Source organism: Marinicrinis lubricantis (assembly GCF_042658665.1).
GTDB classification, from domain to species: Bacteria; Bacillota; Bacilli; order Paenibacillales; family KCTC-33676; genus Marinicrinis; species Marinicrinis lubricantis.
Map to the genome: position 1 here is coordinate 1 of NZ_JBHSQV010000180.1, position 81,449 is coordinate 81,449.

At 46.8% G+C, this 81,449-nt stretch carries 82 protein-coding genes; 11 read left to right on the forward strand and 71 right to left on the reverse strand.

Going from position 1 to position 81,449, the window contains the following annotated elements; all coding sequences use genetic code 11:
- Positions 1-744 precede the first annotated feature (744 nt).
- From ACFPXP_RS18200 to ACFPXP_RS18345, 30 genes are all read right to left on the reverse strand, one after another.
- Positions 745-1,548: a GNAT family N-acetyltransferase gene (locus ACFPXP_RS18200; protein WP_379895807.1), complete on the reverse strand. Its 804-nt coding sequence runs from the start codon at positions 1,546-1,548 to the stop codon at positions 745-747.
- A gap of 40 nt (positions 1,549-1,588) precedes the next feature.
- Entirely contained in the window at positions 1,589-2,401 is an 813-nt protein-coding gene (gene coaW / locus ACFPXP_RS18205; protein WP_379895808.1) for a type II pantothenate kinase, read from the reverse strand.
- A gap of 99 nt (positions 2,402-2,500) precedes the next feature.
- Positions 2,501-2,752 (reverse strand): hypothetical protein, encoded by a 252-nt coding sequence (locus ACFPXP_RS18210; RefSeq protein WP_379895809.1) that lies wholly within the window; start codon positions 2,750-2,752, stop codon positions 2,501-2,503.
- 256 nt (positions 2,753-3,008) lie between these two features.
- A complete protein-coding gene (locus tag ACFPXP_RS18215) occupies positions 3,009-3,539 on the reverse strand; it encodes a DUF420 domain-containing protein (protein ID WP_379895810.1) in 531 nt (176 codons plus the stop codon).
- Positions 3,540-3,590: 51 nt separating this feature from the next.
- Positions 3,591-4,502 carry a hypothetical protein gene (locus ACFPXP_RS18220; RefSeq protein ID WP_379895811.1) on the reverse strand — a complete coding sequence of 304 codons (912 nt, stop codon included), beginning with the start codon at positions 4,500-4,502 and terminating at the stop codon, positions 3,591-3,593.
- Positions 4,503-4,737: 235 nt separating this feature from the next.
- Positions 4,738-5,106, reverse strand: coding sequence for a DnaJ family domain-containing protein (locus ACFPXP_RS18225; RefSeq protein ID WP_379895813.1), 369 nt, complete (start codon positions 5,104-5,106; stop codon positions 4,738-4,740).
- Between the two features lie 16 nt (positions 5,107-5,122).
- Positions 5,123-5,473 carry an NUDIX hydrolase gene (locus ACFPXP_RS18230; RefSeq protein WP_379895815.1) on the reverse strand — a complete coding sequence of 117 codons (351 nt, stop codon included), beginning with the start codon at positions 5,471-5,473 and terminating at the stop codon, positions 5,123-5,125.
- The gene (locus tag ACFPXP_RS18235; protein WP_379895816.1) at positions 5,470-5,853 is read right to left on the reverse strand and encodes a hypothetical protein; all 384 of its coding nucleotides are present in this window, start codon (positions 5,851-5,853) and stop codon (positions 5,470-5,472) included. The genes ACFPXP_RS18230 and ACFPXP_RS18235 overlap by 4 nt, the downstream gene beginning before the upstream one ends.
- 49 nt (positions 5,854-5,902) lie before the next feature.
- On the reverse strand, positions 5,903-6,328 hold the full coding sequence (locus ACFPXP_RS18240; RefSeq protein WP_379895817.1) for a GNAT family N-acetyltransferase: 426 nt from the start codon (positions 6,326-6,328) through the stop codon (positions 5,903-5,905).
- Positions 6,329-6,347: 19 nt separating this feature from the next.
- Positions 6,348-7,412: an undecaprenyldiphospho-muramoylpentapeptide beta-N-acetylglucosaminyltransferase gene (locus ACFPXP_RS18245; protein WP_379895818.1), complete on the reverse strand. Its 1,065-nt coding sequence runs from the start codon at positions 7,410-7,412 to the stop codon at positions 6,348-6,350.
- A 174-nt stretch (positions 7,413-7,586) separates the two neighbouring features.
- Entirely contained in the window at positions 7,587-8,204 is a 618-nt protein-coding gene (locus ACFPXP_RS18250) for an NUDIX hydrolase (protein ID WP_379895819.1), read from the reverse strand.
- 323 nt (positions 8,205-8,527) lie between these two features.
- On the reverse strand, positions 8,528-9,100 hold the full coding sequence (locus ACFPXP_RS18255) for a hypothetical protein (RefSeq protein WP_379895820.1): 573 nt from the start codon (positions 9,098-9,100) through the stop codon (positions 8,528-8,530).
- Positions 9,090-11,114: a vWA domain-containing protein gene (locus tag ACFPXP_RS18260; protein WP_379895821.1), complete on the reverse strand. Its 2,025-nt coding sequence runs from the start codon at positions 11,112-11,114 to the stop codon at positions 9,090-9,092. The genes ACFPXP_RS18255 and ACFPXP_RS18260 overlap by 11 nt, the downstream gene beginning before the upstream one ends.
- On the reverse strand, positions 11,101-11,991 hold the full coding sequence (locus ACFPXP_RS18265) for an ATP-binding protein (RefSeq protein ID WP_379895891.1): 891 nt from the start codon (positions 11,989-11,991) through the stop codon (positions 11,101-11,103). Before ACFPXP_RS18265 ends, ACFPXP_RS18260 begins: the two co-directional genes overlap by 14 nt.
- Positions 11,992-12,085: 94 nt before the next feature.
- A complete protein-coding gene (locus tag ACFPXP_RS18270; RefSeq protein ID WP_379895823.1) occupies positions 12,086-13,069 on the reverse strand; it encodes a S8 family peptidase in 984 nt (327 codons plus the stop codon).
- 203 nt (positions 13,070-13,272) lie between these two features.
- Entirely contained in the window at positions 13,273-14,520 is a 1,248-nt protein-coding gene (locus tag ACFPXP_RS18275; protein WP_379895824.1) for a hypothetical protein, read from the reverse strand.
- 170 nt (positions 14,521-14,690) lie between these two features.
- On the reverse strand, positions 14,691-14,984 hold the full coding sequence (locus ACFPXP_RS18280) for a hypothetical protein (RefSeq protein ID WP_379895825.1): 294 nt from the start codon (positions 14,982-14,984) through the stop codon (positions 14,691-14,693).
- Positions 14,985-15,078: 94 nt separating this feature from the next.
- Positions 15,079-15,402 (reverse strand): thioredoxin family protein, encoded by a 324-nt coding sequence (locus ACFPXP_RS18285; RefSeq protein ID WP_379895826.1) that lies wholly within the window; start codon positions 15,400-15,402, stop codon positions 15,079-15,081.
- 141 nt (positions 15,403-15,543) lie between these two features.
- Positions 15,544-17,142 carry a DUF6382 domain-containing protein gene (locus tag ACFPXP_RS18290; protein ID WP_379895827.1) on the reverse strand — a complete coding sequence of 533 codons (1,599 nt, stop codon included), beginning with the start codon at positions 17,140-17,142 and terminating at the stop codon, positions 15,544-15,546.
- A 4-nt stretch (positions 17,143-17,146) separates the two neighbouring features.
- Positions 17,147-17,668 (reverse strand): A24 family peptidase, encoded by a 522-nt coding sequence (locus tag ACFPXP_RS18295; RefSeq protein WP_379895828.1) that lies wholly within the window; start codon positions 17,666-17,668, stop codon positions 17,147-17,149.
- Position 17,669: 1 nt separating this feature from the next.
- Positions 17,670-18,266 (reverse strand): TadE/TadG family type IV pilus assembly protein, encoded by a 597-nt coding sequence (locus ACFPXP_RS18300; protein ID WP_379895829.1) that lies wholly within the window; start codon positions 18,264-18,266, stop codon positions 17,670-17,672.
- 71 nt (positions 18,267-18,337) lie between these two features.
- On the reverse strand, positions 18,338-20,560 hold the full coding sequence (locus ACFPXP_RS18305; protein WP_379895830.1) for a hypothetical protein: 2,223 nt from the start codon (positions 20,558-20,560) through the stop codon (positions 18,338-18,340).
- Between the two features lie 19 nt (positions 20,561-20,579).
- A complete protein-coding gene (locus ACFPXP_RS18310; protein ID WP_379895831.1) occupies positions 20,580-21,566 on the reverse strand; it encodes a TadE/TadG family type IV pilus assembly protein in 987 nt (328 codons plus the stop codon).
- A gap of 47 nt (positions 21,567-21,613) precedes the next feature.
- Positions 21,614-21,847, reverse strand: coding sequence for a Flp1 family type IVb pilin (locus ACFPXP_RS18315; protein WP_379895832.1), 234 nt, complete (start codon positions 21,845-21,847; stop codon positions 21,614-21,616).
- A gap of 36 nt (positions 21,848-21,883) precedes the next feature.
- Positions 21,884-22,762: a type II secretion system F family protein gene (locus tag ACFPXP_RS18320; protein WP_379895834.1), complete on the reverse strand. Its 879-nt coding sequence runs from the start codon at positions 22,760-22,762 to the stop codon at positions 21,884-21,886.
- A gap of 29 nt (positions 22,763-22,791) precedes the next feature.
- Positions 22,792-23,586, reverse strand: coding sequence for a type II secretion system F family protein (locus tag ACFPXP_RS18325; RefSeq protein ID WP_379895835.1), 795 nt, complete (start codon positions 23,584-23,586; stop codon positions 22,792-22,794).
- Positions 23,567-24,778 carry a CpaF family protein gene (locus ACFPXP_RS18330; RefSeq protein ID WP_379895836.1) on the reverse strand — a complete coding sequence of 404 codons (1,212 nt, stop codon included), beginning with the start codon at positions 24,776-24,778 and terminating at the stop codon, positions 23,567-23,569. The genes ACFPXP_RS18325 and ACFPXP_RS18330 overlap by 20 nt, the downstream gene beginning before the upstream one ends.
- The gene (locus tag ACFPXP_RS18335) at positions 24,771-25,931 is read right to left on the reverse strand and encodes a hypothetical protein (protein WP_379895837.1); all 1,161 of its coding nucleotides are present in this window, start codon (positions 25,929-25,931) and stop codon (positions 24,771-24,773) included. Before ACFPXP_RS18335 ends, ACFPXP_RS18330 begins: the two co-directional genes overlap by 8 nt.
- A gap of 284 nt (positions 25,932-26,215) precedes the next feature.
- Positions 26,216-26,449, reverse strand: a complete 234-nt coding sequence (locus tag ACFPXP_RS18340; protein ID WP_379895838.1) for a hypothetical protein — start codon at positions 26,447-26,449, stop codon at positions 26,216-26,218.
- 527 nt (positions 26,450-26,976) lie between these two features.
- Entirely contained in the window at positions 26,977-27,972 is a 996-nt protein-coding gene (locus tag ACFPXP_RS18345) for an aldo/keto reductase (RefSeq protein WP_379895839.1), read from the reverse strand.
- 60 nt (positions 27,973-28,032) lie between these two features.
- On the opposite strand from ACFPXP_RS18345, the gene pdxR reads away from it, so the two are divergent.
- Both pdxR and ACFPXP_RS18355 read left to right on the forward strand, forming a co-directional pair.
- Positions 28,033-29,481 (forward strand): MocR-like pyridoxine biosynthesis transcription factor PdxR, encoded by a 1,449-nt coding sequence (gene pdxR / locus ACFPXP_RS18350; RefSeq protein ID WP_379895840.1) that lies wholly within the window; start codon positions 28,033-28,035, stop codon positions 29,479-29,481.
- A gap of 118 nt (positions 29,482-29,599) precedes the next feature.
- A complete protein-coding gene (locus ACFPXP_RS18355) occupies positions 29,600-30,724 on the forward strand; it encodes an ATP-binding protein (RefSeq protein ID WP_379895842.1) in 1,125 nt (374 codons plus the stop codon).
- A 68-nt stretch (positions 30,725-30,792) separates the two neighbouring features.
- Here ACFPXP_RS18355 and ACFPXP_RS18360 read toward each other — a convergent pair whose 3' ends face one another.
- The gene (locus ACFPXP_RS18360; protein ID WP_379895843.1) at positions 30,793-31,119 is read right to left on the reverse strand and encodes a YnfA family protein; all 327 of its coding nucleotides are present in this window, start codon (positions 31,117-31,119) and stop codon (positions 30,793-30,795) included.
- A 55-nt stretch (positions 31,120-31,174) separates the two neighbouring features.
- Positions 31,175-32,653 (reverse strand): serine/threonine protein kinase, encoded by a 1,479-nt coding sequence (locus ACFPXP_RS18365; protein ID WP_379895844.1) that lies wholly within the window; start codon positions 32,651-32,653, stop codon positions 31,175-31,177.
- Between the two features lie 305 nt (positions 32,654-32,958).
- Between ACFPXP_RS18365 and ACFPXP_RS18370 the strand changes: the two genes are divergently transcribed.
- Positions 32,959-33,123, forward strand: coding sequence for a hypothetical protein (locus ACFPXP_RS18370; RefSeq protein WP_379895845.1), 165 nt, complete (start codon positions 32,959-32,961; stop codon positions 33,121-33,123).
- A gap of 132 nt (positions 33,124-33,255) precedes the next feature.
- Here ACFPXP_RS18370 and ACFPXP_RS18375 read toward each other — a convergent pair whose 3' ends face one another.
- From ACFPXP_RS18375 to ACFPXP_RS18415, 9 genes are all read right to left on the reverse strand, one after another.
- Complete coding sequence (locus ACFPXP_RS18375) at positions 33,256-34,230, reverse strand: YpdA family putative bacillithiol disulfide reductase (RefSeq protein WP_379895892.1); 975 nt, start codon at positions 34,228-34,230, stop codon at positions 33,256-33,258.
- A gap of 38 nt (positions 34,231-34,268) precedes the next feature.
- Complete coding sequence (locus tag ACFPXP_RS18380) at positions 34,269-35,036, reverse strand: ABC transporter ATP-binding protein (protein ID WP_379895846.1); 768 nt, start codon at positions 35,034-35,036, stop codon at positions 34,269-34,271.
- Between the two features lie 29 nt (positions 35,037-35,065).
- On the reverse strand, positions 35,066-35,410 hold the full coding sequence (locus tag ACFPXP_RS18385) for a cyclic-phosphate processing receiver domain-containing protein (RefSeq protein WP_379895893.1): 345 nt from the start codon (positions 35,408-35,410) through the stop codon (positions 35,066-35,068).
- A gap of 89 nt (positions 35,411-35,499) precedes the next feature.
- Positions 35,500-36,333 carry a deoxyribonuclease IV gene (locus ACFPXP_RS18390; RefSeq protein ID WP_379895847.1) on the reverse strand — a complete coding sequence of 278 codons (834 nt, stop codon included), beginning with the start codon at positions 36,331-36,333 and terminating at the stop codon, positions 35,500-35,502.
- Complete coding sequence (locus ACFPXP_RS18395) at positions 36,330-37,187, reverse strand: Fpg/Nei family DNA glycosylase (RefSeq protein WP_379895848.1); 858 nt, start codon at positions 37,185-37,187, stop codon at positions 36,330-36,332. The genes ACFPXP_RS18390 and ACFPXP_RS18395 overlap by 4 nt, the downstream gene beginning before the upstream one ends.
- A gap of 157 nt (positions 37,188-37,344) precedes the next feature.
- Positions 37,345-38,748, reverse strand: a complete 1,404-nt coding sequence (locus ACFPXP_RS18400) for a ribonuclease H-like domain-containing protein (RefSeq protein ID WP_379895849.1) — start codon at positions 38,746-38,748, stop codon at positions 37,345-37,347.
- A gap of 2 nt (positions 38,749-38,750) precedes the next feature.
- Complete coding sequence (locus ACFPXP_RS18405) at positions 38,751-41,030, reverse strand: DEAD/DEAH box helicase (protein WP_379895850.1); 2,280 nt, start codon at positions 41,028-41,030, stop codon at positions 38,751-38,753.
- A 183-nt stretch (positions 41,031-41,213) separates the two neighbouring features.
- Positions 41,214-41,696, reverse strand: coding sequence for a DinB family protein (locus tag ACFPXP_RS18410; protein WP_379895851.1), 483 nt, complete (start codon positions 41,694-41,696; stop codon positions 41,214-41,216).
- 464 nt (positions 41,697-42,160) lie between these two features.
- Positions 42,161-42,370, reverse strand: coding sequence for a hypothetical protein (locus ACFPXP_RS18415; RefSeq protein ID WP_379895852.1), 210 nt, complete (start codon positions 42,368-42,370; stop codon positions 42,161-42,163).
- A 128-nt stretch (positions 42,371-42,498) separates the two neighbouring features.
- Here ACFPXP_RS18415 and ACFPXP_RS18420 point away from each other — a divergent pair, with 128 nt between their 5' ends.
- Positions 42,499-43,116 carry a nitroreductase family protein gene (locus ACFPXP_RS18420; RefSeq protein ID WP_379895853.1) on the forward strand — a complete coding sequence of 206 codons (618 nt, stop codon included), beginning with the start codon at positions 42,499-42,501 and terminating at the stop codon, positions 43,114-43,116.
- Between the two features lie 133 nt (positions 43,117-43,249).
- Positions 43,250-43,483, forward strand: coding sequence for a small acid-soluble spore protein Tlp (tlp, locus tag ACFPXP_RS18425; protein ID WP_379895854.1), 234 nt, complete (start codon positions 43,250-43,252; stop codon positions 43,481-43,483).
- Positions 43,484-43,697: 214 nt separating this feature from the next.
- Here the strand turns inward: tlp and rnz are convergent, their stop codons facing one another.
- Both rnz and metH read right to left on the reverse strand, forming a co-directional pair.
- Positions 43,698-44,633, reverse strand: a complete 936-nt coding sequence (gene rnz / locus ACFPXP_RS18430; protein WP_379895855.1) for a ribonuclease Z — start codon at positions 44,631-44,633, stop codon at positions 43,698-43,700.
- 70 nt (positions 44,634-44,703) lie between these two features.
- Positions 44,704-48,141, reverse strand: coding sequence for a methionine synthase (gene metH / locus ACFPXP_RS18435; protein WP_379895856.1), 3,438 nt, complete (start codon positions 48,139-48,141; stop codon positions 44,704-44,706).
- Between the two features lie 263 nt (positions 48,142-48,404).
- Between metH and ACFPXP_RS18440 the strand changes: the two genes are divergently transcribed.
- Entirely contained in the window at positions 48,405-48,947 is a 543-nt protein-coding gene (locus tag ACFPXP_RS18440; protein WP_379895857.1) for a 1,2-dihydroxy-3-keto-5-methylthiopentene dioxygenase, read from the forward strand.
- 160 nt (positions 48,948-49,107) lie between these two features.
- Here the strand turns inward: ACFPXP_RS18440 and ACFPXP_RS18445 are convergent, their stop codons facing one another.
- The 4 genes from ACFPXP_RS18445 to ACFPXP_RS18460 form a co-directional block, all read right to left on the reverse strand.
- Positions 49,108-49,911 carry an HAD family hydrolase gene (locus tag ACFPXP_RS18445; protein ID WP_379895858.1) on the reverse strand — a complete coding sequence of 268 codons (804 nt, stop codon included), beginning with the start codon at positions 49,909-49,911 and terminating at the stop codon, positions 49,108-49,110.
- Between the two features lie 27 nt (positions 49,912-49,938).
- Positions 49,939-50,457, reverse strand: a complete 519-nt coding sequence (locus ACFPXP_RS18450) for a hypothetical protein (RefSeq protein WP_379895859.1) — start codon at positions 50,455-50,457, stop codon at positions 49,939-49,941.
- A gap of 72 nt (positions 50,458-50,529) precedes the next feature.
- Positions 50,530-50,718 carry a DUF896 domain-containing protein gene (locus ACFPXP_RS18455; protein WP_379895860.1) on the reverse strand — a complete coding sequence of 63 codons (189 nt, stop codon included), beginning with the start codon at positions 50,716-50,718 and terminating at the stop codon, positions 50,530-50,532.
- A 342-nt stretch (positions 50,719-51,060) separates the two neighbouring features.
- Entirely contained in the window at positions 51,061-51,423 is a 363-nt protein-coding gene (locus ACFPXP_RS18460; RefSeq protein WP_379895861.1) for a LysM peptidoglycan-binding domain-containing protein, read from the reverse strand.
- A gap of 183 nt (positions 51,424-51,606) precedes the next feature.
- Here ACFPXP_RS18460 and lexA point away from each other — a divergent pair, with 183 nt between their 5' ends.
- Positions 51,607-52,230 carry a transcriptional repressor LexA gene (lexA, locus tag ACFPXP_RS18465; protein ID WP_379895862.1) on the forward strand — a complete coding sequence of 208 codons (624 nt, stop codon included), beginning with the start codon at positions 51,607-51,609 and terminating at the stop codon, positions 52,228-52,230.
- Positions 52,231-52,354: 124 nt separating this feature from the next.
- On the opposite strand, the gene ACFPXP_RS18470 is transcribed toward lexA, so the two are convergent.
- From ACFPXP_RS18470 to ACFPXP_RS18500, 7 genes are all read right to left on the reverse strand, one after another.
- Complete coding sequence (locus ACFPXP_RS18470; protein WP_379895863.1) at positions 52,355-53,122, reverse strand: SDR family NAD(P)-dependent oxidoreductase; 768 nt, start codon at positions 53,120-53,122, stop codon at positions 52,355-52,357.
- Between the two features lie 205 nt (positions 53,123-53,327).
- Entirely contained in the window at positions 53,328-54,656 is a 1,329-nt protein-coding gene (gene glnA / locus ACFPXP_RS18475; protein ID WP_379895864.1) for a type I glutamate--ammonia ligase, read from the reverse strand.
- Positions 54,657-54,704: 48 nt separating this feature from the next.
- Positions 54,705-55,112, reverse strand: coding sequence for a MerR family transcriptional regulator (locus ACFPXP_RS18480; RefSeq protein ID WP_379895865.1), 408 nt, complete (start codon positions 55,110-55,112; stop codon positions 54,705-54,707).
- An 81-nt stretch (positions 55,113-55,193) separates the two neighbouring features.
- Entirely contained in the window at positions 55,194-56,444 is a 1,251-nt protein-coding gene (locus tag ACFPXP_RS18485) for a methionine gamma-lyase family protein (protein WP_379895866.1), read from the reverse strand.
- Positions 56,431-57,750 carry a GTPase HflX gene (gene hflX / locus ACFPXP_RS18490; RefSeq protein WP_379895894.1) on the reverse strand — a complete coding sequence of 440 codons (1,320 nt, stop codon included), beginning with the start codon at positions 57,748-57,750 and terminating at the stop codon, positions 56,431-56,433. Before hflX ends, ACFPXP_RS18485 begins: the two co-directional genes overlap by 14 nt.
- Before the next feature lie 106 nt (positions 57,751-57,856).
- Positions 57,857-58,822, reverse strand: a complete 966-nt coding sequence (locus ACFPXP_RS18495; RefSeq protein ID WP_379895867.1) for an AAA family ATPase — start codon at positions 58,820-58,822, stop codon at positions 57,857-57,859.
- Between the two features lie 142 nt (positions 58,823-58,964).
- Positions 58,965-59,168 carry an aspartyl-phosphate phosphatase Spo0E family protein gene (locus ACFPXP_RS18500; RefSeq protein WP_379895868.1) on the reverse strand — a complete coding sequence of 68 codons (204 nt, stop codon included), beginning with the start codon at positions 59,166-59,168 and terminating at the stop codon, positions 58,965-58,967.
- A 132-nt stretch (positions 59,169-59,300) separates the two neighbouring features.
- On the opposite strand from ACFPXP_RS18500, the gene ACFPXP_RS18505 reads away from it, so the two are divergent.
- Entirely contained in the window at positions 59,301-60,119 is an 819-nt protein-coding gene (locus tag ACFPXP_RS18505) for an SPL family radical SAM protein (RefSeq protein ID WP_379895869.1), read from the forward strand.
- Positions 60,120-60,167: 48 nt separating this feature from the next.
- On the opposite strand, the gene ACFPXP_RS18510 is transcribed toward ACFPXP_RS18505, so the two are convergent.
- From ACFPXP_RS18510 to ACFPXP_RS18585, 16 genes are all read right to left on the reverse strand, one after another.
- Positions 60,168-61,040 carry an SDR family oxidoreductase gene (locus ACFPXP_RS18510; RefSeq protein ID WP_379895870.1) on the reverse strand — a complete coding sequence of 291 codons (873 nt, stop codon included), beginning with the start codon at positions 61,038-61,040 and terminating at the stop codon, positions 60,168-60,170.
- 107 nt (positions 61,041-61,147) lie between these two features.
- On the reverse strand, positions 61,148-61,564 hold the full coding sequence (locus ACFPXP_RS18515; protein WP_379895871.1) for an Rrf2 family transcriptional regulator: 417 nt from the start codon (positions 61,562-61,564) through the stop codon (positions 61,148-61,150).
- A 90-nt stretch (positions 61,565-61,654) separates the two neighbouring features.
- Positions 61,655-61,846: a hypothetical protein gene (locus ACFPXP_RS18520; RefSeq protein ID WP_379895872.1), complete on the reverse strand. Its 192-nt coding sequence runs from the start codon at positions 61,844-61,846 to the stop codon at positions 61,655-61,657.
- A 137-nt stretch (positions 61,847-61,983) separates the two neighbouring features.
- The gene (locus ACFPXP_RS18525) at positions 61,984-62,682 is read right to left on the reverse strand and encodes a 2-phosphosulfolactate phosphatase (protein ID WP_379895873.1); all 699 of its coding nucleotides are present in this window, start codon (positions 62,680-62,682) and stop codon (positions 61,984-61,986) included.
- A gap of 34 nt (positions 62,683-62,716) precedes the next feature.
- On the reverse strand, positions 62,717-63,331 hold the full coding sequence (locus ACFPXP_RS18530) for an HD domain-containing protein (protein WP_379895874.1): 615 nt from the start codon (positions 63,329-63,331) through the stop codon (positions 62,717-62,719).
- Positions 63,332-63,356: 25 nt separating this feature from the next.
- Positions 63,357-63,995: a YdcF family protein gene (locus ACFPXP_RS18535; protein WP_379895875.1), complete on the reverse strand. Its 639-nt coding sequence runs from the start codon at positions 63,993-63,995 to the stop codon at positions 63,357-63,359.
- 120 nt (positions 63,996-64,115) lie between these two features.
- Positions 64,116-66,572 (reverse strand): transglycosylase domain-containing protein, encoded by a 2,457-nt coding sequence (locus tag ACFPXP_RS18540; protein WP_379895876.1) that lies wholly within the window; start codon positions 66,570-66,572, stop codon positions 64,116-64,118.
- A 172-nt stretch (positions 66,573-66,744) separates the two neighbouring features.
- Positions 66,745-66,987, reverse strand: coding sequence for an RNA chaperone Hfq (gene hfq, locus ACFPXP_RS18545; protein WP_379895877.1), 243 nt, complete (start codon positions 66,985-66,987; stop codon positions 66,745-66,747).
- 60 nt (positions 66,988-67,047) lie between these two features.
- The gene (miaA, locus tag ACFPXP_RS18550; protein ID WP_379895878.1) at positions 67,048-68,007 is read right to left on the reverse strand and encodes a tRNA (adenosine(37)-N6)-dimethylallyltransferase MiaA; all 960 of its coding nucleotides are present in this window, start codon (positions 68,005-68,007) and stop codon (positions 67,048-67,050) included.
- Complete coding sequence (locus tag ACFPXP_RS18555) at positions 67,994-68,779, reverse strand: class I SAM-dependent methyltransferase (RefSeq protein ID WP_379895879.1); 786 nt, start codon at positions 68,777-68,779, stop codon at positions 67,994-67,996. Before ACFPXP_RS18555 ends, miaA begins: the two co-directional genes overlap by 14 nt.
- A 28-nt stretch (positions 68,780-68,807) precedes the next feature.
- Positions 68,808-70,817 (reverse strand): DNA mismatch repair endonuclease MutL, encoded by a 2,010-nt coding sequence (gene mutL / locus ACFPXP_RS18560; RefSeq protein ID WP_379895880.1) that lies wholly within the window; start codon positions 70,815-70,817, stop codon positions 68,808-68,810.
- 16 nt (positions 70,818-70,833) lie between these two features.
- Complete coding sequence (mutS, locus tag ACFPXP_RS18565; RefSeq protein ID WP_379895881.1) at positions 70,834-73,506, reverse strand: DNA mismatch repair protein MutS; 2,673 nt, start codon at positions 73,504-73,506, stop codon at positions 70,834-70,836.
- Between the two features lie 98 nt (positions 73,507-73,604).
- Positions 73,605-75,026: a putative amidoligase domain-containing protein gene (locus ACFPXP_RS18570; RefSeq protein WP_379895882.1), complete on the reverse strand. Its 1,422-nt coding sequence runs from the start codon at positions 75,024-75,026 to the stop codon at positions 73,605-73,607.
- A gap of 247 nt (positions 75,027-75,273) precedes the next feature.
- The gene (gene cotE / locus ACFPXP_RS18575; RefSeq protein WP_379895884.1) at positions 75,274-75,840 is read right to left on the reverse strand and encodes an outer spore coat protein CotE; all 567 of its coding nucleotides are present in this window, start codon (positions 75,838-75,840) and stop codon (positions 75,274-75,276) included.
- A 102-nt stretch (positions 75,841-75,942) separates the two neighbouring features.
- Positions 75,943-76,887 carry an aromatic acid exporter family protein gene (locus ACFPXP_RS18580; RefSeq protein ID WP_379895885.1) on the reverse strand — a complete coding sequence of 315 codons (945 nt, stop codon included), beginning with the start codon at positions 76,885-76,887 and terminating at the stop codon, positions 75,943-75,945.
- Positions 76,888-76,913: 26 nt separating this feature from the next.
- Entirely contained in the window at positions 76,914-78,431 is a 1,518-nt protein-coding gene (locus ACFPXP_RS18585; protein WP_379895886.1) for a carboxypeptidase M32, read from the reverse strand.
- Between the two features lie 172 nt (positions 78,432-78,603).
- Between ACFPXP_RS18585 and ACFPXP_RS18590 the strand changes: the two genes are divergently transcribed.
- Both ACFPXP_RS18590 and ACFPXP_RS18595 read left to right on the forward strand, forming a co-directional pair.
- Entirely contained in the window at positions 78,604-78,936 is a 333-nt protein-coding gene (locus ACFPXP_RS18590; RefSeq protein ID WP_379895887.1) for an iron-sulfur cluster biosynthesis family protein, read from the forward strand.
- A gap of 123 nt (positions 78,937-79,059) precedes the next feature.
- Positions 79,060-79,623, forward strand: coding sequence for a beta-class carbonic anhydrase (locus ACFPXP_RS18595; RefSeq protein ID WP_379895888.1), 564 nt, complete (start codon positions 79,060-79,062; stop codon positions 79,621-79,623).
- A gap of 88 nt (positions 79,624-79,711) precedes the next feature.
- Here ACFPXP_RS18595 and ACFPXP_RS18600 read toward each other — a convergent pair whose 3' ends face one another.
- Positions 79,712-80,254, reverse strand: coding sequence for a DUF309 domain-containing protein (locus ACFPXP_RS18600; RefSeq protein WP_379895889.1), 543 nt, complete (start codon positions 80,252-80,254; stop codon positions 79,712-79,714).
- Positions 80,255-80,426: 172 nt separating this feature from the next.
- On the opposite strand from ACFPXP_RS18600, the gene ACFPXP_RS18605 reads away from it, so the two are divergent.
- The gene (locus ACFPXP_RS18605; RefSeq protein WP_379895890.1) at positions 80,427-81,329 is read left to right on the forward strand and encodes a hypothetical protein; all 903 of its coding nucleotides are present in this window, start codon (positions 80,427-80,429) and stop codon (positions 81,327-81,329) included.
- Positions 81,330-81,449: the final 120 nt, after the last annotated feature.

Here is an 81,449-nt window from a genome sequence, read left to right on the forward strand (position 1 = left end):
TTCGTCCTGAGCCAGGATCAAACTCTCCAATTCAGGTGATCTTTACTTTCCTTAATGTTGGGACAAACAACGGTACACGTTTGTTCCAACAAGAATTCAAGAGTAAAAATCGCCGGTAAAAGACGCTTATTCCTTACCTTAGCGTTTAACGAACAAAAGGTTCACGTTCGTTAAACAGTCATTCAGAAGGAAGAAGCGTAAAAGGTAAAGCTTGAACTTGCTCATTTCGATGCTTATATTTCAACGTCATCCGAAGAAATAAAAGTCATCACGTTACTGACTAATTTGAATCTCCGAAGAGATCCGCACAGTTTCACTCGTTGTTCAGTTTTCAAAGAACAAATCACTTTTTCACCGAGCCGCCTTAACGGCCGGATTTATAATATATCATGATTGGAAGCTCATTTGCAAGTGCAACTTTTTTCCAGTTTCCGATGTCATCATTCGATGTCCACCGTAGAACCATCATTTCAAAGCTGCGCTCTTCACTTCCAGCCAACTGCCTATCCGACAGCCGGAATTACAATATATCATGTTTGGAAGCTTATTTGCAAGTGCAACTTTTTTCCAGTTCGTAATGTTCATCTCATCGATGCTTACCACCCGAACTCATTCCAGCTGCTCTCAAGCTTCCTTTCTTCACCGCCTCTCAGCGGCAGGAGTTATAATATATCATGATGGACAGAGGAGAATCAAATGCAATGTTTACCAATTTGCACGAATCAAAGGGTTGTGCAGCTGTGTCTATATTTTTACCCAATTCGCTCGAGTATAACCGATTCGTAGACCCGCTCGTTCCATGTTCTTCATGCTCTGCGATCCGTATGCGGCTTGCGCAACGACAAGATGACAATTATGCTGAGCACATACCTCTAGTCGCTGCTGCAGCATTTGCGTGTGAAATCCTCGCCCCCGAAACTGCGGGAGTGTCGCGGCAAAAGTAAATGAAGCAATTTTATCCTTCATGTACATTACCGAGACAGAAGCAGGCTGATCCTCTGCAAATCCGATGAAGAAATGCCATCCCTTCCGGCCATAGAGCACTTTATTATTGGCGGCCACATAGGCTTTTCCGTCCAAAGGCAACCCAGTCCCTAAACAATGAATCTCCGCGTAGATCTCCATTTCGTCCTCTCGGAGTTCACGAATATGAAGTAATCGACTCGGTCTATTCGCGGCCAATTGACGGGGTTCTCCGTATAAGCATCCATGAAAACTCGCCTGAAAATAACCATTCTCAGCGAGTGCTCTTAGAATATTCCGGTCATGATGTGGAGCGACATGGAATTCGAAATTCCGGTTCCGTTCATCAAAAAAACGGCTGATTTCGGGAATATGTTCTTCGGTGAATGGACCTTTCACATTATTGAATTGTCCCCAAGCCATGGTTCGGCTGTACAGAAGCAGACAGGTGTCGATCTCCTTGATTTCAATCCCTTCCGGATTCCCTTCACGCTCCTGAATGGCAAGCATTCGATCCTTCATATAATCCATCTCAGATTGTTCTATTAAGTGCGAAATATCTGCTGCGGTTACAGGACGGAGCATCGATACAATTCCTCCATTTTAAATAAAATAACTTCAATTTCTATTCCTCTAAAGACAGCAATGCACCCATTGCCCCGCTATATTCACCATTTTCTACGAACAAAGGCTCTGCACCGCGAAGCTTCGTATAATCGGCAACCACTTTGCGAAGAATTGGATTCTGAATGAATGAAGACCCGATATATACAATCGTAGAAACATGATACGGATCAGCGGCTAACACGCTTGCCGTCGATACCGTTTCACCGACCATTCCAATAACCGATGCCAATAAATCCTCGGGACGTTGTTCTGAGGACTGAACGCGTCCGAAATTACTCGCCGTTAAATCCCCTGGGATGGGTGGCACTGCTCCTTCATAAACGTGAGCAACCGTTAAGTCAATGCTGCTTCGATTCCCGTCTTTGGCCAGCTGTACAATTTTCTCAAATTCTTGAATACCCGTCATTAAAAAAGAAAGACCCATGATGGTCCCCCCGCCAACGCCAGTTCCACCCAACCTCCTGTGACCATGCTCTTCGATTAGATGAATGGAGGTCCCCGTACCGACATTCGTAATAATATAGGGTACGTGCAGAAGCGGCTTCTCATTGCATAAATACTCTACTCCTCTGCATGTCGCATCGAACTCCACGATTTGCTTGCCGCCTAAGCCAAGACATTGAAGCAGCTGATTCGCTTTACCTCCTGTTGCACAAATTTCGGCATGGTCATAATGAGCTTTGATCCAATCCACAGCATCCGTCATGCGTGAAGTCGAGAAAGACTTCACTCGAATCGAACCATTTTCGGAAATCACTGCTTTTATGAGCGTTCCCCCGGCATCTATGCCCATTTTTACCTGATTTTCCATTGAAACCACTCCTTGTTCAACCGTGAACCCTCATGCCAAAACAAGTCAGAGGATCGAATCGAAAGACAGACGGAAGGAGCGTAATCCATCCTTAGCCATTCACTTCATCGGCCGCTGGCTTTCCCTGCTGCGCTTTTCCTTCAGCCCCCAAACGATGTACAGCAGCAGATTTATCAAACAAAACATGAGAAATATGACAAAGTTCGAAGTATAGTGAATGCTTACTGTACCCGAATACATCGGCTCTACGGTCTCTAATGAATAAGTCAAATAGACTTCAAAAAAATGTATCGTCCCTATCATAATCAACAATCCGTAGAATAGAATCGGAAAAATGTACCGTTTACGCATGATTTCCTCCTTTGGTGACACTTGTTCAGCAAAGTGATTCTATTCTATCTTATTTCAGTAGACTCTACTTTATTATTCAAATCTCTTTTTTTCAATATAATCTGTATATAAAATGAAATCGTGATCACAATCTACGTATAGAGTACCACATTATACCAGAGGCGCAACTCCTATTTTTCAACAAAAATATCCCGTACACAAGTATGCACGGGATGTCCTACAGATGTGATTCATTACCTACTATCGTATACAAAACTTAACTGTAATAAGGCGAGATCATGAGATAAACAATGACCCCCGTCAAACTGACATAAAGCCAAATCGGCATAGTCCAGCGGGCAATCTTGCGATGCTTTTCCACCTTCATCTGAAGTCCTCTCGACAATGAAATGAGCGCAAGCGGTACGATAGCGATCGCCAGTAAAATATGCGTAATTAAAACAAAGAAATAAATTCCGCGCAAAATCCCTTCCCCTCCGTATGGAGTGGATTCCGTTAAATAGTGATACGTGACATAAGAAACTAAAAATAACGCCGTCGTAACAAAAGCTGAAAAAATGAATCTCCGATGAAGCTTTATATTTTTCAGCTTAATAAAGTACAGTGCCGAACATAAAAAGACAAACGTAAAGCTGTTAAACACTGCATTCAGTAAGGGAAAAATGGTGACATCAAAGGCCAACTCACCGTCGTATTCCGGCATAAAGAACAGAACAGCCACGATTAAATTGATGGCAATCGATAAGAATACAATCCAAGGGGTATAGTTTCTATATTTATCATTCATTCCATGTTCCTCCGTAGTTCAATTCAAGAGCATTTTTCGCGACATACCACATCAGACCGTTCTGTGCCTATTTCTGCGGTAGAAATAATTGCTGAGCACCATACATAGGACACCCGCAGCAATCAAAATTCCGGAACCATTTACCAACACGCTTCCCATGTCCTTTAAAGCAGCTTTAATAAATTGTTCGATCACAGGCTGATAGGCTATATACTCTGGATCCAGATACCATTCTATACTCTCATCTGTTATTGTTCTAATCCCGGTTAATATCAACAATATACCACCGCTTATAAAACAATTAACTCCAAGCCAAATAAAACCTGTTTTTAAGGAAGCCGCAATGAGAAGCCCAATCCCCACAACGATGGCAATTGCGGTGTAAACGATCGTAAAAGAGATTTTATAGCCGCCATACATCATTTTTAAATCATTCAAATCATCGGATTCGATGAAAAGGCCGACCAAATCGATTTCATTCGGAATATATCCGCTTAAATCTTCGATAATTCGATTGGTAGTATACTGAGATGGAATGGGCATGCCCTGCCCCTGCTGCTCCAGCACTTCGTTCATCTTAAGCAACAAAGTTTGCTTCAAATCACGGATATCGAACGTGATGACCTGATCGTCTCGATCGTTATTTAAATAAGCATGAAGCGAATCCAGCACCTCCTCCGTTTTGGATTGCAGCAACTGCTCATCGACCGCATCGTTTACGATTGTTCTAAAAAAGCCAGAAATCGTCTTGGTCAACAATCCCTCCGGATTGGAAAAGGTTCGATCTACAATCTCGTTCACCATTTCTTCTTTCAAAATAGGATAAAACTGAGCTTGTACTAAATATTGCTTTTGTTTATTCGGATCCATAACTGTATCATCCGCGGCATGCAGAGCAACCACCGCCAACAATAATGGAGTCAAGATGATGCTGAAACATATTAAGCCGAAACGTCTAAGCACGTACATCTACCACCTCGTTGTTATTGAAAAAAATATGATCTTATTTTAACAGAAAGCTTCAGGTATTGCTCGTCCAATTGGCGGCATTTACATTTTTTTCACTCACCCGCCACAAGATTGCCCAAAGTAAAAAAACTCCCCGGGATCTGGAGGAGTGCAGCATTTTGTTTACTATACGATCCTTTGGACCGACTGAAAACCGGCAATAGACTAACTATTTGTATGAGAAACGAATCTATTTTATCTTATTCAGTATACTTCCCCGATACTGCTGGAAAACAGAAGAAGACAAGTTTCTTTTCTCCATCATGATTTGAAAACGCAGCATCTTCTCACTCAGCTGTTTCTTCAGATGCTCTTTCTGTTCTGCATCCTCACAGCAGCGAATCAATTCCTCCAGACTGACCATTTCTTTCTTGAGCTCCATCTTCGGAGGAAGAACCCCAGCATTTTTCAACATGCGGTAGCTTGCCCTCAATTCTTCCGGCACCGCCTGTAAGTCGTCGTATTCAATCGGTTTGCCTTTCCCGGGGAGGTTGTCCAGCTCACCTTCATGGATAGCGGCTTTGATTCTCTCCTCCGCCAGCTTTTCCAAGAAATCCATCCATAAACGATCTCCTTCATTTTGAAATGTTGTTCTTGACCTCAAGACGGCCGAGCAGTTCATATGGCTTTGCAGCATAGCTTTCGTATGGCACCTGGCAGCCCTTTAATGCATCGGTGACCCGTGTTTTAAAATGGGGACGTGTAAACCATTCATCCAAATTAATCTGATTCAAATCCACGAATCGCACGTCCAAAATTTCCTTTTCCTCCGATTGAAGCTTGCCGGACACATAACGGCCCGCGAAGCTGACGATGACGCCTTTATTGTAATTTTGATAAACGCCGATCACACCTGTGATCTCAATATCAGCACCCGTCTCCTCTTTGATTTCACGAATAGCGGCTTGCTCCAGCGTTTCATTCATTTCGACTCTCCCGCCAGGCAGCTCCCACGTTGGAGATTTCGAACCAATAAAACCTCACCTTTGTCATTCGTGACAAAAACAGTGACGGCCGCATATTGTGGCGATGATATCGTTGTCCCCGTTTCGATTCGGTGTGTCTGAAAGCCAATTAATTGCTGTATTTGTTCATCGGCTTCCAGTCGTTCCATTGCATGAAGATGCGCTGCTTCATCTGGAGCTTGCCAGATCGCGAACATTTCATCCCTTCCTTCGATCAGCCCGTGAAAGAGACATTCCATTTGGTATTTGGCCAATTCCGGGATAAGGTTCTGTTGAAAGTAGAGGGAGAAAGCTGCTCTTTGCTGAGATTTAAACTGATAAACATGCTTGAAACGAATCATTTTGGCTTTCCCCCCTGATTTATTGCTGTGTCACTCCAATGTACCCTATTCATTCGCTGTCTTCATCTCGATTCCAAGTACATAAATATCTTTCGACACCCGGAAATGTTTCCCCAAGACTGGTCACAATAAACCCAACCTTGCGGTAAAAATCGACCGCATCGTCATCGGTTTCGGCGGATATTTGAATTGCATCCCTCTGCTCTGCCGCAAGTACAATCATTTCCTCACCGATACCCTTTCGCCGCTCCTCCGGTGCAACCGCAATATGAGTAATCTGGAAACCGTCTTGTTCAGGCAAAATCCCGATCACCCCAACCAAACGTCCTTCTTCCTCATAAGCATATAATAATTGTTCCGATTCTGAGTAGCTGTGAACCGCCCGTTCTAACGCTTCGGGTTCTGGAAATACGGCATAGGCTAGTAAATCCCGAATTTCCGGTTCGTTCAGCCTATGTTTGACATCGATCAGCACGAATAACACTCCTGTCTCATTATTTCATCGCTTGCTTGATCATTTCTACAAGATCATCCACACTGCTGTCCTGTGCTTTATTCATTTGCTGCACATACTGCATACGCTGATCATATAATCGATCAATCGCAGCCATAAAACGCTCGTCCGTCAATTCTTCCTCTTGAATCGACTCGGCGTAGCCGGATTTCACGAATGATGCAGCATTCAATATTTGATCGCCCCGACTCGCAATCCGTGAAAGCGGGATCAGCAGCATCGGCTTGCGAAGAGCCAGAAATTCAAATATTGAATTCGAGCCGGCTCTTGAAACAACCAGATCCGTCATCGCTAAAAGATCAGCCAATTCCTCATGGACATACTCGAATTGTTTGTAATATCGATTGTTGATGGATGCATCCACTTGATTTTTACCGCAAATATGCACAATTTGAAATCGATCGGTCAATCGTCCAAGCAGTGAACGGATTTTTTCATTGATCACTTTAGATCCCTGACTGCCGCCCATTATGAGAATTACAGGCTTTTCCGACGTAAAGCCGCACAACCCATAACCGCGCGTTTTACTCCCGCTCCGAAGCTCGTCACGAATGACTCCGCCCACAAGGACTGCTTTATCTTTTGAGACGTGATTCATCGTTTCCGGGAAGGTGACGCATATTTTTTTTGCAAAAGGCATCGCTATCTTATTCGCTAATCCAGGGGTTAAATCCGACTCATGGATTACTGCCGGCACCCGGTTCAGCCATGCACCCAGCACAACGGGAACAGAGACGAAGCCCCCTTTCGAAAATACAACATCTGGCTTCGATTTTCGGATCATGCGATAAGCTTGCATGACACCCTTCATGACCCGAAAAGGGTCTTTCATATTTTTAATATCAAGATATCTTCTTAATTTCCCCGTGGAGATACCATAATAAGTAACGTCCTTCAACTGTGAGACAAGCTGTTTCTCGATCCCCTCGTAGGAACCGATGTACTCACACGTCCAACCTTCTTGCTGGAGCCTAGGAATTAGCGCCAGATTCACGGTCACATGTCCCGCTGTCCCGCCTCCAGTAAACATAATCTTGCCTGCCAATGGTTTCCCTCCCGTGACTGTACTTCGCAGCTCTTTCGTTTCTATATGCTAGCATACAATGAATAGGATGGATGATCAATTGCTGCTCTCTTCTCGTTCCCACCATTGTATGCCTAATGCTGCAGGGGTATGCTTTTGCACTCTTGACCTCACTGTCTTCCGTATCCAGCGATGCTAGTCGTATATGACGGGGCTCAATGGATCGGCTGCTGCCTTATACATCGCCTGAATTTGCGATTCCGTATTTCGCTCGGTAGATAACGGGGGGAGAGCATCCAGAGGAAAGAACCCCGTCTCACTTGTCTCGATGCTTTGCTTCGCCTCTCCTCCTACCAGCTTGCATAAGATAAAGATTTTATAAACATGAAAAGGAGACGGCGGGTGCGGATGACACATCTTGTCCAATACAGCCAGCAGACGAATCGGTTCGACTTCATAACCGGATTCTTCTCGAACTTCTTTCACCGCAATTTGAGACGGAGTCAGTCCAATATCAGCCCAACCTCCCGGCAATGCCCATAAGCCGTCAATCGTCTCCTTCACGAGAAGAATGCGATCCTCTTGGAAAACGACTGCCCGAACATCCACCTTTGGCGTTGCATAACCTATTTCATTCGCAAACCAGCCTTCAATCCGCTCCGTTTCAACGCCCGTATATTCATTCATAATTTCAAGGCTAAGAGAGCGTAACTGATGAAACCGCTCGATATCGTACGGATCTTTCGAGTATGCCAAGCCATTTTGACTAATCGCTTGAATTTGCTTCGCCCATTCCAACCATTTCAGCTGCATGTGATCGCCCTTTCTTGACAGTCCCCATTAAGACTCTTGCTACCGGAGCCTATGGATGAACTTCGATTGGTTTTATAAATGCTTTGATCGTTTGAATCACTTTCTCATACTCCGTATGCTGAAGAGCAAATCTCGCACTTAAACATTCAGCCAGCATCTGCCAGATTGGCAATAAGTTTTACATATTATACTATACTTTTTATACCAGCTTCGAAGTTTTTCATCCTTTCTATTGCATGAGAAAAGACCACTCGATCTTACGATCTATAAGTGGCCTTTTCGGTTGCACCGAGCTAGACAAGATGTCGAGGTTCACAAAACATTTATGTTGCCGGTATGTCCAGCCGTTCCAAACTCGTAATCACGTGCTGAATAAGCTCTGGAAAATCATCCATCTGCATTTCATTTACCGTGCGGTCAAAATGAACCTGTACGGTTTCCACCGCCTCGATATTCCCCTTCTCAGCAGCTCGCAAAAACCATTCCCGAGTATAATGTCTGCCTTCTTCTCCCCAGATTTCAGCGAGCATGAACATGCTTCCTTCTTCTGTATACTTAGATAGCTCACGAAGGGGCATTTCATCCTTCAGGAATAATTCCTTTTCAAAGGCGATGGATAATTCACAGCCAAAAGCGGCTAAAGACTCATTCGGTTTAGCGAGAAGCTCCCCAGCCAAATCGTGCAGACTCGCTTCCAATACAATCGTTGCGGTGACCTTCGGTTCGTGAAGACTATGTTTCAGTGCAAACTGAATGCTGTAGGAACGGCTCATCGTGGATAAGTGAATGTTATCCGAACGATTCAATATTTGAATAACCCCTTCAATGTCCAGCTCATAAACTGCCCCTTCCAAAACGACCTTCAGATTGTCATATATCGTGGGATCAAATGTCATAGAGAAACGCCTTTCTTACAATCAATTTTTTGAGCAGAGGAATCATTTGAGCTGTGAGATGTTCCATATTGGGTACGGTCAGTCCATACCTTCCGTAAATTTGCTGCAGGTTTGCCATCTCCGCTTCCTCCATGCCGTCCCCTGCTAAAAATACGCCCATCACGTCGATTCCCAACTTTCTTGCCTCTTGCACCGCAAGATACGTATCGGTGACCCCCTCTTCAAAGTAATCCGCAGCAGACGGCTCACCATCACAAAATACGATTAACGTCTTTTGTTTTTCCTGCCGCTGGAGCAGCTGTTTGGTCATTAAACGAATCGCATAACCATCCCGATTATCCTGCTGCGCTTCGAGCTGCATAATACTGCGCCCAGCTTCCGCAGTTAAAGAATTCTCGAATGAAACTGCCGTGAAGAAATAATTCGGAATGCCGCGTGAAAGTCCGTCAACATCCTCCCAAAACCCCACAACTTGATGAGGAATTTGCAGGGAACGAAGCACTTCGTGGAATAATACAGCTCCCTGCTTGGCCTCCTCCATTTTGTCGAACATCGATGCGGAGCAATCCATTAGCAATGTGAAGACAGCATCCAGTTTACGATCAGGTTTCTGCTTTTTGTAGAACAATCTAGGCAAAGGCTCCATTACGGCACGTATAAGATTTTTGCCCATTCTGCCGGCCCACAGCTCCGTTCTCCTTGCCGTTCTCTGCTTTTCCAGCGTCTTCTGAAATTGTTCTTTGATTTTTCGAATATACGGCTGCAGCCGTTTAACCATATCCGCATACGCTTGCTCATCTCCTTGCAAAGCGTGTTCCTCTCCTGGTTTCGGAAGCAAAACAGGTACAACCCGACCGTGGATCGTTTCCGTCCAGCGCTTAGACCCAACAAATGGGGAGGGTTGATGCTGATCCGTTATGTTCATTCGCTTGGAGGGGGTTTTTAAATTTCTTCCTTGCCCCTCTTTCTTCTGCCCTCTGCCTTGAACGACGGTCATCTCGGATACTTCATGCTCCGTCATTCTTGCTCCAGATGCTGTCGAACCGGTCAAGCTTCCCTGCTCCAAATCCATCCGAAAAGGGCTGTCCTTCGCCTGCTCCGCTTCCCGATGCCAGCTATTTAACGTTTCTTTATGGTCTTCCACTGCGGCGGGCGCTTGCTCTGTTTTGGAAAATTGACCTTTGTCCCGTTTTTCCTCAAAGCGTTCCTGCTGCGTACGCATCACTGCCTCTTCAGCTTGATTGGGACTGCCTTTAGGCTGAATGTGGAACCATGTGGAAGAAGGATCATGCATTTGGGGGTGTTCCTGAATGAATGGTGCGAGCAGTCGTTTGCAGCAGTCTGCAATGTCTGCAGTTTGGCCCGCTGTAATCGCACGTTCCGCAAACTCAAGCTTTCCATATATAAATTGTGCTTCATCCGTCAAGATCGAAAGTGACGATAATCTTTGATCCGCAGAACTGTATTCGGTAAGCCATCCACGCTTTAAGAAAAGATCATAGACTGCTTGGTACATGACGATGAGGATACGTGTTCCCGCTTCTGGATGCCCGACGAAATTTGTGAGCTGCAGGACAAGAAACCTCTCGATTGCATGGCATCGAAAAGATAATACTTCTTTCATGCCTGGGCGCTCCTTGAGCATCACGCATATCCAACGGAACTGCTCAAGAAGAGCAAAACATTGAAGGTGCAAACGAGGAAGCGGTCCTCTTTCAGTCTCTTCCAAATATCGAACAATTGCATCATCGTCTGCATGCCACCTGCTGCCATATGCATGTAGATAGACGTCACTTTTTAATCCACTAAGATGCTGTTCGGGCGGATAATCATCCCAAAACGAGCTTAACGCAAGCTTTCCCTCTGTTAGATCCAAATAACTGCGAAGATCTTTGTCCAGCAATAATTCAGGATGCCTGCTGAGTACCCTGGCGAGATCCAGAAGCTGAATGTGTGCGAGTGCATCTTTTTGTTCCCGATATGCGAATACCATGCTGCACTCACTGCTTTCCAAATAAAGTTTCTGCTACATTCATGACAAGCGACTGCTCCCGCTCATCTTCCAGCTTATCTGCAATGGCCCGCTGAATCGCGCGAAGCGGAGGTATAAAGGCCGACAGATCGCATGCATCCAGCAGGGCACGAATGGACGCCGCATCCTCAGAGATTTGGCCGGTTCTCACCTGTTCTAACAAATCAGAAGAGAGCTGAACGAAGGCATGTAAGTTTTGCTCGTCTCTTAAACGTGATTGAGCCTTCAGCAGCTGCAGCAGCCGATCTCCCTGCAAATATGGAACGTCTATCGTGACGAACCGATTTTTCAAGGCTTCGTTCAGCGGGAGGGTACCAATATATCCAATGTTCATGGACGCAATGACCTTAAATCCCTCAGATGCTTGAAGGGTCTCCCCAGTGAAAGGATTAATCAACGTACGCCGATAATCCAACACACTATTGATAATCGGAAGTGTCTCCGGTTTCGCCATATTGATCTCGTCAATATAGAGCAAGTCCCCTTGCTTCATTGCAGTAACGACGGGGCCAGGCACGAAATCAATGACACTCTTGCCATCACGTTCGGATAACGTTTTAAATCCCAACATGGCTTCGGCATCTAAATCGACGGAACAGTTTACGGTATGAATACGCTGGGAAAACAAAGAAGCCAGCATCTCAGCCAGCCTCGTTTTTCCCGATCCGGTCGGGCCCTGCAGCAGGAGATTTTTATTCAGATGAAGCGCAACAATCGAATCATGCAGCAGCTCAGAATTCGGTGTGCGGAATTCGGGTACCTCTGAAGCATCAGCATTGGAAGCTTCGTTTAACTTCTTAGCCGATAACTCGCTAATAATCTCCTCATGTATATGAAGTTGCTCTAATAGATCTGTCATGTGCATTATTCTTATCCTTCCTTGCAGTGAATGGTTGATCCCTCCTATTTTACCACAGTTCGACTGTTCCATATTAATGGTTTCGTTCTTTTGTTCATTCGGTACGATACGGCTCGCTATTTGCTGAACCTTCCAGATGATCTGACGACATTTCGACAATAGTTGGCATTCTGTTATATGAATCGATTGATTGCATTTCACTCCGCAGTGCAGCTGCTGGCTCCACACTTTCCGAACCTGATGCCAGCTCCATCCGGACCAGCCTCTGTACTTGCTCATAATCAATCACCTTGAACGGACGGTGCATCGTCTCATGGGACGCGTAAAGCACCAAGTCATTCCTTGTGATGCTTGCTGTATTTAAATAATCCTCCAAATCCTCTGAACCCATCGACGGATACATTGATTTTAAATATGCCATAACACCGCTCATATAGGCTGCTGACATGCTGGTTCCGGTCATATTCAAGTAACCGCCATCCAAGCTTGCGCTGCGAATATTCATACCCGGCGCTGCAAAGTTCACCGTTCGCCCATAATTACCGTATACGTAATGCAGAGATTCGTCTGTTGCCGTTACACTAATCACTTCATCATATTTCGCCGGATAAAGAACCTTATCCTGATTCTGGTTTCCTGAAGATGCCACGAATACAACACCTTTGGATTTACCATATTGGATAGCCATCTCCGTAAAAGGGTGATACGGTTCAACAAAGCTCATATTCACGATATCGGCTCCCTGTGTGATCGCGTACAAAATAGCTAATCCGGTGTTCATCACATCGTCATTTTTAATGACGCGGACAGATAATATTTTGGCATTGGGCGCTTTCTCCAGAATAATTCCGGCAACGTGTGTACCATGACCGTCATCATCTGAGGAATCTCGATCCTGATCCGCGAAGTCCCATCCTTGAATCACTTTTCCCCGCAGTAGTGGATGTTCTGAATCTACACCCGTATCCAATACTGCAACAATCACTTCTTCACGGTTAAAGTTCGCGCAGCCTGCGTATACCATGATATAGGAAATAAGCAAAACCATCGCCGCCGTTGTCCTCATCATCCATTTCATTCGCTTACCTCCAATTGAGTTAAAGTAATGTAAGCGTTATCATTTCTGAAGTGAACCGTTATTCGCAAATGTTGTTTTCGCTTATTTTAACAATATATTATGTGTGGATGTTTACATTCCGTTTACAAACGAATTACAGTTTTATTTCAAAATAGACGGAAGCCTATGAAATAAAAAAACCTTTTACTTCCGCTAATGAACGGTCATAAAAGGTTTGGAATCTCCTCGACTTTATCGGTTTCAAGCTCTCGAAGCATTTGCCTAAACAACGATTCGACGCCGATCCACCAATTCGGATCCTCCGCATACTTGCGATTCACCCACTGAAGCACCGGAATATGATTCGGTCGATTTCTGCTCAAGTTATTAATCGTTTTGGCGGCAATGCGAGAAGAATCTTCAATTGTTGTATTGTATTCCATCCAGCTGTGATATACATTGAACGGATTATTAGCCATTCGATCTGCATCCTTACGATCTCTCGGTACGAAACCTTGTTCCTGACCCGTCACAGCGAACAATACATACGGATGAATATGAGCCTGCTTCGCACTAAGCACAATGGCGTCAAAATACGGACTTTCCGAAAGAAGTGAGTTGCGCTCGTTCAGCCATGTTCTGAGATCATGTTCATCAATGTCACGGTAACGATAATCTGCCGGCAAGGATGAATTGGCTGCTCGCTTCCCGACCATGATCGCTTCATAATGCTCGAAGATACGCGCTTCCGGCAAAGGACGGGTGATCGCTTCTGCGGTCGTACCTTCCCGTGGGATAATGATAAGCAGCACGATTGCCGTAAGCATGACACCTGCTGCCGCAACACCTGAGATCAGTCTCCTTCGGACAAGCCACCGATAGATCGATGTCCATCCTCGTTGAATGAGGGGCTGTTCATCGTCATTTTTATGGCTTAGCCATTCAGTCTCTGAATGGCTAGTTGTAAACGGTATATGGTCCGCAGCAGCCGTTTGCACAGAAGCGGCTTCGATTTCTTGCTGAGACATCTGCATGGCGGACTTCACAGCAGAAGCTTGTTCCAGGCTGAAGTTGGAATCACCGTGCTCAAAATAAGTCGACTTCGCTTCACGGCTCAGCTCCGCGACTTCTCCAATGGACCATTCCTGTCCAGTCTCCTTCTTCAGCCAGTTCGCCATCGGAATTTGTAAGGATTCTGTATGTAGTTCACCGTTCATAATCATCTGCTGAAAAAGCTCATCCTTGCTGATCATCATTTCCGGCTGCTCGAACGCCTTCTTCAGCAATTCTATTGTCATTTTCCTTTTCAGTTCGGCAGGAAAATCGGGCATTTGGGAGTAGAGCGCTTGATGAACCTTATCCGCAAGCTTCATTGCTTTTTGCGCGGCTGTCATCTCAGGAAAGTCGGCATGAATCTGCTCCTTCCAAGTCCGTATCATCTGTCCGCTAAGAATTGGTGTTTTAGGAGCCATAGACTCGGCAGCATCCGTCACCTGGGTTCACCACACTATCGTCCTCGATCTCATCCATCGTCTTTACCCATTTCCACAAAAGCCCAAAGAATCCTGCTGCTTTTTCGAATATACAAAAAAAGAAATACCCATCTTGATCGATGGGTATTGTTATTTAGATCACTCTATCATCAAAAGGTCGTAAACTCCACTTGATATTTATCTGCGTATTTCTTAAGGGCAGACACTGTCGCATCGAAGCTGGCGTTCATGAGATCTTCGCGAACAACGACCGGTTCATCCTTCGCACGAATATGCAGACGAAGTACAGAAACGTTTTTCGTTCGGAACCACTTCTTCACTTCCTCACTGCCATGCTCAATCTTGACCAATTGATCGTATCTGACATGCTGGACATCACCGTTCTCTGCAACAATATGCATTTCCTGAACATCCAAATTGATATCCTTCGCAAACTGTCCCATGGTCATATTCCCTCCCGGGTGGTTTATACCACCATTGTATGAGCATGGTTATAAAACAGAACAACAGGACAAGCAAAACGTGTAACTTTTCCTGCTAATGCGTTTTCCCTGTTATGTCGTTAAACAACTGATGAAGATAGTCAACCGACCGCACGGCATATTCTTTTGTTAACAATTGTCCATCTTGAAAAATGAGCAGACAAGGTACGCTTCGGATTTCCCATGCCTCACACCATTTCGGATGCAGATTGACGTTAAGACGATGCATGGACATGCTGGAATGAAGATGACCGACCACCTCTAACATTCGGAGCGCCACTTTACACGTACCGCAAAATGGTGTGTAGCACATCACTGCATGATTTCCCTGTTGTTTCAACAGCTGCTCAAATTGAAACAGTTCGATCTCTTGTACCATCTAAATTTCCTTTCATTACTTTCAGCACATTTATTCTCTATGATAGACGATTTGTCGCTGAAATGTACAGGAGAAGGATAGATTCATGGTGAGAATAGACAATAAACGGCATCAACCGTATAGCTGATGCCGTTTGTTAACTTAACCATGAACGATAAAACGTTTACTGCACATCACAATTCGATCGCCGCCTTGAACTGGATACGTCTTGTATGGAATAAGCGGTTCTTCATTGAGAAAAGTCCCATTACTGGAACCTAAATCACGAATCGCAATGGCCCCTCCTTCTTGGATTATTTCAAAATGCTGCTTAGATACCCCAAGTGTCGTCTCACAATAATCGACTCGAGCCGCATCGCGTCCAATGGTGAATGGGAAATGAAGGATCGGAAACTTTTGAATTTCTCCTTCCTTTTCGGTTTGCAGCCAGATTGCCGGCTCTTCTGCTTTCGCCTCTGAAAGGAGAACGGTACGGTCTGACTCGTTTGATAGGAAGGCCGTCCGATCCGGTTCTTGGTTCGCTAAAGGAAGCTCTTCCGCAGCGACTGCGATCCTCTCTTCTTCTACTGAAAGATCTGTATTGCTTATAGGTGTCTCATCTTCCCATAAGAAGGAATGATTCCAAGACATCAGATCCTCTTCAGCGTGTTTACTTTCGCCAGTATTCCCCGCATCCTCTTGCTTATATCCGCTTTTGATGAAGTAGAGATAACTGACTGCAGCAACAGCTAAAGAAAGGCCGATACATATATAAACCATTCCTTCACTAGGCTTGAAGCTTAAAGGCATCCACGCTGCAATAAGCGCTATAAGTGCAATCAAGATCAACCTTTTGAACTGTGAAGTGTCCGACGATCGTTCTTGATTTTTATGGTTCTCTGTTTTCCGCTTGCTCTGACCTGTCTCTTTCTCAATTTTCAGTAGATTCGTGCTCGTCTCCATCCACGAATCGTCTGCCTCCCGCCTCCAGCTCCATTCTGGAAGCGGAAACTCGGATTCCTCTTTGCCGACAGATAGATTTGGAACAGCCTGGTCTGGCTCCACTGCGTTCTGGCTCTGTGGTATAAATGAAGCTTGAGATGAGTTTACATTCGGATTCTGTCCCTGTTCTTGGCTTAATCCCCTGTCATCCATATGCCCTTGAATCGCAGAATGACTACTCTCTGAACCAGCAGTTGAACGTTTTCCTTCCAAATAAGTATGAATGTCTCGAATCGCCCATTCCTCTTGAAAACAGCGCATCAATTCTTGGATGGTCTTACCATCCGCATCCTTTATGTAAGGGAGCATATACATGAAAAGCTCCTTCAATGAATGATGAATCGAACCAGCGGCCTCCCACGAACGAAGTGGAACGTACAGACCATAGATTCGAGTCAGGGCCGAGTCCGTGAACAAAAAGTCCGGGTGAAGAACTACGTGTTCGGCCTGGAGAAAATATGTACTGCAATTCAGCAAATGATTTACAGCTTCATACATGAGCTGCATGGATTGTTTCATATGTAAATCCACAAGCTTCATTTGCTGGGAAAGCAGCTTTTTACCTGTAAAGTTATAAAAAAGACGAATCTGAAAGTCGATCTCTTCCACATACAAAGGCAGCATGCCCTCCACTTTTCCGCTTGTCAGCATATTCGCCTGAACGGTTTGCAGTTCATCCTTTGATATAGGTGGATTCTGAGAGATCACCAAACAATGGCCTTCCCTTCGATCAAACGTCGTTGTGTAATTTTGAAGCATTGCATCACCCCGCTTGAATTCCGACAAGTATACATGAAGATGCGACACCCGGCACAACAGCCAGCATAAACGGAAAATGGGTTGCCGTATCCTGATTCACCCGAAAGGACTGCATATTTCTAAAAAGATAAATGACAACTACTTTTTCATAAAACCATCTTAATTGCTTCACAAGCAGTCTCTTCCATACCCAATAAATCAAAGCAATCACACCAGCGAATAAAATAGAATACATCATTCCATATAGTGAGCATTCCGTTCCTGCAATGGCTCCAATAGCTGCAAACAGCTTCACATCCCCAGCCCCAACAGCACTAAATAAATATAAGACGAACATGATGATAAAACTAATCGCCATTCCCTGCAGCGAAAACAGGAAGCCTTCCCAGCCCCATTGGAGAGCAGAACAGACCACGCCGGCTGCTGCGAAGGGCACCGTCAACCGATTAGGTATTTTCATTTCCTTTATATCTTGAAAAAACGCAATACCTATAAAAATAGAAAGTAAAGTGATAGAAAAGTTCATATTATTCACCTATCCAGACCGCTTCTTCAGCCGCTTTATAGATCGTTATTTCCTTCGTTAAGAATGGGATCGGGAGCTTTACTTTGTAAGAAGCCTCCAGTCCGAAATGGGTCTCGCCGACTCCAGACAAATCAGGCAGCGTCACCTTCTTCAGCTCCAGCCGATCTGTATCTAATGCATAATTCTCTGCAAATTGATTCAGCAGCGGCTGAAAGAGCTGATTTTTCACTGAATGGGTTACTTCTTCGGTACCCTCGTTCAAGGCCGTCGTAAACTGTTCCATGAATTGTCCGATCGGTTCGGGGAGCAGTCCAGCGAAATCCGTCGTAAATTCCGCCGCGGTCTGCAATTGGGATTTTGCATCCTGAATCTTCGATACCCATTGACCTGCAGCAGTATCGGCAGTACCATCTAGTAAAAGCTTCACGGGATACATGTGACCCGCAACAAATTTCGTGCTTTCCGAAACGGTGGATTGAAGAGCCATATGGGCAGATTGAATACGGATAAAAGCGATAAATGTTAAAACGAACACCATGAGAAACGGTAAAATAATCGCTGCCTCGAGTGTTATTCCTCCTCGCTCATTCCTCCACATATGTTCTTCTCCACTCCGTTCTTTGATTGTGATGAATCCCATTCGCCGTATACTTCTCTACTCTTCTGAAGCTAATAAGAGAAAATGGCCTTATGAACAATCTGTGTTTCTCCTTCTTTCACATCTTTACCGAGCCAGCTCAGAACGAAAGGGATGAATACCGGTTTTAATGAAAAAGTAGCCACAGCCTCCGTATACACGGGACGCTTCAATAAATCATCTCCCGTATTGAGTTCGATCAATGCTTGCATCCGGGACATCATCTTCGCATCGTTGCTGTGAAGGAAATAAAAAATTCGAAGATAGTCCTTGTAATCCAAAAGGAACGACTTGGCCCATCGATCTGACAACGGAATTTCCTTCCCTGCTACCAGCTGCTGCATATCACCCCATGCGTGTATCGCTGCTTCCGCTACCGCCCATAGAAATACGAGCAGGGGCGATCCGAACATGGCGATTCCTTTGTTCGGCTTGGCTAATTCTTCCGCTAAATGAATCGCAAGACGCGTCAAATACATTTCTGAAAAGGCAGCGCCATGATTCAATTCACAGCTGCCAAAGCCATACAAAATATATTCAGCTTCCTGCTGCATCAACGGATGCTCGTAAGGATGAGAGAGTGAATAAGACGTTGGCCTGCCTGTGCTTTTGGCCTCTTCTGGCGAAACTAACGTACGATAATTGAATCGAGTTAAAGCAAATTCGTTCAAATATGCTTCATCCCTGGCGGTCAACAGTAGACTGGATATTTTATCCGTTAAATTGAGGGCATCCTTGCCGACTTTGGATTCGTCATCCAGTTCGATTGTGTCATGACCGCTTTCGCTTCCGCCCTGCTTATTAAATTTCAGATATTTTTGGTACAAGCCATCATCCGCTATTCCCTCCAGGCGCATGTATGAAGTAGAATAATCAACAGAGCAGGAATTCAGCAGATTGGATATTTTAGATAATGTATCCTTTGTCCTGTTCTTTTGCTTCTCTTTCTCGTCTTTCACTTTTTGGTTGTTATCTTTTCTTTTTTGTTCCGGTATAAGCAATTCTTGATAAGTTGCAGCGGCTCGCGATCCAATTTGCTGTACCTGATCAACCAAATCATTGTGAACCCGTGTATAACGATCTCCAGTAATAAAAGAAGTTGTATTGAATTTATGCACTAAGCCGTTAAAAACAGATACGCTTCCCCCTATTTTCGTTTGATAGTCTTGAAAAAAAGACGGGTCATACACTTGCACTCCTTCGGTGACCTCGTGCGAGTACTTTGCAAGCTTCTCCTCCAGTTCTTTGTTAGCGGCCTCGGCTTCTTTAAGCTTATCGACAATTCCCTTCTGTTCCGCTTGGACACGGCTGCTGTCATCTGACAGGTCAGCTAGCGTTTGTGTGATCAATGCGGTGTACGCTACAATATTTTCCATGAGCTCCGTTAAGTTAGATAATTGTTCATTTAAACTGTTGATCTGCGAACGGATGTTTCCCATGGACTCCAATATGGTAGGACTCGGTTGTCCATTCTCACTATTTTGGGCCTGTGCTGCAGCCTGTGCCGATAAATTCGCTAAATTTTGACGTTTGCTCTCCAATCGTCGGTTGATATCTTCAATCGACTGTTGTACTTCTCCTAATTGATGTACACCAATTTTCGAAGCGAGCTCGTTAATCTCTGAAAATCTGCTAGAATATTTGTTAGCAATCTCCGCCATCAATCCGCTTAGGCCGATGAATTCCTCTACTTGATCCCAAGCATCATCGAGGGCTTTTTCCCTTTTCTCAATGATCGCTTCCAATTCCTCGATCTGCTTCGACAGCTTCGAAGCCTCTTGCATGTTCTGATTCAAGCCGCTGCCGTTCCACGAATCATACAGCTCGGTCATAAACTCAATCGGAGCCGCGTACTTCATTTCTTCTAGAATCTGCTGTTCGAACACCGTATGATCCGCTAATGTGAACGTGTGGCGTACCTCAACTCCATGGAGATCAGCATGAGGAAACAAACCATCCCCCTCTTCAGTACTGCCGTTCTTCTGGACGAGCTCAGTCATGCGGGATTCCGCAGCATCGGGATTGGCGACCCCATACAAGCCATATGCTGTTAAATCTTTATCGAATCCAGCGTAAATCGATCGCAGTGCGGCTTTCAATGCTCGTTCGGTTTCATATTCCGCCGCCTTGATTCTAGCAAAATCAACAAATACGGCTTGAAATAAAAAGATGGCAGCCAAAACGATCATGAGCAAAATCGATGCAGATCCTTTGCTGGAACGAATAAAGCTTTTTTTTCGTTTCCTTTTTTTCATAGCTGCCCCCTTGCAGTGATCATTCCGTTCCATCATGGATGACAATGACGATTCCTTTGCTTTCTATTTCTTTTCGCAGCGCATCTGAAGGTCCCACTTTTCCGGTTTGTCCTGTTCGCCGGAAAAAGTGCCACACGATCCCTTTTACCTCACTGTTGTTTTTCAGTAAATCGGCGTCCTTCTCCAGCTGTTCGCGAATCTTACTATTAAAGGTCAAGTATGATTGATGGACGACGCCGTTATTGTCCATCGCATCCACTTGTCGCTTTCCATGTGCCGTATCGTAATAAAAATCATGCTTGACCGATCCAACAAGCTTTCTCAAATATGGAAGGGTGTCCTTATGGTAGCGAAAAGCTGCTTGTCCATTCTCCAGCCCTAAAAATCGATTGACTTGCTCGCTGGCCTTCTTCTTGGAAACCTTCGTATCCATCAGCTTCTTGCCGTACGTTCGCAGAAAATCAACCGTTCGGTTTAGTTCAACCGGATCAACTATATATGATACACTCTCAGCTTGCAGCAGCGGTGGATCGACGATCTGAAGCAATGGAGAATCATATACAAACTCTCCGCTTCCAGTTACAGACTGCAAAAGCATATAGTTCTGAAATTCAAACGTACCGGTTACATCAGAACGAAAGCCCTCCACACTTCGCTGCAGCTTCATGGAGACGAGATCTTGCCCGGTCAAGTCCTCCGGAAAGGTCAACGTAGAATAATCGGAGGCCCCAAATAACGAAGCAAAGATGTCATTCCCCGTCCATCTCCAATACAAGCCGTCATTGGCTTCGATATCAAAAGCACCCGTCTCAATCTGCTTCGAACTGTTATTCCAAGTGTACGCAGAACGCTCTACCTGCTGATGCAAGGCTTTCTCCAATCCGATCTTCTCATAGACCGTTTCAGTTAATGCAAGCAGGGCGAACACCGTCAAAATAAGAATCGGGATGACGATCGACGCCTCCAGCGTAAACGAGCCCCGATCGTCTTTCATCCATTGGCGCATGGCAGGTTACCTCGTAATATGGAAATTATTCGAGATGAAATTTCAAATCATTTATCAGTGCCAGGATCCCGTGGTTCACCTGGTTCTAGGATATCTTCAGTTCCCTTTTTATCCATCTCGTCTTGCGCATTTCCAAATAATTCATTAACCCATTCTATAATCCACTTCCTGAATACAATCGCAATCGCGACCAGCACCGCCAAAATCAGCAGAATCTCAAGCGTTCCGAGTCCATCCTCGTCCTTCCAAAGCTTTTTCGTTTTTTGTACCACTGCATTCATTGTTGAATTCCTCCCTATGTCTATTGGTTGCTGCATCTAAAACTGTACGGACATGACAGCCGGCGCGGCTGTTATGATCAGTACGACCAGAAAAATAATGACCATCGGGAAAACCAGCATCGAAGAAGCCTCCTCTCCCATCGTCTTGGCGACCGCCTTTCTGGATTCCCACAGCTGTTGGGATAGTCCCCTCAGCGCCGTAGCGAATTCCTCTCCTCCTCGCTTGAAATGCAGCAGGATCGTATTCGTGAATAAGGAAACCTCTTGTACCGCACAGCGGCGGTTAAACTCCTCCATCGCCTGCTGAAACGGATAATGATTGCGAAGCTGCTGGACCATTCGATTCCATTCCTTATAAAGCGGATGTGACATATCCTGTGCTGCTTCTCCTTCCGCCGCTTTTATCATCGATCGATGAAGAGTTTCACCCGCTCCGATCAGCAGGGCGATTTTGTTCAGCAGTTTCGGCAGCTCCATTAAGATTTTTTGCTTTCGCACCTTAAGCTGCTGCTGAATTTGACGCACTCCAACCACTGGGATAAGAACGGTAAACATCAATAACAGCAAAAAGATAGAAGCGTCGCCTCCTGCCGAAAAGGCCATGAGTGCCAATAGGACATGTACAAACCAAACAATGCCCAACATTTTGGCCAGAAACAATCGGGTTTGCAATACCGCTTCCTGAAACCCGAATAAAATGCCATGGTCCCTTTGCAGCACTTGAATGTACTTCCCAAGACGCTGCTCCAGCTTTAATTGCTTCACCCACGGCATAAAGTAAGGCCATATTTCATCCTTTTTTTCCGTCTTCTTTCCTTCATGTCGTTCTTGTTGATGCAGTATTTTATACTGCATCCAACAGATCAAGCCTAAGACGATCAAAATGATAGCCCACGCCGCAAAAATCCATTTCACCTGTACACCTCCTCCATAGACAATTTTGTCTACACTTTGATATCCGTAATTTTCTTAGTAATCACCGCACAGAGACCCAGCATCAGCATGCTGATGATCATAATGAGCCTGCCTTGGCCTGAATAAAGCGGTGCCATATAATCAGGTGAACTGATCTTCAGCAAAAACAAGAAGGCGAACGGCGCTCCCATCAGCACCTTGGACTCGAACTTCTTCTGAGCAATTAATACCGCAATATCCTGTTGAATCTCTAGCTTTTCGCCGATCATCTGTACTGTCTTGCTGAGCACCTCGACAAGGCTTCCTCCGTTTCGCTTGCACATCACGAACACCTCAGCAAAATTGCGAATATCCTCTTGATCCGCCTTCAAGCTGAACTCGGTCAGTGCCTTCTCCACCGGTTCACCGTGGTCCAATTTTTTGACGATCAGACGCAGCTCCTTCATGATCGGCGAGTTAGGATCGGGAAATAGAAAGACTAGATCCTTCAAGCATTCCCGAAACGCACTTTCCACCGAACGTCCCGCTGCAATATAAGAACTGATCACCTCGAGCGCCTGTTTAAACTGAATAGCAAGCTGCAGCTTCCTCTGCTCCTCCCAATGCTTTGCTTTCCATATCGGATATAGAGGAGCAAACAGCACAAACAGTAATCCAGGCAGCGGATGGTTAAAAAACAAAAAGCCTGTTGCAAACAGCACTGCGCCGAATATTCCAGCTGCGATCCAATGCTTGGTCGTAAATCCTTTGATTAAACCCATCAGTTCCTTCACGCGAATGACTTCCTCCGCTCTTTCCATTTCATCAAAGTGCAATTCCTGCACCGGCGAGCTTCCAAGTGTGAATAAGCTCATTCCCCGTTGGCTTCAGAGAGCCATATACTTTCTCCTGATGCTGCATTGGTTCCTCCACGAACTGGTAAAGTGGATTCAGCACAATCTGCCCGTTCTCCATTCCTTTGACCTCGGAAATTTCGATTACTTTTCTGCTGCGATCCCTCAGCCTTGATAAGTGAATGAAGATATCAATCGCTGAAGCAATTTGCTGTCGTATGACCTCGACGGGAAGCGGTGCGGCACTTAGCACCATCGTCTCCAACCTGCTGATCATATCCTTGGTGGAGTTCGCGTGACCTGTAGACAAAGATCCGTCGTGACCGGTATTCATGGCCTGAAGCATATCCAGTGCCTCGCTGCCCCGTACCTCACCGACGATGATGCGGTTCGGTCTCATCCGCAATGAAGACTTGATCAAGTCGCGGATGGAAATGCTCCCTTTGCCTTCACTATTCGCATTCCGTGTTTCCATCCGTACGATGTTAGGCACGGTCGTAATTTGCAGCTCTGCCGAATCTTCGATCGTAATGATCCGCTCATCACTGGGAATAAACTGGGCAAGTGCATTCAGAAAGGTCGTTTTACCCGAACCCGTCCCTCCACCAATGAAAATGTTGTATTTCGCTCGAACCAGCTTTTCCAAAAAGGACGCAGTCTCCTCATCCAAAGCTCCGAACCGGATGAGGTCGTCCATCGACATTGGCTTTTCGGGAAACTTCCTTATGGTCATCGTCGGACCATTCAACGCAATCGGGGGAAGTACGACGTTCACCCTGGAACCGTCCGGCAGTCTAGCATCCACGATCGGTGTACTCTCATTCACAATTCGGTTCACCTGGCCGACAATGGTTTGGATGACATCCTCCAGCTTCTCAACATTTTCGAATTTCATATCGGTTTGGACAACTTCACCATTCCTCTCCACAAAGATGCTTTCATGACCGTTAACCATAATTTCTGAAATCGCTCGATCATCAATAAGAGGCTGCAGCACATCATAGCCGCGAACGGAGTAAAATATCCGCTCCACCATTTCGTACTTTTCAAGCGCTGTGTAATTCTTTCCTGCCGTGAAAACTTCCTTCTCGATCCACGCCTTCAGTTCTCCGTCACTGTTTAAACCTTCATACTCCAGTACTTCACGGAGTTTTTCTTTGATCTGCAGCATCAATTCATGCATGAGCCTGCCTAACCTCCTGTCCCGCAGGCATCAAGCCGTACTGCTTCAGCAGCGGCGTTATTACGGACTGAACGGCTTGAACATAGGACTTGTCCGGCTGCAGCAGCGCTTCCACAGTATTAGCCGTCTCCCAATCTTTCACGACGGGAAGGGAATGAGCAGAGCGACAAACGGACTTAATCGATTCCGGTAAGTCCATGCGCTGTGAATGAGTTCGATTCATCAGCAAGCGGCTTTTTCCTATAAGCGAACGCTCTTCTCCCCTTCGTATGTATTGATCGAACAGCATAGACAGCTTAAGCCGAGAGCTAACTTCATCATTCATCAACCAAATGAGCTCATCCGCTTCCTCGCCCACTTCAGATGCAATCTTCCCTCCCCCGCCTTCCGTATCCACAACAATAACGGCAAATTGACGCATTTCCTTGATTGCGTTCAACAACAAAACAATATCTTCTGGAGTCATTTCATAATATGAGCCTGCACTTGGGAACGGCGTCAAGAAGGAAAAACCGTTTTCATATTGGATGCATTCTTTCAAATACGTTCCGGCTTCCTCTTTCCTTGCTCTGAAATAGTACATCAGCTTATCCATTTGATCTTCACAGCGTTCTTTGTATAAAGAACGGAGAAGGCTGAACGGCTCCAAGCTTACATACAGACCCGGTACATGATAGAACTGAAGCAGCTTCATCAATTGCAGTGAAAATAATGTCTTCCCTGCTGCACCAGATGCTGAAGACACCCCAATCACCAACGGCCTGTCGGCCTCGAGCACCGTTCGATGTATTGAAGGCTGATCTCCATTCTTCCCAAAACAATCAACCATTTGCTGCAGAATGATCTCCACCGATTGATATTTCAAAAGTTGAAGAAGCTTGGGGGTTTTGGATTCCTCACCGCTGTCCATCAGCACAACTTTATTCTCATCCTCTACTTGTATCTCTTCCCGTTCCTTTAAAGATTCCAACATCTTAGGAGACAGCAGCAGCACTGCATCTTCTTGACATTCTCCCCATGCCTGCATGAAGGTGTCCTCTCTAGTAAAAATGCTGCATCGATATACGGAACGCCATTTCTCTGACTCCGCGATATAGCGAGTGAACAATTGGATATACTCTTGATCTTCATGAACGATAAACAGCCTTAGCATGTTTATTCTCCTTTGGATGGTTAAAATAATGACCTACACGAGCTGAGCCATCTTCAAACAGCCCAGCACAATAAAGACGACCGCTGCACCGAACAGAATCAACACAGTCTTCTTCTGCTGTTCATTCATCGTTATGACCTCCTGATCAACAAAAAAAACACCGCCCACAAGCTTAATAGCAAGTGAGCGGTGCTTCCGCATCAAAGTACATGATTCAATTTGAAAATAATATAACGCATTATTCTACAAATTTCAACTCTTTTTGTTCATGATGCGAAAAAAATTTAATATAGAGACAGTGCTAACGTGTCGCTTTCCTGCTTGCTATGCAAAATCGCTTCACTGCCTTCGATTTCAATCGAAATCAAAGAACTCAAGCACTTCTTCAATGCACTCTTACCGTATACCCATTTTGTATCCAAAATATTTTTGAGCACCTTAAGTGTTTTGTGAGGCTGATGGTGTTCTGAGAAATATACGGGAATCAGCCGATTCTGAAAAGTAATGACTGTCCTCATTTCAATCACCTCGTGAAAATAAGAAGTATTATCATTATCATAAATCATGATTGTTAAAAGAACCTTAAAATTTTGAAAATAAATGTTCAAATTTGCGATTTTCGTGCTGACAACTTTTCACGAATTTTGGCGGCGGCAGCGGTAGGACTCTCTATTTGAAAAGATGACATCAATCCATTTCATACATGATCTAAATACCGAATTTGTAACTACATATGGATCGATTGAACCGTTCGATACAACATGTAGTCTTGATTAAAGCTGCTGAAGGTATTATGAAATTGATTTGACATATTTATATTTCCGGTGACCTTTCAGCTCCATTGTTCACGCCATTCGATTTGTCTCGCCATTTCGAGAAAATTCCTTTCTTTTCGCCTGCCTATGACGACTTACAGAATTAGTTACTGAATAGTTTACCATAAACATCCAATTGTTGAAACACGGAACACCAACAAAAATACGGCCTTCTCATCGAAAAGGCCGTTTCATGTAGATCACGCTGTATCTTCTCTTATTGGGCAGCATCACTTCAACTGCAAAGGTGCTAAAATCTCATCAATTTCTTTCATTTGTTCTGGCGAAAGTGGTCCTATCTGCATCGCTTTTGCTGCTTCCTCTACCTGGTCTACGGTTTTCAAGCCGGGAATGGGAATCGTACAGCTGCTATGGCCCCAAATCCAACCAAGGGCTCCTTGAACTAGCGAACGATGTTCGGAGGTTAATATTTCTTTTACAGATTCCAATGCCTGCAAGTATTCCTCTCTCGGCTTGCCCTCTTTAAAATAAAGAACCCATTCATGCTTAGAGCCCCGCACGTCATCGGACGGAATCACGGACGAGCGATGAAACTTCCCGCTAAGCAGCCCCATGGCTAAAGGTGCATTGTTGATGCTGCTTACTTGTCTCTGCTCACATCGTTCAACGATCTCTCTATTTCCGGCCAGCAAATTGAATGGATGCTGAATCGCAGCACATGAGGAACGTTCGATGAATGCTTGCGCCCGTGCCGTATCCTCAGTACTCCAACCGTATGCGCGAATCCAGCCGCGTTTCTTCAGATTTTCCATTGAATGAATGACCGAATCGATCAAATCAAATGGAATAAAGCCAGCATGCAGCTGATACAAATCGATATAATCTGTATTCAGCCTTCGCAGAGATGCTTCGCAAGCCTGTTCCACATAGGAAGGCGATACATCGAAGGCTGAGTTGACTTGACGACTCGATGCGTCATAAGTAAAACCAAATTTCGTTGCAATGACAGCTTCTTGCCGTCTCCCCTTTAATGCGCGTCCCACAATTTCTTCACTATGTCCAGTTCCGTACACATCTGCCGTATCAAAAAAATTGATCCCCAAATCCAAGGCACGCCGAATCGCTCGAATGGACTCTTCATCATCAACTTCTCCCCAGCCGTCCGGCAATCCGTCCAACCAAAACGGCCCTCCCACAGCCCAGCAGCCAAAACCCGCTCCGCTCACCTCGACGTCCGAGTTACCTAAGTTCTTTCTTTGTATCATCCATATAGCCTCCATTTCACTTTTGTTTCCAGCTCATTATAATAAAGGAAATGGCTTCGGTTGAGAGCCAATCCGTATCTATTTTTGGGAGCCAATGGGAGGAAAGCGATACTCGGTATTTATATTGATCGAGATTCAGATCTTTCAATTACATCACAGCTTTGCAGACAGTTACGTGACAGAATTCAAACCGGACTTTTAGCAGAAGGTACCCGTCTCCCACCTACACGAAAAGCTGCTCAAGAATATGGCATTGCACGAAACATTGTCATCGACGTATATGAACAATTGACCGCAGAAGGCTATCTCATTGGGAAGCGCGGCTCAGGCACATACGTCGCCTCCGGGATAACTGCCATGAGCTCAGGGAATTTCACCTGGATGGAATCACTTCATGAACACAATAGCATTCTTTCTGACGACATCATCGATTTTACAACGGGCACCCCCGCTTTAGAATTCTTCCCAAGTCGAATATGGGGTAATTATTTGAAATCAGCCGCTCTGAATTCACCGCTCAGCTGTTTGGACTATGGAGATATTCAAGGACATAGAGAGCTTCGACTAGAGATCACTTCCTATCTGCTTAGAACAAGGGGAATGCACTGCCATCCTGACCAAATTATGATCGTTTCGGGATCATCTGAAGGCTTCACTCTCATTGCTAAAGCAATGTACCCGCAATATCACGGCATTTATTTAGAAGAACCTACGATTGAAATTACACAAAACATTTTTAAACAAATGAATTATCAAATCACCCCAATTGAAGTCGATCATCACGGCATGAAACTGCATGAAATGAATCATTACAAGTCCCATCATCTGTTATTGCTCACACCCGCACATCAATTTCCAAGCGGCAGTATTTTATCCATCCAGCGTCGACTACTTGCCTTAAAGCTCATCGAGATGAACGATACCTATCTGATCGAAGATGATTATGACGGTGATTTTCGTTTGAAAGGTGTTCCGATCCCACCCATTCACACCCTTTGTCCTGAAAGAGTCATATACGCTGGCACGTTCAGCAAGACACTCGCCCCTGGACTCCGCATCGGTTTTCTCGTCATCCCAAGCGAATTGATTTCGACATTTACGGATATTAAAGAAAGTATCAATATACGCACCTCTGCATTCCAGCAAATTGCACTTGCCCATTTCATGCGCGATGGCCACATGGACAGGCACATTTTTAAAATGAAACGCCTCTATAAGCAGCGGAGAGTAGTGCTTCTTGACGCTCTAATTCAGTATTTCGGAGATGAGATCAAAATTCATGGGGATGAGGCAGGCATGCATCTTGCCGTGGAATTTCTTGATAAATCTCGTACCATCGACTGGGAAAAATCTATCGAGTATGGTGTGAAATTCGGTCTTGTGGAAGAGTACAGCCTTGAAAAGCAAAAACATACGCATGACATTGTTCTCGGATACGGAAATGTTCGAGAGGACCATATTAAGATGGGCATTGAACGATTACATCGTTTCTATGAAGACCAGAGTTAACTTCATTCATGGGTACATCCATGACTGCATTCCATAGCACAGATTTGAATACATTTACAGCCTCATTTATTTATGCTATTATCTAATTACGTAATTACGTATTTAAATAATCAATGAGGTGATATCATTGGAAAGAAATTTTGGAGCCGAGCTGGATGATCTAAAAGCTCAGTTAAACGAGCTTCAACAGCTTGTCCATTCATTCATCCATGCCCCCGAAAGACAAGAAGCGCTGTCATCCAAATCATTGACTATCCCGAACCGTGCAGAGCAGCATTCTGAAGATCGAGACGACAGCGTTGTGTTCTTCTCCGGGCAATACCGAGGGGAACGACACCATTACTGGAGAGAACCGCAAGTACGGAGGTCAAGCGATTTGTCGAAGATGGACAGTGACAAAATTTCGAGAATTTTGTCTGCACTGGGACATAAACAGCGGCTGGATATCCTGAAATCGGTTGGCGCGGAACCTTTAACGGGCGCGGAAATTGTAGATCGTCTCCAAATGGGAACCACCGGACAGTTATACCACCATCTCAAAGCGTTGCTGGGAGCGGATCTGCTCGTACAAGAGGAACGGGGCGGAAAATACATGATTCCGTCACATCGCGTGCTCCCACTGATGTTTCTGTTCGCGGCCGCTTCTGAAATTTTGGACACCAGCGATTATATCGAATTAACGGAAGCACGCAGCCAAGCCGGTGATTTTTTAGGTGACTCCCCAGAACAATATGACGTTCACCTATTGCTGCAATCCGTATTGGAGAACTGTATTGCCGAACATCGAGCCGGTTATTGTTCTCAGGTCACGATCGTTCTCCATCAGGATGGAAGCATCACCGTCGCGGATAACGGTCGCGGTATTCCGGTTCATGCCCTATCGGATTCGAAAAAAACACGTGTCCAGGCTGTACTGACGGAAATGCGCAGCAGCCTAAGCGCCTCGGTTCAAGCGCCCCATGGGACGAAAGGGATCAGTATTCCTGTTGTCAATGCATTGTCTCAGAGTTTATCGGTTGTTATCAGCAGAGAGGGCAAAATATTCCGCCAAGATTTTAAACACGGAATTCCGCAGAACGTATTGATGACCGTTGGACAGTCTGAAGAAACCGGCACAAGCATGACCTTCAGGCCTGATCCGAATATTTTCTCTGCCGGGTTTAGGCTTGTTAAGTTGGAGGAGATCATTGCACTCATCACAGAGTCTTATCCGGAGCTATCGATTCAGCTTTTGCACGATTAAATCATCATTAAGGCTCCCATACCGGGAGCCTTTTATCCTTATCTGTTCATGCTTTTTGAATGTAAGCTTCATGAACGAGGAGCCCACAACATCACGGAAACTCCAACGATACAAATCGCCGCGCCGATCCAATCATACATATCCGGCGTTTTCTTATCAATCAGCCAGCCCCATAAGACGGCAAGAATGATGAAGACGCCTCCATAGGCTGCGTACACTCTTCCGAATTGGGGGAAGGCTTGAAATGTCGGAATAATACCGTATGCGATAAGAATCAGACTTCCCCATATTCCATACCATACAGACTTAGATTCTCTCAACCAGAGCCAAATCATATATCCTCCGCCAATTTCGGCTAATCCTGCAGCGACGAACAATAGAATAGCAGAGACCACGTTGATTCTCCCTCCTGAGGCAGTGTATGCATGTCGTGTGAACACCACACATGCATTACAGGTTAAACCATCTTTTTTTCTTACGCTGGCCTAACCCTGCGATTACATGTTCAACAGCAGGCTTAAGCAGTTCGGTTACCTGTTCATACCGAGCCTTGCTTTGCAAAATGTGACGGCCCTCCCATTCTGCTTCAATCCATTCCTCATAATCCACGTTGGGGAAGTGGCAGATCGGCTTCCATGGAAAACTGTCCAGCCAAGTATTGCGATATTTAGATTGAATAGGTGCGCGGTTGGCGATCCATTCTACATGGTATCCAAGCTTGCGAAGTGAAATGGCCCTGCGAAAAGAAACTGCAGCCTCCGGGCCGTTAAATTTATGCGGAAATCCGTCCGCAACAACCCATACATGTTCGATAGGCAGCTCCATCTGTTCGACCCATTCGATATGGTCACCCAAATCCATCACTAAAACTTGTGCTCCCGCAGCTCTTTCTTCCTGCTGATACTTCAGCCAGTCTTCTCTGCGCTCCCATTCCACCTGCTGTCTCACGATTCGTTTGCCCATCTTTTTCTTCTCACTCACGACCGCTCGGTCCTTCCATTCGACGATTGCACATGGAAGACCCGCCTTCTCTATGGCCAAAGCTGCCGCATCTGCAACGTAACTGGCTCCCGCTCCCGCATAAGCGGAGACAACCGCGATGATTCTCAGCTCGGACGGCTCATCCTGCTTGTCGCCCTGAGCATTCGGGTACTGTTTCATCATCAGCAGCAATGAGCGCTTCACCTCTTCGGCACTTTGATATCTTCTCGCGGGCTGTTCATCAAGCATTTTCCGCAAAATAACCAGCCAGCTAGAATCCTGAATGACCTGTTCTAAGCTCTGATTCGCAGCATATTCGCCTCCGCTCAAAAAATAAAAGATAAGTGCACCCAATTGATAAATATCCGTTCTCGGATCCGTCTGCAATCCGCGCAGCTGCTCCGGCGCTGCAAATCCGCGTGTGCCGAGCTGCACGGTATCGTGATGCTTATCCGCTTGAAACACTCGAGAGATGCCGAAATCAATTAACCGGGCATTGTCATAACTGTCGATAATAATATTTGCCGGCTTTAAATCCCTGTAAATGATCGGTTCTGGCCGTTCATGCAAATATTGAAGTGCTTCGCAAATTTGTACGATATATTTCAACCACCGCCGTTCCGGCAAAGACTTTTGGTGCTGTTCAAACAACTGCAGCAGGGTTGGACCCTCAATATAGTCCATTACGATCCCGACACGATCCGAACCCCACCGAACACAATCCACAATTCTCGGCAGCAGCGGATGATCCAGCTCCATTAACATGCTGGCCTCTGTATTCCAGTTGGAGTTGGCGGAGGTGCTGCAGCGTTTGATCGCCCACAGCTTTCCATTTAATTTTAAATCGCGAGCCAAATACACGGTACCCATACCGCCTCGGCCCAGCTCTCGCAAGATTTCATATCGCTCTGCTAAACGATAAGACCTCCCATCGATACGTTCCTGCAATGCGATCAAACTCCCCTATTCTCTTATTTTGTTAATAAATTATACCATAGGTCCCAAAAAGCACTAGTTCTAATCACATAGAGTGCGAGCATGAAGGAGAAAAAGCCAGCGATTGTATAGCGATACCTGTTTTTCAGCGTTGTACGCGAATAGAGCGTGCAAAAATGATGTCACATCATGGCAAAATTCATTTTTCGAAAAGGTCGTAAAGCGATATACTGAATAATGAGAGAAATGACTGACCACGGGCTGCTTATAAAAAGACAAAGAGCAGCACACCAACACAAAGGAGTGAAGAGACGGCCATGTCTCAAGGAGTACTGGAACGTAAAAATGAAATTTTGAAACGCAAAATTGAAAGCTTACTGCTGAAAGAAAACCAAAAAGGCTTGACCCACTTAGACAGCTATTTGAAAAACAGCATGATCAAAGAGCTTCATTCCAATATTCATAGTCTTCGTTCTCATTAAAATTATTGTAAAGTACACGTTATACAGAAAGGGAGCAGGATTTTACAGCCTATGGCTGCATATCCTGCTCCCTGTTTGTTCTTCAAACAAAGATAGGGACCTTCCATAGAGGAAGGCCTTTCCCCTGTCTCTTTATTCTGATTGCTGACGAATATGATCTGCAATGGCTTTTCCATGCCAACGGCCGTTCTCAATGAAGATTGCATTCGCCTCTCCGCCCGCAGCTATGACACCCGCGATATACAAGCCTGGAACGTTCGTCTCCATCGTCTCCGGATGATGCTCTGGTGCTCCGTTTTCTTCGTCCAAGTGGACACCTAGCTTTCCTAAGAAAGACCTGTCCGGGCGGAATCCTGTTAACGCCAGGACAAAATCGTTGTCTAGCGTTTCCACGATCCCTTCATGATCGACAATCACGCTGCGTTCGGTAATTTCCTTCACTTGGCTGTTCCACAGCACCCGAATTCTTCCTTTCGCCGCCGCGCTCTCAAATAACGGCCTCATCCATGGCTTCACGCTTGGTGACAATTCGCTTTTACGGTAAATGACCGTGACCTCCGCGCCAACACGGACTAAATCTAAAGCTGCATCGACCGCTGAATTTTTGCCGCCAATGATCGCGACCTTCATCCCGCTGTAAGGATGTGCTTCTTGATAAAAATGGGATACCTTCGGCAGGTTTTCTCCAGGAACATCCATATAATTCGGACGATCAAAATAGCCGGTCGCGATCACAATGTGTTTCGCCGTATAAGTCTGTTTCTCGCCGAATCGATTCTCGGTATGAACAGAGAAAGCGCCCTTAGTTCCTTCGACCTGAACCACGGTCTCGTACGTATGTACGCGAAGCTGTTCTCTTTCCGCTACCATCCGGTAATAGGTCAACGCTTCCAAGCGAGTAGGCTTTTCATTGGGCGTCGTGAATGGAATGCCTCCGATCTCCAGCAGCTCCGGTGTGCTGTGAAACACTAAATAAGTCGGATATAAGTAAATGGAATGCACTAAGCTGCCTTTTTCTATAATTAACGGATCCAAGCCTGCTCTCTTACATTCGACAGCGGCCGATAAGCCGCATGGACCTCCCCCGATAATGATGACTTGCTCCATCATATTTCTCCTCCCTTGCCATTTCTGTCTGTATTTGACTATGCCTGCACATGAAGCCACGGACGTCCTGCATCCCATACCAGCTTCACATCCACATCAAATACTTGCTTGAAGAGCTCATCTTTAAGAACATCTTCTTTATGTCCGGATGCCAAAATTTTACCTTCATGCACAACCGCCGTATGAGTGAAGAAAGGCATTATTTCTTCGATATGGTGTGTTACATATACCATCTGCAGCGGCTTTTTCGAAAGCTGTTCCAAATCGGCCAGCAGCTTCTCCCTCTCGTATAGATCAAGTCCCGAGCAGGGCTCGTCTAGAATGAGCAGACTAGGATCACTCATGATTACCCGGGCCAGCATCGCTTTTTTGCGTTCTCCTTGGGAAAGAACCCCCAGCGGCTTTTCTGCCAAATGGAGAATATTCAGCTGCTCTAAAATATGCAGCGCCTTTTCCTTCACTTCTCCAGGAATCTCTTGATAGAATCGCAAAAATCCGTATTCTCCTGTTGCGGCCACTTCCCATACCGGATCACTCAGGTTCAGCTTCTCCATTAACGATTGGCTGATATAACCGATTTTTTTGCGGACTTCACGAACATCGACTTGTCCGTACACATGGCCCATCACTTCAACACGGCCGCTGCTTGGAAATAAATAGCCGTTAATCATTTCCAGAATCGTCGTTTTCCCCGATCCGTTCCGACCTAGTATGACCCATTGCTCACCTTCATTAATTTGTAAATTTACATGGTCTAATATTAATCTTTCTTCCCTGCGCATCGTCAGGTTCTGCAAAGTTATCATGCTTCTCCCTCTCTCTCCCTTTTACGACACTAAGCATCATTTGCGGCTTTTGCAATCTCTCCGATGAGTACAGCAGGCATCGCATGCGGGTACAGCTGAACAGTATCCGGTTTTCCCTGATACAGCATTTCATACATTCTACGGCAGCCCTCTTGGCTTGAGGTATGAAGGTATATACGCTGCCCGTACAAGCCACGGGCCACCATAGCCCGCACCAGCTCTGTTCCGGTCGGCTCTCCCCAGCCTAAGTCGTGATCAAGGGATAAAATATCCACCTCACACTCCTTAAGCAGCGTTAAACATTCCTCCACATTTTTAGCAAGCACAAAACCTTTTGGACATGGGCGAAAGTCATCCAAATAAACGTGGATCACAGCGATCATTCTCTCCTCTACCTTAAAAAATGGCCTGTTCATACGCCCTAATCATGACCCATGTTGTTGACCTTGACCTAGATCACGGATTACGAGCGCAATAAGCTTTTGGCAAGCTCCAGCTCTGACGAACGCTTACCCTTTTTGGAGGCTGCTGTCTCCATCACGACGGGAATATCTGCTCCCTGCAGACTAGTTAACAGCTGCTTTAAAGGCTCTAATCCGATCATACCCTGACCTAGATTCGCATGTCGATCCCGATGTGAACCGCTGGCATACATTGAATCGTTCAAATGAATGGCACATAGTTGCTGTACGTAACCTATTTCCAAGGCCCTTTGATGCAATTCACTCCAATTCTCTGCCGTCCATACTCCGCTGGCAAACAAGTGGCACGTATCGAGACAAAATCCAATGTGTTCTGGATCATCACACAGCTTGCGGATTGTCACACATTCCTCAAATGTAAGACCGATGGTTGTGCCTTCCCCGGCCTGATTCTCAAGCAGCAGCTTTGCCCGTCCTTTCCAGCCGTCCAATGCTTCATTTAAACATTGTATACTATTTTGATATCCTTGTAACGGATCTTTCCCCTTATATTTTCCAAAGTGAACGACAACTCCAATAGATCCGAGGGATTCGGCGATGACTAAATCGTTTTTTAGGGACCGTGCCACACGAGATCTTCCTTCGCGATCCTCGAGGGATAAATTGGCAGGATAAGGAGCGTGCGCGATCGTGCACAGCCCATGTTCTTCGCAAAACGCTCTGCATGCGTCGGCATCATGGAAGTCCGGCTGCTTGATTTCCAAGCTTCGCGGATTTTTAGGAAAATACTGAAATGACTCCGCTCCCAGCTTTACGGCCGTTTTGGCCGCGGACAAGAAACCGCTGCTGATGCTGACATGGACACCCACTTTCATTGTTCTTCCTCTCTAATGCCCGCTGCAGCTCTATTCGACAGCTTCTTACTTTGGCAATTCGGACAGAAATAGGCTTTTCGAGAGGCGATTTCCTTCATGATGATGTTCGTACCGCAGCGGTGGCACGGTTGATCCGCTCGATCATGAACCCTCAGGTTTTCACTGTAACCACCGGTCAGCGTATCGCCTACAAACATCGGTTCATCCATGTAGCCGCCGCTAAGGATGGCCTCTCTGAGCACACTGCGCATCATGTAGAGCAGCTTCTCTGCATCGCCTTGCGAGCAGTTCTCCGTTTTAAATTGCGGATGCATTCCCGCTTCAAAGCAAATTTCATCAGAGTAGCAGTTGCCGATGCCCGACAGCAAGCTTTGATCCAGCATAAATGCTTTCATCGTCTTTCGCTTGCGTCGCAGCAGTTCATAAAAGCGTTCCGCAGTAAGCTGTGGCGAAAAAGGATCTATTCCAAGCGCGGCACTTTTCTCCTCCGCTGCAGAAGCGGAATGAAGATGCAAATAACCTAGCCGCAGTCCAATAAAATATAAATGCTGATCACCAAAAGACAGCTGCACCTGCACCGTTCGGTTGGGCCGCTCCTTTTCAGTGCCGTAAAACATCCAGCCGCCCAGCATTAAATGCAGCAGCAAGCATTTTCCGCTTTGCAAATGAAAAAGCAGCGTTTTCCCACGCCGCTCAAGCTTCACAATCGTCTGCTGTACAACATCCCGCGTCCACTGCTGCACAGGAACATTGATCGATTTCTCTCTTTCGATAATGGTATCAGTAATCGGCCTGCCCGTCACTCTAGGCGTCAGCAGCCGCAAATAGGTTTCCATTTCAGGAAGCTCCGGCATCGTGTATTCCACCTTTTCATACTTATATAGGTGCCGTTCAACAGGAATTCTGCCTTTGAGCGTACCAAGCTAAGCAATGTTGAACGGTGGCTTTTACTTAATTACCTATATGGTTGCCTTTACAGCTTTTTCCTATTCGATGCAAACCCGATTGCGGCTACCACAAGCAAAGCTGATCATGAACTACATCCGAATTTCCTTTGCTGCGTTTTCGATTCTTCGTCCTCTGCTGCTCCTCCGATGCCTTAAGCCGTTTTTGCTTGAGACGCTGCTCCCGTTTATTCAGCTCTTCCTTCAGCGCATCCAGCTTGGAACCGGTCAACATGCGTAACGACTTTTTCATGCGAAGGATTTCCTTTGCCAAAAGCACATAATGCAGCGCGACTTCATACTGCTTCATTTTATGCTCATAATACATCGCCAGCTCGGTGCAAGGCTCCATCTGCGCCCAAGCCTGATCTCCGTATTGGTCGGTATAGCTGGTCCAAAGACGAACGGCATCTGACATTCGTCCAGCTTTTTTATACAGCATGGCCACTGAAGGGAGCTGATTGCGGAACTCATGTACATCTCTTGCCAGCAGTAGGCGCAGTGCTTCTTCCCGGAGCTCATTCCTGCCAATTTTGTCATACCACAACGCCAGACGATACAGCTCCTCTGACTCCATCTCGTCCAGCTCCAAACGCCCGGCAATCGCGAGACTCATGTGAATGCCAAGAATGGACAGGCCCATAATGTCCAGTTCGTTGTGTTCAAAAACCCCCTGCAAAATGGCAGGCTTCTGCTCAGCTAAATATTCAAAATAAAGCCGCGGCGCTTCCGAACCTGGAACGTCCTCTGTGCGAGCGATGCCCAGCCGATTTTGCTCTACATGGCTGAGGCGGCAGCTTTCAAGCACCGTCCGCCACAAATTGCGGCTCGGATACAGAAAATCGACATGCTCTAAAATCGATTCGCCCTCTTCCGCCACCCGATTGAGAATGAAACGATTTTTCATCAACGGCCAGTCGAACGATTTGCCGTTATAGGAGATGAGATGGCTGCACGAATTAAGCCTGCCAAGCAGATAGTTCAGCATTGCAGGCTCCTCCGCAGGGTGCTGCAGCAGCATTTGCTCCACGACAAAACCGTTCTGCTCATAATATCCGAGGCCGACCATGAATGGGAGATTTCCCGCTCCAACGCCTAATCCGGTCGTCTCGGTATCGAGGAATGCCAGCGACTGAAGGCTTTCCGGCGGATGCTCCGGCGTTAACTGCCCGAGAAACGGAAGCAGTGCTTCAAGCTGGCCAAACTCATAGTATCCATGCCGGTGGTGCAGCGGATACACTCTTCTGCGAAGCAGAAACGAACCCCACTCTGTGTTGATCCGGTACACGTCCATCGCGGACCATTCGTCTCCCGCTTCAAGCAGACGAAAGTTTTCGGATACGGATGGGCGCGGAAGTTCGTTCGAGCCATTCTCGTCGGCCGGTGTATCAGACGAGGCCTCGGAGATCTCTTCCGGCGCCGAAATCGCCTTGCGCTTCATTCCCAGCAGCTTTTCTCTCATTCGGCTCATAATCATTCCTCCAATTGAGTGATCAGCTCAAGTGCCTTTTGCTTCCCGGTTATCCCGACTTCTTCGATTGGTCCGACACAAGCCGGACAGCCGCTTAAGCAGCCGCATGATTGAATGAGCCGCTGAGCTTGCTCGAGGAGCTGCGGATGCAGGTCGTACAGCCTTTCGCTGAGACCAATGCCGCCCGGATATCGATCGTAGAAAAATAGTGTCGGCTTCTTCGTGTGAACCGCCTTGACCTGCGGCACCACCCGAATATCCAGCGGATCGCACATCAAATAAAGCGGCGCAATATGGCTGAGCACATTGGACAAGCCTAAAAGGGCCAGCTGCATTTCGCTCGAAGTCGTATGCTTCGCCGTCTCATCCGGCAGCGTAATCCAAAAGGAGCTCGTATGCAGCTCCTCCTCAGGCAGGTGGATCGGTCCTGAACCAATATTCTCATGTGTCCGCAAACGAATTTTTTTGAAAATTGTCGGTTTGGCATTGACCGTCACTTCCCCATAGCTGCAGCTCCATCCGCCATGCTCGGCCTGCTTATCCTCATGCAGCACCTTCAGCTCCACCGCCAAATTTGCGTCGGTATAGTAATCTACATTCACCTGCCTGACAAACGCTTTCTTCTCCTCATAGTCCAGCTTCTCGACCTGGAATTGGACCCCTTCATGAATGTAGATCGCTTCTTCATGAATTAAGGTTGGCGCGCTAAAACGATCAACCTCTCCGATCACTTTGTGACCTTCCGTCATATCGATAATGACAAAGTTCTCCTGAGCCGCTGAACGCAGCGAAATATTATGCGCCGGAAAAGACTGCTCCATCCAGTACCAGCGATCCTTCACGCGATGGAGCGTCTGCTCTTCTACGAGAAACTCGAGCAAGTCCTCCATCGGCTCGGCCCCGAACTTCTCCCCTTTCTCAAATGGCAGCTCGTATGCGGCGCATTTGAGATGGTCCATCAAAATCATCAGATTGTCCGGGTGAATCCGCGCTTCCTCCGGCGGTGTATGAAAGAAAAACTCCGGATTCGCAATGATATACTGATCCAGCGGATTGCTGCTGGCCACCATGAAAGTCAGCGCTGTGTCTTGTCTGCGTCCGGCCCGACCCGACTGCTGCCAAGTGCTGGCAATCGTACCCGGATAGCCGTTAAGCACGCATGCCTGCAGCTGTCCGATGTCAATCCCCAGCTCGAGCGCATTCGTACTTACAACCCCGCGAATCTCTCCGTTTCGAAGTCCGCGTTCTATTTCCCTGCGCTGCTTCGGCAAATAACCGCCTCGGTACCCTCGAATCGTTTTCGGTCCGAGCTCCTTTTTGACGAGCTCCTGCAAATAAGTTAGCAGCAGCTCGACTCTAACTCTGCTGCGGGCAAACACAATCGTCTGTATGCCGTTTCTCAGCAGCAGTGCCGCGAGCTTACGGGTCTCGAGCACACTGCTGCGGCGAATGCCCAGCTGCTGATTGACGACGGGCGGGTTATAGAACACGAAGTGCTTCTCCCCCGATGGCGCACCATTGTTGTCTATCAGCTTTACCTCTTCCTCAATGAACGCCTCGGTATGCTGCTTCGGATTGGCGATTGTCGCACTGGCACAAATAAACTGGGGCTTCGACCCATAAAAGGCACAGATACGCTTCAGCCTGCGGATCACGTTCGCCACGTGGCTTCCAAAAACTCCTCTATAGGAATGAACCTCGTCAATGACGACGTATTTCAAATTTTCGAACAGCTTGACCCATTTCGTATGATGCGGCAAAATCGCGGAATGGAGCATGTCCGGATTGGTCACGACGATATGTCCTGCGTTTCGAATCACTTGGCGTACATTGGGCGGCGTATCTCCATCGTATGTATGAGATTTGATATCTGCCCCCAGCACATTAACGAGCTCGTGCATTTCAGCAACCTGATCCTGCGCCAGCGCTTTTGTTGGAAACAAGTACAGAGCCCTGTCATTGCTGTTCTCCAATATCGCTTGCACGACAGGGAGATTGTAGCAGAGTGTCTTTCCGGATGCCGTAGGCGTAACCGTAACAAGATGATGCCCTGCACGCACCGCACGAAAAGAAGCCGCTTGATGCGAATACAGGCGATCGATTCCTTTTTCCGCCAGCGCTCTTCGCAAGTCACTGCTCAGTTCTTCTGGAAATTCTTCATATTGAGCCGGTTTAGCGGGCAAGGTTTGCCAATGCGTAACATTCTCCATCACTTCCGGCATTTGCTTGATCATTTCAATCCACTCGTTCATGCTGTTTGTTTTTCCCGTGAGCCGATTCATCGTTCCTTCATCCTCTGCCGATTCATTCTACCTTTTATTTTACAGAATATACGTTCGTAGAACAATGCCTCTTTCGTTTCCTCCTTGCTCTTTCTCTCTGTTATTTTTTACCTAAAAGAAAAACCGCTTTAATTCGAGCGGTTAACAACAAAACAAGGTATTGTATTGTAACACGATCATGAGTTAATCTTCGGCGCGAATAAACAGCTTGATCGATTGGATATATCCGATATGCATCGATTCATGGAAAATAAAAAAGTTCAGCATCTCACTTACAGTAATGAATTCATGGCCCCCATAGTTACTGACTCTAAAAGGTTTTTCTAGCTTTTGATCCAAGCAATCAGAAAAAACCTCTTGAACCATGGCCTGCTGCTGCTCCAATTGTTCTCTTAATTCGTTTAGCGTGGGAATATCGTTCGTCCAGTCTTTTGGACCGGTTCCTGGCTTAAACCATTCAATATATTGCTCCGGCAAATAGGAGGTGGATTGGAATATCGAAAATGCTAGATTCGCTGCAAACAAAATATGACCGATATGCCACTTCAGCGAATTATTGAAGCCTTTTGGAATGATATTCGCTTCGCTTTCAGATACTGTCCGAATGGTCTTTAATAGTACCTCTCTCGTCATATTGAATTGTTTGATCATTCCCGTGACAACCATGGACTTCCCTCCTGAATCATTTTAAGATGGACGAAGCATAAATCGGGACACATTTTGTCCCCAAGGGACTTTTATTGACCCCTATTTCATCATAACTCCACTTCATTGGTAATTCAACCTGTATTTTCCTTAATTTTTAACACATCTTCTTGAAAACCACTCCGATTGAGGGATTCGATAATTTTAATGGCTTTGTGGCGGATGAACCAGGACGAGCCTATGATCCAAAAAGCTTGTATCCATTGCAGTGCTTTATGTATCGATATCACGGAGTATCGCCATTATATTCAACAAGTGGCTCAACTCGATCACGTAGCTTGCAGCATAAAAGTTGGATCGATCTACCGGGATATATCATGGTAACGCCCTTTCCCGGGAAATCGCAGGAACAGACAAAAAAAGGCCAACCCTGTAATAGGCTGACCTATTGTAACGAATGAAGTCGAAACTCGTTGATTTCCGGCTTAAATTCCAGCGCTGTCGTCATAATCGTAACGGAATCCATCCGTTGCTGCAGGAGTGTTCATTGCAAAATCGGTTGGGATCCCTTGCATTTTCGTTAGTACATCTCGATATTGAATCATCGCTTGATAATCGGTCCCTCTGTTCATCGCTTCACGAAGCGCTTGTTCAATCACGGCATAATCTGCTGCGCTGAAATTATGATCCATCATCACGCACCTCCCGTTTTGCAATTTTTCCGATCTAGCTCATAGTTTTCCCAACATGGGAAGAAATATGTTTTTTATTTTTTATTTAGTACAATATAGGAAGAAGAACTTTCCTGAAAGGAGATACAACGATGTCTCAATCTAACGAAAAACAATCCGCCAGCGAGTCCCGTATCGCCGATTTCCCAATTAATCCACTCTTTACGCAGCGCTGGTCACCCCGGGCTTTCAAAGAAGAACCCATTCCCGAAGAGGTGCTGCTCAGTCTATTTGAAGCGGCTCGGTGGGCTCCTTCCGGCAACAATCTTCAGCCATGGCGCTATATTGTAGCGCGTTCGCAGAAAGACCGCGAGCGATTTCTCGGCTTTATCAATGAATTCAATGCAGATTGGTGCAAACGGGCTCCAGTCTATGCACTGCTTGTCAGCGAAAAGCAAAATACAGAAGGCAAGGTCATCAATAGCCATGCTTTTGACGCTGGCAGCTCTTGGGGATATCTGGCGCTTGAAGCTGTCAACCAAGGTCTCGTTACACACGCCATGGGCGGGTTTGACCGTGTGAGGGCTAGAACAGAATTGAACATCCCCGAAAGGTTTGAACCTCAAATTGTCATCGCTATCGGTTACCAAGGCGATCCTAGAATATTAAATGAGTCTCAGCGCCAGCGAGAACAGCCTAACGGCCGCAGAACTACCTTGGAATGTTTGTTCGAAGGACAGTTCGATCTAGCTTTCCAAATGAATACTTAGGCTTACAAGATAAGAAAGCCCTACCGGTATGATTGCCTGGATACCATCTTCCAGATTGTAACGGAATAGTCTAACTGGGTTCCGGCGACATTATTAAAGGCTTCAAACCATATCTTCCGAGGAGGAGTTACGAATGGCTAAACCGGACAACCGTGCCGATAATGTGGAACGTCTGCAAAGCATAGTTGACCATACGGTCCAAAACTTGGAGGAATCCAAGGACTATGTACAAGCCCATAAGGACCACATGAGCCAGGAACAGCTTCAAGACATTCAGGCTAAAAACGCCCGCAGGGAACAAAGCCTGGAAGGGCTTCGGGGAGAGCTTAGGGATGAAGCAACGGATCAATCGCAGCTGAACAGCTAGCGAGCGGCCAAACAAAAAGAGAGAGGAAGCACGCCTCGGCGACTTCCTCTCTCTTTTTCTTCATCATCGAAAATAATCTCATATTTCTTACTGCATTGGTGAACTTTGAGTCCTGCGGAAGGAATACTTAGGCTTTGGATGAGTACTCCATGCTATGACCTAAAGATCTTCTCTATTCGTTCGTAAGGAATGCGCTTTGAAGCTTCTCCCTCTACTATTGTTTTTGGATGATTCTTGGAATCGCATATTCCCAGAAATCGCGTGCGATGAAGCTGTTTTCAAATTCAGATTTGGCTTCCTGCTCCAGTTGTTCAGTACCCTCTTTCTGGTATCTAGAGCTGATATGCGTCAAGATCAGAACACCTACCCCTTGCTGCATAGCCATTCTGGCTGCCTGCTTGGCAGTAGTGTGATAATATTTATGCGCTAAGTCATCCAGGTCTCCTGCAAAGGTAGCTTCATGAACGACCACATCCGCTCCGCTGCAAAAACGGGCAGATCCTTCGGTTATTCGGGTATCTCCCATGATCACAACCGTTCGTCCCGGGATAGGCGGACTCGTGTACTCGGCGGCTTCAATCCGAGTGCCATCCTCAAGCGTGACATCGTTGCCTGACTTGATCGCAGCGTAGAGAGGGCCAGGAGGAACGCCGGCCTCCGAGAGCTTCTCGTGAAGCAGCTTGCCAGGACGCTCCTTTTCCTCAATGCGGTAGCCGTAACTGTCGATCCGATGCTCCAACTTTGCCATTGTCACTCGAAATTGATGATCCTCGAACACCAGTTCACGATCCAGTTCCGAGATTATCAGATCATAGTCTAAATGCGCTTCGCTCAGCGAAAGAACTGTTTCGATATATTTCTTCACCCCCGGAGGACCATATATTTCAAGAGGCGTATCCCCTCCTTGATACGATCTGCTGGTTAACAATCCAGGCAGTCCGTATATATGATCTCCATGCAGATGGGTAATAAAGATTTTCTCCAAACGGCTTAATTTTAGCGGGGAACGCAGGACTTGATGCTGCGTTCCTTCTCCGCAATCAAACATCCACATGGTACCTCGTTCTTCATACAGCTTGAGGCAGATCGATGTCACATTCCGTTCACGTGCAGGCATGCCTGCACCGGTACCTAAAAAGTAAAGCTCCATTGGCAAGCTCCTTTAACCTTTAACGTGTCCTCTCTCAGCTTCCCCACAATCAGAGCCGCTGATTCTCTGTTTACTCCGCTTTATCCACATTAAAGTATTTGGCTTCCGGATGAGCAAAGACCATCGCCGATACCGAAGCTTCTGGCTCCATCATAAAGCCTTCCGTCAGCTCCACCCCGATATCCTCCGGCTTCATTAGCTCAAAGAGCGGTTCTTGGTCCTCAAGGTTCGGACAGGCTGGGTATCCGAATGATACACGGATTCCTTGGTATCTTGCTCCATGGCGCTGCTTCATCGTCATTTGCGGCGGGTCAGGGAAACCCCAAATATCTCTCATCATGTGATGAACCCGTTCCGCAAACGCTTCGGCTGTCTCCAGCGCAACCGCTTGAAGCGCGTGAGAGCGCAGGTAATCCCCTTTTTCCTTCCACTGCTCGGAAAGCTCACGAATTCCTTTTCCTGCCGTCACGACGAGAAAACCGACATAATCCATCTGACCGCTGTTCTTGGATTTCAAGAAATCAGACAGGCACAGATACGGCTCTACCTGCTGCCTCGGAAAAGTAAAGGTTTTGAGGATCTTGCTTTGGTCCTCTGGATCATAGATAATGATGTCATTTCCATCCGACTGGGCCGGGAAGAATCGATACATCCCGTGCGTCTCTAAGATCCCTTGCTCCATTGCTTCCTGCAGTATCCGATCCACCGTCTCTTTCAACTGCACCGCCTTTGGATCGCCATCCTCAAGGAGCTTCTCTACATTCCCCTTTAACCCAAGATGATGGCCAAGCAGCATCTGGAAGTTGATATACGGGACCAAATGCGAAACCGGATAATTTCGCAGCACGTGGCGTTCACAATCTGGAGGAATGAATACCGGAGCATCCTTAGAAATATTGGATTCTACCGCCCTGCTCAACTGTGGAAGCGCCTTTTTGCCGGACTGAGCCACGTCGGAGTTTTTCTCATTGCGCAGCTCCTCGATCATTCGCTCGCGAAGCTCTGGATTCATAAGCTGGTTCGCCAAATCTAATCCGTTCATCGCATCCTTTGCATACAGCACGATGCCGTCATACTCTGGACCAATTCTTGTCTTCGTAAACTTTCGCGTCAATGCCGCTCCGCCTACCATCACAGGAACATCAATACCTGCCGCCTTCAAATCCTGCACCGTCACGACCATCTGCTGTGCAGATTTCACCAGCAGTCCTGACAATCCTATGGCATCGGCTTTTTCTTTTTTATAGGCTTCGATCAGCTGTTCAGGCGGTACTTTAATCCCCAAATTGATAATCTGATAGCCGTTGTTCGAAAGGATGATTTCCACCAGGTTTTTACCGATGTCGTGAACATCCCCTTTGACCGTAGCCAGAATAATTTTCCCTTTAACGGATGTTTCGGTTTTTTCCATATACGGTTCCAAATAAGAAACCGAAGCCTTCATCGCCTCTGCGCTTTGCAGCACCTCAGCAACGATCAGTTCATTATTGTTGAAGAGCCGTCCAACCTCTTCCATCCCTTTCATGAGCGGTCCATTAATGATTTCCAATGGCTTATATTTGGATAATGCCTGTTCTAAATCTTCATACAGGCCTTCCTTACTGCCCTCAATAATGTAATTAGCAAGCCGCTCTTCGAGCGTAAGGTTCGATTGCTTTTCCTTCTTCTCTACCTTCTTCTCGCGATAAAATGCCACGAACTTGGCCAGCGTCTCATCCGACGTATGGAAAATTAAATCTTCAGCGAGCTGCCGCTCTTCCTCAGGAATCGAGGCGAATCGTTCCAGCTTCTCTGAGTTGACGATCGCGTAACTGAGCCCTGCCTTCGTACAATGGTACAAGAACACGGCATTCAGCACTTCTCTCCCTGCTGGCGGCAGACCGAAGGAGACGTTGCTAAGACCTAAAATGGACTGCGTATCTGGCAGCGCTTCTTTGATTAATCGAATCCCCTCAATGGTCTCCAGCGCAGAGCCAATATACTGTTCGTCCCCCGTCCCTACTGGGAACACGAGGGGGTCGAAAATAATATCCTGCGGATTTACCCCATATTTATTGACAAGCAGATCGTAAGATCTTTTAGCCACTTCCAGCTTATCTTGACGCGTAATGGCTTGGCCTCGCTCATCAATTGTTCCTACGACGACTGCAGCACCGTACTTATGGATAAGAGGTACGACATTTTCGAACTTTTCTTCCCCATCCTCTAGATTAATAGAGTTAATTATGGCTTTCCCCTGCGAATATTTCAGGGCCAGCTCGATCACTCGAGCATCGGTCGTATCGATCATGAGAGGGGCTTTGACTTTCTTCACCACGAACTGCAAAAATTGCTCCATATCGTATGCCTCGTCACGATCTGGATCCTGTACGCAAATATCAATGACATGAGCGCCGCTTTTCACTTGGGCCCGGGCAATTTCTGAAGCTTCCTCGTATTTCCCTTCTACGATCAGGCGTTTAAACTTTCTTGAACCAAGAACGTTCGTCCGCTCACCGACCAAATACGGACGGTTCGCATCCTCCACATAGACAGTATCAATACCGGAGATGGCTGGTTGATGCGATCCTGACATCGTCCGCGGAGCATGTTTTGCCATCGCCTGTGCGATGGCACGGATATGGTCTGGTGTCGTTCCGCAGCAGCCGCCGGCAATATTCAGCCAGCCCTGTTCAGCGAATCCTTCCAGCTTGCGAGCCAACGATTCCGGCGATTCATGGTAGTGTCCATTCTCATCCGGCAATCCCGCATTCGGATAACAGCTGATGGCAGTCTGTGCCACATCCGACAATGTTCGGATATGGTCTCTCATAAACTCCGGTCCCGTCGCGCAGTTCAATCCAATCGAAACCGGCTTCAGGTGCTCCAGCGAGATGTAGAACGAATCGATCGGTTGACCCGCCAGCGTTGTTCCCATCGGTTCGATCGTCCCCGAAATCATGATAGGAAGTGTCGTCCCTGTCATATCAAACGCCCTGCGAATCCCAATACTTCCAGCCTTTACGTTCAATGTGTCTTGCGAGGTCTCAAGCAAAATCGCATCGACCCCCGTCTCAATTAAGGCGATGGTCTGCTCGCAGTACGCTTCAACTAGCTGGTCGAAGGTAACCCCGCCTGTTACCGACAACGTCTTCGTCGTCGGCCCCAATGCACCCGCCACGTAACGGGGGTGGTCCGGCGTGGAATATTTACGAGCTGCTTCCACCGCAATTCTACCCGCAGCCAAATTAATCTCTTTCGCTTTTTCCGGTATATCATATTCGGCTAAAACGACACTCGTCGCCCCAAATGTATTCGTCTCAATAATATCAGCACCGGCTTCCAAATACGCTTCATGGATACTGCGTATCACATCCGGTCTCGTTAGTACGAGCATTTCGTTGCAACCGTCTAACTGCTCTCCGCCAAAATCTTCTGGCTTAAGGTCGGCTTGCTGAATCATGGTTCCCATCGCGCCGTCGAGCACGAGAATTTTTTGCTGCATTCTTTCCTGTAATGTTGGTTTCATCTAGATCCGCCCCCTGGCCGCTTTCTTTTCTATAATACGTGAAAATGGTAGTACCTACGCATAATTTACCTACAAGTCTAACAGAATGTTCGTCAAATTACTATCCTGTACATGAATTTCGAATTAATCCTAGCTGTTTAATGTGAAATAGCATCGACATCCATCACGGAATCTTCTATAATAGATACAAATTCATCGCATGATCTATCCGGGATCATATGGAAGTTGCAGGATAGTTCATTAAAAGGAAAGTAGGGATTGTTGTGGCAGAAGTCAGAATTCGAAATACGGATGAACGCATTCAAGGCGAAGAAAAGGTGAGCGCGTTTTTGGCTGAACAAGGAGTCCTGTACGAGCATTGGAATCCTTCCAAGCTGCCGGCAGAGCTTCAAAACAAATTTGTATTATCCGATGAGGAAAAGCAGCAAGTACTCGAAACGTATGATACGGAAATCCGGGATTTAGCATCCCGCCGCGGCTACCAAACTTGGGATATCATCACATTATCGGAAGCTACGCCGAATCTGGATGAGCTCCTTAAAAAATTCGAGCAGGTTCACACCCATACAGAAGATGAAGTTCGTGCCATTACGGCGGGCAAAGGCATCTTCATCATCAAAGGCAGTGATGAGGTCGGATATTTCGATGTAGAATTAGAAGCTGGAGATGTGATCTCGGTACCGGAGAACAAGCCTCATTTCTTCACACTCATGGACAACAAGCAAATCGTTGCAGTGAGACTGTTTATTGAAACGGAAGGCTGGATTGCCCATCCTTTCCAAGATCCTTCTTTCAAACAATCATAAAAAGATTTCTACCGAAGTTCATTCTTAAGGCGAGGCTTGTCCTCTCCTTCATCAATTAATCCCCTCGGTCAACGAGGGGATTTTTACATCATTGAAGATACTTCTGAATATCAAAAGAAGCCGCTATGACGGCAGCTTCTCTTTGTTCACTAGGAACCGATTATGAATTCAATTGAGTTAAAATGGAATGAAGTTCGCTTAAATGTTTAATTTCATAGCTTGGGACAATTTCATCCGTACGCTGCTTCCCGTCTCGATTGATCCAGACAGACGTTATCCCGACGCTGTTCGCTCCCTTAATATCCGTCGTCAGTTTATCCCCGACCATGATCGCTTCCTTCGGCTGAACTCCTACCTGCTGCATCACATGCTCGAACAGCTCCGGTGCAGGCTTTCCTTTTCCAAAGTTACCGGAAATCATAATGAAATCGAAGTATGGAGCGAGTTCAGGAACCATCTCCAGCTTCTCTCCCTGCAGATCCGGCGAACCATTCGTTAGTAGGACCAGGGTGTATTGCTGTTCCTTCAATTCTTTTAAAATGTGATAGGTTTCCTCATACGTGTAAGGGCGCTTCCTACGCTCCGCTGCGAAATGCTCTCCTAGCTCGTAACCTAAATCAGCATCCTCAATGCCCAGCGCTTTGAGACCGTTGGTCCAAGCGTTTTTACGATATTCGGGTACGATTTTCTCCAGTTTACGAAACATTTCATGCTCTCCACCAGTAAAATTGCCCCACAATCCCTCAAACGGATTAATACCGATACTTTGCGTGAACGGAAATGTTTCATATGTCTCATACAGCGCACGAGCTTCTTTTCTCACAGCTTCTTCGAGAACATCCTTCTGCAATGTAGGATACTTCTGAACTGCTGCATCACAAGCTGACTCAAATGCTTCCTTCACACTACGGTCATCCCACAGCAATGTATCGTCTAAGTCAAACCATACCGCCTTAATCATCATCGATTCACCTATTCCTATTGTTTTAAATCAAGTACCTGAAACGGTTTCATTAACGTAGGCAATTGAATTTTTCGCCGCAAACTCTTTCAACGCCCCATCCATTTGTTCAATGGGATATAAATTCCACGTTGCGGAAAAACCCCATTTTGACTTCTTTCCTTTTAATGCGATCGAAATATTTGTTTTTGAGACCGTGATCGCTTCAATTTCAGAAGGCTTCAGGAAAATTTCTCTCCCCATTCTGCGCGTGGAAATGTAATTGCGGGCAACGTTTAAGTAAGGCCTGCGGAAATAATAAAATACCGCAAGAAGTGCATACATGCTGATGGTAAACCAGAACATACCGTCCTTTTCAGCCACACGGCTGTAGCTTAGAAAGAACAAGACGGCGACCCCGAGCAATAGCGAAGGAAGCACAATACTTCTTCCTTTAAAGGTTACATAACCGTCCTCACTGTTGGATAATTGCGGCCTACCCGTTTTCTTGCGCTTTTGATTCAAATCCTTTGTGTTTTTCTCGACCATACGCTTCCATTTGCGTGCCAACGATCATTCTCCTCTGCCTTTAAATATGTAAAGATACTTCTGCGATAAACAGAAGCATCCTCGTATCGATAATTATTGTTTAATGGATGAATCGTCATCTACAATTTCAATGCGATCCAGCTGCTGTCTAACGGATTCTCTAAAAATTTTTAAATATTTATTTCGAAGATTAGCCTGCTCCTTTTGCTCTTCAGCGGTCAGGCCAACCGATTTCTTTTTTCTTGCCAATTCGTTAATGCGTTCGATTAATTTGGGTTCCATAGCTGCGTTTCCTCCTATTCTCATTAATACTTTGACATCCCTCGAGATCGTTGTCAAGCTTGTCTTCTATCCACATTTTCCAAGCCGTGACTTAGATTAAATCTGCTGATAATAAAAAAACGCCCTGCGGCGTCTTATCCTATCTGATGCTATGAATCCAGCACAAAACGGTTCTTAAAATACTTCTAAACTATAGATTAACGCTGTGCTCGATCTCAATCCTTCAACGACTTCTAAGATACGGGCTTCAAAAAAATGTACAGTATCATAGTTCAGGAGTATATCCAATAGTTGCCCCTGCCCAATAAGAACATACATTCCTATTCCGTAAAATAACTCTTATTACGATATTGGAACCAACAAGATTTGACCGACCATGAGCAAACTATTGTCTAAATCGTTCAACTTACGCACTTCATATATGAATTCATCGTGACTCATATGTTCCGGCGCATGTTCTGCAGCGATACCCCACAGCGTATCTCCAGGCTGGACAACGACTTGCTTCGGCTCCTGTGTCATGACCTCATTCGCACTGCCCGGGTTCACAGCATAAGCTATTGCATTGTATGTAAAGCTCACAAGGATAACGGCAAGAACGATAAGCAGTCCTAATCTAGCAGCAAATCGTTTATATGAAACAATACGACGATGTGTTGTCGATTTAGCGGATACAGAGCTGTAATGCATAGATTGATAATACATAAGATAACGACCTCCAAACATTTGTTCTCGTTGCTAATAATATAACAAGAACACATGTTTGTGTCAATACTTTTTGAGAACATATATTCTGTTTTTTGAGAATAACGAACTCATGTTTGTGCGAACTCCGGTTCTGTGGTATAATTTTCTTTAATATATATCGTATAAAGTGGAGTGATGGAATTGACCAAGCTATCCAGTCGGCAGCAAGCGATTCTGGAATTTATCAAAACCGAAGTAAAAGAGAAAGGATATCCGCCATCCGTACGCGAAATTGGCGAAGCCGTTGGATTAGCCTCCAGTTCTACCGTTCATGGACATTTGGAGCGACTTGAGAAGAAAGGCTTAATTCGAAGAGATCCGACGAAGCCTAGAGCAATTGAAATTCTTGGAAGTGAAGAAGAAGGAGCCAGCGATTTCTCATTTGCTGTCAGCCGCGTTCCCCTAGTCGGTAAGGTGACGGCTGGAACACCGATTCTAGCAACCGAAAATATTGAAGAGTATTTCCCGCTTCCTGCTCATTTTGTTGGAGATAATAATGTATTTATGCTGAGTGTTATCGGAGAAAGCATGATCGAAGCGGGCATTCACGACGGAGACTATGTCATTGTCAGACAGCAGCAAACGGCATCCAACGGTGAAATTGTTGTTGCAATGACAGAGGATGACGAGGCAACGGTTAAACGATTTTATCGGGAAAAGGATCATTTCCGACTTCAGCCTGAAAATTCTGCTATGGAACCTATTCTCTTAAATCATGTCACTATTCTTGGAAAGGTCATTGGTCTTTTCCGCGACATCCACTAATCAGCCTGTGCCGCAGGCTGATTTTTCTTTATCCATTAACATCAACTATCAACTGATGCAGCCTATTACCATCCAGCCTGAATCAATCGCCGAAGGAATGTACATCCCTCCGGCGATTGATTCATTATTTTAAATCACGAATGTCAACGATCGGTTCCACACCAAAGCTCTGAGACTCAAGGTATTGTAATAAACGAGAGGCTGCATCCGAAGGCGAAATGAGCTCGCCCATCTCATGCATCTTCACAAATCTTGAATGACTTGGAAAGCGCTCCTCTCCCGCTCCGCGAATGAGTGCCTGCATGTCGGTATCGATGACTCCAGGTGCCACAGATGCGACTCTCGCACCATGCTTGATCTCATCCTGCTCCAGCTTGAGACAGCGGGTGAAATGATCGAGACCGGCTTTTGCGGCGCAATAAGCGCTCCAACCCGCGTAAGGTTTGCGCCCCGCACCAGAAGATATTTGCATGACACGTTTGTCTGCGGAAATGGAAGCCGTTATTCGCAGCAGTGCCGATGTTAGTAATATCGGTGCAGTTAAATTAATCGCGATATGCTGCCCAACGGCACCCGATTCATTCATATGCGCAGGACCAATCGGCTCCAAGACCCCTGCATTGTTAATGAGACGGATTTTGGCTATGTCATTAAGCTGCACTGCGCCCAAGCATTTCTCCAAAAACGACTCAGACTCCCCCTCTTCCGAAAGCAAAGCTAAATCCTTCTCCACCCAATCCAATAGAACTCCTTCGTTTTCCGCTTTAGCCCTTAGCCTATCGTTAGTCGTACGCGAAATACAAAGAATTCGATTCCCAGGCTGAAGCAGCTGCGTAACGAGCGCCTCGCCCAATCCACGGGAGGCTCCCGTGACAATATACAAGTTTTGCACCCTTCACTCCACCTTTACTCTTAAATTCTAACGCTATTTAATCCATTTCATAGATGATCTAAATACCGAATTTGTAACTACATATGGATCGATTGAACCGTTCGATACAACAAGTAGTCTTGATTAAAGCTGCTGAAGGTATTAAGAAATTGATTCAGTACTAAAAAAATCCCCTGGCATGTTACGCGCCAAGGGATTTCTCCTCTTAATACAATGTCATGTACTGATCGCGTTCCCATTGATGCACTTGGGTGCGGTACATATCCCATTCAATTTCCTTCAATTCAAAGAAGTGAGCGACAGCGTGATCTCCGAGCGCGTCGCAAATGACATCACTCGCAATCAGTTCATCCAGCGCTTCCTTCAAGGACATCGGCAAGCTTGGAATGCCTTCTTGAATTCTTTCTTCCTCCGTCATGATGTAAATGTTGCGATCGGTAGGTTCAGGCAGCCTTGCTTGATTTTCGATACCGTCCAATCCTGCTCTAAGCATAACAGCCAGTGCCAAATACGGATTGGCCGCAGGGTCTGGGTTCCGTACTTCTACGCGGGTGCTGACCCCTCTGGATGCTGGAATCCGGATCATCGGGCTTCGGTTGCTGGCGGACCATGCTACATAGCAAGGAGCCTCATAACCTGGAACCAGACGTTTGTAGGAGTTTACCGTTGGGTTCGTAATTGCAGCAAATGCACGGGCATGCTTCAAAATTCCTGCCATGTATTGGCGTGCCGTTTGGCTTAAGCCCAGCTTATCGTTCTCGTCGTAAAACGCGTTGCCTTGCTCGTTGAACAATGATTGATGGCAGTGCATCCCCGATCCGTTCACACCAAACAATGGCTTTGGCATAAAGGTCGCATGCAAATTATGCTTGCGGGCAATCGTTTTGACTACCAGCTTGAAGGTTTGAATCTGGTCAGCCGCTTTAATTGCATCGGCATATTTGAAGTCAATTTCGTGCTGTCCAGGTGCAACCTCGTGGTGGGATGCTTCAATTTCGAAGCCCATTTGCTCTAGTGTGAGCACGATTTCACGGCGGCAGTTCTCTCCCAAATCCGTCGGAGCGAGGTCAAAGTAACCGCCTTGGTCGTTCAGCTCCAATGTCGGGTTGCCTTTTTCATCATTCTTGAACAGGAAGAACTCTGGTTCAGGCCCAACATTCATCGAAGTAAAGCCCATCGCTTCAGCAAGCTTCAAATTCCGTTTCAAAATACCGCGAGGGTCACCTGCAAACGGAGTGCCGTCAGGCATATAAATATCGCAGATGAGACGAGCGATACGATCTTCCGTTACCCAAGGATAAATGAGCCAAGTATCCAAATCCGGGTATAAATACATGTCAGATTCTTCAATGCGCACATAACCTTCAATCGACGAACCGTCGAACATCATTTTGTTGTCCAGTGCTTTTTCCAATTGGCTTAAAGGAATTTCAACGTTTTTGATCGTTCCCAGCAAATCTGTAAATTGCAGCCGAATGAAACGTACATTCTCTTCTTTCGCAATACGAAGAATGTCTTCTTTGGTATAACCCACAATATCCTCTCCTCAATAATGTTAGAATGTCGATTAGTGTGTTAGGAATTATTTATGAAAGAATCGTGATAGTTCACCCTGAATCAAAGATACTTGACCTGGACGTTTTTCCAACAGCTGGCGCTTCAAAATTTTATGAAGCTGCGAATCGGACATTTCACGGCGCTTAGATTCCGTCTGTTCATTGATGACGGTTGCTTCTTCCGAATCCTTCTTGACCGGATTAAGCACCTGCTTAATTCCTGCGATGTTTACACCTTTTTCAATTAAATTCTTAATTTCCAGCAATCGTTCCACATCGTTGAAAGAAAACAGACGCTGATTTCCGCCTGTACGTGCAGGCACAATCAGTTCGTGCTGTTCATAATAACGAATTTGACGCGCGGTCAAGTCCGTCAGCTTCATAACGATACCTATCGGAAACAATGCCATATTTCTACGAATGTCACCACTCATCACACATCAACCTTCCAGTTTGTTTGTGATACTGACATTGTATCCTTTTTACAAAAACGTGTCAATGTGTGTGAAGTTTTATTACAGACCTTGTTCTAAGGTAATACGCTCAACCGCTTGCAGTACGGCCAGTTTAACATGGGAATAGGTTAAACCTCCCTGCATATATGCAATGTACGGCTCACGGATCGGCGCATCCGCAGATAATTCCAAGCTTCCGCCCTGTACGAACGTACCCGCTGCCATGATGACGGGATGCTCATAGCCCGGCATATCCCATGGTTCGGGATTGACATGGGCGTCGACTGGTGCGGCATGCTGAACCGATTGGACGAACTGGATCAATTCGCTTTCCGTTTGGAATTGCAAGGCTTGAATCAAGTCGGTTCTCGGCTCGTCCCAGCGCGGCCTCGTTTCATAGCCCATCGCCTCAAATACTGCGGCCGCAAACACACTTCCCTTCAGAGCTTGTCCTACGATGTGCGGCGCGAGGAACAAGCCTTGATACATCGAACGAAGTGTATCCAGCATCGCGCCTACTTCTCCGCCGATTCCAGGTGCGGTTAAACGAAAGGCAGCTTTCTCGACCCATTCCTTTTTTCCTGCGATATAACCGCCTGTCAGTGCCAAACCTCCGCCAGGGTTTTTAATGAGAGAACCCGCGATCAAATCAGCACCAACCGAGGTCGGCTCAGAGAGCTCGGTAAATTCACCGTAGCAATTGTCCACGAAAATGATAAGGTCGCTGCGAATGCTTTTCAGCCTTTTCACCATATCGCCGATCGCATTCACTGTAAAGGAAGCTCTCCAGGAATACCCTCTTGAACGTTGGATTCCAATGACGCGCGTATTGGGCGAAATCGCCTTTTCTACACTCTCCCAGTCGACTTGACCCGCTTCATCCAGCTCAATACAGCGGTAGCTGATTCCAAAATCCGCTAGCGAGCCTGTACCGTCGTCCTTCTTCCCGATCACTTTATGAAGCGTATCATATGGCTTACCCGTAATGTAGAGCAGCTCATCCCCCGGCCTAAGCACACCGAATAAGGCTGTGGATATCGTATGCGTGCCCGAAACGAAATGCGGACGAACTATAGCGGACTCCGCATCAAACACATCCGCATAGACTTCATCGAGCACCTCTCTGCCTCGATCGTTATAACCATAGCCCGTTGATCCTTGAAAGTGGTAATCGCTCACCCGATGACGCTGGAATGCCCGGATCACCTTCCACTGATTGTGGTCAGTGATTCGGTCTAATTCCTTGAACGCCGGCCGTATCGCCTCCTCTGCTTCTTCTGCAATCCGCAGGGTTTTGTCATTCCACTCCATGCTGACTTGACTCCTCTCCCAAGCTCACGGCACTGCTGTCAGCATCAATTTTATATGCTTCTAACATGTAGCCGTTCTTCTCCATTTCCTGTTTCGAAGGCTTCACATAAACGAAGGTATGATCTTCCTCGGTTACCTGCTTTACGACTTCCCCAAGCCGATAAGCAGTGGACAGCAATTTTCCGTCATGTACCGGCAGCCTATACCCGATAAGGCCGCTACTGAAATAATCTTGAATCGCCAGCTTGATTTTTTCTAAATCGTCTGGGTTCAATGCGCTGACCTTTAAGCTGCCTTCTCCTGCCGGTATCAAACCAAAATCGCCCTCATCGATAAGATCCATTTTGTTATAGATCATCAGCTGATCTTTCGTATGCGCGTTAAGCTGCTGCAGCACGTCTTGAACCACTTCAATCTGCGTATCCTTGTTCGGGCTGGACGCATCCACAACATGCAGAATGAGATCTGCTTCAAGCACCTCTTCCAGCGTAGACTTAAATGCCGCCACAAGATCATGAGGTAGATTTTGTATAAACCCAACGGTGTCCGTAAGCAAAATTTCTTTTCCGCTCGGTAGCCTCAAGGCGCGAGAAGTCGGATCAAGCGTCGCGAACAGCTGATTCTGCACATACGTATCGGCGCCAGCCAACTGATTCAGTAAAGTCGATTTCCCCGCATTGGTATAACCGACGAGGGCTACCTGTTCGATTCCCGTTTTTTGTCTGCGTTTGCGGTGCAGCTCGCGATGACGTCTCACCTGATCCAGCTGACGTTTTATATCTCGGATTCGCGTACGGATGTGCCGGCGGTCAATTTCTAATTGGCTCTCGCCGGGACCTCTTGTTCCGATACCGCCACCAAGTCTCGACAGATTCTTGCCATGTCCGGACAATCTCGGCAGCAAATAGCTGTGCTGAGCAAGCTCAACCTGCAGCTGACCTTCCTTCGTGCGTGCTCGCTGTGCAAAGATATCGAGAATCAGCTGCGTCCGGTCAATGATTTTCATTTGCAGCATTTCCTCTAAATTCCGAACCTGCGCTCCGGAAAGCTCCTGATCAAATATCGCGACCTGAGCCTCATGCGCGGCTGCCAATTCGCGAATTTCGTTCACTTTCCCCTTGCCAACGTACCATTTCGCATCCGGGCGTTCCCTCCGCTGTGTGGTCTGCGCGACAACTTGAACCCCTGCTGTTTCTGCGAGCTGCTCAAGCTCCTTCAGCGATACCTCACTGTATTCCTCTTCCGGCGTAATGAGACTGACTAATATGGCCCGCTCCATTTCTTTCCGGTTATGTTCTTCATGCATCAATCGCTTTTCATCCTTTCTCCTGTTCAATCGCTAATGGAGCACTGTCATACATCAGAGGGGCGACTGCCGTTCAATTCTATGGATAATCTTCTCGTTCGGTATCTTATTCTTTTTCAAATCTAAAATCCTCCGGCTTAAGCAGCATCAGTTCCTGCTTTCCGGGAACTCCCGAGTGCTGATCCAGCAGTCTCACCGCTTGATAGCGGATTGCTTTTTCGATTTGATTTCGGATATACCGCGCGTTGCTGAACGAAATCGTACCCTCGGCTTTAATGCCGCTTAAATGCTGCTTTATTTTCATCAACGATTGAGGCATAAGGGTGTAGTCTCTTTGTTTGATCATCAGCTCACAGATTTGAATCAGCTGATCCACCGAATAGTCGGGGAACTCCACCTGAATCGGAAATCTCGAAGGAAGACCAGGATTCGTCTGCAGAAAATCCTCAATTTCCACAGGGTAACCAGCCAATATCAAAATAAACTGATTTTTGTGGTCCTCCATCGCCTTGACTAATGCGTCGATCGCTTCCTTGCCAAAATCCTTCTCTCCCCCGCGTGCCAAGCTGTATGCTTCATCTATAAATAGAATACCACCCATTGCTTTTTTTACAAGTTCCCGCGTTTTTAGTGCCGTATGTCCAATGTATTCCCCAACCAAATCTGCTCGTTCTACCTCTACTAAGTGCCCCTTCTGCAGCACGCCCATCGTCTGAAACAGCTTCGCAATAATTCGCGCCACCGTCGTCTTGCCTGTTCCCGGATTCCCTTTAAATATCATATGATAAACGTGTGATTCGACATGTAACCCTGCTTCCTCCCTATACTTTCTTATCTGCAGCAGGGCATAGATCTCATACACCAATTCCTTTACTTTTTCGAGTCCGATCAATTTATTCAATTCCGCAAACAGCTCTGCCGGTTCATCCTTCCGAGGCATCGCTTTATCCCGCGCAGCAGTGACTGGTTTGGGTTCTTGTTTTATTTTTTCGGGCTGATTCAACACGATTTGGATTTGGCGCGTTTTCTTTTGACTTATTTTGATGTCGGTATCTACAGTATGTTCCTTCATGCCTCACACTCCTAAACTTTAGAAGCTCAATAATTCATATATACGCAGGGTAAAAATACAAAAGCACTATTCCCGCCAAGTCTTTTGAGAAGAAATCGCGAGAAAAGTGCTCGTATGGTTCAACTGTACATTGTTCAAATTGTCAAACCGCCTTTGAGAACGATATGGTCCCTACTGTATTCTTTCCGCCAAGCTGCATTCTCATCTGATAATACGTTAAAAATCGGTCCAGCTTCTGACTGATTGCAATGACATGATCATCCAGCATGCTTCCTTTAATCTCCGCCAACTCCACCATTTCCGAGCGCAGCCGCTCGATTGTTTCCATCAACTGCTTTTTTTCCATCTCTCAAACTCCTATAATAAATATGACAACGATAATGATTGTAACCCTTCGAATCTGTAAATTGCTGTCGCTTTTAGTCACGGGTTGTGACAGATTTGTGACATTCGTCAACTTCTAACAAGGAGCAGCAAAATGAAGCATATTCAAACGAAAGAAATTCGAAAAATTTTGACTCCGGCATCAGGATTTCTGTCGGGTTATACACATACGCTGAACCCATACTCCGGCTGTGCATACAGCTGTTCGTACTGCTATGTCAGATCATTTCCGCATGCAATATTCCGGGGAGAGCCCTGGGGAAGCTGGGTAGACATAAAAGCGAATGCGCCCGAGCAGCTTCAGAAGGAATTAAGAAACGCGAAGAAAAAAGGCCCCGTCACGATCTTCATGTCGTCCAGCACAGATCCATATCAGCCTAGTGAGCACCAGCATGAAATCACGAAACGAATACTCGAAGTATTTGCAGAGAATCCTCCCGATTTCTTATTCCTGCAGACAAGAAGTCCGTTAGTTCGCAGAGATCTCCCTCTCTTAGAGAAGCTTCGAGACCGAATCAGAGTCAGCATCACGGTGGAAACAGATTTGGAGGACGTAAGAAAAAGGTTCACACCGGAAGCGCCGCCAATCCCTGCACGCCTGCGCGTGCTAAAAGAACTGACCAACGCAGGAATTCCGACCCAAGCAGCCGTTTCCCCGCTTCTGCCGTCCTCGGACTTTTTTCCTGCTAAGCTTGCTGGTGTTACCGGCCGTGTCGTCATCGACGATTACTACATGGGTGACGGAGCACAAGGAAGACGGACGAAGAAGCTGCATATGGAGCAATACTATACCGAAGAGGAGCTGGATCGCTGGTTTCACCCAGAAGCGTACCTTCGGTTCCGTGAAAGCTGCCTGAAGCACTTTTCGGCCGAAAATGTAAAAATCAGCCAGGAAGGCTTTCTTCCCGGCTGAGATCGATAGAACGGAATTGTGAGATTATTTTGTCCGCAGCAATATTTCTTAAGAAGCCTGTGTGATTCCGTTAACGATTTGGATCAGTGCGTCTTGGATTGGGGCAGCTGGACGACCCAACAGTTTTTCGAAATCATCACTCTCTACTTCCAGTGTGCCTTCTCGAATCCCTTTCTGAATGTTTAGAAGGAAGGGCAGGAGGAATTCAGGAACACCCGCGCTTTTCATGATATCGGCATATGTCGCGTCATCCACTTGCTGCACAGGAACTTCCTTGCCAAGCACGGTGCCAAGAGCAGAAGCCAGTTGTTCTTGACTCATTAGCTTGCCCGAAAGCTCATAGATCGTGTTCTCATGTCCGGTCCCCGCCAATACGGCAGCCGCTGCTTCAGCGTAATCTTGCTGCAGCGCCCAACCTACCTTTCCGGATCCTGCAGATGTCACCCAAGGAGCTCCAGCCATCACACCTTGGATGCTGGATATTTCATTTTCCAAGTACCAATTGTTGCGTAAAAAGGAGTAAGGAATGCCTGTTTTTAAAATGACTTCCTCTGTTGCCTGATGAGTAGGCGCGAGGAAATTGCTGCTCTCCTGGGCATTGGCAATGCTGGTATAAGCAATAAATCCAACACCAGCCCGCTCTGCTGCGTTTACGGCAGCGGTATGTTGGCGAATTCTTGTGTCGTTGTCTCCATCCGCGGAAATAATTAGTAAACGATCGATCCCTGCAAATGCAGCATCCAATGTTTCAGGACGGTCAAAGTCTCCTTGACGAACGTCAACTCCACGCGAACGCAGTCCTTCCGCTTTCTCCGGATTGCGGACACTCACAGCCAATTGGCTCGCTGGCACAGATTTCAATAACGTATCTACCACTTTGGTTCCTAATTTTCCTGTAGCTCCTGTAACTAACATCTTCATTTTTTTATTCCTCCCAAATTTTTTAGAATTTTGATGTAATCGAATAAGTTATAACAAAATCAGTTACAACATAGATGTAAAATAAAAGCTCTTCATCGAGCTCTCATTTACTTGAAATGATTGACGAGTTGACTCAACTTGGTTTGTCCCAGCCTGTGTTCCATCGCAGCCTGAGCCTCGTTCAATTCCGACAGAAGGACTCTCTCAATGTTTCGTCCAACGGGGCAATGCTCATTCGGATCCTCATGTAGACGGAATAATTGATCCTCTTCAATGACATGTACCGCCCGGTAAATATCAAGAAGCGTGATATCCTCCGGTTCTTTGCGCAGCGCAGCCCCTCCAACACCGGGACGCACTTCCACGAACCCTGCCTTTTTCAGCATACCCATAATTCTACGAATTATGACAGGATTGGTATTCACACTGGAAGCAATGAAGTCTCCCGTACATTCATTCGAACTGACTGCAATTAAGGAAAGAATATGTACAGCAATTGAAAAACGAGTGCTAATTTGTTTCAAGTGAACCACCACCGTTGTAACCATTATAGTTACTACGAATCACTATGTCAATATATGAGCAAGAACTGGTTCATAGATCAATGTAAAGGTTTACGTGGTCCAAAGCAAGTAAGCAAAAAAGAGTATACCGAGGATCATGATGATCGATTTCACAAACAGACGAACCGCTTCGTTTTGATTACCGAGAATAAGAGCTTTCCGAAACTGATACAAAAAATATATACAATTTCCGCTTGCATAAATGATCCATAAGATATAGATATAGCTCATATTTATATTCATCAAAAGCCCTCCTCGCTTCCATAGGTATAATCGGCAGCGCATCTAGCTTTTCAACTAAAAATACTCAAACGAAAAAAATCAGCCAAGAAAGTGTCTTCCTGACTGATTTGATCATGAGCTTGATTCTATTTTATGCTTTATGCATCGATCCGATGAAGAACAAATTGTCCGATCTGCTCATCCTTTTGTGCTGAAAGCACGAACGAAAAGCGGTCGAGACTCAAACAAAGGTCAAAGTCCTCCTTCGGTGCCGAAGCCTCCCCATCCAGCCTCATAAAGCTGTAGGTTTGGCTATCATACCGAAGAAAATGGCGAATCCGCTCAAAATCTACTTGCCGCTGAAGCAGTCCATCCCGAATGTATTCCGCACACAACGTGTCTTCATCGGCAGGTTCCTCTCCACCCCAGCCCATGGCAACGAGTGAGACATTTTGTGGCCGCCGCTGCTGTATATAACGTATGATCGCTCCGACATTGACGAAGCTGCCGGTCACTATCTCATCTGACTGCACAGCATTTACGATCCCTTGTGTACCGGCACTGGTCGTATGTACGACCGTTTTTCCGTGAAAGTTCACATTCAGTACCGCAGCGGGGGAGTTGCCGTAATCGAATCCCGGCTGAATTACACCTCCCCTTTCACCGATCAATATGGAGTCGCTCCACCTTTTCTTCAATTGATAAGCTGTCTCTAAATCACCGACAGGAATCATTTTATCTGCTCCGTTACCCATTACGTAACACGCTAAAGAAAAAGCTCGAAATACATCAATGACGACCGTCAAGCCCTTTGCCGCTTTAGCCCCTTCAATTCCATGCAGTATATCCATGTTCATTGCTTCAAGCACCTCCTACACCGTAACAGCGATTCTATGTAAGTTCCGATTCAGTTCCAGGCAGTAGAATCCCTTCCTTGACCGCGTTCTCGATCAACCGAAGAGCGAAATCATGCAGTTGAACCGAGGCGTCCTTCATCACGGATGCTCTGTGAATCACTTGATCCGCTGTGACTCCATGCTTTCTCCATGAGGCCCCTTTCGTGTACACATTTTGCAGCATCGGCTGCAGTCTGTCCATCACCAAAGCATACCGTGCCTCTGGAGTTTGTCTGTCCTCATATTCCTTCCACAGCTCATAATATTCCTTCTGCTGATCTTCCGGCAGTATAGAGAACAACCGTTTCGCCGCCTTTTCTTCCCTTTCAAGCTTATCCTGATGTCCTGTTACATCATAAGCGAAAGTATCACCTGCATCGATTTCGACTAGATCATGTACGAGCAGCATGCGTACCGTCCTCAGAAGATCCAATTCCTCATCCGCGTATTCCGACAACAAAGCGGCCATGAGGGCAATGTGCCAAGTATGCTCCGCATCGTTCTCTCTCCGATGCTCATGGACAACGTATGATTGTCTTAAAATGGTCTTCAACTTGTCGATTTCGACTAGAAAGCTCATCTGCTGCTGCAGCCGCTCCAGCTTATCCATGCTTTCCCTTCCTATCCTTATGTATTTAGTGCTCTCCCTTTAAACTGAGCTGAAGCTTGTCTAATTGCCATTTTGTAAAAGCCAATGTTTCTCTAAATTGATGCCATGCCATATTCATTACCTTGGAAGGCGTAGTTGATACGATCGCCGGCTCGAATTGCAAAAATTGGGCAATATCTTTAGCTCGCGCTCCGTGATAAGAATGTGTGATGATCACCGCCGTACTCAGGCGATGATCATCCATGATCTCTTTGCTCAACTTAATATTCTCATACGTACTTGTCGCTTGATTCTCCAGCAGCACATCCTCAGGCGGAACGCCGTGCTCGACAAGGTAATTCTTCATTCCTTCGGCTTCTGTGTACCTTGCACCCGGCACATCGTATCCGCCGCTGACGATAAACTTCCGGAAGCTGCCGTCGTTGTACAGGGCAAGTGCATGATCGAGTCTTTCCTTCAAAGCCGGAGATGGAACGCCGTTCCATAAAGCCGCCCCCAGCACGATCCCTGCATCTACAGGCTCTTCCAGCCTGCTGTCTTGGGTGGTGTGAATTTGCCATTGAACATACCCGGTCCAAAACAACCCGCATGCCATAATGATTGCAACCAGCTTGCCCATCGTCCTCCATATCCCTCGTTTCCTTCGCTTCTTATTTGTTTTCATACTCCTCACCCGCGGCATCATTGGATTACTTCTATGCTCTATCTCGATGGGCCTTCTCCTTCTGATAATGGTCCTCTGTTTTGTTGATTGTCCGGATTCATCATTTCTCCAAACAAGCCTTCATCCGTTATTCGTCGATGGATCGTTCTCGCCAGGAGGCTGATCTCCTTCAGCCGGTTCATTCGGCAGCTCCTCTATAGGGAGTTCATCTGCCGGAGGCTGCTCTTCCAGCGGCGGATCTTCTTCACCCACTGGAGGCTGTTCTAAATTGCCGCCGGTGTTCCCACCTGAATTGGACTCATCCGGTTCAATCGGCTCTGTTGGTTCTGGAATGAAGGGCTCTTCCGGCGTGACCACTTCAACCTTTTCGGAAGGCTCGCTTTCCAATTCTGTCTCTGGATCGAGCACCGTGACGTAATATTTATAGGACGTATTCAGCTGAACCGTCATATCTTCTACTTCAGTACTTTTCGAGGTCAGCAGATGTACCGCTTCTTCTCCTGCAGTCTGGCGATATATATTGTACTGTAAACCTTCACCTGCATCGTTCCAGTTCAGCAGCACACTATTCGAGAAAGGATCGAATTCCGCTGTCAACCCGGTAGCCTGCTTCGGCGGTTCGACTTCTTCCTCCTCTTCCTCCTGCTCTTCATATCCTTTCGGAGCTGGGAACGACTGTACCTTCATTCCTTCCATCGCTTTTGTCATGACACTAGAGAATATTTCCGCCGCAGCCGCACTTTTAGCCACGAGATAATTGTCTTCATTCGTATTGTCGAACCCGACCCATACGGCCGCCGACCATTCCGGCGTATATCCGGCAAACCAAATATCCCGATTGGCTGCATCTGTAATGCCTTCAATACCAATCTGCGTCGTACCGGTTTTGCCTGCAACCGGACGATCCATTCGCGCAGCTTTACCCGTACCGTTCTGCACCACATTCACGAGCATGTCGGTCATCGCATACGCATTCTCTTCGGACATCATTCGTTTCGTATTCGGATCATATTCATAAATCAAGTTCCCTTCGCTATCCTCGATTTTCAGAACGGCGTGCGCTTCATTCCACATCCCGCCGTTTCCGAACATTCCGTAAGCTTGGGCCATCTCAAGTGTAGAAACGCCGCCGGTCAATCCGCCTAGCGCGATAGCAAGGTTGCGATCATTCTCATCGTCCAAATCTATTCCCAGCTCTTCGACGTAATCCATGCCCGTTTTGACTCCAATTTCATTCAGCAGCCATACCGCGGGCACATTGATCGAATCTCTGATCGCCGTTCGCATCGTTACCTGCCCCTGATATCGATTGTTATAGTTGTTCGGGCTGTATCCGCCGAAGCTCATTTTCTCATCCTTCAACAGCGAGTCTGGGCCCCAATCACCGGTTTCCATCGCCGGAGCATAAGCGACAAGCGGTTTAAAAGAGGATCCGGGCTGCCGGTTCCGAGAGGTGGCACGGTTAAAGCCACGGTTGGCATAATCTCTGCCGCCGATCATGGCGACGACAGTGCCGTCACGATGATCGACGATGGTCATGGCCGCCTGAACGATCTGATCCGTTCCGTCTTCCGGGAAGTTAGCAGGATCGGAGAACACTTCCTCCATCGCTAGCTGAGCTTGCGTATTGATCGCGGTCGTGATCCGGTAGCCGTTCATATTCAGCTGTTCTTCCGTTAATCCCGTCTTCGCTTTAATCTCTTCAATAACATAATCCATGTATGAAGCGTAATGATCATCTTCTGGGATGTTCGGCGCAACATAATCCACCTCTGCTGCGGCTTTTCGCTCTTCCTCGCTGATCAATCCCATTTCCTTCATTAGAGAGAGCACGACGGCCCTGCGCTCTTTGGACGCTTGCGGATCCGCCATCGGATTTAATGTGGACGGAGCCTTCGGCAGTCCGGCTAATGTTGCAATTTCCCAAATTTCCAATTGATCGAGCTCTTTATTGAAAAAGTGCTTGGCCGCAGCTTTTACACCATATGTGCCGCTTCCCAAGTAGATCCGATTTAAATACATTTCAAGAATTTCATTTTTCGTAAATTTATTTTCGAGTGCAATGGCGATGGATGCCTCCGTCGCTTTTCTCAAAAAGTTTTTATCGTTGTCGAGAAACAAATTCCGTGCAAGCTGCTGCGTGATGGTGCTACCGCCTTCTACCAGCCCTCTGGCCATAATGTCCTTCACGACGGCACGACCGATCGAAATAAAATCGATCCCGGAATGATCGTAAAATCTGCGATCCTCGGTTGCAACAAAGGCTTCTACGAGAAGATCAGGCATTTCCTTCAGAGAAACGTATTCCCTGTTCTCCTTGAGCAGCTTTCCGATTTCATTGCCTTCCCGATCCAATACGATGGACGCTTCAGGCATTTCGATTTTGTCTAAGTTCGCCTGAAGCATTCGTTCTCCCTGCAAAATAATAATCAAATATCCGACAATCGCTAAAAACACTGCGGCAGCCGCTGTCATAAACAAAATAAAAAGAACGCGGCCAAGTGACTTTTTCTTCTTCGGCTTTCTTTTTCTCGATACCGATTTTTTGCTTGCTGTGCTGTTCTTTTTCTCCTGCACGATTCTCACTCCATTTCCAATGTACAAGGTCCATGATTGATGTGCGGCATGGATGGGCGGACCTTCATAAGAAGCAACATCGCTCTTTTACTCCATAAATAGAAAAACAACCCCGATGGGTTGTTAATCTATCCAATGGATTAGACGATGTTAGATACGAAAAAGTTACGGTTTAGGATTCAGAGGCCGCGGATTCGGACATTAATGAAACGTTGCGCTGTGGTGTAAACGTCGAAATCGCATGCTTATATACCATCTGCTGCTTGCCTTCGCTGTCAATAATAATGGTGAAGTTATCAAAGGCACGAATTAAGCCGCGGATTTGAAAGCCATTCGTCAAATACACCGTAACCGGTATGCTCTCTTTACGGAGTTGATTCAGAAACGTATCTTGAATATTAATCGTTTTATTCATCACATAATACCCCCTAAGGTTGAATTCATAGAAACAAAAAAACAGTCACGCGCAAATACCTTATGTATATTCAGCACGAAGTCGAAGATTTCCTGCTATTATACCATGAATTACCTGTAAATGCTCGAAAAAATTTCCTTCTGTCACATCGTGCCAATGGATATTTTCCATGTGGCGGAACCATGACAATTGGCGTTTTGCGAACCTGCGCGTATCCCGTTTCAGAAGCTCTACAGCGGCATCTAAAGGATACTCACCTTCCAAATATCCGATGATTTCTTTATAGCCTAGAGCTTGCATCGATACCATATCACGATGATAACCTTGATTCAAGAGTCGACGGACCTCCTCCAGGAGTCCCTGCTCCATCATCTCATCGATCCGCTGCTCAATACGCTGATACAATTTTGCTCTATCCATGGTGAGACCAACGATACATAATTCGTACGGCGATTCCTTTTTTTGACCTTGTAAAAATGCCGTCGCCGTTTTTCCGGTGATGTGATAAATCTCCAATGCACGAATAACGCGCCGGTAATTATTAACATGTATTCGCTTCGCACTGTCCGGATCAATGTGTTCCAGCATAAGATGCACAGCTTGCGGTCCGTCCCGTTGTACCATATCCTGCAGCTTCTTCCGATACGCATCGTCTTGTCCTGCCGAGCTGAACTCAAACTTATAGCATACCGATTCGATATACAGTCCGGTTCCTCCAACGATGAAGGGCAGCTTGCCCCTGGCTGTAATATCTTCAATCAGCCGCTCTGACATCGACTGAAATTCTGATACAGAGTAGGGTTCATCTGGATTGCGGATATCAATTAGATGGTGAGGAACGACTGCTCGTTCTTCCGGCGTCGCTTTCGCCGTACCGATATCCATTCCGCGGTATACCTGCATGGAATCGCCTGAAATAATTTCTGCATTTAGCATTTTCGCAAGCTCCAGACTGAGCTTGGTCTTCCCCACCGCTGTAGGTCCAATGAGAACCAACAGTTTCGGTTTATGATGACTCATCCTTTCGGATCACCCCATAAGCTGTTTTATTGCCGGTCCTTATTACTTGATCGAAACCGAGACGCTGAAATTCCCCGCTGGAGGGCTTTTCCTTCATCACGATTCGTTTTCTTGCTACCCTCACCGCTTCTTCCACCGATTCAGACGAAATGGAATCCGGATTCGCCATGGAACGAAGCGGATTGAGAGCTGCCGATTCCATCTCGGGCTGGCGGAACATCGGATCAAAGTAGACAACATCCACGGACTGGTCCGGCAAGCTTCTTAAGTAATCCAAATGATGGATGTTCAAGCATTGTATCCGGCGCATCGCTTCAGTGACGTCAGGCTCCGCCTCGTCATAAACACGAAGTCCCTCGCTCACAAGAGTGTATATCAATCGGCTGCTTTCCAGCGCGGTAACTCTGCCCTGCGAACCTGCGGCATAAGACATCACAATCGCATCGGAAGCCATGCCCATCGTGCAATCAACGATTTGATCACCCGGCAATATCTCCGTCGCTTGTAAAAGCGAGTCTCGCTCTCCTCTCGCCAGTCTCAGCACTCGTATCGCAGACATGCTCGGATGAAAGAAAAAGTCGGGACTTCCCTTTTGTACCCAACGAATCTCTTTTGCCGTGACTTTAATCAGCTGCGAATCATGATAGTGCTGCATTATTTTCGACAGTGTATTCGTGCCTCTCGGTGCATATACACCGTCCAGATCAGCGGCAAGCCGCTTAGCCTTCGCGATCGTATGCTCGTCAGGCTCTACATCGGTTGTTACGATCATCTCATCACCACACCAAGCATTTTAAGCATTACATGACTCTTTTAAACATTTTTTCCAAATCATAGTTAGAAAAACGAACGACGATCGGACGTCCATGCGGACATGTATATGGAGAGCGGCACTGCGCCAAACGGTCCAGCAGCATTTCCAGCTCCTCAAGGGTCTGTTTCTGGTTGGCCTTAATCGATGCCTTGCAGGCGCAAGTCGCCGCGAAATGGTCCCGAATTTTGGATACTTCCACCTGCCGCTTATCTTGAAGCAGCGCCTCGATCATCTCTTCGATGACCTCCTGCTCCCCATCCTTTGGCAGCCAGTGTGGATAGGACACGACCTTGAACGCGTTTTTGCCGAACGGCTCCAAAAAGACGCCTACCTGCTCCAGCAGGCCAAGCCGCTGCTGAAGGAGCTCCGATTCCGCCGCTGTATATTCCAGCATCATCGGAATAAGCAGCTCTTGACTTGCCGGTTCGGGCTGCCCCAGCTTCCGGAAAAAATATTCATAATTAATCCGTTCATGCGCAGCATGCTGATCAATAATAAAGAGTCCTTCCTCATTCTGCGCCAAAATATACGTGCCCTTCATTTGGCCGATCGGATACAGCTTTGGAAATGAAGGAGACTGGATCTCATCGGAGCGGCTTTCTTGGTCCAGCAGCCGCTGAACAGCTTCCTTCATGCTTGATTTCGAGACGAATCGCTCCTGCGTATTCGCTCTGCTTTCATAGCCGCCGGATCTACTCAAACCTGCGGGCGTTTCACTCGCATAAGGACGTGAAGACGGCCGCAACGAAGCATCATGTGAGTCCTGCTGCCTTGGCTTTCTCTCCTCCCAATGGCTGCCCTCTGGAGAGATATACGTTTCCGCATGTTCCTTAATATGAATATCCGCCTTCTCCCGAGCCGGTACTTCCATTCGTGCTTGGACCTGTTCAGCAGGGATGGCACCCTTCTGCTGATTCTCCTGATCCTGCTGAGAACTGGGAGCAAAATCGATCTTTTCCTGAACATAGGTCTGCACTTTAGCCTCTTTAGCAGGCTGAGGAATGAGTACTTGGGTTCTGAGCACCCGCTTTACCTGCTCCTCGACAAATCGGTACAGCTCCTGTTCTTTACTGAACCGCACCTCCAGCTTCGCTGGATGGACATTCACGTCGATGAGGGAAGGCTCCATCTGCAATTGAATCACGCCTAGCGGAAAACGATGCAAAGGCAACAGCGTATGATAGCCTTGAAGTGCCGCGCTCACCAGCCCGTAGCTGCGAATGTACCGTCCATTAATAACCGTCGTTAAGGCAGAACGATTGGCACGAGTGAGCTCGGGTTTCCCAACATACCCCGTCAAGCTGTAGTCTGGATGATCGGCCTCCAGCTTGACCATCAGCTTGGCTGTCTGCGGTCCGTAAATCGCAGCAATCACCTGCAGCAGATCTCCGTTGCCAAGCGTTTGAAAGAGCATTTTACCGTTATGTTTAAGTGAAAATGAAATTTGCGGCTGTGACATCGCGAGTCGGTACAAATAGTCAGTCACATGACCGACTTCCGTCTGAATCGTCTTCATATATTTCAAACGGGCAGGCGTGTTATAGAACAAAGATTTCACTTGAATATCCGTTCCTTTGGGTGCACGCGACTCCTCATGCAGAAGTACATTTCCCCCTTCAATGACGAGCTTCCGACCAAGACCGCTGCTGGACGCCGCGGTCAACAGCTCCACCTTCGACACCGCTGCAATACTGGGCAGTGCCTCGCCCCGAAATCCCAGCGTGCGAATTTGATACAAATCTCTGCCTGTGGCGATTTTGCTTGTCGCATGCCGTTCAAACGCGGTTTCGCAATCATCCGCCTCCATGCCGGAGCCGTTGTCGGCCACCCGAATCAGCTCCAATCCGCCTTCCTCAATGGAAACATCGATCTTCGTGCTGCCCGCATCTATCGAATTTTCGACCAGTTCCTTAACGACAGAAGAAGGCCTCTCTACCACTTCGCCGGCGGCGATCTGGTTGGCAATATGATCGTCCAATATTCGAATTAAGCCCATCTCCGATCAGCTCCTTCTATTCGTCATATTCCTTCAGCTTCATGCGAAGGCTGTGCAGAAAATTCATCGCATCCAGCGGCGTCATATTCATCAGCTCCGCTTCTTTGATCCGGTTCACCACTTCCGCGGCAGCGGGCGCAAGTTCCTGCTTCTCTTTGTTGCGGGAAGAAGGTTCCGGGATGTCACCGAACCAGCTGATCTGCTCCATGACTTTGTCATTGCCTGCTGCACGGGCCGGCTCCTCGGTCACAGCGGGATCTGGAGCAGCATCTGAACGAATCGCTGCGGCTGTCGCTGCTTCCCCGGTTCCCTCTAATATATCCAGCAATTGGTTCGCTCTACGAATAATGTTTCCTGGAAGTCCGGCAATCTTGGCACAATAAATGCCGTAGCTGGAGTCCGCCGCGCCTTCAATCAGCTTGCGCAGGAAGGTCACTTCTCCGTCCTTCTCCTTCACTGCCATGCAGAAATTGCGAAGCAGCGGAAGCTGTCCTTCCAGATGAGCCAATTCATGATAATGGGTCGAAACCAAGGTCAAGCATCCAATCTCATCGTGCAGAAATTCAATGACGGCTTGCGCGATCGCCATCCCTTCGGACGTTGAGGTGCCCCTGCCAAGCTCATCGATAATGACCAAGCTCTGCGGTGTCGCTTTCTCCGTCATTAATTGGATATCCCGCATCTCAACCATAAAGGTGCTCTGCCCGCGAACTAAATCATCCGCCGCTCCAATACGGGTAAAGATCCGGTCCAGCACCGGGATTTGCGCCTTCTGGGCAGGAACGAAGCAGCCGATTTGCGCCATGATACAAATTAAGGCAACCTGACGCATGTAGGTGCTTTTCCCAGCCATATTCGGTCCCGTAATCAGCATCATTTTCAAATCATCAAAAAGCAGCGTATCATTCGGAATAAAGGCTTCACTTTCCATCACGGCTTCCACGACGGGATGTCTGCCCTCTTCAATATGGAGGTGACTGTTCTCGCTGATCATCGGCTTCGTGTAATGATACTTCGCGCTTACCGTTGCCAAGGATTGGTACACATCCATCTCGCAAACCAGATCAGCCAGCAGCTGCAGACGCGGTATTTCATCCAAAATTCGGTCCCGAAGCTGAACGAACAACTGGTATTCCAGCTCGACCATTTTTTCTTCCGCTTCCAATATAAGAGCTTCCTTCTCCTTCAGCTCCGGTGTAATGAACCGCTCCGCATTCGCCAGCGTCTGCTTCCGTTCGTATCTTCCTTCCGGCAGAGAAGCTGCATTCGCCCTTGTGACTTCAATATAATAGCCGAATACCTTGTTGTAACCGATCTTCAGCGATTTGATTCCCGTCGACTGACGCTCCTGCTGTTCCAGCTCCGTAATCCATCGTTTTCCGCTTGTGCTCGCTTCGCGCAGCTTATCCAAGTGCGCGTCAAAGCCTTCCTTGATCAATCCGCCGTCCTTCACGCCCAGCGGGGGATCGTCAGCAATCGATTCCCGGATCCATTCCAGCACATCCGAGCAGGGATCTGCGGCGGAAACGAGGTTTTGCAACGTGATGGAACCCGACTGCATGCAGATCGAGATGAGCTCAGGCACCTGCTCCAAGGACGTCTTGAGCGCGATTAAATCTTTGGCGTTGGCATTTCCGAAAGAAATTCGTCCCACCAAACGCTCCATGTCGTACACTTGTTTCAGCCGCTGTCTTAATTCCTCTCTCGTGATCAGCTGACCGTACAAGCATTCTACCGCTTCGAGACGTTCCTCGATTCGGCTTTTCTGCAGCAGCGGCTTGTCCAGCCATCTTCGAAGCTGCCTTCCTCCCATCGCCGTGACGGTCTCATCGAGCAGCCACAACAGCGAGCCCTTGCGCGAACGGTCTCTGACGGTTTCCATCAGTTCCAGATTGCGGCGCGTAAAAGCATCGAGCCGCATGAATTGATCCGTCTCATAAAAACGAATTTCTCTGATATGTGCAAGTGAACGCTTTTGCGTTTCGATCAAATATTTCATCAGCATCGAGATGCACAACCGGCCGGATGCGCTGAGCGCTTCCCATCCCGATTTGCCAAAATGAGCAGCCGCTTCCTCCGGCTCATCCACTCGAATTCCGTTAATAAGCGGGACCTTCGTCCAAGCCATCGTCCGCTCCCGGCATTCATCTGTCAGCGAGGGATCGACGATGAGCTCGGAAGGCTGATAAACAGCCGCCTCGTCCAAGATTTGCGCGATCGAACCGTTCACTGTCGTATGATGAAGCTCACCGGTCGTAACATCACAGGCGGCCAGCGCGAATTCATGTCCGCTTCTCGCCAAGCTGACCATGTAATTATTTTCCCCGTCAGACAAAGCTTTGCCCTCCATCATCGTCCCTGGGGTAACAACTCTGACAATTTCCCGCCGTACGACACCTTTCGCTTCGGCAGGGTTCTCCACTTGCTCACAAATCGCCACCTTATACCCTTTTTCAATGAGGCGGCTTATATAATTGTCGGCAGAATGGTAGGGCACCCCGCACATCGGAATGCGCTCGGCTGCCCCGCCTTCTCTGCCGGTTAATGTAATTTCCAGCTCCGCAGAAGCCAGTGCTGCGTCCTCAAAAAACATCTCGTAAAAATCCCCAAGACGAAAAAAAAGAATCGCGTCAGGAACCTGCTGTTTAATCTCCAAATACTGTTGGATCATTGGGGTGTATTGTGCCATGTCGATCCTCCATTTTTAACTGTTCCATCATCTGTCCATTCTACTAGACTTAAATTCTATTATAACATGAATCCTGTGCACACCAACCCTCTGTTGCATCAGCTTCCTCGCGGCGAAGTAGAAATCGTGACGGGCTCGTATGGCGGGAGCATCCACGTGCAGCGTATATCCCTCTGCTCATTCCAAGACTTTTTGCTGAAAATTTGCCGCTTTAGCGGTGTCAAATAATGTTCATACTGCTTATAGGTTGAAGTTTGCTCCAACTGCTTCCAAAGCGATCGAACCGTACTGTAAAGACCAGATTTGTGACCCTCCATATAGTCCCTCAGCGTTTCTGGCTGATCCAGCGGTCTATCCTGTAATTTCCAGTAATGATGGACAATGACATAAGCGAGCGCGCAGACCCCTTTTGCAGCCCTGGGAGATACGATCCAGCTTGGCAGCGTGCGGTATTCAAAGCCGCCGTGGCTCTTCCAACGCACATCGCCGGGAAATCCGAACCTTGGCCTTCTTCTGCTAGTCGTTTCATCCTCAATCAGGATGAGCGGCAGCGCCGCATAATTATCCAGCGCTCTCATCAAAAAATGATTCATCTGGGTGCCGCTGAAATGCAAATGTCCCCCCAGTTCAAGCCGCCCTTGCGGCATGCCTCCCGCTTTCCAGATGAGTTCCGGTTTCGGTGCTTTGCGAGCGGCCTTAAGGAGGGTGCTGCGAATACTGCGAACGAGCTCCTCCGGTGTTCGGCCAGGCTTCGGTCTTATTTCAGCCAGTGGGTAGATCATCTTTCGATCCCGTGACCAAATCGAATCGCTGCCGATGCTGCCCTGTTTGCCAAACAAGCGATCTGCCATCATAATACCGCCATTCTCTCGGCAAATAACAAATTCCAGATCCGCTCCAATCATGAAGCTGTCCGGCACTTTCGCAGAGACATCCAGCTGATCGGAAAATCGCTGAATCGCCTGTATGAACTTCTCCTGATCAGACCTTGTAAGCTCGGGATAGGGAACGATCGTGGTAACCGCTTCTTCCCCTTTATCGTTCCAATGCAAACCAACCTCGCCATAATCAAGGCCTGCGGCATATAAGGCTTTAACCGCCAAACGGCACAGCTTTCGCACGAGCGGCCTTGTGTGATCGAGCTCCAGAGCCGTCCACCGTCCTCTTTCGGCAGAATCGGTCCCTTCCTGGCCTCCAGAAGCAGTCCAGAGCTGTCTTTTACGAAGAACTAACGGTTCCGATTGAAAAATCAGTACTTTATAGAGTGCCGACTTCGTCAGCTCATGCGGGATCGCCCACAACCCCAATATCCGTTCCATGGCTTGACGATCCCCTGCCCTCTTCACAAAAGAAGGCGCGTTCAGCATGAGACTGCAGTCTCCGCGGTATTCCTCTACCTTCCATGGAATCACGATATGCTCCTTGGACGGCCGCAATCCCCCCGTGCACGCTGGAATTCGCAGACGTGCAGCAAAGGTATTCACATCTTCCTCCGATTTCCCCCACAATATCGCTCCCAATCCGTTATCCTCCTCTGGCTGAACAAGCAGCCGCCCATTTTATCATATAAAATGCAAAAAAGAGGGCTTCAGCCCCCTCCCATGCATGGGTACGGAATATAATACATTATGAACCCATTTCATAACTCTGGCTGCTTCAAATCAAGACCACATATTGTACCGTTCGGTATAACGATCAATATGTAGTTTCAACTTCAGCATTTCCAACCGTTTGTGAAAATGATTCAACAGCGAAAGTTGACAGAGCTTAATCCAAATCGTCGTCCAATAATTCGGGATCCAAATCTTCAAATTCCGTGTCCTCGTCTCCCCCATAAAAGTCGAGGTCCTTATCATCGAAATCGCCGCTGCTATCCGTCGTCACTACGAAAACCTTCGTTTCAGCAACCATTTCGACTCTGTATTCCCGTTCAACTCTAATCCGTACAGTCCCGTCCGAGGTAAGATTCGCCTCCACACAGTTCGGCTCCTGAGTGGCTTCAGCGTATACTTCCTCGGTAGCGGCTCTATGCTTCGGATCTAGATAGCTGAGCGGCACTTCTTCTACATAGGAAACCGTTTCTTTGGCGACATCGGTTTTGGAATTCCCGTCGTAAGAATACCAAATGTTGATATCGTAAGTACCTACTACCTCAATGCCCCCACTGGACTTAACCGCTTCATATTGATGATTGATGAGCCATGCACCCAAGATGCTGCTGGGCGTATGAGGCGGGTTTACGGAATGGGTCGCTTGTGAGAATTTACGGCCTTTGCCGCAGACAGCTTTTGTGATGATTTCTCTAACATGTAAGTCGCGATCCGTGATCGACATCCTTTCTAACCTCCTCCATACAGTCATTCCATACATGTGTATGCAGGACACCCGTCTAGAGTGACAAAAACTTTTTAGTTTGTCAGCAAATCACGGTCAGGCCTATTTTTGCTTCTTTTCTTTTTTCGCAAAAGATAAAAAATGCGTAAGTTCCACACAAAGCTGTAAGATGGCGGAACGCACCTCAAACTCCGCCCTCGTCTGCGGCAAATCCATACCCTTGAATTGGGTCTCCAGTTCGGCCAACTTCGCTTCAGCACGTCCCGTATAATAACGCTCCTTCACGTTCTCACTCAGCTCCTCGAACACCTCGGCCGTAAGCTCGCCATGCGGAAGTCGCTGATATACTTGGGATACGATATCCATCAAACGGGCGATCGATTCCATCTGGTTAGACCGCATATGAAAGTAGATCTCCCAGTCTGCATTGGCTCGAAAAAGTGCATTCTCCGATGCCTTTCTTGCCCATTGCCTTCCTTCTTGAACAGAGCGATCGGCAAGAATAAACTCTTCACCATCCCATACATAATGCTCATCCCGCAATTGATTCGCGATATGAAGGAAGATTCGGCTGAACTGCTCCTCCACCTGCTGCCTTAATTTGTATAGCTGCTGATCTGCCTTCGGCATATAAATAAAATTAAGGAGCATGGACGATCCCAGTCCGACAATGAGCAGCTGGATTTCGTTCCAGATAATATCCCAATTAACGTGCTGTTGATTAAAGACGTGGATGACGATGACCGTACTGGTCACAATCCCGTCCTTGAGCCGTGCCCGGGACAAAACGGGATATACCGTTAAAATGAATAACCCAATCACCCAATAGGAGAATCCCAGCACGATAAAAATAAGCGAGCCGAAAAGAAGGCCGAGCAGCGAAGCTCCAAAGCGTTGCGAGACGTTTTTCAAGCTTCTTTTCTTCGTCACATCAAGTCCTAAAACCGCGAGCAGTGCAGCAGAAGTTGCGTAATCCAATTCTAGAGCCGATGCTGCATATACCGCCGCTACAGCCGCCAAGGCGGTTTTGATAATCCGAATGCCCATAAAATTCAGACCTGTACTCTTCCCTTTTACAGCCGGTAAATTTCTTTATATTTCTGTTCTAAATAATCTGTAAGATATTTCGGGTTCAGCTCTTCCCCTGTAATATCCATAACCAGCTCGGACGGTGTTTTCATCTTCCCATGGCGGTATACTTTATCGGTCAGCCACGCTTTCAACTTCTGCAGTTCACCCGCTTCAATAATATTCTCATAATCCGGCATCTCTTTCTTCATCGTATGCATAAATTGTGCGGCATACATATTGCCCAAAGAATAAGAAGGGAAATATCCGAAGGACCCTCCTGCCCAGTGAACATCCTGAAGAACGCCTTCCCCGTCGTTGCCAGGCACGACGCCAAGATACTCCTTATATTTGTCATTCCATGCAGCAGGAAGATCCGCTACAGCCAAATCCCCTCCAATCAGCGCCTTCTCCAATTCGTAACGGATCATGATATGAAGGTTGTACGTGAGCTCATCCGCTTCAATTCGGATCAGCGAAGGCCTCGACACGTTCATCGCCCGATAAAACTGTTCTACGGACACGCCTTCCAGCGTTTCAGGGAACAGCTTCTGAAGATCGATGAAATATCGTTTCCAAAACGCAAAGCTGCGTCCCACCTTGTTCTCCCAATAACGTGACTGTGACTCGTGGATCGCCATCGTTGTCCCTGTGCAAAGCAGTGTGCCCGCAAGGTCTGGAGAAATGTTTTGCTCGTACAGCGCATGACCCCCTTCATGGATAGAGGAAAACAGCGAGAACGTAATATCGTTCGGCACAAACCTTGTCGTAATGCGGACATCTCCGAGATTCAATCCTGTCGCGAACGGATGCGCGCTTTCATCCATACGCCCCGCTTCGAAATCAAAACCCATTTCCTTCAATATATATTCGCTGAATTCCCGCTGCTTCTGCTTATCGAACGGCCGATTTAGAAATGCCTCATCCGGCTGATGAGGAGATTCCGCAATCGCGGATACGAGCGGTACGGCTTTCGCACGGATCTCTCCGAAGACCCGATCGAGCGTATCCACGTTCAGGCCCGGTTCGTACATATCAAGCAGCGTATTGTATGGATGTCCTTCATATCCCCACAATTCCACGAACTTGCGGTTGAATTGTACGATTTTCTCCAAGTACGGTTGAAACATCGCAAAATCGGATTGCTCCTTGGCGTCCTCCCATACGGATTCCGCCTTCGATGTCAACGTTACATATTCTTGATACAGCTCGGTCGGTATTTTCTTGCTTCGCTCATAATCTTTCTTTAATTCCTCAATCAGCTTCAGTTCGATGGAATCAAGCTGCTTATGTATTTCCGGCTCAGATAATTGATTCAGCATGTCTCCTATAGTGTCTGAGATTTGCATTTTGAACAGCTCGGTCGACAGCAAGCCCAGCACATCGGAACGTCCCTCGCCCGCCTTCTTCGGTGCCTGGGTCCGCAAATCGTAATAAAGCACGCCGACCGCTTCCTCGTAGCTTTTCATCGTATGGACATACTGCTTAAATGCTTCCCGCAAAGATGTGGCGGATGTACTCATCGTTACTCCTCCTTGAAGGTGAAATCCATTGTCTTCTTATATATAGTTCTATCATACCCCTGCTTAAAATGAAAATGAACTTAGAGCTCATCGCCATTTCCGAAATAATCCTGGGCGTAGCGAATTTTCAATATTTTATGATACTATTTTATGAAGAAAGGAGAGACGTGCTGTGATCAACGTGACCATTACGGAAGAAGCTTCGAAAGAAATCGAACGCAGGCTCGGTTCTGGGCAAGCCGTCATTAAGCTTGTTTATGACACCGAAGGGTGCGGCTGTGCGGTAGACGGCGTGCCTCAGCTCTGGGTATTAGATCGCCCGTCCGAAGAGGATATTCCGCTTCCGACCAACGTCATGCAGTTCGTTTTCGAACCTAGGCAGGAAGTTTTTTTTGAGGAACAATTGAAGCTGGGCTACCGAGAACAAAACAAAAGCTTTGTTTTAAGCAGCAGCCAGCAAACATACGGCAGTCATCTGACGCTCATCGATCGGCGTGAGCACTAGGCGCCATTCGGTAACCGGTAGAACGGCTTCATTACGTTTGTGCATGCCGATATCCCACATAATCATCCGGCATGATTCGAACCACAACTTTTATTTCTTTTCTACGATTAGGAGGTCATACACATGAGCCAATTACTAAATCAAATTCTTGAACATAACCAGCAATTCGTCGAAGACGAGAAATACGTCCCTTTTATGACATCGAAATTTCCTGATCGCAAAATGGTCATTGTCACTTGCATGGATACTCGGCTTATCGAGCTGCTGCCTGCCAGCATGAACATTAAGAACGGTGACGCGAAAATTTTAAAAACCGCCGGAGCGGTTGTGTCCCACCCGTTCGGAAGCGTAATGCGGAGCATTTTGGTTGCGGTCTATGAACTGCAAGCTGAGGAAGTATTCGTGGTCGCTCACTACGACTGCGGAATGAGCAAAATTAACCCTAAAGATATGATTGCCAAGTTCAAAGAACGCGGCATTAAAGAAGAAATCGTGGACACCCTGGAAGCTTCCGGAATGGACATTGAGAAGTGGCTGAAAGGCTTCGATTCTGTAGAGGAAAACGTGAAAAACAGCGTGAAGGTCATTCGCAATCACCCGCTGATGCCCAAAGTTCCGGTTCACGGCTTAATCATTGATCCTGCTACAGGACGTTTGGATTTAGTTGAAGACGGATATCAACAATAAACCTTCCATACGACAGAGCTGTCTTGCTGAGTTCCATGCCGCTAAGACAGCTCTTGCTCTTTCCCCAATACAACCCTTCCTCTACGATTCAGACACGAGGATGTACGGTTTTTCTCTTGGCCATCCTCTTCTCTAATGAAGCTCTTCTCGCTTCTATGACCTCACTGCGATCTCTGCGGCGATGCTTCTCCACCACTTCTAAATTGTCCATGGAGCTAGGTGTTCCCCACACTACATTTTGCTCAGCGGCAAGCTTTAGACACTGCTCCATTAAAGGATCATCGATCGGAATATCCATATCTGTATAGGGTGTCTCCGGCTGCTTTTCCAGTTGTTCTAGTCTAGAGGCAATAACCTGAACCAACCGATGACGATCAATCCCCACCTGCTCTGTCTCCTGCCGGTCCAGCTTCGCTTTCGCCGATGCAAGCATGATGACCGCCCCCCGCACGTTGCCCCTGCGCTCATGGTACAAAGCGACTGCAAGCTGAATGAGACCGCGCCAAACCGGTTCATACGGCCCCCTGCCCTGCTTTTTCCAATATTCCTCCATGACCTCATGGCATTCAAAGAAATCCCGTTCGGTGTGGAAATACACCAAATATTGCACCAACTCTTCAGGTAAGTTCATCTTATGTTCATCCTTATCCACTTCTTCACATTATTCATAATGTACCAAAAAACGAATCAAAAAACGAACCTTTTTATAACCACCATTTACCAATGAAACATTCTATCTTTCTCGTCGTCTAATACAATAGATTCATAGAATAGATGACCTGAAAGGAGTGCATGTTCATTACATGAAAAAGGCAAGAAAGCTGCTGTCATTATTCCTTGTATTAGGCCTTATGTCCAGTGTATTAGCTTCCACCGCCTATGCTGCGGAATCAGATCAGACAACCCAGTATCGTGTCTTTCAAAATGACAAGCTGCTGAAGGAGTTTGCAAGCCGCGCGCAAGCCGTCGCATATGCTCAATACTTCGCGAACAGTTACGTGGAGGATGTTGTTACGAGAACGTGGGTATGGAGCTCGTTTCCGACATATCAAGTCATTGTAGACGGGCAGCCATTAGCTCACCGCTTTTATACGTATGACGGTGCTCTGACCGAAGCAAAGAAGCATAAGCGTTCGATCGTTAAAGATCTGACGAAAGCCGGCATCATGTGGGACAATTACCCGGAATACCGCTTATACCAAGGAGATAAGACACTGCCGGAATGGGAATTCGCCACCTTGGAAGAGGCGAAGAAAGCCGCCGCATATTATCGCAATGTCCATGTGATCAAGCTTTTGACGAATCAATGGGTATGGGACGACATGACCGAAGCGCAGAAAAATACATACCGCCAGCAAAAGCCGGTTTATGAAGTTACCGCGCCAACGCTTGAAACCTCCCGTACCTTCGCATTTTTGCAGGATGCCATTCGTGAGGCGTACAAATATGATGATTCCGTTATTATGAATACGTCATCAGGCAAGCAGGTCTATTCCAATTCAAAGGAATATGTAGTGAAGCAGAGCGGCAGAGAAATTCAGCGATTTTATCATCCAGAGATGGCCATACGCTATGCGCGAAATTTCGTAAGAGCCTCGATAGAGTGGAACGGTAAAGAGCTGTGGTATAACGACCCTACCTATATCGTGCTGCAAAGTGATCGAGCCGTAGGTTCGTTTCATACCGTACAAGATGCCGTTAAATAGGGCTTGCTGAACGAAACATTAGAGAGCAAATTGTCTGTAGGCGGTACGTTTCAGCAGCATGTTGAGAATGAGGACAAAAAGAAGCCGCAAGCGGCGTTCCAGGTTCATCACGAGGAACTG

What these genes read in the sequence shown, in the direction of transcription:
- ACFPXP_RS18200 (WP_379895807.1), bottom strand. Translation starts at nt 1,548, where the DNA reads ATGCTCCGTCCTGTAACCGCAGCAGATATTTCGCACTTAATAGAACAA.
- coaW (WP_379895808.1), bottom strand. Translation starts at nt 2,401, where the DNA reads ATGGAAAATCAGGTAAAAATGGGCATAGATGCCGGGGGAACGCTCATA.
- ACFPXP_RS18210 (WP_379895809.1), bottom strand. Translation starts at nt 2,752, where the DNA reads ATGCGTAAACGGTACATTTTTCCGATTCTATTCTACGGATTGTTGATT.
- ACFPXP_RS18215 (WP_379895810.1), bottom strand. Translation starts at nt 3,539, where the DNA reads ATGAATGATAAATATAGAAACTATACCCCTTGGATTGTATTCTTATCG.
- ACFPXP_RS18225 (WP_379895813.1), bottom strand. Translation starts at nt 5,106, where the DNA reads ATGGATTTCTTGGAAAAGCTGGCGGAGGAGAGAATCAAAGCCGCTATC.
- ACFPXP_RS18230 (WP_379895815.1), bottom strand. Translation starts at nt 5,473, where the DNA reads ATGAATGAAACGCTGGAGCAAGCCGCTATTCGTGAAATCAAAGAGGAG.
- ACFPXP_RS18235 (WP_379895816.1), bottom strand. Translation starts at nt 5,853, where the DNA reads ATGATTCGTTTCAAGCATGTTTATCAGTTTAAATCTCAGCAAAGAGCA.
- ACFPXP_RS18250 (WP_379895819.1), bottom strand. Translation starts at nt 8,204, where the DNA reads ATGCAGCTGAAATGGTTGGAATGGGCGAAGCAAATTCAAGCGATTAGT.
- ACFPXP_RS18255 (WP_379895820.1), bottom strand. Translation starts at nt 9,100, where the DNA reads ATGACATTTGATCCCACGATATATGACAATCTGAAGGTCGTTTTGGAA.
- ACFPXP_RS18265 (WP_379895891.1), bottom strand. Translation starts at nt 11,991, where the DNA reads ATGACAGATCTATTAGAGCAACTTCATATACATGAGGAGATTATTAGC.
- ACFPXP_RS18270 (WP_379895823.1), bottom strand. Translation starts at nt 13,069, where the DNA reads ATGAAATGGATGATGAGGACAACGGCGGCGATGGTTTTGCTTATTTCC.
- ACFPXP_RS18275 (WP_379895824.1), bottom strand. Translation starts at nt 14,520, where the DNA reads ATGGCTCCTAAAACACCAATTCTTAGCGGACAGATGATACGGACTTGG.
- ACFPXP_RS18280 (WP_379895825.1), bottom strand. Translation starts at nt 14,984, where the DNA reads ATGGGACAGTTTGCGAAGGATATCAATTTGGATGTTCAGGAAATGCAT.
- ACFPXP_RS18285 (WP_379895826.1), bottom strand. Translation starts at nt 15,402, where the DNA reads ATGGTACAAGAGATCGAACTGTTTCAATTTGAGCAGCTGTTGAAACAA.
- ACFPXP_RS18290 (WP_379895827.1), bottom strand. Translation starts at nt 17,142, where the DNA reads ATGCTTCAAAATTACACAACGACGTTTGATCGAAGGGAAGGCCATTGT.
- ACFPXP_RS18295 (WP_379895828.1), bottom strand. Translation starts at nt 17,668, where the DNA reads ATGAACTTTTCTATCACTTTACTTTCTATTTTTATAGGTATTGCGTTT.
- ACFPXP_RS18300 (WP_379895829.1), bottom strand. Translation starts at nt 18,266, where the DNA reads ATGTGGAGGAATGAGCGAGGAGGAATAACACTCGAGGCAGCGATTATT.
- ACFPXP_RS18305 (WP_379895830.1), bottom strand. Translation starts at nt 20,560, where the DNA reads ATGAAAAAAAGGAAACGAAAAAAAAGCTTTATTCGTTCCAGCAAAGGA.
- ACFPXP_RS18310 (WP_379895831.1), bottom strand. Translation starts at nt 21,566, where the DNA reads ATGCGCCAATGGATGAAAGACGATCGGGGCTCGTTTACGCTGGAGGCG.
- ACFPXP_RS18315 (WP_379895832.1), bottom strand. Translation starts at nt 21,847, where the DNA reads ATGAATGCAGTGGTACAAAAAACGAAAAAGCTTTGGAAGGACGAGGAT.
- ACFPXP_RS18330 (WP_379895836.1), bottom strand. Translation starts at nt 24,778, where the DNA reads ATGCATGAATTGATGCTGCAGATCAAAGAAAAACTCCGTGAAGTACTG.
- ACFPXP_RS18335 (WP_379895837.1), bottom strand. Translation starts at nt 25,931, where the DNA reads ATGCTAAGGCTGTTTATCGTTCATGAAGATCAAGAGTATATCCAATTG.
- ACFPXP_RS18340 (WP_379895838.1), bottom strand. Translation starts at nt 26,449, where the DNA reads ATGAGGACAGTCATTACTTTTCAGAATCGGCTGATTCCCGTATATTTC.
- ACFPXP_RS18345 (WP_379895839.1), bottom strand. Translation starts at nt 27,972, where the DNA reads ATGATACAAAGAAAGAACTTAGGTAACTCGGACGTCGAGGTGAGCGGA.
- ACFPXP_RS18370 (WP_379895845.1), top strand. Translation starts at nt 32,959, where the DNA reads ATGTCTCAAGGAGTACTGGAACGTAAAAATGAAATTTTGAAACGCAAA.
- ACFPXP_RS18375 (WP_379895892.1), bottom strand. Translation starts at nt 34,230, where the DNA reads ATGGAGCAAGTCATCATTATCGGGGGAGGTCCATGCGGCTTATCGGCC.
- ACFPXP_RS18380 (WP_379895846.1), bottom strand. Translation starts at nt 35,036, where the DNA reads ATGATAACTTTGCAGAACCTGACGATGCGCAGGGAAGAAAGATTAATA.
- ACFPXP_RS18390 (WP_379895847.1), bottom strand. Translation starts at nt 36,333, where the DNA reads ATGAAAGTGGGTGTCCATGTCAGCATCAGCAGCGGTTTCTTGTCCGCG.
- ACFPXP_RS18395 (WP_379895848.1), bottom strand. Translation starts at nt 37,187, where the DNA reads ATGCCGGAGCTTCCTGAAATGGAAACCTATTTGCGGCTGCTGACGCCT.
- ACFPXP_RS18400 (WP_379895849.1), bottom strand. Translation starts at nt 38,748, where the DNA reads ATGAGCCGAATGAGAGAAAAGCTGCTGGGAATGAAGCGCAAGGCGATT.
- ACFPXP_RS18405 (WP_379895850.1), bottom strand. Translation starts at nt 41,030, where the DNA reads ATGAATCGGCTCACGGGAAAAACAAACAGCATGAACGAGTGGATTGAA.
- ACFPXP_RS18410 (WP_379895851.1), bottom strand. Translation starts at nt 41,696, where the DNA reads ATGGTTGTCACGGGAATGATCAAACAATTCAATATGACGAGAGAGGTA.
- ACFPXP_RS18415 (WP_379895852.1), bottom strand. Translation starts at nt 42,370, where the DNA reads ATGATGGATCATAATTTCAGCGCAGCAGATTATGCCGTGATTGAACAA.
- ACFPXP_RS18420 (WP_379895853.1), top strand. Translation starts at nt 42,499, where the DNA reads ATGTCTCAATCTAACGAAAAACAATCCGCCAGCGAGTCCCGTATCGCC.
- tlp (WP_379895854.1), top strand. Translation starts at nt 43,250, where the DNA reads ATGGCTAAACCGGACAACCGTGCCGATAATGTGGAACGTCTGCAAAGC.
- rnz (WP_379895855.1), bottom strand. Translation starts at nt 44,633, where the DNA reads ATGGAGCTTTACTTTTTAGGTACCGGTGCAGGCATGCCTGCACGTGAA.
- metH (WP_379895856.1), bottom strand. Translation starts at nt 48,141, where the DNA reads ATGAAACCAACATTACAGGAAAGAATGCAGCAAAAAATTCTCGTGCTC.
- ACFPXP_RS18445 (WP_379895858.1), bottom strand. Translation starts at nt 49,911, where the DNA reads ATGATGATTAAGGCGGTATGGTTTGACTTAGACGATACATTGCTGTGG.
- ACFPXP_RS18455 (WP_379895860.1), bottom strand. Translation starts at nt 50,718, where the DNA reads ATGGAACCCAAATTAATCGAACGCATTAACGAATTGGCAAGAAAAAAG.
- ACFPXP_RS18460 (WP_379895861.1), bottom strand. Translation starts at nt 51,423, where the DNA reads ATGTATTATCAATCTATGCATTACAGCTCTGTATCCGCTAAATCGACA.
- ACFPXP_RS18480 (WP_379895865.1), bottom strand. Translation starts at nt 55,112, where the DNA reads ATGAGTGGTGACATTCGTAGAAATATGGCATTGTTTCCGATAGGTATC.
- ACFPXP_RS18485 (WP_379895866.1), bottom strand. Translation starts at nt 56,444, where the DNA reads ATGGAGTGGAATGACAAAACCCTGCGGATTGCAGAAGAAGCAGAGGAG.
- hflX (WP_379895894.1), bottom strand. Translation starts at nt 57,750, where the DNA reads ATGCATGAAGAACATAACCGGAAAGAAATGGAGCGGGCCATATTAGTC.
- ACFPXP_RS18495 (WP_379895867.1), bottom strand. Translation starts at nt 58,822, where the DNA reads ATGAAGGAACATACTGTAGATACCGACATCAAAATAAGTCAAAAGAAA.
- ACFPXP_RS18500 (WP_379895868.1), bottom strand. Translation starts at nt 59,168, where the DNA reads ATGGAAAAAAAGCAGTTGATGGAAACAATCGAGCGGCTGCGCTCGGAA.
- ACFPXP_RS18505 (WP_379895869.1), top strand. Translation starts at nt 59,301, where the DNA reads ATGAAGCATATTCAAACGAAAGAAATTCGAAAAATTTTGACTCCGGCA.
- ACFPXP_RS18510 (WP_379895870.1), bottom strand. Translation starts at nt 61,040, where the DNA reads ATGAAGATGTTAGTTACAGGAGCTACAGGAAAATTAGGAACCAAAGTG.
- ACFPXP_RS18520 (WP_379895872.1), bottom strand. Translation starts at nt 61,846, where the DNA reads ATGAATATAAATATGAGCTATATCTATATCTTATGGATCATTTATGCA.
- ACFPXP_RS18525 (WP_379895873.1), bottom strand. Translation starts at nt 62,682, where the DNA reads ATGAACATGGATATACTGCATGGAATTGAAGGGGCTAAAGCGGCAAAG.
- ACFPXP_RS18530 (WP_379895874.1), bottom strand. Translation starts at nt 63,331, where the DNA reads ATGGATAAGCTGGAGCGGCTGCAGCAGCAGATGAGCTTTCTAGTCGAA.
- ACFPXP_RS18535 (WP_379895875.1), bottom strand. Translation starts at nt 63,995, where the DNA reads ATGAAAACAAATAAGAAGCGAAGGAAACGAGGGATATGGAGGACGATG.
- hfq (WP_379895877.1), bottom strand. Translation starts at nt 66,987, where the DNA reads ATGAATAAAACGATTAATATTCAAGATACGTTTCTGAATCAACTCCGT.
- miaA (WP_379895878.1), bottom strand. Translation starts at nt 68,007, where the DNA reads ATGAGTCATCATAAACCGAAACTGTTGGTTCTCATTGGACCTACAGCG.
- ACFPXP_RS18555 (WP_379895879.1), bottom strand. Translation starts at nt 68,779, where the DNA reads ATGATCGTAACAACCGATGTAGAGCCTGACGAGCATACGATCGCGAAG.
- mutL (WP_379895880.1), bottom strand. Translation starts at nt 70,817, where the DNA reads ATGGGCTTAATTCGAATATTGGACGATCATATTGCCAACCAGATCGCC.
- mutS (WP_379895881.1), bottom strand. Translation starts at nt 73,506, where the DNA reads ATGGCACAATACACCCCAATGATCCAACAGTATTTGGAGATTAAACAG.
- cotE (WP_379895884.1), bottom strand. Translation starts at nt 75,840, where the DNA reads ATGTCGATCACGGATCGCGACTTACATGTTAGAGAAATCATCACAAAA.
- ACFPXP_RS18580 (WP_379895885.1), bottom strand. Translation starts at nt 76,887, where the DNA reads ATGGGCATTCGGATTATCAAAACCGCCTTGGCGGCTGTAGCGGCGGTA.
- ACFPXP_RS18585 (WP_379895886.1), bottom strand. Translation starts at nt 78,431, where the DNA reads ATGAGTACATCCGCCACATCTTTGCGGGAAGCATTTAAGCAGTATGTC.
- ACFPXP_RS18595 (WP_379895888.1), top strand. Translation starts at nt 79,060, where the DNA reads ATGAGCCAATTACTAAATCAAATTCTTGAACATAACCAGCAATTCGTC.
- ACFPXP_RS18600 (WP_379895889.1), bottom strand. Translation starts at nt 80,254, where the DNA reads ATGAACTTACCTGAAGAGTTGGTGCAATATTTGGTGTATTTCCACACC.
- ACFPXP_RS18605 (WP_379895890.1), top strand. Translation starts at nt 80,427, where the DNA reads ATGAAAAAGGCAAGAAAGCTGCTGTCATTATTCCTTGTATTAGGCCTT.